The organism is Streptomyces silvisoli, from assembly GCF_029269905.1.
Lineage (GTDB): Bacteria > Actinomycetota > Actinomycetes > Streptomycetales > Streptomycetaceae > Streptantibioticus_A > Streptantibioticus_A silvisoli_A.
In genome coordinates this window covers 1-110,487 of the sequence record NZ_JARJBC010000009.1, presented here as the reverse complement: position 1 = coordinate 110,487, position 110,487 = coordinate 1, and the positions used below count along the sequence as shown (strand labels likewise).

Sequence of the window (110,487 nt, the reverse complement as noted above, 5' to 3'; positions counted from 1 at the left end):
TGGTGATCTACGAGCGCCCCGACGAACTGGTGGAGCTCATAAGGGACTTCATCGTCTGACCCGGCGTACCGACGAAGCGCTCAGTCCGCCGCCGCGCTCGCGGACCGCACGGCCGTCCGCAGCGCGCCGAGCGCCCCGCGCAACTCCTCACGGAGGGCGTCATCGGTGACGTCACCGGTCGCATGGTCGATCTTGGCGGCGGCGCCGGGAACGGTGAGGCAGGCCCCTTCGACGACCGTGGCCGTCATCATGCGCAACGTCTCACGCAACTGCGCGTTGGCGTACGCGCCGCCGCTCGCCGAAGCGGTGATCACCGCCACCGGCTTGTCCACGAACTCCGCACTGCTCACCAGCCAGTCGAGCGCGTTCTTCAGCGCGCCCGGAACGCCATGCGCGTACTCCGGACTGACGATCACCACCGCGTCGGCACGGGCCACCGCCTGGCGCAACGCATCCACGGCCTCGGGCGCGATGGCATCCACGCCGTCCAAGTCGGGGTTGAACAGCGGTAGTTCGCCGATCCCGGCCACCGCCGTGCCGTCCCAACCCCCAGCCCGCGCCAGTTCGAGCACCGCACCCAGCAGCACACCATTGGAAGAGGCCGCCCGCAGGCTGCCGGATATCGCGAGGAGCGTCATGAGAGAACCGTATTCTCCGCATCCCCCTCCACGGGGTACCACCGGAGTTCCACCGTGTTGCCGTCCGGGTCGCGGACGTAGAGGGACTGGGCGGTGCCGCGGGCGCCGAAGCGGGAGCCGGGGCCGTCGAGGATGGTGAACTCGCCGGAGTCGACGACCTGTTGCCAGTCGAGGGGTTCCACGACCAGACAGATGTGGTCGACGTTGGACCCCTGGGCGGAGCCGTCCGGGCGCTGGACGAGGTCGATGATCGTCGTCGGGCTCACCCGTACCGAGGGGAAGGGTGCCTCGCCCGCGCGCCATTCGTCCACGCGGACCGGCGCCAGGCCGAGCTGGCCGCCGTAGAAGGCCAGTGAGCGTTCGATGTCGGTGACGTTGAGGACGAGATGGTCGAAGCCGATCACGCGCATGGGCTACTCCAGGGGGAGTTGGGCGGCAGGGCCGACGGGCCGGGTCCGAGGGTAGGTTGCCAGAGCGCTCAGCCCTTGAGCCTCAGCACCTCGGCAAGGCGGCGGTAGCCCTCCCGAGGCAGGCCCTTGGCGTCGGAGGGCTCGACGAGTTGCAGGGCGAGGTGGTCGGCACCCGCCGCCAGGAATTCGTCGGTCCGGGCGCGTACCCGCTCCGCGTCGCCCCAGGCGACGACCGCGTCCACCAGCCGGTCGCTGCCGCCGTTCGCGAAGTCGTCCTCGGTGAAGCCGAGGCGGAGGAAGTTGTTGGTGTAGTTGGGCAGGGCGAGGTAGTGGGCAAGGTAGTCCCGGGCGATGGCACGGGCGCGCTCCGGGTCGGGTTCGAGGACGACCTTCAACTCCGGTGCCAGCAGGGCGCTTTCGCCGAGGGTGGAGCGGGCCTCGGCGGTGTGCTCCGCCGTGACCAGGTAGGGGTGGGCGCCGACCGCCCGGTCGGCGGCGAGCTTGAGCATCTTCGGGCCGAGGGCGGCCAGTACACGCTCGTTGACGGGCACCGGGGGCTCGGCCTCGTCGAGCGCGTCGAGGTAGCTGACCATCTTCGAGTACGGCCGCTCGTAGGCGGCGGCCAGCTTGGCGTGGCTGGCGCCGAGGCCAAGGAGGAAACGGCCGGGGTGCGCGGCGGTCAGTGCGGTGTGGCGTGCCGCGACATCGGCCGGGTCGTGCTCCCAGATGCTGAGGATGCCGGTGGCCAGGACGATCGAGGAGGTGGCTTCGACCAGCGGGGCGGCATGGGAGATGTCGCTGTTGCCGCCGATCCACAGGGCGCCGTACCCCAGCTCCTCCAGTTCCTGTACGGCCTCGATGACCTCGCCGTTGTCCGCGTTGGGCTGCGCCCGCAGTTCGATGCTCCAGATTCCGTACCGTCCCAGCGCCATGGCTCGTTCCCTCCGTTGCGGTGTGGCTTGTGATGCCTTTTGGCAGCGACAACCGGAGGTTTCCTCCGGCTATTCCTCAACGCGGCGGCCAGAAGTTTCTCAGACAACTCACAGATTGGGGAAAGGATGCTCTCACCGGCGCGGTCGAAGGTGTTGGCCATGCCTGCCATTCCTTCTTCCACGCAGAGCGGCCGGACCGCCATGGGCGCCAGCCGGACCGCCACCAGTCAGACCGCCGCCGCGCCCGTGACCGGGGGGCGTACCGAACTGCTGCGACCCGACGGATCGCCGGTCAGGGTGCTCGTCGTGGACGACGAGTCGGCGCTCGCCGATCTGCTCTCCATGGCGCTGCGCTACGAGGGCTGGGAAGTGCGCACCGAGGCCGACGGCGGCGCCGCGCTGCGGGCCGCGCGTGACTTCCTGCCCGACGCGGTGGTGCTGGACATCGTGCTGCCCGACGCCGACGGGCTCGACGTGCTCTCCCGGCTGCGCCGTGAACTGCCCGATGTGCCCGTGCTGTTCCTGACCGCCAAGGACGCCGTGGAGGACCGGATCGCCGGGCTCACCGCGGGCGGCGACGACTACGTGACCAAGCCCTTCAGCCTCGAAGAGGTGGTGGCCCGGCTGCGCGGGCTGCTGCGCCGGTCCGGGGCGGCGGCCATCCGCTCGGAGTCGCTGCTGGTCGTCGGGGATCTCACGCTGGACGAGGACAGCCATGAGGTCAGCCGCGCCGGACGTTCCATCCACCTCACCGCCACCGAGTTCGAACTGCTGCGGTACCTGATGCGCAACCCGCGCCGGGTGCTCAGCAAGGCCCAGATCCTGGACCGGGTGTGGAGCTATGACTTCGGCGGTCAGGCCAATGTGGTCGAGCTGTACATCTCGTACCTGCGGCGCAAGATCGATGCTGGGCGGGCGCCGATGATCCACACCCGGCGTGGCGCCGGATATCTGATCAAGCCCGCCGAAGTCGGGTGATCGCCGCGCGCCCCACGCTGTACGGGCGCCTCACCCAACTCCTTTTCCCCCAAGGGGAATTCAAGCCAGAAGGTGGTCCAGGGCACGGCCAGAACAAATTGCCTTGTACGGCGTACGGGAGAGCTTCTACGGTGTACAGCGCCGTATGGTCCCGTACGCCGTACAAGGAGCTGCCTTGACCGCCCCCGCCCAGATCCAGCCCCACCCCCGACGCTGGCTGATCCTCGGCGTCATCTGCCTCGCCCACCTCACCGTCCTGCTCGACAACACCGTGCTGAACGTCGCCATCCCCTCCCTCACCAAGGGAATGGGCGCGAGCACCGCGGACATACAGTGGATGATCAGCGCGTACTCACTGGCGCAGTCCGGCCTGCTGCTCACCGTCGGCAGCGCCGCCGACCGATACGGTCGAAAGCGCGCGTTGATGACCGGACTTGGGCTCTTCGGCATCGGATCGCTGATCGCTTCGTTGGCTGAGAGCCCCGGTGAGCTGATCGCGGCCCGCGCGGGAATGGGGGTGGGCGGAGCGATCCTGATGACCAGCACCCTCGCGGTGATCGTCCAGGTCTTCGACGCCGAGGAGCGGGTGAGGGCCATCGGCCTGTGGAGCACCGTCCTCACCTTCGGCTTCGCCGCCGGGCCGCTGATCGGCGGGGTGCTGCTCAACCGCTTCTGGTGGGGATCGATCTTCCTGGTCAACGTGCCGGTGGCAGTGCTCGGCCTGACCGCCGTCACCGTGTACGTCCCCGAATCCAGGAACCCGCTGGGCGATCGGCCCGACCTGCCCGGCGCGGGCCTGTCCGTCATCGGCATGCTCGGCATCGTCTACGCGATCATCTCCGGCCCGGTGCACGGCTGGAGCTCCAGCGACGTACTGCTGCCCGCCTTCGTAGGCATCGCCGGTATGACCGGCTTCGCGCTCTGGGAGCGCCGTACCCCGCATCCGATGCTGGACCTGCGGTTCTTCCGTGACAGGCGGTTCGTCGGCGCGGTCGCGGGCGGCGTCCTCGTCGCGTTCGGCATGGGCGGCTCCCTCTTCCTGCTCACCCAGCACCTGCAATTCGTGCTCGGATACGGTCCGTTGAAGGCCGGTTTGTGCACGGTTCCGCTCGCATTGAGCATCGCACTGCTCAACATCCTGGGAGTCGGCGCCCGGTTGCTGCGCAGGCTCGGCACGGCAGGTGTGGTGGTGCTGGGCATGACCCTGATCGCCCTCGGCCTCGCGCTCGTCTCCGTACTGGGACGCCACGGCTACGGCGGAATGGTGGTCGGCCTGATCACGATGGGCGTGGGCATCGCCATGGCCTCGCCCGCGATGGGCGCGGCGATCATGGGTGCCATCCCGCCGGAGCGCGCGGGCATCGGCGCGGGCGTCAACGGCACGCTGACCGAGTTCGGCAACGGCCTTGGCAACGCGGTACTCGGTGCGGTGCTCAACTCCCGTTTCGCCGCGCTGCTTCCGGCCACGATCGGCGCCGGCTCGCTGCCCGCCGCACTGGCCGCCGCGCACGGGCAGGAGCAACGCACCGCTGTGGCGCACGCGTTCGCCTCCGGCGTCAGCGTCAGCCAACTCGTCGGCGCGGCGGCCGTGCTCGCCGGCGGGCTGCTCGCCGCGTTCCTGCTGCACCGTGCGGACCGCGCCGACTCGGACCGCCGCAGCCCGGCCCCCGCGGAAGTGGCGGCTTAGCATCACGTACGCAGCGCACCGCTGAGCAAGCTCGACCGAGGAGAAGCCCATGGCCCCCGCCGCCCCCCGCGCCAGCAAGCCGCAAGCGAGTGTGTGGCTGAGCGGCGGCGCGCGGGACGGCCGGCGCAGGAAGTCCTCCCAGCAGCCGGTCGGACTCGACCACGGCAAGATCGTGCGCACCACGGTCCAGCTGCTGGACGCCAACGGCCTGCAGAACTTCTCGATGCGCCGCCTCGCCGCCGAACTCGGGGTGACGCCGATGTCCGTCTACTGGTACGTGGACAACAAGGACGACCTGCTCGAATACGCGCTGGACGAGGTGTTCGCCGAGATTCCGCTACAGGCCGCGGAGACGGGTGGCGACTGGCGCGACGCGGTACGGGAGTTCGCGACCAGCTACCGCAGGACGCTCGCCACGCATCCGTGGGCGTCCCGGCTGATGGGGGAGTACGCCAACGTCGGCCCGAAGTCAGTGGCGTTCAGCACCGCGGCGCACAGGGTCATGCGGCGCTCGGGCCTGGCGCCGGAACACATCCCCGGCGCGCTGGCCGCCGTCTATCAGTTCGTGTACGGGTACGGCACGGTGGAGGGCCGCTGGACCGAACTGTGCCGCAGCACCGGTACCAGCGAGGACGACCTCTTCCGCGAGATGGCGGGGGCGGTACGGGATCGGCCCGAGTACGGGGAACTCGGGCCGATCATCGACCAACGTATGGAGGGGCCGGTGGCGCAGTACCGCGAGCGCGACTTCGGCTTCGCGCTGGAGTGCGTCATCGCGGGGATCGAGGCGATGCGGGGGCGCGCTCCGCACGCATAGCGCGCGCTCGCGCCCCCCAGGGCGCACTCCGCGCCTTATGCCATCGGCAGCGAATCGCCCTGGACCGCCTGGATGTCGAGTTCCACGCGGAGTGTCGTGCCGATGGCGGCGATGCCCGCCTGGAGGACCTGGTTGTAGTTCATCGCGAAGTCCTCCCGCCGCAGTTCCGCGGTGGCGCGGAACGCGGCCCGCGTGCCGCCCCACGGGTCCGGGCCGGTGCCCAGGTAGGTCAGGTCCAGGTCCACCGGGCGGGTCAGCGCGTTCATCGTCAGCTCGCCGCGCACCGTCCAGCGGTCGGGTCCGGCCGGGGTGACCCCGCCGGTGCTGCGGTAGGTGATCTCCGGGTGGACGTCGACGTTCAGGAAGTCGGGCGACCGCAGATGGTCGTCGCGCATCTTGTTGCCGGTGTCGATGCTCGCCGTGCTGATCGCCGCGACCACCGACGACTGCTCGACGTTCTCCGCGATCTCGATCCGGCCGCGGAACTCGGTGAAGTGGCCGCGCACACTGGAGATGCCCAGGTGCTGCGCGACGGCGCCCACCGAGGAGTGCGCCGGGTCGATGGTCCAGGGGCCCGGCGGCGGCAGCTCCACCCCGCCCTGCCGGGCCAGCACCAGGTTGCCCAGGTCCGCTCGCCCGGCGGCACCGACGATCGCCGTCGAGGCGGTGGGCTGGTAGCCGACGGCCGTCACGATCACCGTGTACGCCCCCGGCGGCAGCGGATCGGTGCGCACCACACCGTCGTCGTCCGTGGTCGCCCGCTGTATCTGACTGCCCGTCATATCCGTTACGGTCAGCACCGCGTGCTGCACCGCCCAACCGTCCTTGGTCCGGATCCGGGCCCGAAGACCGGTGTTGCCCTCACCCGCATGCGTGGTCATTGCATCTCCTGTTGGTTTGGTCACGGGTCCCGGTCGGACGGCCTCGGCCGTCCCCTGCTCCGGCCGCCGACCGGAACCCGTCTCCCCCGAACTGGCGGTACGCGTCTCCGCTGTGCGCGCCCGCCAGTCGCTTCAGTTACTCGGCCGGGTGGCCGAGTTCGACGTCGAAGGCGTCCTCGCCCCTGCCGTCCACCACAAGCGTGCGGGCGACCGGAGGGTAGCCGCTGGCGATCAGCGTGTAGTCGCCCGCGCTCAGATCGGTGAAGGCGTAGGAGCCGTCGTCATCGGTGGTCGCCGTGCCGGCGACGTTGCCCGCCCCGTCGATCAGCGTGACCCGCGCGTCGGCCATCGGTCGCCGGTCCGCACCGGCCCGTACCGTGCCCTGCAGATGCGCGCCGGAGGCGAGTTGGATCTCCACCCGGGTGACGCCCTGGCCACCGACCTCCACCGGCTGCGCCGCCGGACGGAACCCGGCCGCGTTGACCGCCAGCGTGAAGACGCCCGCGGACAGCTCGTCGAAGGTGAACGCCCCCGACTCACCGGTCTTCGCGGTGGCCAGCACCTCACCCCGTACGTCGGTGACCACCACCATGGCGCCGTCCACCGGCGATCCGTCGGCGGCGCCGCGCACCACACCGGCCAGGCCGCTGGTGCCGGACAGCACGATGTCGTAGCCGAGCGGCGCGTCACCGACCACCACGGTGGTGGCCTGCGGCTGGTGACCGTCGGCCGCCGCGATCAGCACGTAGGAGCCCGCACCGGGTGCGGCCAGCCAGTAGCCGCCGTCGGTCCCGGCCTGGGCGCGGCCCAACTGCCGTCCCTGGAGGGATATCAGGGTCAGATGAGCGGAACCGACGCCCACGCCTTCGGCGTTGCGGACGGAACCGTGGATGGTGATGCCGTTCATGGGAACCTCCTCGCCGGACGGGCCCCTACCCGCCGAGGCGTACACGGTGACCGGCTGAGCATCGGCGGCTGCGGCCACGGCGACCAGCTCGGATTCGGGAGCCGGCGCTGGGATGGTGACGGGGGCGTCCGCCGCCGCCCTGTCGTGCGCGGGAACTCCCGCGGTCTGCTGGAGACCGCTCGCGGTCTTCAGCGGCACCTCCTTGATGAACAGCACCAGGAGGAAGGCGACGAACGCGAACGGCGCGGCGTAGAGGAAGACATCCGCGATGCCGTGCCCATAGGAGCTCTCGACGATCGTACGGATCGGAAGCGGAAGCTTCTTGAGATCCGGGATGTTCGCCTCGCCACCTTGCGAGGCGGGCATCGGAATGCCCAGCGCCGCGAAGCCCTCGGACGAGTAGTGGGTGATGCGGTTGCTGAGTGCCGCGCCGAGCGCGGCCACGCCGACCGCACCGCCGAGCGAGCGGAAGAACGTCACCAGCGAGCTGGCGGAGCCCAGGTCCTTAGGCGCCACCTGGTTCTGCACGGCGAGCACCAGGTTCTGCATCATCAGACCGATGCCCAGGCCGAGCAGCGCCATGTAGACGGCCACCTGCCAGTACGGGGTGTCGTACCGCATCAGGCTCAGCAGTCCGCCGCCCGCCGTCAGGAAGACACCACCGGAGACCAGGAACATCTTCCAGCGCCCGGTGCGGGTGATGACCTGGCCGGAGGCCATGGAGGCCACGAACAGCCCGACCACCAGCGGAATGGTCAGCACACCGGACATCGCGGGCGTCCTGCCGCGGGCCAACTGGAAGTACTGGCTCAGGAACACCGTTCCGGCGAACATCGCGACGCCGACGAAGACGCTGGCCAGCGAGGTGAGGGTGATCGTGGCGTTGCGGAACAGCCGCAGCGGGATGATCGGTTCGCTCGCCCTGCTCTCGACGAACAGGAAGATCAGGCCGAGTACCACCGAGCCCGGCACCATGACGTAGGTCTGCCAGGACAGCCAGGGGTACTTGTCACCGGCGAGGGTGACCCAGACCATCAGCAGGCAGACCGCGGCGGTGACGAAGAACGCGCCCAGCCAGTCGACCTTGACCTCCCGCTTGACCACCGGAAGGTGGATGGTCTTCTGCAGCACCACCAGCGCGATCAGCGCGAAGGGCACCACCACGTAGAAGCACCAGCGCCAGCCGAGCCAGCTGGTGTCGGTGATGACACCACCGATCAGCGGGCCGCCGACGGTGGCCACCGCGAAGGTGGCGCCGAGGTAGCCGCTGTAACGGCCGCGCTCCCGCGGCGAGATCATCGCGGCCATGATCACCTGGGACAGGGCGGACAGACCGCCCGCGCCTATGCCCTGCACCACGCGGCAGGCGATCAGCGTTCCGGCGTTCTGCGAGAAACCGGCGACGACGGAGGCCACGATGTAGAGCACCAGCGCCAGTTGGACCAGGAGCTTCTTGCTCACCAGGTCCGACATCTTGCCCCACAGCGGGGTGGTGGCGGTGACCGCGAGCAGCGCCGCGGTGACGATCCAGGTGTACGCCTCCTGGCCACCGCCGATGTCGGCGAGGATGGTGGGCAGGGCGGTGGAGACGATCGTGGACGAGAGGATCGCCACGAACAGTCCGAGCATGAGCCCGGAGAGCGCCTCCATGATCTGTCGGTGGGTCATCGGAGCCGAGTGGTCCCGATGCGTGCCGTGGTTGCCGTGTGTGCCGTGGGACCCGTGGGCCCGATGGGCACCGCGCTTCGGATCCGCCTCCCGCACACCGGCCGGTGTGGTTGAAGCCATCGTCATCCTTTACTCGTCCCGGCCACCTGTGGGGCGGTGGCGGGGAAAACCTCTGTGTGTGCCGCTGTCGCGCGATGGCCCGGTCGGCAGTCGTCGAAGCTCGCGCGCAACCGGGCCAACAGCACGGTGAGCTGCGTCACTTCGTCGTCCGTCCAGTCCAGGAGGAAGTCGGCCAGTTCCTCGGCGATCCGGTCCGACGCCACGCGCAGGACCTGCTCGCCGAGCGGGGTGAGCCGCAGCAGCCGCGATCTCTTGTCTTGTGGGTCGGGGTGGCGCTCCAGCCAGCCCCGGGCCGCCAGGTGCGCGACATGACGGCTGGTCACCGACATGTCTACGTCCAGGAGTTCGGTCAGGCGGCTGATCCGCATCTCGCCGTACCGGCTGAGTGTCCGGAGCACCGCGACCGAGGCGGCCGGGCAGTCGGGCGGCAACGCGCGGCCGAGTCCACGGCTGACCGCGGTCAGTGCGCTGAGGTGCTGTACCAGGTCCGCGCACCGTGTCCGCGTCACCATGGAGCACCCCCAGTCAGTACTAGTTGCCTGAAGCAACCTTAAACCCGGTTAGTTGCTACACGCAAATGAATTCGGCCATTGGTATGTAAAGATGACGCAAAGATGCCGCCCGCCTCCCTCCAGGGGAACCGGGCGGCATCGGACGTACCGCCTGCTCAGCCGCTCGCTCAAGCCGAGGCGGCGGTCAGCTTCGCCACCTCGTCGGCGGAGAGTGTGAGATCCGCCATGGCCAGCAGCGCGGGCAGCTGGTCGAGGGTGCGGGCGCTGGCGATCGGCGCCACCACCGTCGGCTGCGCCGCCAGCCAGGCCAGCGCCACCGTCGCGACCTCGGCGCCGTGGGCCTCCGCCACCTCGTCCAGGGCCACCAGGACGCGCTGTCCGCGCTCGCTGTCCAGGTACTTGCCCGCGCTCCCGGCCCGAGCGCTGTCCACCTTCGCCCCCGGCCGGTACTTACCGGTGAGGAAGCCGGCCGCCAGCGCGTAGTACGGGACCGACGACAGGCCGTGCGCGCCGACGACCTCGGCCAGCGTGCCCTCGTACTCGTCGCGCTCCACCAGGTTGTAGTGCTGCTGAAGGGCGACATACCTGGCCAGGCCCTCGCGCTCGGAGGCGGCCAGCGCCTCGGTGAGCCGCTCCGCACTGATGTTGGAGGCGCCGATCTCCCGCACCTTGCCCTCCTTGACCAGCTGGTCGAGGGCGCCGAGGAACTCCTCGACAGGGGTGTCCGGATCGTCGCGGTGCGTGTAGTAGAGGTCGATGCGGTCGGTCTGCAGCCGCCGCAGCGACGCCTCGACCGCGCTCCTGACGTTCTCGGCCCGCAGACCCCTGAAGTCCGGGTGCGAGCCGACCTTGGTGGCCACCACCACCTGGTCCCGCTTGCTCTTGCCGCGAGCGGCGAACCAGCGGCCGATGATGGCCTCGGACTCGCCGCCGGAGTTGCCCGGTACCCAGGCGGAGTAGACGTCCGCCGTGTCGATGAAGTTGCCGCCCGCCGCCGTGTAGGCGTCCAGTAGTTCGAAGGACTCCTTCTCGTCGGCGGTCCAGCCGAAGACGTTCCCGCCGAAGGCGAGCGGAAAGACGTCGAGTTCAGAACTTCCGATACGTGCCATGGTCAGCCACAGCGCCGCGGGGGTCTCTGGTATTCCGCTTCCTGACTTCGCTAGGGTCCTGCGTCATGGCTGACTACCAGAACCCCAACCAGAACCCGGACCCGGCGGGCAGCACGCAGATGTTCCGCGCCTTCGTGGACGAGGGCGTCGACCAGCGGCCGGCCGCGGGCGCCGGTACGACGTACGGCCGCGCGCGCGGCGGCTCCCGGACCGGTGTGGTGGTGGGCGTCGTCGTGGCGGTGCTGGTCATCGCCGCGGTCGCCTACTTCGCCCTGGGATGATCCGCGGGGGCCCCCGCGGCGGGGTCGATCCCGCATAACACCGGCGATACCGCCCGGAATCGGCTCAGGCCTGGAGCGTGACGCTCCGGGTCTCGATGTGCATGCCCAACGGGACCCGCCAGGAGTCCACGCAGATCTCCCAGGTCCTGCTCACCCGCTGGCCTCCGGCGATCGGAACCGGCACCTTCTCGGTGGTGTCGATGGTCGTCCAGTCGACGCCCAGCAGGCCGATGACATGGGTGGCGAACGTCACCGATCCCGAAGTCACGGGCAGGTCGCCGGAGTTGGCGAAGTCCGCGGTCACCTCCTGGCACCACCGCTGTCCGGCCGCCGCCTGCCGCAGCCCGCCGACGACCAGGTGCGCGGGACGGCTTCCGGGGGCGCTGGGTGTGCTGGGTGAGCCCGGTGTGGTCGGTGCCGGGGACGTGGGGGCCTGGGGACTGGTCCGCGGCCCGCTCCGGGCGCTGCCGCTCGGCGCGGTGACCACCGGACGCGAGACGCCTTCGCTCGTACGGGGTGCGGTGGAACCGGCCGCCGCGGTGCCCGTAGGCGGCGTTGCCGGGCCGGATGTGCCGTCCAGCGGGACGAGGGTGACCTTGCCGTCGGGGGGTACGGCGTGGGCTGGATCGGCGGAGGAGCCCGCCGAGCCCACCGCCAGACGGCCGCCGCCACCCGTACCGCCCGTGCCCCAGGTCAGCAGCGCCAGCGCCGCCAGACAGAGCACGACCGCCGAGGCGGCCAGGAGGGCCCGTCCGCTGCCCCCTCCCGGCCTTCGATGCGCGGAACCCCGTGGGTTCCGCCTCCGCTTTCCCCGGCGGTCGGCTGTCCGAAGCATCACGCCAGTGTACTGACGCATCGTCAGGTATGCCTAGACCGCGACTACTCGGCCGTCAGTCCGTCCCGCAACTGTGCCAACGTCCTTGTCAGCAGGCGGGATACGTGCATCTGGGAGATGCCGACCTCCTCGCCGATCTGCGACTGCGTCATGTTGGCGAAGAACCGGAGCATGATGATCCGCCGTTCGCGGGGCGGGAGTTGGGCCAGCAGGGGCTTGAGCGACTCGCGGTACTCGACGCCTTCGAGCGCGGCGTCCTCGTAGCCGAGGCGGTCCGCCAGCGAGCCCTCGCCGCCGTCCTCCTCGGGCGGCGGGGAGTCCAGCGAGGACGCCGTGTAGGCGTTGCCGACCGCCAGTCCGTCGACCACGTCCTCCTCCGACACCCCAAGGGCGCCCGCGAGTTCGGAGACCGTGGGGGAGCGGTCCAGCCGCTGCGACAGCTCGTCGCTGGCCTTGGTCAGCGCCAGCCGCAGCTCCTGGAGCCTGCGCGGCACCCGCACCGACCACGAGGTGTCCCGGAAGAAGCGCTTGATCTCGCCGACCACGGTGGGCATCGCGAACGTCGGGAACTCGACTCCGCGGTTGCAGTCGAAACGGTCAATCGCCTTGATCAGACCGATCGTTCCGACCTGGACGATGTCCTCCATCGGCTCGTTGCGGCTGCGAAAGCGCGCGGACGCGTACCGGACCAGGGGGAGGTTGAGCTCGATCAGCGTGTCGCGTACGTAGCCGCGCTCCCGGCTGTCCGGCGGCAGTTCGGCGAGCCGCAGGAACAGGGAGCGGGACAGCGTGCGCGTGTTGATGGCTTCGCCGGTGTCGGCGCCGAGCACCGCTTCGGCGCTGAGCGGCGCCGCATTGTCGGCGTCGAACGGCGCCTCGGCTTCCAGCACCTTCGGACTGCCCACTTCTACGGACATGCCACCCCCTTGAGGTCGCGGACGGGTCGCGAGCAACGGTTTCCTCCACCTGCATACCGGAGGCCGAGCCGCGACAAACGCGGTTCAAGCAGAATGTCACATGTCGGCAACACGCTGTAGCGTCATGTCGACTTATTTGTCAGGTGACCTTAGCCCTCGTCAGCTACGCTTCGAGCTGATTTGCGGATCGCAATCGAGCGAAGCTACGCGAGAGTAGCCGCGACACATGCATCTGGGAGACGCCGAGCTCGGCACTGATCTGTGACTGGGTCAGATTCCCGAAATAGCGCAGCAGCAGAATGCGGCGCTCCCGTTCCGGCAACTGCACCAGCAGGTGCCGGACCAGCTCGCGGTGCTCCACGCCGGCCAGCTCGGGGTCCTCGTAGCCGAGCCGGTCCAGCAGCCCGGGGGCGCCGTCGCCCTCCTGCGCCGCCTCCAGCGACGTCGCGTGGTAGGCCCGACCGGCCTCCAGGCAGGCCAGCACCTCCTCCTCGGACAGCCCGAGGCGCTCGGCGATCTCGGCGGTGGTGGGCGACCGCCCGTGCAGCACCGTCAGGTCCTCGATGGCGCCGCTGACCTGCACCCACAGCTCGTGCAGTCGGCGCGGTACGTGGACGGTGCGGACGTTGTCCCTGAAATAGCGTTTGATCTCGCCGACCACGGTGGGCATCGCGAAGGTCGGGAACTGCACCCCGCGCTCCGGGTCGAACCGGTCGATCGCGTTGATCAGCCCGATCGTGCCGACCTGGACCACGTCCTCCATCGGCTCGTTGCGGCTGCGGAACCGGGCCGCCGCGTAGCGCACCAGCGGCAGGTTGATCTCGATCAGCGCGGCCCGCACCCGGGCGTGCTCGGGGGTTCCCGGCTCCAGCTTGGACAGCTCCTCGAACAGCACCTGCGTCAGGGCCCGCGCGTCAGCGGCCCGGCTGTTGCGGGGAGGACGGCCGGCCTGCGGGGGGCCATGTGGCGGGGCGTCGGGTGACGGGCCGTCGGGCGAGGGGGCTTCGGGTGAGGGGGCTTCGGGCGACGGGGCTTCGGGTGAGGGGCTGTCGGTTGCTGGTGGTGCTGATTCGGTCGGTTCCGGGCGTGTAGCGGACGGTTCCGTGCACGCGTCGACCTGCCCTTCATGGTGACCGGTCGAATCTGAGTGCGGATCGGTCGGATCCGCATGTCGTTCGGTCGGATCCATGGGCGGGGAGGGCGGCTCCGAGTCGTGGGACGCGGCCGTACGAGAGTTCGCCGCGCGGGGGTCGGTGGATGTCGTGGATGGCGAAGGCACGGTTCGAGCGGCCAGGACTCTCACCACCCATCGACGGTCACTGATCCGGCAAAAGCGGTCATAGCATCACAAGACATGTCCACTGTGTGCAAGCACCGTAAAGTGCCGTGTTGGTGGGCAGTTGGGTGACTCTTGCCGTCATGCGCCCGCCGGGAGCCCGTCTCGGGAACCGTGCTACGCATGGCGCGGCCCCCGCCACAGGGCGGGGGCCGCGCGTTCGGAAAACTATGGCGTTCTGTCAGATTTCGTAGTCCGCGATCACCCAGGTGGAGATTTCCTGCCAGATCGCGACACCCGCCTGGTGGGCAGGATGCTCCAGATAGCGGACCAGTGCGTCGCGGTCGGCGACGGAGCAGTTGATCGCGTAGTCGTAGGCGACGGGCCGGTCCGTGATGTTCCAGGCGCACTCCCACGAGGCCAGCTCGGGAATCTGCGCGCCGAGCCGCTCGAAGGCCCGCACGCCCTCCACCACGCGGGGGTCATCGCGGTCGACGCCATCGTTGAGCTTGAACAGGACCAGGTGACGGATCATGTGGCGCTCCTCTGGGGCCGTGCCGACAGCCTGCCGTCAGGCGCTGGTCGGTGCGGAGCGGTACTGGTCCGGTCGGCGCGAGGAACCGTTTCGCTCCGACGATCAGGCCTTGCCACTGGCCGCGTTCTCAGTTGACGAGCGACGTCATGAACTTCCCGACGCCCTTGGCAGCGGTTGAAATGCCCTCGAACCCTACCTGGACCAGTTGGGCGGCGCGCGCAGGGGAGGTGATGATCGTGTACAACACGAAGACGATGAGGAGGTACATCGCTATCTTCTTCGCCTGTGCCATTCCCTGCTCTGCCTCCTCAGCCGTGGCGCGCCGGACCACAGTTTCGCCGCACCGCGCAGTGGCGAGAGTCTAGCCACCCAGTGTCCGAGCCTGTCATTTAGCGCACTTTTATGGTCCAAGGTCCCCTGGATCCAGGCCCTTTGTCGAGCGCGAAGGCGACCAGAATTGATCAGAATTGTTTGTGAACCCATCGGGTCTGGCAGGAACCCGGCGGGTCGTCGGGACCTCCCCTACGGGGGCCGCGCCGTGGCCCACCCTGACCGCGGCCGAGCCCGGAGGCCCCCTCGATCAGGGGGAGCGGACGTGTCCCTCCAAAGCCGCTCCCCCTGACCGTCACTGCCTGGCGGCGCCCCCGCCCCCGGCCTCCCGGTCCGTCCACCTGGGTTGGCCGGGGGGGGGGGCGCCACCGGGCCAAGTCCCCCTCTCCCGGGCCTGGTTGGGGCTCCCGCCTGCGGCAGGCCCGGCGCCGCGCCCCGCGGGGCGGCACGCGCCGGTACGTGCGGGCTGGGCTTCCGGCGTGCGGCGCCGTACCGGCCGGGGCGCACATGGGCGCGTGAGCGCCGCGCACGGGGCGCTTGGGGTACGGGGTCCACGCACAAGCAAAACCCCCTCTGGCACGTGTCTCCACGTCCCAGAGGGGGTGCTGGCGGTAGCGGTGGGATTTGAACCCACGGAGGAGTTGCCCCCTCACACGCTTTCGAGGCGTGCTCCTTAGGCCGCTCGGACACGCTACCGAGAGAGAGCTTAGCGGACGCTGGGCCGTGCGCTGAAATCGGTTCCTTCTCCGGCCCCCTCGGCGGATCCGGAGCGGGGGTCCGGGTCACCGCGGAAGAAGTCGGTGAGCAGCCTGCCGCACTCCTCGGGCAGCACTCCGGAGATCACCTCGGGGCGGTGGTTGAGCCGACGGTCACGCACGACGTCCCAGAGGGAGCCCACCGCACCGGCCTTCTCGTCCCGCGCCCCGTACACCACCCGGTCGAGCCGGGACAGCACGATGGCGCCCGCGCACATGGTGCAGGGCTCCAGAGTGACCACGAGCGTGCAGCCGGACAGCCGCCACTCGCCGACCGCCCGCGCGGCCTCGCGGATCGCCAGGACCTCCGCGTGCGCGGTCGGGTCGCCGCAGGCCTCGCGTTCGTTGTGCCCCCGGCCGATGACGCTGCCGTCCGGTGCGAGGACCACGGCGCCCACGGGCACGTCGCCGGTGCGAGGGGCAAGCGCGGCCTCGTCCAGGGCGAGCCGCATGGACGCGGCCCACGGCCCCCGTAGCGGATCGCCGTGGGGACCGGGCCGTGCCGGTGGTTCGGTGCTCAGCGGACGGCCTCCAGCACCTCGGAGCACCCGAGCGCGTCGGCGATCTCGCCGAGCGCGTCATCACTGAGGGCCAACAACTCCTTCTCGCTGACGCCGAGGTCGGACAGCAGCTTGGTGTCGCCCAGCGGGCCGGCCGGGACCGGATTGGTCTCGTCGGCGACCTCCTCGTCCTCCGTCTCCTCGTCCTCGCCGTCCTCGGTGCCGTCCAGGTCGAGGGCGTCGAGCTCATCCACCTCGTCCGCGTCGCGCCCCAGCAGCTCGTCCGTGAGCATGGCCCCGTACGAACTGCGGGACGCGGCGGACGCGTCCGATACGAAGATCCGCGGGTCGTCCTCGCCGTCCACCCGGACGATGCCGAACCACGCGTCTTCCTGCTCGATAAAGACGAGCACCGTGTCCTCGTCGATCGCGGCCTCGCGGGCGAGGTCCGCTAGATCGGCGAGGGCTTCCACATCGTCAAGCTCCGTATCGCTCGCTTCCCACCCGTCCTCGGTGCGCGCGAGCAGTGCGGCGAAGTACACCGTGACTCTCCCACTGGTCCTAGGTGTGCCGGGACGGACGGGACGTCGGCAGTTCAGTCCCGCCCACTCGGCATCGTGGCAGAAACCTAAGCGTTGGGAAGGGTCTTCCGCACTGCGTCGTGCCAGGCCGTGCACGTTTTTTCGGGCTTTTTAGGGCGCTCGGGTGGCTGGATGGCGGTGTTACCGCCGGACACCCCGGCTCATCGGGTGGGATGTGACCACAGTCACCAGCGGAATGTCCGCATCCGCATCTGCTCGCGGGCTCGGGCCGCGCGGGCCCTTCTGGGCTGTACCCGGTCCCGTAGCTCCTTGGCCTCGTGCAGCTCGCGCAGGAACAGGGCGCGACGCCGCCTGCGCTCCTCGGTGGTGTCCCGGGTTCCGTTCTCCTGCGGCGGGGCGGGCGCGGCCGGATCGGCCGGGAAGCGTTCGGCGCCGGGATCGACCGGCGCCCGCTGTTCGTCGCGCCTTCCTTGCCGTTCGGTCATGGCCACCACCTCTACGTACGGTCATGTACGGCCGTACCGTCACACTTTCCCGCAGCATCGGGTTTGATGCCCGTCAAGCGGTGGCGGGGGCGTCGGCACCGGCCCTCGCGATGCCCGGATGCGGCCCTTGCGGCGGCTCCCGCGACCGCCTAGGTGGCACGGCCCACCCCGGAACCTCGGTTAATGTCGAGGGCATGCGGATCCACGTCGTCGACCACCCGCTGGTGGCGCACAAACTCACCACGCTGCGCGATCAGCGCACCGACTCGCCCACCTTCCGAAGGCTCGCCGACGAGCTGGTCACCCTGCTCGCGTACGAGGCGACGCGTGACGTGCGCACCGAATCCGTCGACATCGCCACGCCGGTCTGCCCCACCACGGGCGTTCGGCTGGCACGTCCGCGTCCGCTGGTCGTACCGATCCTGCGCGCCGGGCTCGGCATGCTCGACGGCATGGTTCGGCTGCTGCCGACCGCCGAGGTCGGCTTCCTCGGCATGGTCCGTGACGAGGACACGCTCAAGGCGTCCACGTACGCCACGCGGATGCCGGACGACCTGTCCGGCCGCCAGGTCTACGTGCTCGACCCGATGCTCGCCACCGGCGGCACGCTGGTCGCCGCGATCAACACGCTCATCGAGCGGGGCGCGGACGACGTGACCGCCCTGTGCCTGCTGGCCGCGCCGGAGGGCGTGGAGGTCATGGAGCGCGAACTGGCCGGTCGGCCGGTCACCGTGGTCACCGCCTCGATCGACGAGCGGCTCAACGAGCACGGCTACATCGTTCCGGGCCTGGGTGACGCGGGCGACCGGATGTACGGCACGGCGGGCTAGCCCTCCGGCCTGGTGCGGCTGCCGGAAGGTTCCGGCAGCCGCTCAGCAGCCCTTGGTGGAGGCCGACGGCTTGGGCGCTCCCTGGGAGGACAGCTGGGCCAGCGCGTGATCCGCGCTGTTCTGCGGATCCAGCGCACCGAACCCGTCACCGATGATCAGATCCACATCGGAGGCGCCGTTCCGCGCCGGATCCGTCTTCACCTCGGCCGCCGCGAGCTGTGTGCCCAGTACCTTGAGCGCGCCCTGCGCCCTGGGTCCGCCGAGCAGTATGGCGGCGCCCTTGACCTTCTTGTCGTAGGCCGCCGGGGCGTTGCCGACCTTCCCGACCGCGAAGCCGCGCTTCTTCAGCTCGTCGGCGGTGGTCTTGGCGAGCCCGCCGCGCTGCGTGGCGTTGTACACGTTGACGGTGACTGCACCGGGTTTCGGCACGCTGGCCAGGGTGCCGCTCCTGCCGCCGCCCGAGCAGTGCGCGGCGCTCACGGTGCTGTGCGAGCGCCCGAACTTCCCGCCGAAGACATGGATGAGCTGCACCGTCCCCCAGCTGATCAGCCCGACCACGGCAACGGCGACGACGGCGGACAGCACGATCCGGCGATTGTTGCGGGGGCGCCGCATGCGCGGGTACTGGTTCCCGGTGATCCGGTACTTCCCGCCCATGCCTGGGGGTGTGAGCATGCTCATAGCCGCAGCGTAGTGCGGGAACCCGCCGAGGCCTACTAAATGATCAACGATCGGCGCCGCCGTCAACCCGAAAGGATCAATTACCCCTTGGGGGAAGGCCGATCAGTCCATCTCAAGGACGCGCGCGTGCAGCACCTGGCGCTGCTGGAGCGCCGCCCGCACGGCCCGGTGCAGACCGTCCTCCAGATAGAGGTCGCCCTGCCACTTCACGACATGGGCGAAGAGATCCCCGTAGAACGTGGAGTCCTCGGCCAGGAGCGTCTCCAGGTCGAGCTGGCCCTTCGTGGTGACCAACTGGTCGAGGCGTACCGGGCGCGGCGCGACGTCCGCCCACTCGCGGGTGCTCGTGCGGCCGTGGTCGGGATACGGCCGAGTGCTTCCGATGCGCTTGAAGATCACACGGAAAGCCTACCGGTCAAGGCTGTGCGGGCGCAGCCTCGCCGCAGTGGTGCGAGCCTGTACGGGGAAGCGGGTTCGTGGGCGGAGCGGCTCCGAACAGCAGAAGACCCCTCACGCACCCGCCAGAGCCCACCTACCCTTGCTGCCTTCCGGCCCTGGGGGGGTTCAGCGAGATAGCGCCACGTGAGGGGCTGCGCCCAGGGTACCCGATCGGCCCACTGGGGATCGAGTTCGCAACCACCCCCCGGAGTCTTGTAATGTTTCCCGCGGAGGATTCGCCTAGAGGCCTAGGGCGCACGCTTGGAAAGCGTGTTGGGGGCAACCCCTCACGAGTTCGAATCTCGTATCCTCCGCCAGTGCTCTCACCGGGCACGATGTCGAAGGGCCCCACTGTTCGCAGTGGGGCCCTTCGGCGTTGTCCGTCTCAGTTGGTTTTTTCTTCGGTTCCGGGCGGCGCCCAGAGCGCGTCCCCGACATGCTGGGCGACCTTGCGGAGCATGATTCCCGTCACATGCATGTATCGGGCGCGCATCCGCGCCGCTCCCCCAGGTTCCCACCCCATGATCGAGTCGATAACCACGTCAGGGACACCGAGGATCAAGAGCACGGTGGCGGCGGTGTGCCGAGCATCATGCAGGCGGCCGTCTCGTACGCCCGCGTCCCGGAGAAGCCGCTTCCAGACGTGGAAGTCGGTGTTCGGACTCAGCGGCCCCCCGATCGGCGAGGCGAAGACGTAGCCCTTGCCCTCCCAGTCGGTACCGGCCGCGATCCGCTCCCGTTCCTGCGCTTCCTGGTGCAGGCGGAGAATCTCGATCAGCGGATCGGGCAGGCCGATGGTGCGCCGTCCAGCCCGGGACTTGGTGGACTTGTGCTCGCGGCGGGTCTGCTCCCGCTGGGAGCAGTAGCCCGCTTTGCGGCCACAAGGGTTCGCACCGCATCCGTGTGCGTACTTGGGACGCAGTCGGTTCTTCCGGATGCGGACGTACCCCGCGTCCAGGTCGGCCGGTGGACAAGAATTGCCCTGGTCAAGAACGCGTACCTACACACTGTCCACAGCAGCGTCCCGCGAGTTATGCACAGAAATGGAGCAACTACCCACAGGCCACGATCAATGCAGCACTACAGACGGTGACGAGCCGACACGCTCTGACCACGGTGGCGGCTGTCGCGGCTTGCTCTGCTGAGGCTTACGGAATCGCGGTTCTCGGCTTAGGGCTTGCCGGGAAACAAGTCGTGGCTTCCAGCTGCGGGACTCGTTGCTCTGGTATGGGGAGACCGGAGGGGATCGAGGCCGTCCTGGCTGCGAAGTTCCAGGTGTTGTTGCCGCACCTGGACGAACGTCAGCGTCGGCTGGCCATAGGGGCGGAAGCGCTGTCGCTGGGGCATGGTGGGATCAGACTCGTCGCTGCCGCGGCCGGGGTTCGGGAGGGCACGGTCTCGCACGGAGCGGCTGAACTGGAGTCTGGTCAGGCGCCGTTGGGGCGGGTCCGTCGTCCTGGTGGGGGCCGGAAGAAGGCTGTGGACCTTGATCCGGGGCTGCGGCCGACGCTACTTGCGCTGGTCGAGCCCGACGAGCGGGGCGACCCGATGTCGCCGCTGCGGTGGACGACGAAGTCGACCCGGAAGCTGGCAGCGGAGCTGACCCGGCAGGGCCACCGGGTCTCCGCCGACACGGTCGCCAGCCTGCTGCGGGAGGAAGGCTTCAGTCTGCAGGCCAACGCCAAGACCATCGAGGGTGCTCAGCACGCCGACAGGGACGCCCAGTTCCGCTACCTCAATGAGGAGGCAAGAGACCACAGGGACGCCGGTGACCCGGTGATCAGCGTGGACAGCAAGAAGAAGGAGCTGATCGGCGACTACAAGAACGCCGGGCACGAGTGGCGGCCCGCAGGGCAGCCCGTGAGGGTCAAGACGCACGACTTTCCCGGCCAGGCCGAGAAGGCGATTCCGTACGGGATCTATGACATGGCGGCGAACACCGGCTGGGTCAGCATCGGCACCGATCACGACACCGCGGCGTTCGCCGTCGCCTCGATCCGGCGCTGGTGGCAGGCCCGCGGCCGGCATGACTACCCCCGCGCCCGCCGACTGCTGATCACCGCCGACGGCGGGGGCTCCAACGGCTACCGCACCCGCGGCTGGAAGACCCAGCTCGCCGACTTCGCTGCCGAGACCGGCCTGGAGATCACGGTGTGTCACCTTCCGCCCGGCACCTCGAAGTGGAACAAGATCGAGCACCGGTTGTTCTCCCACATCACCATGAACTGGCGCGGCAGACCCCTGACCAGCCATGAAGTCATGCTCCAAACTATCGCCGCGACCACCAGCCGCACCGGCCTCACCGTCCATGCCGAACTCGACAGCGGTGAGTACCCCACCGGCATCCGCATCAGCGACGACGAGATCGCCGCCCTGCCCATCACACGCCATCGCTTCCACGGCGACTGGAACTACACCCTCCACCCCCAGCGTCCGATGGACCCGGCGACTACCGACAGCACACCGGCCGAAGCCCTGGCGGACAGGCCGACTCGCCTCACGCGGCGTTCGCTACAGGACCCGGAACTCACCGGGATGACCCGCTGGCAACTCGGCGAGCTCATCGACTTGTTGACTCCAGCGATGGAGGTTCAGCGCGAGCAAGTGCTCCGCACACGTCGAGGCCACGAGCGCCTGGTGGCCCCTGGCGCAGGTGCCAAAGCCAAGCTCACCTCAGCCGACCGGGTCCTGGTCACCGTGCTCCACCTGCGAAAACTCGCGCCCATGGACCTCCTGGGCCAGCTCTTCAACACCACCGCCATGACCATCAGCCGCGCAGTGAAAGATGTCCGCCCGCTCCTGGAAGCCCAGGGTGTTCATCTACCCGCCTCAACAGCCCGTTTCCGCACACGGCAAGACGTCGCCAGGTTCCTCGACTCCGACAAAACCAAGATCAAACCGACGTGTTGATTCCTGGCAAGCCCTTACAACGGCTAACAGAATGACTTGAGTTGCCGATGGGTGATCAGGCAGCAGGCGAGCTTGAGGAACGCTTCGTGGATGTCTGCTCGGCGTTCCCAGCGCATACGTGACCGGCGGAAGCCGTGCAACCAGGCAGTTGGGTCGGCCGCGCGGCGAGGTGCCCGCCGTGGTGGGTCCTGTTCCGCGCGGCCTCCCGCCGAACCGGACATGACGGTCTCCCGGTCATCCGGCTCTCCAGTGACTATCGCGTGAGAGATCCAGCCGTTCGTGTGACATGGATGCGGTCGTGACAACTGACGCAGGCCACAACGGACTTGCGGCGTCGGCCGAGCATGACACGTGCCAGTCGGACGGCGGCCATCCGGACGCGGGCCAGCGCGGCGGCGTTCTTCGCCGCCTAGCCGCGCCGTACCGCCTCCGCCAGCGCGGTTGGGGCGGTGCGGTGGGCCTGGTGAGCCGTACCGGCCTTGCGCTCCCCGTTCGCCTGCATGCGGCGGTACAGGCTTTCCAGGGGCTCGGGCTGCAAGCGGTCAAGGCGGTGCTTGCCGACACCAGGAACGAGGTGCACGCGAACGGCGACCTCGTAGCCGTCAACACCGGGACGCCCTCACACGCTGGGATGCCAACAAGTACAAGCGCGTCCACGCCCTCACCTACGCCGACCTCGGCGACAGCCTCGCTGCGCAGGCCCGAGCCGAGGAGGCCATTGCCGCCTGGACGCAAGCCCTCGACCTCATGGACGGCATGACCCTCCGACCGCACTCGCAAGGCCATCGCCTCCATCAGGCTGACGCTCGCGACACATCAGCGGCGAAAGTACCCCGAGCCGCCGAACTCGCCCGCCGCGCACGCGAATCGCTGATTTTGCATGCCAACAACCCGGCGAACGAAGCGACCAACGTGGCTCAGTCGAAGACCGACGAACCCCGAGTCCTCAAGCCCGCACTCGACGCGATGACTCTCCTAGTCGCGCCGTCATCGTCCCTGACAAGCCCACGAACCGCGTCGTGCTTCTCCAGCGCGGCCCTAACGCCAAGTTCGCCCAGGGGAAGTGGGGCCTCCCGGTCGGCAAGAGCGAACCCGGTGAGCCGATCACCGAAACCGCTGTCCGTGCGCTTCGAGAAGAGACCGGCCTGATCGTCAATCCGGAGTCTTTGCGCGTCGCCCCTATCATCCATGGCGCCTGGGGAGTCGAAGCGCCCAATGGCTTCCTCACCGTCGTCTTCGTTGCGCACGAATGGTGCGGCGAGCCGGAGAACCGCGAGCCCAGGAAGCACGCCCGGGTCTGCTGGGTCGACGCCGACGCGATCCCAGAGGAGTCGTGCCGACCACCGCCAGTGCCCTCCAGCGCTCTCTCTCAGGCGGGCCTGAGGTATCCCTCGACGGCTGGAATTAGTTCCAGAGATTGCGCCTTCGACCTCTGATGTGAACGACCACGAAATTCCGATCTCAACTTCGACGCCTTCGCGTCGTGCAGCGCGATCGTGATCTCGCGAGATCCCTTGGCCGTAGTAATGGTGTACCCCGGCTGCTGGGAGTTCGCCTTGGCCTCCGCAGCGTTCGCCGCAGTGGGCAGAACAGCCAGAGAAGAAACGGCAATCGCCGCGATGGCTGTCCCCCGCACAACCTTACGCATGTATTGCTTTCCCCTCCTGGCCCGCTATTGCGGGCGCAACAGTTATGCATCGCGCGCCAGAGGTCACCCGGCGCTCGATGACGTGTACTTAGCAAAACATGCCGCTGGCGTATTCGCGGATAAATTATGGACTTCAAATACCGGCCTCCCGGTCGGTATTGTGATTGCGGGGCGCGCGTACCGAGTGCGAACCTTTTCCTGATTCGCCGCGCCCGCGCCGATAAATTCAGTTCGCCCGTGCTGGTGGTGCGCGGACCAGGGCTAGGCTGACGAGCATGGGCTGGACAGCCCGAAGTAGATGGGCGCAGCCCTGATAGGGAAAGTGGTGACTATCGTGGCGGACGACCGCCCACAGTTCTCGTCGTGGTATCCAGCTGTCGGCTTTGTGCTGGGCTTCGGTTCGATGGCCGCTGATCCCAGTTGGAGGAATATCGGGATAGGCGCGGTCATTGCCTTGGTTATTACGACTGCAGGGCGTTTGAAGTACCGGAGGGATGTTCTGCGCTACCACGAGCAGCGGATCCTTGCCCAGCAGGAAGGGCAGGCGTCGAAGCGGGACTGACTGCAGGAAGTCGACTCGGCGCGCAAAATCTGCGACCTCGGGCATTCCTCGCTATGCCCTTGCCCGCCCCGGTAGGCGCAGGGCGCGAGTGGCAATGGGCTGGGCCGCTAGTGCTCGCTGGAGTCCCGAAGCGGTCCACTCGCGCGCCGATGGCCCTCTCGGTCGGGGAAACCGTAGGCCCGGGGGTCTCGGTTCCGGTCTCATTCTCCCCTGTCCGGCCCCGTCCAGAGCCCCTCGCGTGAGCCACTCCGCCCCGGGTCGGAACGCCCCCGCCCGCTCCCTCGCGAGTTCGAATCTCGTCCCCTCTGCCACTACTGAACAGTGGAAACGAAGCCCCCGACCGGATCCCGGTCGGGGGCTTCGTCGTTGGCTGGTTTCAGCATTGGTCTCAGTTGGCCGTGAGCGGCTGCGCAGTGACCCGAAGGCGGGCGAACTGATGCACAGTGCCGCCCTCGTTGAGCGGCAAGCGTCAGGACTTGCGGATCGCGCGAGCGGCCGATGCGGGACGCGACTGAGCCAACCCGGCCGTTGCCTGTAAAGGATCCCTTGACGTGAAGTGATGTGTAAAGGCATCCTTTACATGTGGCCGACTCTCCTCGCACTCTCACCGAGCTGAGCACCCGCCTGGCCGAGCACGCCTCGGCGCTCGCTCGGGCGTTGAGCAGCCCCTTGGCGTCGCCCGCCTACCTTGACCTGGTTCAGTGCGCCCGGGGCGTGGACGACTTGGCTGAGCAGGTGCTCAGGCTGTGCGTGCAGCAGTGCAGGGATGCCGGTCACACCTGGCAGGAGATCGGGGACCTGCTCGGTGTCACCCGCCAGGCCGCGTTCCAGCGGTTCGGCAAGCCCATCGATCCCCGGACCGGAGAACCCATGGACAAAACAGTCCGCATGGCCGACGCCGCGGATCGGGCGTTCACGATCGTCACGGCCGTCCTCGAAGGGCGCATGGACGAAGCCAGGCAGTCCTTCAACGCACAGGTGCTGGAAGCCTTCACCGACGAGGTTCGGGCCGACGGCCTGGCCACGGTCACCGGTCTCGTCGGTGTGTTCGAGGGATTCGGCGAGGGAGAGCCGTTCGTCCGGCGCATCGGTGACCACACGGTGGTGGACATCCCGCTGAGCTATGAGGCCGGCGACATGAAGGCCCGCGTCGCCTTCGACACCGACGAGAAGGTCGCCGGGATCGTCATCCTCACACCTGAGACCCCGTGAAACCTCACCCCGCGCCCGGCCCGGAAGACGGACCTGCAGGTGGCGGGTCCTTGAGTACCAGGAGGTTCGGATGAGCCGCGAACCCGCAGCAGTGGCCTATCAGGACGGCCAGATCGTCTGTGACGACCAAGGGTTGACCATCCGCCGCTACTACCTCTGGGGAGCGAGGCGCATCCGCTACACCTCGATCAGGGGTGTCAAGAGGCTTCCCCTGACGGGTACGAACAGGGTGCGCAAGTGGCGGATCTGGGGTTCAGGGGACTTCGTGCACTGGTGGAACCTCGATCCGCACCGCCCCAAGAAGGACGCGGCGCTTGTGATCGACGTCGGACACCGCGTCCGTCCCACGATCACCCCCGATGACCCGGGCGCCGTCGAGCGCATCCTCACCGCACGCGGCACCGGCAGATGACCGGGTCGGCCAACGAGACCGCGTGGGTCGCGATCGTGCCACTGATCGCGATCCTCCCGGCCATCCTGTGCATGATCGACATTTCGCGACACCCGCGCACACGGCAGTTCCCCCCGCAGGTGTGGCTGGCCATCTGCGCCTTCGGGAACATCATCGGCCTGCTCGCCTACCTCAGATTCGGCTGCAGCGAAGATCGGTGACCGCGGCAAGTTGTATCGACGAACAAGGTGCGGGTGCGTCGACAGCCTGGGCTCTCGGGGCGAACGGAGGCGGAAGTCAAGGCGGCTCCGGGCCAATTGACGAGACCGGACCCGGACGATTTCAACAGCCGGCGTCTGCCGGATGATAGGGAGCGAGGGTGGGCCGACGGACGTGAGGGGTGGCGCAGTGACAGAGAGCGAATCCGTCGAGTCGCACGTTCGGTCGGACCATTGGGGGACGGAGGCCGCCGCCCGTCCTGAGGTCGGGGCGGCGCCGTTTCCGAGTGGCGAGAGTCCGGCCGAGAGCGGGACGCCTCGGCGATCGATGCGTCGGCGGCTGGCCGTGGTCGTCCTCGTCCTCGTGGTGCTGTGCCTCCCGCCCTGGTGGACGTTGTTCGCCTCCGGCGTCGACTGGCCGTTGCCGGTCTTCCTGGCCGGCACGGTTGTCTTCGCGGCCTGGATGGTCTCCTTCCCCTTTCTGATGGTCGCGGGCCACGGGCCACGGCGGGTCGACCGGGCCGCTCGCGTGGCGGACACCACCCTCGGGATGGTCTGGGTGTTGTTCACCTGGTCAGTGTTGGGTGGCTTGGTGCAGCTCGTGCTGATCGGGCTCGATGTCGGCGGCGTCGACCGGGCCAGGATCGTCGCTGTCGCTGTCGCTGTGGTCTCGGCCGGGCTGCTCGCCTGGGGACACTACGAGGCCATGCGCGTGCCCCGAGTGAGGCGGCTGGACGTCCACCTCCCGCGGCTCGGCCGCGGCTTGGACGGCACCCGTGTCGTCGTGCTGGCCGACACCCACTACGGGCCGATCGACCGTGCGGCCTGGTCGGCGCGGGTTGCCGGGGTGGTCAACACGCTCGACGCGGACGTCGTGGTCCACGCCGGCGACATCGCCGACGGAACGCCCGTCCAGCGCCGGGAGCAGTCCGCGCCGCTCGGGACAATCCGGTCACGGCTCGCCAAGGTCTACGTCACGGGGAACCACGAGTACTCCGGGGAGGCCCAGGGCTGGCTGGACCGCATGGCGGAACTGGGCTGGGAACCGCTGCACAACCGCCATGTCGTGGTGGAACGCAGGGGGGACTCCCTCGTGCTCGCGGGCGTGGACGACGTGACCGCGGAGTCCTCCGGCCAGGCCGGGCACCGCGCGAACCTGCCCGACGCGCTGATCGGGGCGGACCCGGACCTGCCGATCTTGCTCGTCGCTCACCAGCCCAAGTACGTCCCGCAGGCCGCTGCCGCCGGCGTCTACCTGCAGATCTCCGGGCACACCCACGGCGGCCAGATCTGGCCGTTCAACTTCCTCGTCCGGATCGACCAGCCGGTGGTGCACGGCCTGAGCCGACATGGGGAGCGGACCCAGCTCTACACCAGCCGGGGCACCGGCTTCTGGGGGCCGCCCTTCAGGATCTTCGCACCGAGCGAGATCATGCTGCTCACGCTGCGGTCGGGCGGGATGTCGGCGATCCGCTGCACGAGCGCGACCGCTTCCGCGCGACTCAACTCCACCGCACGCATCAGGCGTCCACCGTCGGCCCGACCTTAGCGAGCGGCGTGAGCGGCCGGACAAGTCCTAGTTCCGCTGGGCCGGATCCTCCTGAGCCCCGATGCCATGGCGGTGTGCGTACACGATGGCCTGCGGGCGGTCGCGGCTGCCGGTCTTGGTGAAGATCTGATTGATGTGGCTTTTCACCGTGGAGCGGCTCAGGTACAGCCTGGCGGCGATCTCCGCGTTGGACAGGCCCTGCGCGATCAGGCCGAGCACCTGGGCCTCGCGCTCGGTGAGGCCGTCAGGGAGGGCGGCGTCCTTCACGGCGTGGCCAGGGTCGTCGCGGCGGGCCGCGTGGATCAGGCGGGCGGCGGCGAGCGGGTCGAGCATGGCATGGCCGGAGGCGGCGGCTTCGATGGCGCGGTGGATGTCCGCGGCGGAGGCGTTCTTGGTCAGATAGCCGGTGGCACCGGCTTCGAGTGCGGCGAGGATGGAGTCGTCGTCGGTATACGTGGTGAGCACCACGACGGCCGTGTCCGGATGCTCCGTCTTGAGCCGGCGGGTGGCCTCGACGCCGTCGACGCCGGGCATGTGAAGGTCCATCAAGACCACGTCGGCCCTGTGCTCAACGGCGAGATCGACGGCCTGCGCACCGTCCACGGCCAACCCCGCGACCCGCACCCCCTCCATGGCGCCGAGGATGGTGGCCAGACCCTCGCGAACGACCCGATGGTCGTCGGCGATGATCACGGAGATCGGTGTGGGGCTCATCGGTCACTCCCGTTGCTCCGGTCGCCCAGGTCGCCCTGTCGATAGGGGATGCGTGCGGCGACCCGCCATCCGCCGTCGGGCGTGGGGCCTGCCTGGAGCTCGCCGCCCGCCTGTTCCACGCGTTCCCTCATGCCCTTGAGCCCGAACCCGCCGCCGCTCGCGCGCAGCGCCCTGGGCGTGTCCAGGACCGGGTCAGGGCTCGTATTGCTTACTTGGACGGTCACGTCCCGCGGCCCGAAGCCGACACGTACGCTCACGCGCGTGCCGGGGGCGTGCTTGGCGGCGTTGGTCAGTGCTTCCTGGGTGAGCCGGTAGAGCGCGAGCGTGCTGTCGGCATCGAACTCCCGTTGGTTGCCGTCCACTTCGAACTCTGCCTGATGGAGCTCGCAGAGCCGTTCGAGCCGCGCGGCCAGCGGTGCACTCTCGCCGCGCAGTGCGCGGACGGCCTGGCGCGCCTCGTCCAGGCCCGTGCTGACCAGCTCGTGGCCGAGCTCGATCTGTGTGATGAGGTTCTGCCGCGGCGTGTTTTTGCGGGCAACGGTGTCGATCGCGGTGAGCTGGATCGACAGGGCGCCGAGGGTGTGGGCGAGTACGTCGTGCAACTCGCGGCCGAGTCGGATGCGTTCACCGGCGAGTTCCGCCTCGGCCCGAGCGACCTCGGCACGCCGGCGTTCGGTGGCGACCAGCGCGCTGTGCCGGGCACGCTGGTCGATCTCGCGTCGGCTCGCACCGGCCACCAGCCCGGCAAGGGCCACCGCGGCGGTGCCCAGCAGGCGGCCGGGAAACGGCCCGTGGGCGACCGCTGCGAGGCAGTAGGCGACGGGACCGGCCATGGACAGTACGAGGGCGGCGACCGGATCGAACGCGACGGCGGCTGTGCTCGCCGCGACGCCCGTGAAGATCAGCCCATTGATGTCAGTGACGGCGATCACCGCCCCGGCCGCGCACAGCACCGCGACGACGGCGGCCACGTGCGCACCTCGGGTGCCGCCGATCAGGACCAGCCAGGCCACCGCGGCGACAGCCATGGCAACGGGCGCAACGATCCCCGGGGCGGCGGGCAGTGCGGCGACGTTCACCCAGAGCGACACGCCCAGTCCCGCCAGCATGGTCGCGGCGCGCGCCCGCGGATCGGGGATCATGCCACTCAGCCCGATCCCGGGATGCTCCGCAGCCGGGCGGAACCTGCTGGTGATACTCATCAATCCGGATTATCCCAGGATGCTGTGCCTGACGAGCGCGCCCGCAGCGCGCGAACAGCGCGGACGATCAGGCTGAGCAACGGTATGAAGATCACCGTGCACCGCCCATCGCGGGCGCGGCGCCCACGACCGGGCCGGCCTGGGCCAGGCGCGCCCGGCCTCGCGCCCACAGCCCCAGGCTGCGGAACACACTCATGGCCACTGACAGGAAGATGAAGCCGTTCGTCAGACCGGCGTCGCTGAGGTGGTTGGTGGTCAGGAACACGCCGAGCCCTACTGGAAAGATGTGCTGGGCGCCGTAGGCGAAGCCGAGCCGAGCGGCGGTCACGGCGATCCAGACCACCGCGTAACCGGCCCCCGAGCGGCTGACCGCGGCGGGCCTGCCTGAGGTGGGCGAGGTGCGCGGCCAACGGCGTCGCCAATCCGGTTGGTAGTCGACGGACACGAGTAGCGGGCAGACCGAGAACAGCCCGAGCGCCGCCCCGGTCAGCGCGCCGACGCCCTGCAGCAGCAGGTCGTTCCCGCCGGTGGGCAGCGAGGTGAAGAAGAACGGCACGATGAGGGTGACGCCGACGATCGGCCGTGCCACCCGGAACCAACCGATCTTGCGGCGGCCGAGATCGGACTCGAGCACCACGGTCAGGATCGCCAGCTGCAGGATCACGATGTTCGCTGTCATGGCGTCAACACTCGCTACAACGCCCGGCCCTGCCATCGGCCCCCGGGCCGGTTACCGGGTGGGGACGCGGGCCCGGGGGGTGGAGGCCGTGGTCCACCCCCTCGGACCACGGCCGCCGACGGCCACTTCCCACCTGGTTGCAGACGAGGTCGAATCCGGGGATCACTGAGCTGTTCGACGCGCCGCCGGCAGGGTTGCCCCGTTCCGCGAACGAGCGAGTCCGGGGTTTCCGTGACCGCTGGTACGTACGGCAGTTGTCTCAGGCTTCGATGTTCTCCAGGTCGTCGAGCAGGCTCGGGTGCGTCGGCTTCCAGCCGAGAGCGGCACGGGTGTGCGCGCTGGAAGCGGGCTGGTCGGTCGCGAAGATCGGGCCGAGGGGACCGAATGTTTCCTGCGGCACCGACTCGACGGGTAGGCCGAGCCGCCGTCCGATGACTGCGGCGATGTCGCGTACCGCGTCGCCTTCGTCGGCGACGGCGTGCCACGAGCTTCCGGCCGGAGCCTTCTCCAGGGCGAGCCGGAACAAGGCGGCGGCGTCGAGCGCGTGAACGGCTGGCCAGCGTTGTGTGCCGTCTCCGGGGTAGCCGGCGATGCCGGTGCGGCGGGCGATGTCGGTGAGCAGCCCGGCGAACCCGCCCTGGCCTTGGTTGTGGACTGTGCGCGGCATCCGTACGGCCGAGGTGCGCACGCGGCGCGTGGCGAGTTCGAGTGTGCGGGCCACGGACCGGCTGCGTCCGCCGACGGGTCCGCTGGTCGGGAGCGGGTCGTCCTCGGTCGATGCGCGTCCCGCAACGGGGGGCGTGCCCGACACGGTGACGAGCGGCCGGTCCGTGCCGACGAGGGTGTCGCCGAGCGTCGCGAGCGCGGCGCCTTCTTCGGCGATGCCTTGTGCGAGTGCGTCGGGCGAGCTGAAGTCGTTGCTGAAGGCGAGGTGGATGACTCCGTCTGCCTGCTCCGCGCCGGTGCGCAGCACCGCGAGGTCGCTGAGTCCTCCACGGAGTACGTCCGCGCCGGCGGCTTGGGCACGTGCCGCAGCGGCGTCGGAACGGGCGAGGGCGGTGACCGAATGGCCTGCGGTGAGCAGTTCGGCGACGACGGCCGAGCCGATCAGGCCCGTTCCGCCGGTGATGAAGACGCGCATGGCGAGCTCCAAGACGTGATGCGACTGATGTCTCATCACCGTACACCGTGATGCGACACGTGTCGCATCGTCTAGGCTGATCCCATGCCGAGATGGAAGCCGGATTCGCGCCAGCGCCTGGTCGTGGCGGCGCTCGGCCTGTTCGCCGAGCAGGGCTACGACGACACGACGGTTGCCCAGATCTCCGAACGTGCGGGGCTCACCCGGAGCACGTTCTTCCGCCACTTCGCGGACAAGCGGGAGATCCTCACGGCGGGGCAGAAGGCCCTGAGCCGCCTGCTGGCCGAGGGCATCGACACCGCTCCGGCGGACGCGACGCCGATGATGGCCGTCGCGGCCGGCCTGGAGCGCGCGTCGGGCGAGATGACATCGTTCAACCGCGAACTCGGCCCGCTGCTGCGCGCGGCGATCGAGGCGAACGAGGAGCTGCGGAATCGCGAAGCCCTGAAGAGCATCGGCATGGCCGCGGCGATGGTCGATGCGCTGAAGCGACGGGATGTCGCAGAACCCGCGGCGCAGGTGGCCGCCGAAATCGGCGTGCTCGCCTTCAAGCGCGGGTACGCCCGCTGGGCCGACCCCGCCCGCGACGAGGACCCCGGCGAGTTGGTGACCCACACGCGGGCCGCGTTCGACGAACTCCGCGCGGCGGCCGCAGAGCTTCACTAGCGGCAGCCGCCGCTCTCCTGGCCCGGCTCGCCTGGCTGCCGGTCTTCGCGGTGGTGTTGACGGTGTGCGTGGCCGCGTTCCGCGGGTACGAGGCGGTTGGCGTGAAACCGGCGGCGCGGCACGCCACTTGAGCCGTCGCTACAGCGGCCAGGAGTTCTCGGGGTCGTCCAGCCAGCCCCGCTGGCCCTCGCGGGTGACCGTCAGGCCGAAGCGCTCGGGGGACGGGCGGCCCTCGCCCGTCCACCAGTGCCAAGCCGCCTCGACCTCGTCCCACAGACGACGCGGCCCCGCCTGGTACACGGTGGACTCGTGGGCGCCGCGCCGGAACAGAACCGCCGCCCAGGAGCGGTCGGTCAGCCCGTACCACCACACGCTGTGGTCGCCGTCGCGCTCGTCGGCCGCCCAGGCGCAGTCCGGGACCCTCAGCCCGGCGGCGAAGGCGAACGGGCCGAAGCGGTCTGCGAAGCCGTCCGCGGCGGTGAGGGTGGTTGTGGTGGCCGTGGCGTCGCCGGGGAAGCCGTCCGGCAGGTAGGCCGAGTGCGGTGGTCGCACCAGGCGTTGGGCACGGGCCTTCATGAACTCGACCGGCCGCGTGAAGTGTCCGCACGCGCTCGCGTCCGGTGCGACGGTGAGGCGCACCAGGGTGTCGCGGTTGGCGTAGTGGGTGCCCCAGGGGGCGACGATCAGGCCGCCCGGCGCGGTCTGCTCGATCCAGGCGTAAGGGATGCTCCGCATGCCGCAGGTGGCGACGGTCCGGTCGTACGGGGCGCCGCCCGAGTGGCCCAACAGGCCGTCGCCGGTGCGGACTCGGGGATGTGATCCGGTGGCGTGCAGGGCGGCTCTGGCCCGGTCGGCGACGGTGGCGTCCACCTCGATGGTGGTGACGCCGGTGCCGCCGAGCCGGTGCGTCATCAGGGCCGCGGTCCAGCCGGTGCCGGTGCCGATCTCCAGTACCGACATGCCGTCGTCCAGGTCGAGGGCGGCCAGCATGGCGAACACCACACTCGGCGCGGAGGACGAGGAGGTGGCGACCCGCCCCGGCGCCGGACCTTCGTGGGCGCCGTCGTCCCACTGGGTGGTGATCGGCACATCGCTGTCGGCGTACGCGTACCAACCGTCCGGGTCCGTGCGCCGGTCGACCGTGTCGCTGCGCGAGGTGGCCATGTCGTACGGCCACATCAGCTCGGGCAGGAACGCGGCCCGGTCCACCGCCTCGAACGCGGGTCGCCAATCGCTGTGCATGACGGCCGACTTGAGGAGGGAGCGGCCCAACTCGGTGCGAGCGGGCCGCTCCTGCTTCCCGGTGCTCAACGTCACTTGCGGTGCTTCCCGTCGCCCTCGGGGCTGCCGCCGTCCGGGCTCGGCGGCTCCTGCGGCGGCTGCCAGGGCTGGCCGGGGGTGCTGTCGTCGCCTCCGTCGGCGTGCGGCGGTAACGGGGTGAACTCCATGGGGTCCCTCCTCGGTCGTGCCTCGGCGCGACCCGGCGGGCGCCGGGCCTTCGGGGTCATGGCAGCCGTGTGATCTCCGCCCAGGCCACGCCCGTGGTGGCCGTGTGGTCATGTCCGTAGCGGTCGGCGCTGCCGAGCGCGCTGACGATGGCCCTGAGCAGTTCCGCCGGGATCTCGGCAGGGACGTCGACCTCGATGCGGATGGCATCCGGGGTCTCGGTGGTTCGCGCCTCGTTGCCGGTCGCGACCGTCAGTCGTTCGGCGACTTCACGGGCGCGGGATTCGGGTGAACGCACGGAATGTCCCAGGTGAGCGGGTGATCACGTATCGTGAGGCTACTTAAGTAGATTGGACCTCTTGCAGTAGCTTTGTCAACGGCAGAGAGCACCAACCGGCAGCCGGGAGACCGCGGATGGCACGCGAGGCCCCATATCTCGAAGTCGCCGAGGACCTGCGCGCCCGCATCAAGCGAGGTGAATGGGCGGAGGGCGGGCGGCTGCCGTCCCGGGCCCAGCTCGCCGAGGAGTACGGCGTCGGCCGGAATGTGACGCAGCGTGCGGTTGACCGGCTCATCGTCGAGGGGCTGCTGGAGGGGCGCGCGGGTTCCGGTACGTATGTGCGGCAGCCGCGGGAGCGCAGGCGAATGCTCCGTACCCGGCACCGTGAGCAGCGTGGCGGCAGCCCGTTCCGCACCGGTTTGCGGGAGCAGGGCGGGGACGCCGGGTGGGAGTCGCACAGCGAGGCGCGCACTCCCGCGCCCGCGCGGATCGCGCAGCGGCTCGGCATCGCCGAGGGGGATCCGTGCGTGCGCACCACGTACGAGTTCCTGGCGGACCGCCAGCCGGTGCAGCTCTCGGAGAGCTGGGAGCCGATGGCGATCACCGGTGACACGCCCATCGTGCTACCGGAGTTGGGGCCGCTGGCGGGCAAGGGCGTGGTGGAGCGGATGCGGAGCATCGGCATCGAGGTGGAGACCGCGCTGGAGGTGCCCCGGCCGGGGCGGGCGACGGTGGCGGAGGCCGCGCTGCTGGGGGTCGCCCCCGGTGATCTGCTGCTGCACATCGAGCGGACCTACTACGCGACGGACGGGCGCGCCGTCGAGACGGCGGACATCACCGTGCCGGATGTGCGGTGGGAGATCGCCTACGAGATCGACATCCGTCACGGTTAGCCCGCTCCGCCGGGGCGGCCCGGCTCCCCCGGTGAGAACCGGGCGGGCACCCGGTGCCGTTCGGGTATCGTTGCCGACCCCAGTAGGCACGCGACCGAGGAGGTGGGACCCATTACCGCTGTAGCAGGCCGGGTGCCCTCGTTCCACGGCTGTACGGTTCACCTGGTGTAGGTGGGACCGGAGGGCGCCCTTCGTCGTTCGAAAGGCTCCCATGTCGCGTTGCGCGTCATCTCTTGACAAACCCGTCATCGTCAGCAGGCTTCGGGCCGCCGGTTGTGTCTTCGCCGAGGACGAGGCGAGGTTGCTCATCTCCACGGCAGGGACTCCGGCCGAACTCGCCGCCATGGTGGAGCGGCGGGTTGCCGGCCTGCCGCTCGAACACGTCCTGGGTTGGGCGGAGTTCTGCGGGCTGCGCATAGGCGTGGACCCCGGGGTGTTCGTACCTCGCCGCCGCACCGAGTTCCTCGCGCGTGAGGCGGTGAGGGTGGCCGCCGGGCGGACCGTGGTCGACCTTTGCTGCGGTTCCGGCGCGGTGGGCGCGGCGGTGGCCGCCGCCGTGGCCGGGGTCGAGCTGCACGCCGCCGACATCGATCCGGCGGCGGTGCGGTGTGCGCGGCGCAATGTCGCCAGCGCGGGCGGGCGGGTGTACGAGGGCGACCTGTACGAGCCGCTGCCCGCCGCGCTGCGGGGGCACGTTGACGTACTGGTGGCCAACGTGCCCTATGTGCCGACCGGCGCGCTCGGCCTGTTGCCGCCCGAGGCCCGTGAGCACGAGCCACGGGTGGCACTCGACGGGGGCGCGGACGGTCTGGCGGTCCAGCGCCGGGTGGCCGCCGCCGCACCGGGGTGGCTGGCGCCGGGCGGCCACCTGCTGATCGAGACCAGCGAACGCCAGGCTCCGCGCACCGCCGAGGCGTTCACCGCGGCGGGGCTCACGGTCCGGGTGACGAGCTGCGAGGACCTGGGCGCAACGGTTGTGATCGGCACGAGTCCGGCGAAGTCCTGACCTGCGGACCGTGGGCGCCGGGGCGCGCCCAGCGGGGCCCGGGGGCGCGCGTCCCCGGAAACGGGGCGCCGGGGGCGTGCCCCCGGAAAGACGTCGCGCGACAGCAGGTTTGGGGGCCTCACCCCTGGAAAATCGTTGTTGCGGCGTGCTGTAACAACGAAATCACGTGACTCTCACATGCCTCACATCTCGGTCTCAGCGCGTCGGGTGATCGTTTGGTTACGCACGAAGAACAGGGACGTGAGGTGTCGGTCATGCGCGGTTCCAGGCGAGCACGCCATAGCAAGCCCAGCCGTATCAGGCCCTTGCCATGGGCCGTTGCGACGGTCGTGGCCTGTACGTTCGCGACTGGCGGTGGCATCGCCACCGCCAGTCAGCTTGCTGACCCGAAGATCACGGCGGCCGATGCGGCCGACGCCACCCCGCTGTCCGCCGTCGGCGCGGACCCCGGTGTCTCCCACACCGTGCCGGTCTCCCAGATAGATCCGCGGATCGGGGCGGTCTTCAGCGGCGGCCTGAACGGGTCGCACTACTGCACCGCCAGCGTGGTGAACAGCCCTGGGGGGAACGTGATCGTGACCGCGGCGCACTGTCTGGGGTCGATGTCGGACGTGTTCGTCCCGGGCTACCACGACGGGAAGGCCCCGTACGGCGTCTGGCGGTTGCGGCGCATCGTGGTCGACTCGCAGTGGTCGACCGGTTCCGACCAGGACCACGATGTGGCGTTCGCGGTGGTGGAGCCGTTGAACGGCCGCAACATCCAGTCGGTGGTGGGTGGTTACCCGCTGGGGATCGGACAGGGTGCGGACTCCCCGGTCACGATCACCGGTTACCCGGAGACCACGCAGACGCCTATCACCTGCACCAACCGCGTCTCCGCCTACAGCAGCACCCAACTGCGGATCTACTGCACCGGTTTCACCGGTGGCACCAGCGGCAGCCCCTGGGTCAACGCCTCCGGTCAGGTGATCGGTGTCATCGGCGGCTACCAGCGGGGCGGCAACACCGCCGACGTCTCCTACAGCGTGGCCTTCGGCCAGAGCGTCAAGTCCCTGTACGACCAGGCCGTCTCGGCCTGACGCCCGGCTTGGTGGCGCCCCCCCCGAGCCGGGCGCGCGGGCCGGTCCTCAGGCCGAGGGACCGGCCGTTGCCGAGGGGTTGCCGTGCTGGGGGAGCAGGGGGCGGCAGGGCGGACGCCCTGCACGACACCACGGCGCTCGACCCGACCCGGCCGGTCTCACTCACCGGTCCCGGCGGTGCGGACGCGCCGCCCGGTCCCGCGCTGGTGCTCGGCGACGAGGCCCGGCTGCGGCAGGTGGTCGCCAACCTCGTCAGCAACGCCGTCGCGCACACCCCGCCGGGGACACCGGTACGTATCGGGGTGGGCACGGCCGGTGGGTACGGTGTACTCGAAGTGGCCGACCACGGACCGGGGTTGACGCCTGAGCAGGCATCGCGGGTCTTCGGGCGGTTCTACCGCGTCGACGCCTCCCGCAGCCGCCAGGAGGGCGGCGGCGCGGGGCTGGGCCTCGCCATAGTCTCGGCCCTGGTCTGCGCCCACCACGGCACCGCCCACCTGGAGACGGCCCCGGGCGGGGGCGCCCTGTTCAGGGTGAGCATTCCCTCCAGGGCGGATTCTTCGGGAACCCGGTGAACGGGGGCCGGGGACAAGCCTCCAGAGACGACCGCCGCGACGGCGAGCAACTCACACGGCGCGGTTCCGGTGGCGCGGAACCACCGCACCACCGGAACCGTGCCGAAGGCGTCAGCCGCAGCGCAGCAGGCCGGATTCCATCTTCGCGGTGAGGACGCGCCGCACGCTGTCGTCCACGTTGGCGCGGAGTGCCGCGTCGCTGCCGAGGCGGCTCAGGATGGCGTTGGCCATGGGCCCGACCGTGGACGAGTCCACCGTCAGGATCATGTTGCCGCCCGCCGCGAGGAACCGCAGCGCCCGGTCGCCGACCGGGACCGCCCGCACGGCGGCGGCGTGCCCCAGGTCATCGGATATGACCACGCCGTTGAAGCCCAGGTCGCCGCGGAGCATGTCCCTTATCACCACGGAGGAGAACGCCGCCTGGTTGTGGGGATCGATGAGCGTGTAGATGGCCGACGAGATCATCGTGAACCGCGCCCCGGCCCTGATCCCGTTGCGGAACGTCTCCAGGTTCGGGCTGTTGCGCGCGGTGAGGCCGTCGGTGACGTTCGCCGTGAAGTCGGTGTTGCCGCGCACCTGCCCGAGCCCGGGGAAGTGCTTGATGGTGGCGTCCACCCCGGCCTGCGACAGCCCGCGGATGAACGCGCCGCTCTGCCGGGAGACGGTCGTCGGGTTGTCGCCGTACTCCCGGGACAGCGCGCCGATGGGCGCGTTCTGCGTGCCGATGCTCGCCGGGACCACGTCGACGCTCGGCGCGAGGTCCAGGTTGACCCCGGCGGCGCGCAACTGCCGTCCCCAGACGGCCGCCTGGCTCTGGAGCTGGGACGGCGGCCACTGCCCCTGCACCACCGCGCTCGGCATGGTGGAGAAGCCCGGTCCGGTCAGGATCTGGACCTTGCCGCCCTCCTGGTCGGCGGCGGTGAACAGTTGCACGTTCGTGCCGCCGATCGCCGGTGCCATGGACTGGAGTTGGCCGGTGATGCTCTGGATCTTCTGGGCTCCGCCGTTGCTGTGTCCCATGAGGATGACCGAGCCGACGTCATGCGCGCGCAGCGCGGCGGACTCGGCCGAGGTGATCCCGGAGGTGCTGACCGCGCTCATGAGGAGCTGTCCGACGCGCTGGGCGGCGGACATCTGCGACATGACACGGTCGACGCATCCGGCGGTCTGCGCGGTCTGTTCGGTCGACGCGGCGGTGAGCGGTGGACTGCTGGCGTGCGGCAACTGGGTCACCCCCGGTGTGTTGGCCGGACTTGACCCCAGTGCGCCCGAGGTCGTCGGCGACCCCGGGGTGCTCGGTGCCCGGGGGACGGTGTGGGTGGCCCGGCCGCCGCAGGCGGTGAGCGGCAGGACCACCCCGAGCAGCAGGACGGCGGCGGCCCGCGGCCGGCGCGGGCGACTGGGCGAGGGAGTACACGGCACTGGCACGAGGGAGCCCCCTTGCCTTGTCGAAGGTCGGGTCTCGGCGTTCCACCGCCGCACGGCACGGCCGAAGCCTCCTCGGACCGCGTTCGTCCGCCCGCGGGGACGCGTTCATCAGCAGGTCCGTCCAGCGGAACACAGAATTTCGGGATTCGCATGCGGAGCCCGGCATCACTGGCCTGGGGCGCCCAGCGCCAAACATGATCGAGGGGGCGTAACGAGGGAGGCAGGCGTTGTCTGTGCGCCCTCGTGCGCGTAGGCGTGCGTCCGTACGCCATTGAACGGTGATCTCACCATCCGCTTTTCTCTGAACGCGGACGGTGTTCACGACGGGCTGCCCGCCCGGTGTGGGGCCTTCCCGGGTCCGTCATCCAACGGAAGGGCTACAGATGTCGATCGCAGCCGAACCGGGGCACACGGAAGACCAGACGCGGCTCAGCCTGAGTACCGCGGCGGCGCGGAACCTGGCGACCACCACCAAGTCCAAGCCGCAGATGCAGGGCATCAGTTCGCGCTGGCTGATCCGGATGCTGCCCTGGGTGCAGGTGCACGGCGGCACCTACCGGGTCAACCGCCGCCTGACCTACGCCATCGGCCGCGGCCGGGTGAGCTTCGTCAAGACCGGAGCCGAGGTGCGGGTCGTACCGCCCTCGCTACGCGAGGTTCCGATGCTGCGCGGCTTCGAGGACACCGAGTTGCTGGAGGAACTGGCGTCCCGCTTCACCCAACGGGACTTCCAGCAGGGCGAGGTGATCGTCGAGGCGGGCCAGCCGATCGACGAGGTCTTCCTGATCGCCCACGGCAAGATCAACAAGATCGGCCGCGGCAAGTACGGCGAGAGCAGCGTCCTGGGCGTGCTGGCGGACGGCGACCACCTCGGTGACGAGGCGCTGCTGCAGGCCGACGCCAACTGGGCGTGTACCGCCAAGGCCGCCACCGCGAGCACCCTGATGGTTCTGCCCTGGCCCGCCTTCCAGAGGCTGGCGGACCGCTCCGAAGAGCTGCGGGCCGCGATCCTCCGGTTCATCGCCGACGCCCAGCAGCCGACGAACAAGCGCGGCGAGGCCGAGATCGAGCTGGCCGCGGGCCATGAGGGCGAGCACGAACTGCCTGGTACGTACGTGGACTACGAACTCGCCCCGCGCGAGTACGAACTCAGCGTGGCCCAGACCGTGTTGCGGGTGCACAGCAGGGTCGCCGACCTCTACAACGAGCCGATGGACCAGATCGAGCAGCAACTGAGGCTCACCGTCGAGGCGTTGCGTGAACGCCAGGAGTACGAGCTGGTCAACAACCGCGAGTTCGGCCTGCTGCACAACGCCGACAACGACCAGCGGATCCAGACCCATTCGGGGCCGCCAACCCCGGACGACCTGGACGACCTGCTGAGCATGCGGCGCAGCACCAGGTTGCTGCTGGCCCACCCCAGGGCGATCGCCGCGTTCGGCCGGGAGTGCAGCAACCGCGGCATCTACCCGGACAGCGTCGACGTCAACGGCCACCAGGTGCCCTCCTGGCGGGGTGTGCCGATCTTCCCGTGCGGCAAGATCCCGATCGCCGACGGGCACACCACCTCCATCCTGGCGATGCGCACCGGCGAGGACGACCAGGGCGTGATCGGCCTGCATCAGACGGGCATCCCCGACGAGTACGAGCCCAGCCTGAACGTGCGGTTCATGGGCATCAACGACAAGGCCGTCATCTCCTACCTGGTCAGCGCCTACTACTCGGCCGCCGTACTGGTTCCGGACGCCCTCGGTGTGCTGGAGAACGTCGAGGTCGCCCGCTCCCGGGTGTGATGTCCGGTGGGGGCCGCCACTGACGTGCCGTCAGGAACTGGCCGTGAAGAACTCAAGGAGGAACGGTGTCCCTGCTCTCCCGAGTGTCCGCACCACCGGCCGTACACGACCTGGCGCATCTGGTGGCCGCCGTGCTGGCCAACCCGGAAGGTGCCGCTCCACGGGAGCTGCGCCAGGCGCGGCGGCCCGTACCGGCACCGCAGCCGCTCCGGTTCACCGCGGGTCCCGCCGGCCTGGGCACGTCGGCCGCGCGGATCCTGACGCTGTACACGGCCGGTTCCGCGGCGCACGACGGCGGACCGAGGGTCCGCCATCTGTCCAGCGCGCCAACGGGGCCGGGCACCTCAGCCATGAGGAGCGGCCGGGCCTCGACAGTCCCGGAGCTGTACTGTCCGCCCCCGCTGCGCGACGACCCGGCGCTCGGGGACGAGGTCAACGACCGGCTGCTGGAGTGGGCGCGGGAGACCGGCATCTACGCCGGGCGGCTGGAGGGTCTAGGGGCCGCCGACTTCGGACGGCTGATCATGCTCACCCACCCCGACTCCGACGACCCCGACCGGCTCCTCGCCGCGGCCAAGTGCGCGCTGGCCGAGTGGGCCGTCGACGACCACTACTGCGACGACGAGTCCGCCGGTGCCGCGCCGCAACTGCTGGGCGCCCGCCTGGTGGTGGGCTACGCGGCGGTGGACCCCGCCCATCCACCGGTGCGCTACACCCCCGACGTCGAGCGGGCGATGCGGTGCGACCCGGTCCTGGTGGCGCTGCGCTCCGCACTGGAACACCTTGCCCGGTACGCCAGTTGGTCCCAGACAGCCCGGCTGCGGCACGAGATCTGCGCGCTGTTCGTGGCCTTCGACGGGGAGGCGTCCTGGCGCACCGCGGGGCGTACCCCACCGGTCTGGGAGTACCTGGTGGCCCGGCAGTTCAACAGCTTCCTGCCGTGCATCACCATCACCGACGCGGTCGGCGGCTACGAACTACCGCACGCCGAGTACGCCGAGCCCAGGGTGCGGCGCGCGGTCTCCATGGCCGCCACCGCCAGCACGCTGGTCAACGACCTGTACTCGATGGCCAAGGAGGACGACGACTGCGCGGCGAACTTCAACCTGCCGAAGCTGATCGCCGTGCAGGAGAAGTGCTCCGAGCGGGAGGCGGTCGAGCGCAGCGTCGAGATCCATGACGAACTCGTCCGCTCCTTCGAGGCGGAGGCCGCCGCCCTCAGCCTCACCGGTTCCCCAGCGCTGCGCCGCTATCTGGCCGGAGTGTGGGCCTGGCTCGGCGGCAACCGTGAATGGCACAGCGGCACCGCGCGCTACAACGGCGGGGACACCGCCTGAGCGCGGCGCCTTCCGCGACATCAACTCCCCACTTGTTCGAAGGAGTTCACCGATGACCACGACCGTGCCCGCCACCCCCGTCCTGCGCACCGCCTTCCAGAAGTCCGTGGCGGCGTACTGGAACGACAACCAGCAGGACCCGGTGAACCTGCGGCTCGGTGATGTCGACGGCCTCTACCACCACCACTACGGCCTGGGCGACTACGACCCGTCGGTCCTCGAAGGGCCGCAGGAGACCCGGGACCAGCGCATCATCGAGGAACTGCACCGGCTGGAGACCGCACAGGCCGATGTCCTCCTCGACCACCTGGGCGCCATCGCACCCACCGACCGGCTGATGGACGCCGGTTCCGGCCGTGGCGGCACCAGCATCATGGCCAACCAGCGCTTCGGCTGCCAGGTGGACGGGGTGACCATCTCCGAGTACCAGGTGGGCTTCGCCAACGAGCAGGCGAAGCGGCGCCAAGTGGCCGACCAGGTCCGGTTCCACTTCCGCAACATGCTGGACACCGGGTTCGACACCGGTTCCCGCCGGGCGATCTGGACCAACGAGACCACCATGTACGTGGACCTGTTCGAGCTGTACGCGGAGTTCTCCCGGCTGCTGGAGCACGGCGGCCGCTATGTGTGCATCACCGGCTGCTACAACGATGTCACCGGTGGCCGCTCCAAGGCGGTCAGCCGCATCGACGAGCACTACACCTGCAACATCCACCCCAGGAGCGAGTACTTCAAGGCGCTCACCGCCAACAACCTGGTGCCGATCAACGTCGTCGACCTGACCGCGCAGACCATCCCCTACTGGGAGCTGCGCGCCAAGTGCTCGGTCGCCACCGGGATCGAGGACCCGTTCCTGACCGCGTACCGCGAGGGCAGCTTCCACTATCTGCTGATCGCCGCCGACCGGATCTGACGGCGGCCTGAACAGGGGCCCGGTTGACGTCAGTCGGGCCCCTGTACAGGGTCGTCGCCGACGGGCGCCAGGCGGATCACGACCAGGGCCGCCGCGTCGTCACCGAGGTGGCCGTTGACGTAGCGCTCCAGGTCGGAGCGCAACTCGTGGGCCACGACGGCTGGTTCGGCCGGGGTGTAGTGGGCGAGCCGGGCGAGCAGCGGGTAGAAGGTGCCGGTGGCGTCGCGGGCTTCGAGCACTCCGTCGGTGCACAGCACCAGCAGGTCCCCCTCGCGCAGGTCGATGCGGCGCACGGCGCGTTCCTGGCCCACCAGGTCGGCCAGGCCCAGCGGGACGCCGGGGGCGGCGCACTCCAACTCGTGCACCTCGTCGTCGGCGACCACCAGCGGGGCCACATGGCCGCAGTCGATCAGCCGTACCGCGCCGTCGGCGGCGAACTCGGCGAGCAGCGCGGTGACGAAGCGCTCCTCCTGCCCGGAGCGAACCGCGCGGCGGTTGTGCCGGGTCACCGCCTGTTCCAGCCGGTCCGCCACCATGGCGACGGTCGGCAGGTAGTACCCGGACTCCCGGAACGCGCTGAGCACCGCGGCCCCGGCCTGTATCGCGTCCAGCCCCTTGCCCTGTACGTCGCCGATCAGCAGCCGGGTGCCGTACGGGGACTCCACGGCGTCGTAGATGTCACCGCCGACCAGGGCCTCGGCCTTCGCGGGGGCGTAGAAGCCGTGGATCTCCACGTCCGGGGCGCGCATGGGCAGCGGCTGGAGCAGGGTGCGCTGTAGGACGCGCAGGGTGACCCGGGCCTCCACCAGGGCGCGTTCGCGGCGCAGTCGGTAGCGGCACACGGCGACGCAGATCACCCCGATCACACCGGCGGCGGCGATGGTCAGCCAGTCGCCGAGGGTGTCCCCGTACTTCGGCGAAACACCGTAGAGCAGCGTCAGGATGAGCATGATCAGCGCGCTGAACGCGGCGGTACGGCGCACCGAGCAGACGCTGGCGGCCAGGCCGGGGACCACCAGCAGCATCACACTGATCCAGTCCCGCCGGTTGGTGGCCAGATCGAGCCCCACCACCACCGCGGCGAACGCCAGCAGCGCGACGGTCGAGAGGGTCTCGTACGGATTCGAGGCCGGCTCGATGGAACGCCTCCGGCGCGGCGGACGGGGTGCCCTGCCCACGCGTGCAGTGTAGGCCGGGCAAGCCCCGGGCCCCCGGGCAGGCGCGTGTTGACCGGCGCGCGCTCGGGACGACTGCCAGCATGGAGGAATGACCGCCACCCTCCACCTGGCCCAACGGCCAGAGGCCGACGAACTGCTCAGTCGCAGCCCGCTCGCCCTCCTGATCGGCATGCTGCTCGACCAGCAGGTCCCCATGGAGTGGGCGTTCTCCGGCCCGTACACCATCGCGCGGCGGATGGGCACGGACGACCTGGACGCACGGGAGATCGCCGCCCAGGACCCGGAGGCGTTCGCCGCGCTGCTGTCCGAGAAGCCCGCCGTGCACCGCTATCCGGGGGCCATGGCCAAACGGATCCAGCAGCTCTGCCAGTACCTCGTGGAGCACTACGACGGCGACCCCACCAGGATCTGGCGCGACGCCGACAGCGGTCGGGAACTGCTCAGGCGGCTGGGCGAACTGCCGGGCTTCGGCAAGCAGAAGGCACAGATCTTCCTGGCCGTGCTGGGAAAGCAGCTCGGCGCGCGCCCCGAAGGCTGGCGGGAGGCGGCCGGGGCCTACGGCGAGGAGGGCTCGTATCGCTCGGTGGCCGACATCACCGGCCCCGAGACGCTGGACAAGGTCCGCGCCTACAAGCAGGAGGCGAAGCGGGCCGCCAAGAAGGCGTGAGGGCTGCCGGAGGGTTCGAGATCCTCCGGTGCGGCTCCGGTTGTCAGTGCGCCCCGATATCGTCGTAGGCGTGTCGCTCGCTTTGTACCGCCGCTACCGTCCCGAGACCTTCGCCGAGGTCATCGGGCAGGAACACGTCACCGACCCGTTGCAGCAGGCGCTGCGGAACAACCGGGTCAACCACGCGTACCTGTTCAGCGGTCCACGCGGTTGCGGCAAGACGACCAGCGCGCGGATCCTCGCCCGCTGCCTGAACTGCGAGCAGGGGCCGACGCCCACCCCGTGCGGCGAGTGCCAGTCCTGCCGCGACCTGGCGCGCGGCGGGCCGGGCTCCATCGACGTGATCGAGATCGACGCCGCCTCGCACGGTGGTGTGGACGACGCGCGTGACCTGCGGGAGAAGGCGTTCTTCGGGCCCGCGTCCAGCCGCTACAAGATCTACATCATCGACGAGGCGCACATGGTCACCTCGGCGGGGTTCAACGCCCTGCTGAAGGTGGTCGAGGAGCCGCCGGAGCACCTGAAGTTCATCTTCGCGACCACCGAGCCGGAGAAGGTCATCGGCACCATCCGGTCGCGCACCCACCACTACCCGTTCCGCCTGGTGCCGCCCGGCACGCTGCGGGACTACCTGGCGGAGGTCTGCGAGCGAGAGTCGATCCCGGTCGAGGACGGGGTGTTCCCGCTGGTCGTGCGGGCCGGCGCGGGCTCGGTGCGGGACTCGATGTCGGTGATGGACCAGCTGCTGGCGGGCGCCGGAGAGGGCGGGGTGACCTATGCGATGGCCACCGCGCTGCTCGGCTACACCGACGGCGCGCTGCTCGACGACATCGTGGACGCCTTCGCGTCGGGCGATGGCGCGGCGGCGTTCGAGGTGGTGGACCGGGTCATCGAGGGCGGCCACGATCCGCGCCGGTTCGTCGCCGACCTGCTGGAGCGGCTGCGTGACCTGGTGATCCTGGCGGCGGTGCCGGACGCGGGCGAGAAGGGCCTGATCGACGCGCCGGTCGACGTGGTGGAGCGGATGGCGGCCCAGGCGTCCGTCTTCGGCGCCGCGGAGCTGAGCCGCGCGGCCGACCTTGTCAACGCCGGGCTGACGGAGATGCGGGGCGCCACCTCGCCCCGGCTGCAACTCGAACTGATCTGCGCCCGGGTGCTGCTGCCCGCCGCGTACGGCGACGAGCGTTCGGTCCAGTCCCGGCTGGACCGTCTTGAACGGCAGGCGCTGGCCGGTGGACTGGCGGCGCCCTCGGCCGGTCACGCACCGGTCGGCGACGCGCACGCGGGAGGCGTCTCCTCCGGCCCCGCCGCGGCCCGGGCGGCGGTCCGGCCTGGTGCGGGCGCCGGCCCGGAGGGCGGTACGGGCCCGGCGGGCGCCGGGCCGCAGCCGCCCGCCGCGCCGCAGCCGCAGAGCGCCGCGCCCAGCCCGGCCCCGGCGGCCCCCGCTCCTGCTCCAGCCCCGGCTCCGGCCCCCGCTCCCGCTGCCGCGGAACCGGCCGCTCCGCCCGGCGCGTGGCCCTCCGCGGCGCGCCCTCGCCAGGACGACGCGCCCGCCGCCCCCGGCTCCTGGCCGACCGGCACCCAGCCCTCGGCCGCATCGGAACCGCGGCCGAGCACCCCCGCCGCGGGCACCCGCCCCGGCGCCTGGCCCACCGCGACGGCACCGGCCGCCCCCGCCGCCCCCGCAACCCCGGCGCCCGCCCCGCAGCCCGCGGCGGCGGCCCCCGGCGGCGCGCCGGTGGGCGATCCGTCCCGGGTGCGCCAGATGTGGCCGGAGATCCTGGAGGCGGTGAAGAACCGGCGCCGCTTCACCTGGATCCTGCTCAGCCAGAACGCCCAGGTCGTCGGCTTCGACGGCAGCACGCTCCAACTCGGCTTCGCCAACCCCGGCGCCCGCGACAGCTTCGTCAACGGCGGCAGCGACGAGGTGCTGCGGCAGGCCGTCAGCGACGCGCTGGGCCTGCAGTGGAAGATCGAGGCGATCGTCGACCCGTCCGGCGGCGCGGGCGGCCCCGCCCAGGGCGGCGGCCCGGCGTCCTCCGGCGGCTTCGGCGGTTCGGGGGGCGGCGCACCGGCCGGCCCGTCCGGCGGCGGCTTCGGCGGCGGCCCGCGCCCCGCGGCGCCCGCCCCGGCACCGGCGCGGCCCGCGGCTCCGGCCGGGCCCGAGCCCGTACCACCGGCGCAGTCCGCCGCGCCCGCGCCCGAGGCGCCGCCGCGGGTCGCGATCGAGGACGACATCCCGGAGGAGGACGACCCCGATCTCGACGACACGGCGCTGACCGGGCACGACCTGATCGTGCGTGAGCTGGGCGCCACGGTGATCGAGGAGATCACCAACGAGTGAGCGGGCGTCGGTTCCGCTTCGGCGCCGGCCGTGAAAGCGTGGTGCCGAGGCGGGTGTGCGCCGCGCCCCGCCGCCACGCCCGTCCTCCGCACGGCGTAGCGCGCTGCGCCGTTCGAGCACGTAGGCTCGCGCATACGTAATAGGTAGTCGTACGGACGGCAGGAGCGAACCCGTGATCCCCGGTGGTCAGCCGAACATGCAGCAGCTGCTGCAGCAGGCGCAGAAGATGCAGCAGGACCTCGCCGCGGCGCAGGCCGAACTGGCCGAGGCCGCGGTCGAGGGCACCGCGGGCGGCGGTCTGGTGAAGGCGACGGTCAGCGGCGCCGGTGAACTGCGCGGCCTGGTGATCGACCCGAAGGCGGTGGACCCGGAGGACACCGAGACCCTCGCCGACCTGATCCTGGCCGCCGTCCGGGACGGCAACGGCAAGGCGCAGGAGCTGCAGCAGCAGAAGCTCGGCCCGCTCGCCCAGGGCCTGGGCGGCGGCATTCCGGGTCTGCCGTTCTGACCGCGGGCCCGCACAACCGCACACCGTAGAGAGAAGGCGTTCCGTGTACGAAGGCGTGGTCCAGGACCTCATCGACGAACTGGGCAGGCTTCCCGGCGTCGGTCCCAAGAGCGCGCAGCGGATCGCCTTCCACATCCTTCAGGCGGATCCCACGGACGTGCGCAGGCTCGCCCACGCGCTCACCGAGGTCAAGGAGAAGGTGCGGTTCTGCGCGGTCTGCGGCAACGTCGCGCAGAGCGAGCAGTGCCGGGTCTGCCAGGACCCGCGCCGCGACCCCGCGGTGATCTGCGTGGTCGAGGAGCCCAAGGACGTTGTCGCGATCGAGCGGACCCGGGAGTTCCGGGGCCGCTATCACGTGCTCGGCGGCGCGATCAGCCCGATCGAGGGCGTCGGCCCCGATGACCTGCGGATACGGGAGCTGCTGGCCCGGCTCGCGGACGGCACGGTGACCGAGCTGATCCTGGCCACCGACCCGAACCTCGAAGGTGAGGCGACCGCCACCTATCTGGCCCGCATGGTCAAGCCGATGGGCCTGAAGGTGACCCGGCTGGCCAGCGGTCTGCCGGTGGGCGGTGACCTGGAGTACGCGGACGAGGTGACGCTGGGCCGGGCCTTCGAGGGGAGGCGGCTGCTCGATGTGTGATGTCATGCCAGGGAGCGTTCAGCGACGCGTAAACCCCCCGGGGTCGAGCGGTGCGAGGGACGCGGAACATACTGCTGCCGACGAGGTCACGGTTGGGCGTGCCTTCGAAGGGAGACGACTGTTCGATGTCTGACACCGCAGTACGCAACGGCGGCACGGGCCCGTTCAAGGCGCGCGACCCGAAGCAGTCCGGGGATCCGGGTGACTTCGCGGTCCAGATCGCCGACCAGATCGAGAGCTTCATCGTCGCGGTGCGCGAAGTGGCCAAGGGCGATGAACCCGACAGCGCCGTACCTTTCCTGCTCCTTGAGGTCTCCCAGCTGATGCTCGCCGGAGGCCGCCTCGGCGCCCATGAGGACATCGTTCCGGACGAGCGCTACGAGCCGGACGTGGGTCCGGAGCCGGACGCCGACGAGCTGCGGGAGCGGCTGGCCGCGCTGCTTGAGCCGGTGGACGTCTACTCCGAGGTCTTCGATCCGTACGTACCGCGCAGCATGCCGGTCGCCTGCCGGATCTCCGACGACCTGGCGGACGTGGTCACCGACCTCAGCCACGGTCTGGCGCACTACCGGGAGGGCCGGGTCAGCGAGGCGCTGTGGTGGTGGCAGTTCTCGTACCTGTCCAACTGGGGGCCGACCGCCAGCGCCTCGCTGCGCGCCCTGCAGTCCCTGGTCGCCCATGTCCGGCTGGACTCGCCGCTGGACGAGCTGGACGGTCTGGACACGGACGACTCGGTCGGCGAGGACCAGCTCGCCGAGGAGGCGGGGAAGGTGATGGCCGCCGAGATCGGTGGCCGTCTCGGCGGCCAGAAGGGCTGAGCGGTTGTGACGTGGCTTACGTCTCCGTGTGTCGCGGCTCGTAGCGGGCAGGATCCGGCGCGCAAGCGGCTGAGCGGCTGATCACGGAGTGAGCCTTGCGTCTCACACTGTGATACATACGCGGTGTATTCCGCCCGCTCGTTAGACTGAGCCGAACGCATACCCCCATGGGGGGTCTGGGGGCAGTCCCCCCAGAAGACACAGTTGCGAGGAGCGCACGTGGGCCTTGTCGTGCAGAAGTACGGCGGCTCCTCCGTTGCGGATGCCGAGGGCATCAAGCGCGTCGCCAAGCGGATCGTCGATGCCAAGAAGAGCGGCCACCAGGTGGTCGTCGTGGTATCGGCGATGGGTGACACGACGGACGAGCTGATCGATCTGGCGCAGCAGGTTTCTCCGATCCCTGCTGGTCGCGAGTTCGACATGCTGCTGACCGCCGGAGAGCGGATCTCCATGGCACTGCTGGCGATGGCGATCAAAAACCTCGGACACGAGGCGCAGTCGTTCACCGGCAGCCAGGCGGGAGTCATCACCGACTCGGTCCACAACAAAGCGCGGATCATCGACGTCACGCCGGGCCGGATCCAGACCGCCATCGACGAGGGCAACATCGCCATCGTGGCCGGTTTCCAGGGGGTGTCCCACGACAAGAAGGACATCACCACCCTTGGCCGGGGCGGCTCCGACACCACCGCGGTGGCCCTCGCCGCCGCGCTGGACGCCGAGGTGTGCGAGATCTACACCGATGTCGACGGTGTCTTCACCGCCGACCCGCGGGTGGTGAAGAAGGCCCGCAAGATCGACTGGATCTCGTTCGAGGACATGCTGGAGCTGGCCAGCTCCGGCTCCAAGGTGCTGCTGCACCGCTGCGTCGAGTACGCACGCCGATACAACATCCCGATCCACGTCCGCTCGTCCTTCTCCGGACTGAAGGGGACCTGGGTCAGTAGCGAACCGCAAGGGGACCAGCCGATGGAGCAGGCGATCATCTCGGGGGTTGCCCACGACACGTCCGAGGCCAAGGTCACGGTCGTCGGGGTGCCGGACAAGCCGGGCGAGGCCGCGACGATCTTCCGTGCCATCGCGGACGCTCAGATCAACATCGACATGGTGGTGCAGAACGTCTCCGCCGCGTCCACCGGTCTGACCGACATCTCCTTCACGCTGCCGAAGACCGACGGCCGCAAGGCCCTTGAGGCGCTGGAGAGGACCAAGGGCGCCGTCGGTTTCGAGTCGCTGCGCTACGACGACCAGATCGCCAAGATCTCGCTGGTCGGCGCGGGCATGAAGACCAACCCCGGGGTCACCGCGAGCTTCTTCGAGGCGCTGTCCAACGCGGGCGTCAACATCGAGCTGATCTCCACCTCGGAGATCCGGATCTCGGTGGTCACCCGCGCCGACGACGTCAACGAGGCGGTGCGCGCCGTGCACACCGCGTTCGGCCTGGACAGCGAGAGCGACGAGGCAGTGGTGTACGGAGGTACCGGCCGATGACCGCTACCGATCGCAAGGACAAGCCGACCCTGGCCGTGGTCGGTGCCACCGGCGCCGTCGGCACGGTGATGCTGGGCATCCTGTCGTCCCGTGAGGACGTCTGGGGAGAGATCCGGCTGATCGCCTCGCCGCGCTCCGCGGGCCGCAAGCTCGTGGTGCGGGGCGAGGAGGTCGAGGTCATCGCCCTGAGCGAGGAGGCCTTCGAGGGCGTCGACGTGGCGATGTTCGACGTTCCGGACGAGGTCTCCGCGCAGTGGGCGCCGATCGCCGCCGCCAAGGGCGCGGTCGCCGTGGACAACTCCGGTGCGTTCCGCATGGATCCGGACGTTCCGCTGGTCGTGCCGGAGGTGAACGCGCACGCCGCCCGCATCCGGCCGCGCGGCATCATCTCCAACCCCAACTGCACCACGCTGTCGATGATCGTCGCGATGGGCGCGCTGCACGCCGAGTTCGGGCTGACCGAGCTGGTGGTCTCCTCGTACCAGGCGGCATCCGGCGCCGGGCAGCCGGGAATCGACACGTTGCGCGAGCAGATCAGCAAGGTCGGTGGGACGAACCTGGGCACCCAGCCGGGCGATGTCCGGCGCGCGGTGGGCGAGTTCGGGCCGTTCCCGGCACCGCTCGCGCTCAACGTCGTTCCGTGGGCGGGGTCGTTGAAGGACGAGGGCTGGTCCTCCGAGGAACTGAAGGTGCGCAACGAGTCGCGCAAGATCCTCGGCCTGCCCAACCTGCGGGTGAACGCCACCTGTGTGCGGGTCCCGGTGATCACCACCCACTCGCTCTCCGTGCACGCGCGGTTCGAGAACGAGGTGACGGTCGCCAGGGCGCACGAGATCCTGGGCAGCGCGCCGGGCGTCGTGGTCTGCGACAACCCGGGGGAGGGCGAGTTCCCGACCCCCGCCGACGTGGTGGGCACCGACCCCACCTGGGTCGGCCGGGTGCGCCGGGCGCTGGACGACCCGTACGCGCTGGACCTGTTCCTGTGCGGCGACAACCTGCGCAAGGGCGCGGCGCTGAACACCGCGCAGATCGCCGAACTGGTCGCCGCGGAACTGACCTCCGGCGGCTGAGGGGACGCACAGTCTCCTTCTTTGTGAAGGACCTGTGACGAACCTGATGGTCTGTACCGCTTGAAGGGGACAGCCGCCGCGTTCGACAATTTCGCTCCCCGCCTTGCCGCAACCGGCAGTTGGCGGGGAGCGTCTTTGTGTCAGTGCCCTGCCATAGACGTCACTCGTCGGGGATCGGGAAAACCGGGACAGTGGGGATGAGTTGGTACGCATGCGGAAGCCGTACAACCCTGGCCAGGGGATGCGCGTCCAACAGTCGTGGCAGAGGCAGTCGGGATCGCAACCTGGGGGGCCGGGGGCGAGGCCCCCGCAATCGGCAAACCCGCGACCCCGCGCGACAGGCGCACCTCGGCGGACCGCTACGGCTCGGCGTCCGGCGGTCTGCCGGTGATCGCGCCATGGCCGGTCGCCAAGTTGCCCTCCGAGGCCGTGAGCGCTGACAGCACCATGGCTGCGGGTACCACGGTCGACCACCTCACCGAGACCTACCGGGCCCACTACCGGTCGCTGCTCGGCCTTGCCGCACTGCTCCTGGACGACACCGCCTCCTGCGAGGACGTGGTCCAGGAGGCCTTCATCCGGGTCCACTCGGCCCGCAGCAGGGTCCGTGAACCCGAGAAGACCCTCGCCTACCTGCGCCAGACCGTCGTCAACCTCTCCCGCTCCACACTGCGCCGCCGCATCCTCGGGCTCAAGCTGCTGTCCAAGCCGATGCCCGACATGGCCAGCGCGGAGGAGGGCGCCTACGAGCAGCTGGAGCGCGACCAACTGATCCGCTCCATGCGGGGGTTGCAGCGCCGCCAGCGCGAGGTGCTCGTGCTGCGCTACTTCGCGGACATGACCGAGGCCCAGGTCGCCGAGACACTCGGCATATCCGTCGGCTCCGTCAAGGCGTACGGATCCCGCGGCATCGCCGCGCTCCGCATCGCCATGGAGGCGCCGGCATGACCCAGCATCCATCCGACCCCGATGTCCCCGACGGCATGCCTGAACAGAACCACTTCAACGACGCCGCCGACAACTTCGACGAACTGGCGCTGCGCCGCCTGATGCGGGACGCGGTACGGGACATCGAGCCCGAGCCCGAAGCGCTCGACCGGCTGCGCCACGCGATCCCCGCCCGCCGCACCCGACGCCGCCAGGCCATGGTGGGCGCCGCCGCCGGGGTACTGCTCGTCGGCACCGCGGTTCCCGCCGTACTGCACGCCGCCGCCACCGGCGGCACCGACACCGTCGGCGCGGCCAACACCAGCAGCAGCCACACCACCGGCAGCAGCCCGGGCGCCCTCGGCGACACGGACCAGGCCGGCGGCGGATCGGGCCCGGCCGGTACGGCCGGCAGCGGCGGACCGGGCGGCGCCAGCACGGCGCGGCCCAGCCCGGTGCCCTCGGCCAGCCGCTCCGGCAGCCGCGGCGACACCGCGCCGCCCGGTGGCGTGATGACCGTCGCCTCGCCGAGCTGCGCCCGCGCCCAGCTCGGCAGGGGCACCGCCCAGACCGGCACACCCGACCAGGAGGGCCGGGTCTACGGCTCGTTCCGGGTCGTCAACGTCTCCAACACCAGCTGTACCGTCTCCGGCGAGGGCCAGATCGCGGTGACCGCGCAGGGCTCCACCGATCCCAGCAGGATCCAGGTCGTGGACCACACCGCGGGTGACCCGGCCAGCAGCCTGCTGCCCGACCCGGCGACCGCGCCGGACAGCGTGACGCTGCCCCCGGGCAAGGCGTACCAGGTCGACTTCGCATGGATCCCGGCCGCGGGCGGCGGCGCCTCCGGCTGCGCCGCGACCTCGACCGGCGGGTCGACCGCCACCGGCGGCGGAAACGGCGGATCCACTGGTGCCGGCACCACCGGGCCGAACGCCAGCGACGCCGGGACCTCGGGCAACACTCCCGCCACCGGCACCACCCCGGCGTCCTCCGACTCCGGGTCGGGCGGCGGCGGTACGCCCACGTCGCCCCCGGCGGCCAACGGCATCACCCTGTCCAACACCCCCGACGCGGGCCCGCCGACCACCGCCTCCGCCACCATCAACGGAGCCTGCGCGGGCACGGTCTACCGCACGCCGGCGCTGCCCGCCTCGTAGCCCGCCGTAGCGCGGCGCGCCGGGGCCGGGTCCTGGCGGCACAGGCGCTGCCCGTACCGTTGAGGCGTGTACCGGTTCCTGCTGACCCCCCGCTGGCTGGGGATCCACCTGTTCGTGCTGCTCGCCATCCCGTTCTGCGTCTTCATGGGTACGTGGCAGCTCAGCCGGTTCGACGCGCGGGTCGCCCAGCAGCACGCGGCCGAGCAGGCGCCCAAGCCCTCGGCCGCCGACGCGGTGCCGCTGCACGACCTGCTGCCGAACGCCAAGGCGCAGCTCACCCAGGACGCCGCGGGCCGCGAGGTCACCGTCACCGGCCGGTACGACAGCGCCCACCAGCTGCTGGTCCCGGGCCGGACGCTGGACGGCAGGCAGGGCTTCTACGTCCTCACCCCGCTGCGCACCGACGGCGGCGCGCTGGCCGTGGTGCGCGGCTGGCTGCCCGGCAACGCCTCCGCGCCCGGTGCCATCCCGCCCGCGCCGGGTGGGCAGACCACGGTGCGTGGGACGCTCCAGGCGTCGGAGGGCGTCGGCGACACCGGCGTCAACGCCAGTGGCGGGCTGCCCGCCGGTCAGCTCGGCATGATCAGCTCCGCCTCCCTGGTCAACGTGGTGCCGTACCCGGTCTACGACGGCTGGGTCACGCTGACCCACAGCCAGGCGCCGATGAGGCCGGTGCCGCCCGCCGCCGCGCCCAACACCGGGCTCGACATGCGGGCGTTCCAGAACCTGGGCTACACCGGCGAGTGGTTCGTCTTCGCGGGCTTCGTCGTCTTCATCTGGATCCGGTTGGTCCGCCGGGAGGCCGAGGTCCAGCGCGACCTGGCCCTCGGCCTGATCACCGACCCGGCGGACGCCTGAGCCACCCCGGCTCAGCCCGCGGCGCCGAGCCCCAGCACCCGGTCGGCGAACGCCAACTCCAGCCGCAGCTGCTTGATCCGCTCCTCGACCACCAGCGACCCGTGCCCGGCGTCGTACCGGTACACCTCGTGCACCTTGCCCAGGCTCGCCAACCGCTCGACGTAGTTGTCGATCTGCCGTATCGGGCAGCGCGGATCGTTCGTCCCGGCCGAGATGAAGACCGGTGCCCGCACCTGCTCCACGTACGTCAGCGGTGACGAGGCCGCGTACCGGTCCGGCACCTCCTGCGGCGAGCCGCCGAACAGCGTGCGGTCCAGCGCCTTGAGCGCCTCCATCTCGTCCTCGTAGCTCGCCAGGTAGTCCGCCACCGGCACCGCCGCCAGCCCCGCGGCCCACGCCTGCGGCTGCGTGCCGAGGCCGAGCAGGGTCAGATAGCCGCCCCACGAACCGCCCGCCAGCACCAGCTTGGCCGGATCCGCGAGCCCGGAGGCGACCGCCCACTCCCCTACCGCCGCGATGTCCTCCAGCTCGATCAGCCCGACCCGGTGCTTGAGCGCGTCCGTCCACTCCCGCCCGTAGCCCGTCGAGCCGCGGTAGTTGACGCGTACGACGGCGAAGCCGTGGTCCACCCAGGCCGCCGGGGCCGCCGCGAACGCGTCGCTGTCGTGCCAGGTGGGACCGCCGTGGATGTCGAACACCGTGGGGAACGGCCCGTCGCCGCGCGGCTGTTGTACGAACGCGTGGATCCGGCCGCCCGGCCCCTCGACCCACACGTCATGCGCGGGCACCGACGGCGGTGCCGTGAAGCCGGGAACCTCCAGCACGGTCGCGCCCGTGCTGGACCGTACGGCGGGCGGCAGCGCGGCCGACGACCACAGGAACTCCACCGTGCCGTCCGGGCGGGCGGTCGCCGCGCTGATGGTGCCGGGGTCCGTCGGGATCCGGGTCAGCGCGCCGTCGGCGAACGCGTACCGCCACAGTTCGCTGCGCCCCTGGTGGGTGTGCTCGACCAGCAGGGCGGAGCCGTCCGGGTACCACTCGGCGGCCACGTCGCCCGGCAGGTCGATCGCCAGCTCGGTCTCCCGGCCGGTGGTGACGTCCCAGACCATCGGCTCCCACCGGCCGCGCCGCTGGTGGGCGACGAGCAGCCGGGTGTCACCGGCGACGGGAGCGAACCCCAGGCACTCCAGACCCAGCTCGCGCTCACCGCCAGCGGTGTCGTCCAACTCGGCGACGGTCGTGCCGTCCAGCGTCATGACCCGCAGTGACGAGTGCATGGCGTCACCGTGCTCGGTGTGCTCCACGGCCAGCAGCGTGCCGTCCTCGCTGAGGTCGCCGACGCCCGCCGACTCCGGGTGCCGGTAGACCAGCTCGGCCGGCTGGCCAGGCCTGACCACATGGATCGAGGTGCCCTCGTCGTCCAGCGACCGGCCGACGACCACCGTGCCGTCCCGCCCCAGGGCGAGCCCCGCCGGATACGAGGGCGCCAGCCCCGGTGCCCCCGGCTCGTCGTCCCCACCGGCGAACGGCTGGCGCATCCAGACCCCGAACTCGTCGCCGTCGGTGTCCGAGAACCACCAGATCCACTCGCCGTCCGGGCTCAGCGTCCCGTCCGTGGTCCCGTTCGGCCGGTCGGTCACCTGCCGCCGCGTGTCGGAGCGCCGGTCCCAGGCGTACAGCTCGTACGTGCCCGTGGCGTTGGAGACGTACAGCGAACGCTCCGGGGCGTCCTGCGCCCAGTCAGGCAGCCCCACGCGCGGCGCCCGGAAGCGTTTCTCCCAGTCCGGCATGGCAGCGAAGACATCACTCATGCCTCCCATTCAAACCCGACCGCCCGCCGTCCGGACCGGCGGTATCCCGCCGCACACCGTTCGGGTCCGCCGCGGGCGGTGCGGCCACCCGCCGGCCGGGGCTCACGAGGGGGCCGGGGGCTCGCGCAGCCGCACGGCGAGGGCGGCGATGTCGTCGTCGAGGCCACCGCCGCTGTAGTGCAGCAGGTCACGGTGGAGCCGGTCGAGCAGGTCGCGGGGGCACATGGGGGTCTGCCGCCGCATCCAGTCCGCCAGCGGGAAGAACGCCCCGGTGAGGTCGCGGGCCTCGGTGACACCGTCGGTGTACAGCAGCAGCTCGTCGCCAGGGGCGAAGTCGACGGAGTCGATGGTGTACTGATCGCCGATCAGCTCCGCGAGGTTGAGCGGTGGCGAGGGATCGGTGGGCTTCAGGACGCGCAGTCGCCCGCGGTTCAGCAGCAGCGGCGGGGGGTGCCCGCAGTTGAGGATCCTGATGTGCCGCTCCTCGTACGGGATCTCCACGAGCAGGGCGGTGGCGAAGCGCTCCATCAGGTCGTCGGGGGAGAACGCGGAGGTGTGCCGGGTGCTGCTGGCCTCCAGACGGCGTGCGATGCCGCCGAGGTCAGGCTCGTCGTAGGCCGCCTCCCGGAAGGAGTTGACCACCGCCGCGGCCGTCCCCACCGCCGGCAGGCCCTTGCCCCGCACATCGCCGATGAGCAACCGCACCCCGTAGCGGGTGTCGACCACCTCGTAGAAGTCGCCGCCGATGCGGGCCTCCGCCGCGGCCGCGAGGTACAGCGACTCGACCTCGACGCTCCCGAAGCTGCGCGGCATCGGGCTCAGCACCACCTGCTGCGCCGCGTCGGCGACGAGCCGGACCTGGAAGAGGGTCTGCTCCCGCTGGAGCCGGACATGGCTTCCGTACGCGGCCGCCACGGTGACCGCGATGATCCCCGCGGCGGTGTACCACGTCCCCAGATCGGGGAACTCAAGGCTGATCCCGATCATGAGCAGCAGGCAGAACGTCCCCAGCAGGACGGTGGGAAGCACGGGCCACATGGAGGCGGCCAGGGCGGGTACCGCGGGCAGGATGCGGCTGATGGCGACGCTCCTGGGCGTGGCGAAGGCCAGGCTGGCGATGACAATGGCCAGCATCACCGGCAACAGCAGCTCGGGGGGCCACGGGCCGTAGGGACGACGACGTAGCCGCAGCCGTCCAGGCTTGATCACAGCCGATAGCATATCGACACAATGCGGACATAGCGCTTCGGCTGGCCGCGACCTGCCCCGGCGCCGGGCCGGGCGGCGCCGTTGGTGACGACCGGTGGGGGCTCCACGGGCCGTCGGCGCGAACTCTCGACAGGCTGCTCCGGACGTGTCTGGCGACCCGTTAGCGACGGGTACTCGGGAGCAGGCTCCCCCCAGAAAGTCGCCCCAACGAGTCAGGGCCAGTCTCACGCGAGCGGAGACTGGCCCTGATCAGGTGTTTCACCAGTCGGGGTGGCGGGATTTGAACCCACGGCCTCTTCGTCCCGAACGAAGCGCGCTGCCAAGCTGCGCTACACCCCGGTGCAACGGGCTCTACTCTAGCGGACTCGTGACCGCAGGCGAAATCCGGTTTGGCGGCGCCCGGAGGCGGGACTCAGGCGCCGGGAGTCAGGGTGAGCAGGGTCGCCTCGGGAGGGCAGGCGAAACGTACCGGGGTGTACCGGTTTGTGCCGCAACCTGCGGAAACGTGCATATAGGCGGTGCGGCCGCCCGCGCGATGGGTGGACAGGCCCTTCACCCGGCGGGTGTCCAGGTCGCAGTTGGTGACCAGGGCGCCGTAGAACGGCACGCACAGCTGGCCGCCATGGGTGTGCCCGGCCAGGATCAGCGGGTAGCCGTCGGCCGTGAAGGCGTCCAGGACACGCAGATACGGGGCGTGGACCACGGCGAGGGACAGGTCGGCGTCGGAGGAGGGGCCGCCCGCCACCATCCCGTAGCGGTCGCGCTTGATGTGCGGGTCGTCCAGGCCGGTGAGCGCGATCTCCGTGCCGTCGCCCAGCTTGAGCCGGCCGCGCGTGTTGTTCAGGCCGATCCAGCCCGCCGTGTCGAAGCTGTCCCGCATCTCCTGCCACGGGTTGTGGATCGCGCCCTGCGCCGGCGGGTTGCCGTTGAGGCCGTGCTTGCCGTGCGCGCGCTCCACCAGGTAGCGGGCCGGGTTGCGCAGCTTCGGCCCGTAGTAGTCGTTGGAGCCGAAGACATAGGCGCCCGGCAGCTCCATCAGCGGGCCGAGCGCGTCCAGTACCTCCGGGACGGCCTCCGGGTCCGAGAGGTTGTCACCGGTGTTGATCACGAAGTCGGGACGCAGCCCGGCCAGCGACTGCAGCCAGCGGCGCTTCTTGTTCTGACCGCTCACCATGTGGATGTCGGAGATCTGAAGGACGCGCAACGGCCGCATCCCCGGCGGCAGCACGGGGACCTCGACCCGTCGCAGCCGAAAGGAACGGACTTCGAAGCCCGCGGCGTACACCACCGAGGCCGCGCCGACTGCCGTAATTCCCAGGGGGATCCCATAACGAGCGCGCATGCGCCCATCGTGGCAGACGTCCCGCACCGCTGGAAATCTTCCGGCGGCCATCGCATGCCCCATGGCAGACTCACGGTATGACCACGCTCAAAGCCCGGCTTCAGGACGATCTCACCGCGGCCATCAAGGCGCGCGACGAACTGCGCGCGTCCACGCTCCGTCTCACCCTCACCGCCGTTCACAAGGAAGAGGTCGCGGGTACCGAGGCCCGTGAGCTGTCCGACGCCGAGGTGGAGAAGGTGATCGCCCGCGAGGCCAAGAAGCGCCGTGAGGCGGCGGAGGCCTTCGACAAGGGCGGCCGTGCGGAGTCCGCCGAGCGTGAGCGGGCGGAGGGCGAGGTGCTCGCCGAGTACCTGCCCAAGCCGCTCAGTGACGAGGAGTTGGCCGCGCTGGTCGCCGAAGCCGTGGCCGAGGCCGCCTCCCAGGGCAGCGAGGGGCCGCGTGCGATGGGCGTGATCATGAAGCTGGCGAACCAGAAGGTCGCCGGTCGCGCCGAGGGCGGCCGGGTCGCCGCCGAGGTCAAGCGACGCCTGGGCGACTGATACCGCCCTCATAAAAAGCTCACAGGTGGGGCGCCCCCGGAATTGCGGGGGCGCCCCACCTGTCGTTAGAACGCCTGTTTCACGTGAAACACGTCACAGGTCCTGCTCCTACGGCCAGTTGCCGCCGTTCTGGCCGCCGCCCAGCAGACCCGGCGGCAGGCTGATGGTCGGCCACGGGAACGTGTTGCCGCCGTTTCCATGGCCCTTGCCCTTCCCCTGGTCGCCAGGGTTCGGGCTGGGGTTCTGGCTGCCGCCCGGCGGGTTGCCGCCCGCCAGCGGGACCGTGGGCAGGCTCCCGGCCGGGGTGCCCGCGAGGGCGCCGCTCATGGCGTCCTTCCAGATCGGGCCCGGGGTGTCGGCGCCGAAGACCTTGTCGTGGTAGACGCCACCGATGGTGATGTTGGTCATCGACAGGTTCTTCGAGGGGCTGCCGACCCAGACCGCACCGGCCATGTTCGAGGTGTAGCCGACGAACCAGGCGGCGTAACGGCTGTCCGTGGTACCGGTCTTGCCCGCGCTGTCCCGGTCGGGCAGCCCGGCCTGCTTGCCGGTGCCGTCCTCGACCACGCCCTTGAGGAGGGTGTTGAGCGTCGAGGCGGTGTTCTCCGACATGGCCTGGGTGCAGGAACTCTGCGGTACGGGCATCGACTTGCCGTTGGCGTCGGTGATCGACTCGATGGCGACCGGTGTGCAGTAGACGCCGTGGTTGGCGAAGGTGGCGTACGCCGCGGCCATGGTCAGCGGACTGACCTCCTGGGTGCCCAGGGTGATCGACGGCACCTGGTCGATCGGGTTGCCGTCCGCCCGGTGCACACCCATCTTCGAGGCCATCTGCGTCACCGGGCAGACCCCGATGTCGCTGATGAGTTGCACGTAGTACGTGTTGACCGAAAGGGCCGTGGCCTTCTGCATGTTCATCGGCCCGACCTCGGACTTGTCCTCGTTGGACAGCGTCGAGCCGTAGGTGTTGACCCAGGGCTTGCCGCAGGTGTTGACCGGGCTCGGGTACGTCATCGAGTACGGCGCCGGATAAACGGTGTTGGGATTGGTGCCGCCGTCGATCGCCGCCGCGGCCGTGATGGGCTTGAACGTCGAACCGGACTGGAAGCCCCGGCCGCCGCCCATCGACTGGTCCACGTTGTAGTTGATCTGGGTCTCGTTCTCCCCGAAGCCGTAGGGCCGCGACTGGCCCATCGCCACGATCTTGCCGGTGCCTGGCTGCACCAGGGTCACGGCGGTGGCCACCGGGTCGGTCTCGTAGACGTGCTTCTGGATGGAGGCCTGGACGGACTGCTGGGCCTGCGGGTCCAGTGTGGTCCTGATCGTCATGCCGCCGGTGGTCCAGCGCTTGGCGCGGTCCTCCCGGGTCTTGCCGAAGACCGGGTTGTTCAGGAAGGTCTCGCGCACGTAGTCGCAGAAGAAGCCCGCGCCGCTGACGGCGGTGATGCAGCCGTTCCTCGGGGTGCTGGGCTTCAGGCCCAGCGGCTTGGCCTGCGCCTCGGTGGCCTGCGCCCGGGTGATGTCGCCGAGGTCGGCCATCCGCTTGAGCACCGTGTTCCGGCGCGTGATCGCCTCCTTGGGGTAGGCGATCGGATCGTAGTGGGTCGGTGACTGAACGATTCCAGCCAACAGGGCCGCCTCGTCGAGGGTCAGATCCTTGGCGTCCGTGCTGAAGTACCGCTGGGCGGCCGCTTGAACGCCGTACGCCTGTTCGCCGAAGAACGTGATGTTGAGGTAGTTCTCCAGGATCTGCTTCTTGCCCAGTTCCTTCTCGACCTGGATCGCGTACTTCAGTTCCTTGATCTTGCGGCCGATGGTCTGCTGGGTGGCCTGAGCGACCTTGTCGGGGTCGTCGCCGGCCTCCTCGATGAACACGTTCTTGACGTACTGCTGGGTGAGCGTGGAGGCGCCCTGGGAGACGCCGCCCGACGCGGCGTTGGAGTTGAGCGCGCGCAGAATGCCCTTCATGTCGATCGCGCCGTGCTGCCAATAGCGCGAGTCCTCGATCGCGACGATCGCCTTCTGCATGGCCGGGTTGATCTGGCTGAGCGGAACCGAGGTGCGGTCGCGCGAATAGACGGTGGCGATCAGGCCCCCGTTGGCGTCCAGGATCTTCGTCGCCTGGCTCAGCGGCGGGCGCTTGAGTTCGCCGGGCAGCGCGTTGAAGTCCGCGACCGTGCCCTTGGCGGACAGCCCGATGGCGCCGGTGGCGGGCAGCGCGATGCCTGCCAGCACCACCCCGGACAGCACACTGACACCGAGGAACTTGGCGGCTTGCCGGGTCGTCGCCAGACCCCCGCCGGAGCGCTTGTAGGCCATGGGGAGCAGCCTACGTGTCGATTCTGAGGACGTACGCCCACCTGTTCGCCTAACCTGTGGAAGACGGACGCGTCAGTGAGTCGGGCGTTTGCCTCTCATTGTCACTCTTGTGGGTGATGAGAACTGTCCCGATTCCGGCATATGCCAGGGGCCTTGAGCAATATCCCCGGCAATGTGACCGTTATGCCCCGAGTTGCCGGTTTGAAAGCGGCTCCGAAACACGCTCACTCCGGTGGGTGATCTGTCGCGCACGCATAGTCCATTCGGGCCATTCAAGATTGGGCCTGAAAGGGCTGTTGTGCCGTGTCCTCCTTCCGTAACGTCCTCAACTGGCGGCGGTGAATATGCCGCTGCCGCCGTGGGGGAGCCCCGATTCGGGAGAGGACGGCGCCAGCATGAGCTGGGTTACCGACTGGAGCGCGCAGGCAGCGTGCCGCACCACAGATCCGGACGAACTGTTCGTCCAGGGGGCGGCGCAGAACAGGGCCAAGGCGGTGTGCACCGGATGCCCGGTGCGTACCGAGTGCCTGGCGGACGCGCTCGACAACCGCGTGGAGTTCGGCGTGTGGGGTGGGATGACCGAGCGCGAGCGCAGGGCACTGCTGCGCCGCCGCCCGACGGTCACCTCATGGCGCAGACTGCTGGAGACCGCCCGCCATGAGTACGAGCGCAGCATGGGCCTGCTGACCGCCGAGGTGGAAGAGGACTACGCGGCGGCCGGCTGACCGTTCGCCAACCGCTCTCCCACCGCCCGCAGACCCTCCAGGTCGTGTACGTCACCGGGCAGCGCGGCGACTTCGGCGACGGGCACGTCCGGATGCACCAAGGCGAAACGCTCGCGGGTGCGGCCCTCCCGGGCCACCACCTGCATCCGCTCCGCGTGCAGCCGCAGCAGGCCCGCCGCCAGGCTCTCCGCGGCCAGCCCGTCCGGCTCGGCGAGGATCTCCTCGGTGAAGGTCTTGCCCTCAGTTTTCCCTGTGACGTGATCGGCAATCCGGCCGTCGGTAAGATTTTCCACGGCGGGGCAGTCCACCGGATCGCCAACTTCCGCAGCGGTGACGGTACTTGGCGCCGGATCTCCGGCGCCGGGCCACTCCGCCGCCAAATCCTCCAACGCCTCGGCGGCGGCGAGCGCCCGTTCCGCCGTCAACCGCGCCGCACCACTGGCGTGCACCCGGTTCAGCACCAGCCCGGCCAACGGCATGCGCTCCGCCGCCAGCCGCTCCACGAAGTACGAGGCCTCGCGCAGCGCGTCCCGCTCCGGCGCCGCCACCACGAGGAACGCCGTACCGGGCGCCTGGAGCAGCCGGTAGGTGGCGTCCGCGCGCTTGCGGAAACCGCCGAACATGGTGTCCATCGCCGCCACGAACGTCTGAACGTCCCGCAGCAGATGCGCGCCGACCACCTTGTTCAGCGCGCCGGTCATCATCGACAGCCCGACGTTGAGGAACTTCATCCCGGCACGTCCGCCCGCCTTCGCCGGGGCCATCAGCAACTTGATGAACTTGCCGTCGAGGAACGAGCCGAGGCGCTTGGGGGCGTCCAGGAAGTCCAGCGCGGAGCGGCTCGGCGGGGTGTCCACGATGATCAGGTCCCACTCGTCGCGGGCCCGCAGCTGGCCGAGCTTCTCCATGGCCATGTACTCCTGCGTGCCCGCGAAACCCGCGGAAAGCGACTGGTAGAACGGGTTCTCCAAGATCGCCTGGGCGCGCTCCGGCTCGGCGTGCTGGACGACGATGTCATCGAACGTCCGCTTCATGTCCAGCATCATCGCGTGCAGTTGACCGCCCGCGGACTCGTCGATGCCGTCCACCCGGCGCGGTGTGTTGTCCAGTTCGGTGAGCCCCATCGACTGCGCGAGCCGCCGCGCCGGGTCGATGGTCAGCACCACGACCGTCCGGCCGCGTTCGGCCGCCCGCAGCCCCAGGGCCGCGGCCGTCGTGGTCTTGCCCACCCCGCCCGAGCCGCAACACAGGATGATCCGCGTCTCACGGTCGTCGAGCAGCGGATCGATGTCGAGCAACGGGGCCTGCCAGCTCATCGCCCGCCCTTCCTCTGCGTACCCGCGATCCCTTGTTCCAGCAGCGAGTTGGCCAGCCGGTACAGGCCGCCCACCTCGATGCCGTCACCGAGCAGTTCCAGTTCGTACGTCGGCAGGCCCAGCCCCGCGATCTCGGCGCGTTCGCGGCGCTCCAGCGCCACCCGCTCCGCGTGCTCGCGCGCCTGCTCCAGCAGTGGGTCCACCAGCCGTTCCGCCAGCCCGCCGCGGCGCGCGCCGCCGAGGCCCGCCTGGGACAGGGCCTTGGCCACCGCCGCGCGGTGACCGCGCCGCTCCGTGCTGGAGGTGATGCGCACCGCCGCCTCGTCCAGTACCGCGGGGCGCAGCATGTTGACCACCACCGCGCCCACCGGCAGCCCGGCGGCGCGCAGTTCGGCGACACCGTCCACCGTCTCCTGGACCGGCATCTCCTCCAGCAGTGTCACCAGGTGCACCGCCGTCTCGGCCGACTTGAGCACCCGCATGACGGCCTGCGCCTGGTTGTGTATCGGGCCGAACCGGGCCAGGCCCGCCACCTCGTCGTTCACGTTGAGGAAGCGGGTGATGCGCCCGGTCGGCGGGGCGTCCATCACGACCGCGTCGTAGGCCCGTCCGCCGGACGTGCCCTTGCGGCGCACCGCCTCGCACGCCTTGCCGGTCAGCAGGACGTCCCGCAGGCCGGGCGCGATCGTGGTCGCGAAGTCGATCGCGCCGAGTTTCTTCAGGGCGCGGCCGGCCCGGCCCAGCTTGTAGAACATGTCCAGGTAGTCGAGCAGCGCCAGCTCGGGGTCGATCGCCAGGGCGTGGACGTCCCCGCCGCCGGGCGCCACGGCGATCTTGCGCTCCTCATACGGCAGCGCTTCCGTCTCGAAGAGTTGGGCGATGCCGCCCCGCCCCTCGACCTCGACCAGGAGGGTGCGCTTCCCCTCGTCCGCGAGGGCGAGCGCGAGGGCGGCGGCGACCGTGGTCTTCCCGGTCCCGCCCTTGCCCGTCACGATGTGGAGCCGGGTCGCCTGCTGCGCGGCCGCCGCCGGCGGCGCGGCTGAGTGTTGGGCGCTCACCCTTGTGAGCCTAACCAGTCGGTTCTGGATCTACGCACCGGGCCGGGTCGGCTCTCGCGTCGGCCGTGCGGCTCGTGGTGGTCTGGCGGCGGTGGCGCCGGGACGAGGCATTACAGTCACAGCCATGACCAAGTGGGAATACGCGACTGTGCCGCTGCTCGTACACGCCACGAAGCAGATCCTGGACACCTGGGGCGAGGACGGATGGGAGCTCGTCCAGGTCGTTCCCGGGCCGAACAACCCCGAGCAGCTGGTGGCCTACCTCAAGAGGGAGAAGTCATGACTGCGCCGCGAAGCGCCTCGAACGAGGGCGGACGGGCGGGCCTGAGCGCGGTTGAGGAGAAGATCGGCTCGCTCGGTCTGAAGCTTCCGGACGTCGTTCCTCCGCTGGCCGCCTACCAGCCCGCCGTTCAGTCCGGCAGCTACGTCTTCACCGCGGGCCAGCTCCCGATGGTGGACGGGACCTTGCCGCTCACCGGCAAGGTGGGTGCGGAGGTCACCGCCGAGGAGGCCAAGGACCTGGCCCGTACCTGCGCGCTCAACGCGCTGGCCGCGGTCAAGTCGGTCATCGGCGACCTGGACCGCGTCAAGCGGGTCGTGAAGGTGGTCGGCTTCGTCGCCTCCGCGCCGGACTTCACCGGCCAGCCGGGCGTGCTCAACGGCGCCAGCGAACTGCTGGGCGAGGTGCTGGGCGACAAGGGCGTGCACGCGCGCAGCGCGGTGGGCGTCGCGGTGCTGCCGCTGGACGCGCCGGTCGAGGTGGAGATCCAGGTCGAGGTCGAGTAGCCCGCGGTCCGCGAGCCCGGCCGGACCGGAACCGGGGGAGAAATAGCGGACATCCAGCGATAGCGTTACGGCATGACCACGACCAACGGGCAGTGGTTCCCGTCGACCTGGCCGGACCGGATCCGCGCCCTCGCGGGCGGTGCGCTCACGCCCGTACCACCGCGCCGGGCCGCGACCGTCCTGCTGCTGCGGGACTCCGCGGCCGGACCGCAGGTCCACATGCTGCGCAGACGCGCCTCCATGGCCTTCGCCGGAGGCGCGTACGCGTATCCGGGCGGCGGTGTCGACCCGCGCGACGAGCGCCCCGTCGGCTGGGCGGGGCCGTCGCCGCGGGTGTGGGCGGAGCGGCTCGGGCTGACGTCGGACGGCGACCCGGGGGCGACCGCGCAGGCCGTCGTGTGCGCGGCCGTACGGGAGACGTTCGAGGAGTCCGGGGTGCTGCTCGCCGGTCCGGACGCCGACTCGGTGGTGGCGGACACCACCGGCGAGGACTGGGAGGCGGACCGCCGGGCGCTGGTCAGCCGTGAGCTCTCGTTCGCCGATTTCCTGGCACGCCGTGAACTGGTGCTCCGGTCCGATCTGCTGGGCCCCTGGGCGCGGTGGATCACCCCGGAGTTCGAGGAGCGCCGCTATGACACGTGGTTCTTCCTGGCGGCACTGCCCGAAGGCCAGCGCACCCGCGACGTCTCCGGTGAGGCGGACCGCACGGCGTGGCTGCTGCCCCGGGAGGCGGCATCCGGTTACGACCAGGGCGAGTTGCTGATGATGCCGCCGACCATCGCCACGCTGCGGCCGCTGGCCCGGTACGGGTCCGTCGCCGCCGCCCACGCCGACTGCGGTGCCCGCGACCTGGAACCGGTTCTGGCGCGCGCCCGACTCGACGGCGAGGAGATCGTGTTGAGCTGGCCGGGGCACGACGAGTTCACCCGACGCATACCGAGGCGGTCGTCCGAGGACGTCGCCGCGGACGACACCCGAGGAGCCGAGTGATGACCGCCGCGATACTGCCCGGCGCCCCCGAGCCCTCCGTCGGCGGGCCCGCGACCGCGCGCGCGGTGTGCGTACTGGCGCCGAACCCGTCGCCCATGACGCTGGACGGTACGAACACCTGGCTGGTCTGCGAGCCCGACTCCGACCTCGCCGTGGCGATCGACCCGGGGCCGCGGGACGAGACGCATCTGCGCAATGTGCTGGCCGTCGCCGAGAGCATGGGCAAGCGCGTCGCGCTCACGCTGCTGACCCACGGCCACCCGGACCACGCCGCGGGCGCCGCGCGGTTCGCCGAGCTGACCCGGAGCAACGTCCGCGCGCTGGACCCGGCGCTGCGGCTCGGCGACGAGGGCCTGGCGGCCGGCGATGTGATCAGCACCGGCGGGCTCGAACTGCGGGTGGTGCCGACGCCGGGTCATACGGCGGACTCGCTGTGCTTCCAACTGCCCGCAGACCGGGCGGTGTTGACCGGCGACACGGTTCTCGGGCGCGGTACGACCGTGGTGGCCCACCCCGACGGGCGGCTCGGCGACTACTTGGACTCGTTGCGCCGGTTGCGGGCGCTGACCGCTGACGGGGCCGTGGAAACGATTCTGCCCGGGCATGGCCCGGTGCTGTCCGACGCACGCGGCGCCGTCGAGTACTACCTGGCGCACCGCGCCCACCGGCTCGCCCAGGTGGAGACCGCGGTGGAGCAGGGGCACACCACGCCCGCGCAGGTCGTGGCCCAGGTCTACGCGGACGTCGACCGCGGCCTGTGGCCCGCCGCCGAACTGTCCGTACGGGCCCAGCTCGACTACCTGCGCGAACACGGCCTCATCTGAGGCGGGCGAGGCCCCAAGGGGGCGCGGCTGGGATACGGACCTCAACAAGCGCGGAGTGCGGGGGCGAAGCCCCCGCACCAACCCGTGACGACCGGGCGTCAGCGGGACCGCTTGGCCAGTCGCTCGACGTCCAGCAGGATCACGGCGCGCGCCTCCAGGCGCAGCCAGCCGCGGCCAGCGAAGTCGGCGAGCGCCTTGTTGACCGTCTCGCGTGAGGCGCCGACCAGTTGGGCCAGCTCCTCCTGCGTCAGGTCGTGCACGACGTGGATGCCCTCGTCGGACTGCACGCCGAACCGGCGCGACAGGTCGAGCAGCGCCTTGGCCACGCGGCCGGGCACGTCGGAGAAGACCAGGTCCGACATGTTGTCGTTGGTGCGGCGTAGGCGACGGGCGACGGCACGCAGCAGCGCGACCGAGACCTCGGGCCGGGCGTTGATCCACACCTGGAGGTCGCCGTGGCCCAGCCCGAGCAGCTTGACCTCGGTCAGCGCGGTCGCGGTGGCGGTGCGCGGGCCCGGGTCGAAGAGGGACAGCTCGCCGATCATCTCGGCGGGGCCCAGTACCGCGAGCATGTTCTCCCGGCCGTCCGGTGAGGTGCGGTGCAGCTTCACCTTGCCCTCGGTGACCACGTAGAGCCGGTCGCCCGGGTCGCCTTCGTGGAAGAGGGAGTCACCCCGCGCGAGGGTGACCTCCGTCATGGAGGCGCGCAGCTCAGCGGCCTGCTCATCGTCTAGCGCCGCGAACAGCGGAGCGCGCCGCAGAACGTCGTCCACGAGGTCTCTCCTTGTTGATTTCACCGACCGTGTCCAGTCCCCATAATGCCGGACGGTAAAACAGTGCTATCGATCACAAGTGTGACCTATAGTGCCGCGCCCGTGTCCTTCGGGGTCGGATTGTGCCGCGAATCGTGATGGTCAAGGGCGGATGTCGGTGCCGAGGCTTAGGCTGGCCGGGTGCCTGATACGCCAAGTGCGCGCAAGAAGCAGCAGGGTGGAGGGTCCGTACGGGTGACCCGCGACCCTGATTCCGCTGTGAGCGAACAAGCTCCCCGTACGGCCGCGCCCGGAGTCGGGGCGAAGGCGGACCCCGGTGCCGACGCGCCCGACAGGGCGCCCAGGAGGTCCGGCAAGGTCACCTCCAAGGCGGCCGAGGACGCCGCCGCGAAGATGGTCGCCAAGGCGACCGCCAGGAGCGCGGCGAAGGCCGCCACCAAGACGGCGGCCAGGACCGCGTCCAAGGCCACCGCCGAAAGCGCCGCCAAGGCACCCGCCAAGACGGCGAAGGCCGCCGCCAAGCGCACGGCCAAGACCGCCGCGACGAAGCCCGCCGCGAAGTCCGCGGCGAAGACCGCCGCCAAGGCTGGGACGAAGACCGTCGCCAAGGCCGCGACGAAGACCGCCGCCAAGAGCGCGCCCGCCAAGGCCGGCGCTGCTGCCGCCAAGCCCGAGTCCCGCACCGCGCTGGTGCGCCGGGCGCGGCGGATCAACCGCGAACTCGCCGAGGCCTACCCGTACGCCCACCCCGAGCTGGACTTCGAGAACCCCTTCCAGCTGCTGATCGCCACCGTGCTGTCCGCCCAGACCACCGATCTGCGGGTCAACCAGACGACTCCCGCGCTGTTCGCCAAGTACCCGACCCCGGAGGCGATGGCGGCGGCCGACCCGGAGGAGCTGGAGCAGTTGCTGCGGCCGACCGGGTTCTTCCGGGCGAAGGCCAAGTCCTGCCTGGGCCTTTCGGCGGCCATCCGCGACCGCTTCGGCGGCGAGGTGCCCAACCGGCTGGAGGACCTGGTCACCCTCCCCGGGGTGGGGCGCAAGACGGCGAACGTCGTGTTGGGCAACGCCTTCGGCGTCCCAGGCATAACAGTCGACACGCACTTCGGCCGGCTGGCCCGCCGCTTCGGCTGGACCACCTCGGAGGACCCGGTGAAGATCGAGCAGGAAGTCGGCTCGCTGTTCCCCGAGAGCGAGTGGACGATGCTCTCGCACCGGTTGATCTTCCACGGCCGTCGCGTCTGCCACTCGCGCAAGCCCGCCTGCGGCGCCTGCCCGATCGCGCCGCTGTGTCCCTCGTACGGTGAGGGGGAGACGGACCCGGCCAAGGCGGCCAAGCTGCTCAAGTACGAGTTGGGCGGAGGCGTCGGCCAGCGCCTCAAGCCGCCGCCCGGCTTCCCCGGCAAGCCCGCACCCGCGTTGGGGGCGGAATGACGGATGCTCCGGAGGTGTCGCTGAGCGAGCTGCCGGACTGGCTGGCTCCGGTGGCGAAGATGGCGCCGAGCGTACGGCCGGAGCAGTTGAGCCGCTTTCTGCCGCCTGACTCGGGCGGCCGTCCCTCCGCGGTGCTGATCCTGTTCGGGCAGGGGGAGCACGGCCCTGAGCTGCTGTTGATGGAGCGCGCCCGGCAGTTGCGCTCGCACGCCGGGCAGCCGTCGTTCCCCGGCGGTGCGGTCGACCCGGTGGACGGTGACCCGGAAGGGGAGGGTCCGCTGCGGGCCGCGCTGCGCGAGGCGCAGGAGGAGACCGGGCTCGATCCGCTCGGCGTGCAGGTCTTCGGCGTCCTGCCGCGGCTGTACATCCCGGTGAGCGGCTTCGTGGTGACGCCGGTGCTGGGCTGGTGGCGCGAGCCGAGTCCGGTGCGGCCGGTCGATCCGGCGGAGACCGCACGGGTGTTCAGCGTTCCGGTCGCCGATCTGGTGGATCCGGAGAACCGGCGGATCGTCACGCATCCGAGCGGCTTCCGCGGTCCCGCGTTCCTGGTGTCAGATGTCCTGGTCTGGGGGTTCACGGCCGGATTGATCGACCGGATCCTGCACTTCTCCGGGTGGGAACGGCCGTGGGACCGTGCCAGGGAAGTCCCGCTCAGCGCCCGCGCGTGAGACGGTATCCCGGTGAACGCGCTGGATATCCTGCTGCTGCTGGCCGCCGTGTGGTTCGCCGTTGTCGGCTACCGGCAGGGATTCGTGGTCGGCATTCTGTCCGTGCTCGGCTTCCTCGGTGGCGGGTTGATCGCCGTCTACGTCCTTCCACTGGTCTGGGACCAGGCGACGGGCAGCGCACCACCGGGCACGTACGGCGCGATCGCCGCGGTCGTCGTGGTGATCGTCGCCGCCTCCGTGGGACAGGCGTTCACCACCCATCTGGGAAACCGGCTGCGCACACACATCACCTGGTCGCCCGCGCGCGCCGTTGACGCCACCGGCGGCGCGCTGGTGAACGTGCTGGCGATGCTGCTGGTCGCCTGGCTGATCGGCTCGGCGCTGGCGGGCACCGCGCTGCCCACCATCGGCCGCGAGGTACGGGCCTCCAAGGTACTCACCGGCGTCTCACGGCTGATTCCGCAGCGCGCGGACATGTGGTTCGCCGACTTCTCCTCGGCGCTCGCCCAGAACGGCTTCCCGCAGGTCTTCACCCCGTTCTCCAGCGAGCCGATCACCTCCGTCCGACCACCCGACCCGAAGCTCGCCACCAGTGCCACGGCGACCAACTCCGAGCGCAGCATCGTCAAGGTCGTTGGGACCGCCCCGAGTTGCGGCAAGGTACTGGAAGGGTCCGGGTTCGTCTTCGCCCCGCACCGGGTGATGACCAACGCGCATGTGGTGGGCGGGGTGAAGGACCCGACGGTGCAGGTCGGCGGCCAGGGCAGGCAGTACGACGCCAAGGTCGTGCTCTACGACTGGCAGCGCGACATCGCCGTACTCGACGTGCCGTCCCTCGACGCGCCCGCGCTGGACTTCGTCAACCACCCGGCGCACAGCGGCGACGGAGCCATCGTCGCCGGCTTCCCGGAGAACGGCGCCTACGACGTGCGCGCCGCCCGGGTGCGGGCCCGCATCCAGGCGCACGGGCCCGACATCTACCGGCGCGGCAACGTCAGCCGCGATGTGTACTCGCTCTACACCGAGGTGCGGCAGGGCAACTCCGGTGGCCCGCTGCTCACTCCGGACGGCAAGGTGTACGGGGTGGTCTTCGCCAAGTCACTTGACGACGACTCCACCGGGTACGCCCTGACGGCACACGAGGTGGCCCAGGACATCACCGCGGGCCGCAGCGCGGTACGTGCGGCGGACACCCAGGAGTGCGCCCTGTAGCCGTCCGTTTTCGGCCGCGGGCACGGGTCGGCCTCGGGCCTGGCAATGGTCCGATATCTGGCGCGTTGTGGGTGTTTCGGGGTGTGCCGCCGTCAACTGCGCGCGGAATGGCGCAGCCGGGCGCCCACCCACCGGGCGCGTCGGCCCAGGATGCGTGGGAGGGGCAGCAACTGGCCCCGGTGGTGCAGCTCCGCCGTGGGCGCCGATCGGCCCGTAGCGGTGGTGTCGCGGTGGTCGCGTGATACGTCACGGTAGTCGTGCGTCCAGCCCATACCGAGCTACGTGCCCGCGCCACAAGGTCGGTAACCACTTCGCGGTCGCCGAATTGGCCTATGCGCCCGGCATTTGGCCGATCGTCAGAAAGTAGGATCCGGACAGGGGCTGATGTGTCACCCGTCCGGTGTGTCACCTGTCCGGTTCCGGGTCCTTCAGCCAGTTGATCAACTCGGTGGAGAAGGCCACCGGATCCTCCTCGTGCGGGAAGTGTCCGAGCCCGTCGAACAGCCGCCAGCGGTACGGCGCCTCCACGTACTCCCCGGATCCGGCCGCGCTGCGGGTACGCAGCACAGGGTCCAGCGAACCGTGCAGATGCAGCGTGGGCACCCGCACCGGCCGCTTCATCCGCCGGTAGAACTGCACCCCGTCCGGTCGCGCCATCGACCGGACCAGCCAGCGGTACGGCTCGATCGAGCAGTGCGCGGTGGACGGGATCCGCATCGCCCGCTGATACGTTTCCACGGCCTCGTCCTCCGGTAGCCGCGGCCCGGACCACTCCCGGATCAGCCGGCCGACCAGCGCCGCGTCGTCCGCGACCAGCTGGCGCTCGGGCAGCCAGGGTCGTTGGAAGCCCCAGATGTAGGAGCTGTCGGCGGTCTGCCGGAAGTCCGCGAGCATCGCGGAGCGCCAGCGCCGTGGATGCGGCATCGAGCAGACCGCCAGCCTGCGCACCAGCTTGGGCCGCATCACGGCGGCCGTCCACGCCAGATAGCCGCCCAGGTCATGGCCGACGAGCGCGGCGTCCGGCTCGCCGAGCGAGCGGATCACACCGGTGACGTCCAGGGCGAGGTTGCCCGGGTCGTAGCCGCGCGGGGTGCGGTCGCTGCCGCCGACGCCGCGCAGGTCCATCGCCACCGCGCGGAACCCCGCGTCGGCCAGCGCCGTGAGCTGGTGCCGCCAGGTCCACCAGAACTGCGGGAAGCCGTGCAGCAGCAGGACCAGAGGGCCGTCGCCGACCTCGGCGATGTGGAACCGGGCGCCGTTCGCGGCGACGTCCCGGTGGGTCCAGGGGCCGTCGAGGCGTACACCTGTTGAGTCAGCGACCGTCATGTCCGAGAGCGTGTCACATTTGGCCCGTCGGCGTGTGGTCGGCGGGGGAGCGGGGGTGCGGCTTGACGCCCTGGAGCACGGCGGCGGTCTCCTTGGCGGAGGCGATCGACCGCTCCGGCGGCTTGACCTTCTTGAACTTCGCCCGCGCGAAGACGCCCAACACCGCCGCGATGACCAGGTACGCGGCGCCCACGATCAGGAACGACCAGGCGAGCCCGAGGCCGAGGTTGTGGATGCCGTACGCCGCCGCGAAGCTCAGTACCGGCAGGGCGAAGAGGGCGAAGACCCCGGCACCGGCGATCGCGCCACCGCCGATTCCGGCGCGCTTGGCGTCCTGCCGCAGCTCGGCCTTGGCGAGCGCGATCTCGTCGTGGACGAGTGCGGACAGCTCGGCCGTGGCCGTGGCGACCAGTTGGCCGAGGCTCCGCTCATCGGTCCGTTCGACTGCGCTCATCGCGTCCTCCGTCGTATTCGGTTCGTGCCCCGTAGTGGATCGGGTGCGTTGTCGCGTTCGATCATGCCGGAATCATGTTGGACCATGGTCCCCGTTAGTTCCGCTCCGGGCCAGTTCTGCGAGTCTGCGGTGCTCCGCGGCCTTCGCCTCGAAGATGGCGGCCATCCGCAGGTGGTACTCCGGCTTGTCCGCTTCGTAGACGTCGGGGATGCCGTCCTGGTCGTCGTCGCGGTCCTCCTCGTCGCACAGCGCCCGGTACTTGGTGTTGCGTACCTTGAGCAGCGTCGCGGCGACCACCGCCGACAGCAGCGAGCCGATCAGTACCGCCGCCTTGACCTCGTCGGCGAGTGCCGGATTGGAGGCGAAGGCCAGCTCGCCGATCAGCAGCGAGACGGTGAAGCCTATGCCGCCCAGGCACGCGACGGCGGCCACGTCCGCCCAGGCCAGTTCGGGGTTGAGCTCCGCCTTGGTGAACCGGGCGGCGAACCAGGTGCCGCCGAAGACTCCGGCCGCCTTGCCCAGGAACAGGCCGAGGACCACGCCGAGCGTCTCCGGGTTGGTGAAGACGCCCCGGATCGCGCCGCCGGAGAGCGAGACCCCGGCGGCGAACAGGGCGAACAGCGGGACCGCGATTCCGGCGGACAACGGGCGCACCACATGCTCGATGCGCTCAGCCGGAGAAACGTTTTCTCCGGGGTCCTTCGTGCAGCGCATCATCAGGCCCATGGCAACGCCCGCGATGGTGGCGTGCACTCCGCTGGCGTGCATCAGCGCCCAGATGACCAGGGCCAGTGGCACGTACACGTACCAGCCGCAGACCCGCTTGTGCAGCAGTAGCCAGAAGACGAGCAGTCCGAGCACGGCGAGACCGAGGGCCGGGAAGTCGATCCTGGCGCTGTAGAAGACCGCGATGATCAGGATGGCGAAGAGGTCGTCCACCACCGCGAGGGTGAGCAGGAACGCTCTCAGCGCCGCCGGCAGTGCGGTGCCGATCACCGCCAGCACGGCGAGCGCGAACGCGATGTCGGTGGCCGTGGGCACCGCCCAGCCGCGTACGTCGCCGCCGCCGCTCAGGCTCACCGTGGTGTACACCAGCGCGGGCAGCGCCATTCCGCAGACGGCGGCGATCACCGGCAGCGCGGCGGCCGACGGGGAGCGCAGCTCGCCCGCGACCAGTTCGCGTTTCAGCTCGATGCCCGCCACGAAGAAGAAGACCGTGAGCAGGCCGTCCTTGGCCCAGTCGGCCACCGACAGGTTGAGATGGAGCGCCGCGGGCCCCAGATGGAAGTCCCGTAGCGCGACGTAACCGCTGCTCAGCGGGGTGTTCGCCAGGATCAGGGCCACCACGGCGGCCATCAGCAGCAGGACACCGCCGACGGTCTCGGCGCGCAGCGCGTCCGCCACGAAGTTCCGCTCGGGCAGGGACAGGCGTCCGAGGAAGACGGAACGGCGGCGGGGCTGTGTCACGAGATGACCTCCGGCTGGCTCGGTGGCTGGATACGGCTGTCGCACCCGCCGACCAGACTTCCCGGCACACCCCGAAATCTTTGCGTGTTCTTGACGCTTCAGCCACTTTACCGGGTGAACCCGAACGGGTTAGCCGCTGATCGTCACATTAAGTGCATGAGGGGCGCCCGGCATGTTGCCGGGCGCCCCTCATGGCGTACGTGGTCCTTCGGCGGTCTCAGTCCTCGCTGGGCGCGGCCGGGAGCTTGGACTGGATCAGCTCCATCACGGTGCTGTCGGTCAGCGTGGTGACATCGCCGAGCTGCCGGTTCTCCGCGACATCGCGCAGCAGTCGGCGCATGATCTTGCCGGAGCGGGTCTTGGGCAGCTCGGCCACCGGCAGGATCCGCTTCGGCTTGGCGATCGGGCCCAGCTCCTTGGCGACATGCGCCCGCAGCTCCTCGGCCAGGCCCTCCTCCTCGGTGGCGGAACCGCGCAGGATGACGAACGCGGCGATGGCCTGACCGGTGGTGGGGTCGGAGGCGCCGACCACCGCGGCCTCGGCCACCTTGGGGTGGGAGACCAGGGCGGACTCGACCTCGGTGGTCGAGATGTTGTGCCCGGAGACCAGCATGACGTCGTCGACCCGGCCCAGCAGCCAGATGTCGCCGTCATCGTCCTTCTTGGCGCCGTCGCCCGCGAAGTACCGGTTCTCGAAGCGCGACCAGTACGTGTCGAGGTAGCGCTGGTCGTCGCCCCAGATGGTGCGCAGCATCGACGGCCAGGGCTCGGTGAGCACCAGGTAGCCGCCGGAGCCGTTGGGCACCTCGTTGCCCTCGTCGTCGATCACGGTGGCGGAGATGCCCGGCAGGGGGTTCTGCGCGGAGCCGGGCTTGGTGGTGGTGACGCCGGGCAGCGGGCTGATCATGATGGCGCCCGTCTCGGTCTGCCACCAGGTGTCCACGATCGGGGTGCGGTCGGCGCCGATGTGCTTGCGGTACCAGATCCACGCCTCGGGGTTGATCGGCTCGCCCACCGAACCCAGCAGCCGCAGGCTGGACAGGTCGAACTTGGCCGGGATGTCGTCGCCCCACTTCATGCAGGTGCGGATCGCGGTGGGGGCGGTGTAGAGGATGGAGACGCGGTACTTCTGGATGATCTCCCACCAACGGCCCTGGTGCGGGGTGTCCGGGGTGCCCTCGTAGAGGACCTGGGTGGCGCCGTTGGACAGCGGTCCGTACACGATGTACGAGTGGCCGGTGACCCAGCCGATGTCCGCGGTGCACCAGTAGACGTCGGTCTCCGGCTTGAGGTCGAAGACGGCGTGGTGGGTGTAGGACGCCTGGGTGAGGTAGCCGCCCGTGGTGTGCAGGATGCCCTTCGGCTTACCGGTGGTGCCGGAGGTGTACAGGATGAACAGCGGGTGCTCGGCGTCGAACGCCTGCGGGGTGTGCTGCTCCGACTGGCGGGGGACGACGTCGTGCCACCACACGTCGCGGCCCTCGGTCCACGCGGTCTCCTGGCCGGTGCGGCGGACGACCAGGACGCTGCGCACCTCCTCGGTGCCGGGCCGGGTCAGCGCCTCGTCCACGGCGGGCTTGAGCGCCGAGGGCTTGCCGCGCCGGTAGCCGCCGTCGGCGGTGATGACGACGCGCGCGTCGGCGTCCGCGATGCGGGTGGCCAGCGCGTCCGCGGAGAAGCCGCCGAAGACCACCGAGTGGGGGGCGCCGATACGGGCGCAGGCCAGCATCGCGATGACCGCCTCGGGGATCATCGGCAGATAGATGGCGACCCGGTCGCCCGCCTTGACACCGAGTTCGGTCAGGGCGTTGGCCGCCCGGGACACCTCGTCCCTGAGCTCGGCGTAGGTCACGGTACGGCTGTCGCCGGGCTCGCCTTCGAAGTGCAGGGCGACCCGGTCGCCGTGACCGGCCTCGACATGCCGGTCGACGCAGTTGTAGGCCACGTTCAGCTTGCCGTCCGCGAACCACTTGGCGAACGGCGGATTCGACCAGTCCAGCGTCTCGGTGGGCGCGATGTCCCAGGTCAGCCGGCGGGCCTTGGCGGCCCAGAACTCCATCCGGTCCGCCGCCGCCTTCTTGTAGTCCTCAGCGGTGACATTCGCGGCCGCCGCCAACTCCGCCGGAGGTGCGAAACGCCGCTCCTCCTTCAACAGGTTGGCCAGGCTCTCGTTGCTGCTCACGCCCATCTCCCTTTATCCGCTTGGCCGCAGGATGTCCCTAGGGATGTCCCAATGTGTCCCTTGGCATAGCTCATCAGCCCGGAGACGCGCTGACAAGGGTTACCGGCCGGATATTGGTTTAGACCTGTGCGGTTTGCGGCCGTGCCTCGGGTCGTACGGCGCGGAAGACCCCAGACCCGCTGTCGAGCAGGTACGCCTGAGCCTCGCCGACATGGAAGTACATCCCGTACAGCCGCAGCTCTCCCTCTTCCACGCGACGCGCCACACAACTGTGCGCGATCAGGTGATCCAACTGCTGTGTGATGTTGACGAGGCAGAGCCGCTCCGTCTCGTCGGCCACCGCCCGGTCGGCGAGCGGTTCGTGCGGTCCCGCCGCCAGGCGGTCCAGGCTCGGCCGTCCATGCCGCAGCCAGCGGGTCAACGGGGTCTGCCCGCTCGGCGGTTCGCCCGGTTCCGGCGACGCCCCGGTCGTGGCCGAGGCGAGGAGTGCCTGCATCGCTCCGCAGCCGGAGTGGCCGCAGACCGTGATGGAGTCGACCCGCAGCACCTCCACCGCGTACTCGATGGCGGCGGCCACCGAGTCGCAGGCGCCCCCGGTGCCCGGCGGCGGGACCAGGTTGCCGACGTTGCGCACGGTGAACAGGTCCCCGGGGCCGCTTGAGGTGATCATGCTGGTGACCAGGCGGGAGTCCGCACAGGTCAGGAAGGTGTGGGTGGGGCGCTGTCCTTCACGGGCGAGCCGGGCCAGCTCGTCCCGTACCAGAGGTGCCGTATGGCTCTGGAACGCGCTTACGCCACCGAGGAGTTGACTCGTGCCGTACGGGGCGGGCCGCGGGTGGGTGCAGCGGTGGTGGCGCCAGGGCGTCCAGGGGGAGCAGGCATGGGATTCGGGCATGTGCGTCTCCAGCAGGCCGGCAAGCGTCGGTCGCGGAGTGTGATGACTCCGTTACTTCAAGGATCGGTAAATGGAGAGTAATGGATCCTCAACGGGCTGGGAAGACCGGACAGGCCGAACCGACCGCATTTGCCTCCATCGAGTGGAGCCAGCCGGAAAACCTTGAATCGGCGCCCGCGGTATGGCTGGTCTGCCACACCGCGGGTGCGACACCACGTCAGAAGCTGCTCGCCGCCGTGGCGTACTCAGGCAGCGACCGCGCGACGAGCGCGTCCTCGCTCAGCGTGAAGGACGGGTCGACCTGGGCGGCGAGGTCGGCACCGGTCTTCTCGTTGCCCCAACTCTCCGCGTTCTTCAGGTGGAACTGCACCATCTGGCGGGTGTAGCGCTGCCAGTCACGCCGCTCATAGGACGCGTCCGCGGCCTGGTGAAGTGCTTGCAGCGCTTGGCGGTTGGGCTGCTCAAGCAACTCGAACCGGGGTGGGCGGCCCTTCTCCATGGCGCGCACCCAGTCGGAGTGGCCGACGGTGGTGAACAGGTCGTCGCCCACCTCGTCGCGCAGGAACGAAACATCGTCGTGGCTTTGCACCTTGTTGCCCACCACGCGCAGGTCGACCTCGAAGTCCCGTGCGTACTCCTTGTATTGGCGGTACACCGCGACGCCCTTGCGGGTCGGCTCGGCCACCAGGAACGTCATGTCGAAGCGGGTGAACATGCCTGACGCGAACGAGTCGCTGCCCGCCGTCATATCGACCACGACGTACTCGTGGCGCCCGTCGACCAGGTGGTTCAGGCAGAGCTCGACCGCGCCGACCTTGGAGTGGTAGCAGGCGACACCCAGGTCCGACTCGCTGAACGGACCGGTCACCATCAGCCGCACCGCGCTGCCGTCGAGCTCCACGGTCCGCGCGCACGCCGCGTAGACCGGGTTCTCCTCCGTCACCCGCAACAGCCGCGAACCATGGCCGGGCGGAGTCGTCTTGATCATGGTCTCGGCCGAGAGGATCCGCGGATTGGCCCCGCGCAGGTACTGCTTGATCTCCGGCAGATGGGCGCCCATCGCCGGAAGCGCCGCGGCCTCCGCCTCGTCGAGACCAAGGGCCGGGCCCAGGTGCTGGTTGATGTCCGCGTCCACGGCGATGACCGGGAGCCCGGCTGCGGCGAGGTGCCGGATGAACAGGGAGGAGAGCGTGGTCTTGCCGCTCCCGCCCTTCCCAACGAAAGCGATCTTCATATTCAACAAGATAGCGGCAGGTGCGTCCCCCGCCCCTCACCGAAGTGAAGAACACCACTCCAACGAGGGGTATCCGGCCACGGGTGCGTAGGGTCGTACGCATGACTGCGTTCTCCCGGGGGGCGGCCCCCGGAACCCCGGTGTCCTCCGATCCGCTTGCCGTGCTGGGCACGCTGCCCGGGGTGCCCGACTCGGTGGACTCGGTGCGCCAGGCCGTGGACCGGGTGTACGGGCACCGGGTGATGCGCCGCCGCTCCAACGAGGTCACCTCGGAGGCGGCACTGCGCGGTGCGCGCGCTTCCGCCGCGCTGGCCGGGGCCGACTGGCCGCTGGAAGAGGTGCGGCGGCGCAGCGACTTCGGGGCCGACGAGGAGTCCCGTACGGTCGGCGCGGCGCTGCGGCTGACCGCCGAGTCCGGTCAACTCCTCAGCGTCTGGCGGCAGTCACCGCTCCAGGCGCTGGCGCGGCTGCACCTGGTCGCGGCGGGCGGTGCGGTACCGGACGACACCGTGGGCCGTCCGCGCCGGGCGGGTGAGCCGGTGGCCGAGGAGCAGTTGGCCGCACTGCCGCTCCCCGACGCGGCGGAGGTCGTGGCGCGACTGGACGGACTGGCCGGGCTGCTGCTCGCCGGAAGCACGGCGCCCGCACTGGTGGTGGCCGCCGTGGTGCACGGCGAGTTGCTGGCCCTGCGCCCCTTCGGCTCCTGCAACGGACTGGTGGCGCGGGCGGCGCAACGCGTCGTCCTGATCGGCAGCGGGCTCGACCCGAAGTCGGTCTGCCCGGCGGAGGTGGGGCACGCGGAACTCGGCCGTGCCGAGTACCTCAAGGGCCTGGAGGCGTACATGTCAGGGACCCCGCAGGGTATGGCGCAGTGGATCGCGCACTGCGCGGACGCCGTGCGGCTCGGTGTACGGGAGAGCACGGCGGTCTGCGAGGCGCTCCAGCGCGGGGCGGCCTGAGGGGCGCGCCCGGCGGGCTTGCCGTCGGTCCAGGGCCGGGGCTTGCTCCGGTGCGGGGCGATGCCGCGGCATCCCGGCGGCCCCGGTTCGGCGCACCAAGCTTCGGGGCGATGAGCTGGGATCCGCCGGAAGGCGTCAGCGGGCGTGGCCGAAGGGCCGCTGGGCGGCGCCGCTTTGCGGCACGCGGACAAAAAATGCGGTGGCACCCGCGGGTGCCACCGCTGGCACGTCCGCCGGGTGACCATGCGTGCACTCTCTTGGCGCATCAGGTCGGGTGCTTTGCCCGTCACCTGGTGCTGCTGGCCCGGTCAGCGGGCTGGCTTCGCGTGGGTGCTCGGCGTGCGTGCTTCGGTCCGTGGGGCCTGATTCAACGGGGTTCCTCTCGGATGTCCGTGGTCTCGCGGGCCGTCAAGTCCTTTTTACTCCGCGCCCCCGGCAACCGGAACCCCTGACCGCAACTCTTTACTTTTAGCCTCAATCAACAACTAATGGCGTGCCTCAGGACATTACGGGTCTACGGCGGCGGGACACGTACCAGACGAGGCCCGCGGTGGCGACGGCTGCCACCGCGGCCGCCACCGCGAGTACGGGACGGCTCGGCATCGCCGGAATGCGCTGACGCAGCCGGACCGGTCGGCTGAACGTCAGCACCGGCCATTCCCGCGCGATCGCCTCGCGGCGCAGCGCACGGTCCGGGTTGACCGCGTACGGATGCCCCACCGACTCCAGCATCGGAATGTCGGTCGCCGAGTCGCTGTACGCATAGCAGCGGGAGAGGTCGTACCCTTCGGTCTCGGCCAGCTCGGCGACGGCCTTCGCCTTCGTGTCGGCGTAGGCGTAGTACTCGATCTCCCCGGTGTAGCGGCCGTCCTCGACCACCATGCGGGTGGCGACCACATGATCGGCGCCGAGGATCGCTCCGATCGGCTCCACGACCTCGGCGCCCGAGGTGCTGACGATGACCACGTCACGGCCTGCGGCGTGGTGCTCCTCGATCAGCGAGGCGGCCTCGTCGTAGATGAGCGGATCGATCAGGTCGTGCAGGGTCTCCGCGACGATCTCCCGGACCTGCTGGACGTTCCAGCCCCGGCAGAGCGCCGACAGATACTCCCGCATACGTTCCATTTGATCGTGGTCCGCACCGCCGAGCAGATAGACGAACTGGGCATAAGCAGTGCGCAGCACGGCCCGACGGTTGATCAGTCCACCTTGATAGAAGGACTTGCTGAAGGCCAGGGTGCTCGACTTCGCGATGACCGTCTTGTCGAGATCGAAGAAGGCGGCTGTTCGCGGCAAGGAGTGGTTTTCCACGATGACGAGCATAGGCACCCACCATTCGGCGTAAGCTCAGGCGCGTGGGTTTGCCTGAGAAGGCCTTCGGGTACACCATGGAAGTCACGGATCGTTCGCGACCGTGCTAACCCGGTCCGGCTCCTCCCCCCCCGAGTCGGCCGTGGGGACGACCCCCGCTCTCCCCCCCGGCGGGGGTCGTCGCATGTCCAGATGCATTTCGTACCCCCCGGCCGGTTGCTCCGCCACCTTTTCCAAGATCATTTTCCTGCCCCTTCCTCGTGGATGACACATACGACGCGTGACGGTGCGTAATCGTTGCGCTATCGATGAGAAGTCACCCGTGTGAGTGGCGGAGTTATCCACAACCGTCGAGTTATCCCCTGCTTTTGACCAAGATCCACTCGATTCCTGGTCTTCCTCCACCGTGAAGAACCGCGAGGCAAGAAGGCCCGCGAGGGACGCGGTATCAGCGAGGGAAGTGAGGGGGCCATGACCGAATCCATCTCACCGGGTACTCCAGGACGGCCCGGCAGGAACGGGCGGACTGGACAGCCGGGCCAAACGGCAAAGGAAAAGCGCCCTGACTCGCGTGAGGGCGTCTGCCGGGGGCGGCCCCGGCAGGCTCGGCAGCTGAAAGGGGAGTCGGGGGAGCCGAACCCGGTCGTGGTGCCGCCCAGCTGGGCGCGGAGGGCACAAGACCCGGGTGGGGAGCCGGACGGGGCCGCCTCGGGCGCGCAGTCGCGCGGCTGGGGCTGGGAGGACGCAGGCCCGGGCGGCGAAGTCGAGGACGCGGGCTCGGGCCCGGCACCTGGTCGGGACCGGGAGGCGCAGACTCTCGGCGGAGGGCCGCAGGACCGGGCTCCGGGCCTGGTATCGCGCGGCCCCGGCCAGGCAGACGGCGGGCCGAGCGGCGGTCCCGAGGGCTGGGGACGGGACACCGCGCCGCCAGGCCGGGGCCCCGAGCCCGGCGGCGAGCGGGAGCCGGCGGCGGAACCGGCGGCGCGGCACAGCGGCCGGAGCGTCCGGGGCGGGGACGCGGGACCGGAACCTCGGCCGGGCCGTGTCGCCCGGGCTCCCAGGGCGGGCGCCCCGCTGATCGTCACCGAGGACGAGGACCTGCTGGACGATCTGCTGCGGCTGTGCGCCGCCGCGGGCGTGGAGCCCGAGGTCGCCTACGGCCCGCCGACCAGCCCCGGCAGTTGGGAGGCGGCGCCGCTGGTCCTGGTCGGCGACGACCGCTCGGCGGCCCTACGGGGCATGCAGCGGCGCTCCGGCGTCCTGCTGATCGGACGCGACCTCGACGACCAGGACGTGTGGCGACGGGCCGTGGGCATCGGCGCCGACCATGTGCTGTTCCTGCCCGACGCCGAGACCTGGCTGGTGGACCGGATCGCCGACGCCGCGGAGGGCGTCGGGGAACCGGCACTGACCATCGGCGTGGTCGGTGGCAGGGGCGGCGCCGGTGCCAGCACGCTCGCCTGCGCGCTCGCCGTGACCGCGGCCCGCGGTGGCCGCCGCACGATGCTGATCGACGGTGATCCCCTGGGCGGCGGACTGGACGTACTGCTCGGCGGCGAGCGCTCCGCGGGCCTGCGCTGGCCCGACCTCGCCGAGTCCCAGGGCCGGGTCAGCAGCGGCGCGTTGGAAGTACCTTGCTAGTTCTCACCGGATGACTGGGTGAGCTGGCGAAGACCGGAGCCACTGAGCAAGGAGAAGCGCCCCCCGCTCAGCCATTCCCGCCGCCTCCGGGCCCCGACGTGGATAGGCTGCCGCCGTCCGAGGGCTGCGGCCATCATGGGGGGACACATGAGCATCGCAGGAAAGATCGGCGTGGCCATCGCGCTGCTTGCGCTGGTCGTCGGCGGCATCGTGACGGCTGTGGTCGTGCAGCGTGCACAGGCTGCGCGTGACCACCAGAACGCCTGCAATGGCGTCGTGCAGGACGCCAACGGCGAGGACCATGCGGCCAGCTCGATCCCTGCCGACTGTCACTGATGCGCATACAGGAGCCCCCGCCGCGATCCGTAAGACCGTGGCGGGGGCTCTCGGGTTCCCGGCCTCACACCTCGGGGCGCCGGTTGTACTTCTCCAGCGTCGCCTTGTTCGTGGACGCGTCCTGGAAGATCAGTTCCCACGGGCCGGAGTTCACGTCCATCTCCTTGCCGAACCCTACCCACTTGCCAACCATGCGGCGGCCGGTCGGCTCCACGAGCAGCTGGATAGCGCCGTGGTACCGGGCGCCCCGGTAGTAGCCGGAATCCTCCGTCTGCTCCACCCACGTGCCGGTGATGACGTTTCCGTCCACTGTCAGATCCATGGTCAGAGGGGAGTCGGACGAGCCGGGCAGGCTACGCACCGTCAACCGGTCGCCGTGTTGGAGGACCACGACGTAATGCAGGCCGGTGAAGGTGTCGCCGCGGCCTGAGCTGAAGTACTCGTACCGACTGAGCCACACCCCGGAGAGGTTGCCGCGCGGGGAGGGGCGCGCGGTCGGCGTGGTGCCGGCCGCGGCGATCCCAGACGGCGACAGCTCCACATCGTGACCGCCCTGGTTGTCCTCCGAGACACGAGCCTCCGGCACGGCCGAAGCGAAACCGAGGGATTCTATTGGCAGGCCGGTGACGGTCTCCAGAGCGCGCGCATAGGCGGGGCGGGGGGTGGCGATGGCGCCAGACTCCCACCGCTGCACGAGACGCTTGGTGGCTTCGTTGGGTTGCCCTGCGCGCCGTCCGGCGTCGCGGACAGCGCGCGCGAACTCGTCCTGTGACATGAGCAGGCCCATCCGGACCGCCCGGAGGGTCGCGTTCGGTGTAGCCATGGGGGGACCTTAGCTCTCTGTGAGGCGACATTGACATCGGAATGACGCCCCGTCAGTCATCTTTCTGACGCCCTTTATGACGCTGCGCAGGGTGTCATTCCGGCGTCATTATGCACTCATGGTAACCGTTCAGACACCACCTCTGGCCTTCATCTACGACCGCAGCACGACGACGAACACGGCCGCGCTCGAACTAAGACTCAAAGCGTGCGCCGAGTACGTCAATGCGCAGGGCTGGGGCTTCGGCGGCTGGTGGGTCGACAAAGGTGATCAGGCCCTAACGGACGACCGCCGCCCCGCCTTTGACGCGCTGCTGCGCACGCTGGAAGCCTCCGGCGAAAGCCACCCGCGCGTGTGCCTCGTCCACGACTGGACGCGCCTCAGCCACGACAGTTGGAACCGGCGCATCTTCGCGCGGCGCATCATGCTCGCAGGCGGCTGGGTGGAGACCACCGAGGGAGAGACCACCAAGCCGGAGGACGCCCGGCGCGGACTGCTCACCGGCGCGCCGGAAGGGCGGACTGATGAACCTGCTTGAGCGTGTATGCGCCTACACCGGCGTCCTGTTCATCTTCGGCACCGGGTTAGCCATGGGCCTCGTGATCGGGCTGTCCGTGGTTTCCAGCCCCTACCCCTAAGCCCCCCGCTGCGGCCGGTCGACCCTGCCGCGCGGCCAGAACGCCAGCCATCCACCCGAGGACGAACCTGAGACTAGGAGCGTGGCCTGTGGAAGCCTCAGAGCGCGCACGACTCGGCACCTATTTCAGCAAGATCGCGGAACAGTTCACCCCGGCAGAGCGGCCGTCGTCGCTGCTGGTGACGCACCTGTTGCCGGAACGCCCCTCCTTCGTTCGGGCGGTCGCTTCGCTCTCTAACCTGCGGGCCGTGCTGCCCAAGCCGAAGTCCATCCACCCGACTGCACAACGTGAGGTCGAACAGGTGGTCCCGTGTGACGTACTGTCCCGCGGCCTGTTCGCCGACCCGGACGCGGCCGTCACCTACCTGGAGAGCCGGGCAGCCGGGGAAGATGTGGTGCTGCTTGATGTCGGCGGCTACTTCGCCCCGTCCCTGGCTGCGCTGTGTGATCGGTTCTCCGGGCGAGTTCTCGGCGTCGTAGAGGACACCGAGAACGGACACAAGCGGTACGCCGGCGTGTCCAAGCTGCTCTGCCCTGTGTTGTCGGTGGCGCGCTCACCGTTGAAGGACCCGGAGGATTTCCTCGTCGGCCAGTCCGTCGTGTTCTCCACCGAGGCGCTGCTCCGAGGACGTGGCGACATCCTTCATGGCCGTCCGGCGCTGGTGATCGGCTTCGGCAAGCTTGGCAGCTCGATTGCTCGTCTCCTGCATGCCAAGGGCGTGCACGTCACTATCCACGACATCGATCCCGTCCGGCGAGCCCAAGCGCTCTCGCAGGGCTTCGGTGTAGCCCGAGACCGTGATCAGGCCCTCAGTAATGCGGGCTTGGTGCTGTGCGCTACGGGGGCGCTCTCCCTGCGGGGGGAGGATTTCCCGCTGCTTCGCAACGGCGCTTACGTGGCGACCGTGACCAGTAGCGAAGACGAGCTCGAACTCGACGGGCTGCCCGACGGTTACACCCGGCATAGCTCCGGGGACAGCGTGACCCGCTACAGCACAACGGGCCACTACTTCTACCTCATGAACAACGGAAACGCCGTCAACTTCCTGCACGGCGCCAGCGTCGGACCGTTCATCTTCCTCGTCCAGGCCGAGATCCTGGCGGCCGTCCGCATGCTCGCCCGAGGGGACCTCAGCCCTGATATGCATGCGGTGCCCGCAGAGGATCGCGCCACCATCGCCGCAACCTGGCTCAACTACTACAACAGGTGATCCGCATGGCCATCACGGCAGACCACATCCGCGCCACCGTCACGGCGTACCTCAACGACCACCCGGAGGAGAAGGACGACCTCGCCAAAGTCCTCGCCCTGCTGAACGCCGGTGCTGACGTGACCAGTCGGAAGGAGTTCCGGGGGCACGCCACGGCCGGGGCCATCTTGGTGAACGGTGAGGGCGAGGCGCTGTTTATCCATCACGTGGCGCTCGACAAGTGGCTGACGCCCGGCGGTCACTTGGAGGCCGAAGACACCAGCCTTGCCGACGCAGCCCGGCGAGAGCTCACGGAAGAGACAGGGATCAGCCCCACAGCCGTCACACTGGTCGGGGAGAGCCCGGTCCACATCGATGTTCACCCCATCCCGGCGAACGACGCCAAGGGCGAGCCCGACCATCAGCACATTGACTTCCGGTTTGTGTTCCGTACCGCCGCGCGCGACACGGTCACACTCCAGGAGGAAGAGGTAAGCGGGTTCACGTGGCGGGGCGTCGACGCGATCACTGATGACCGATTGAGGGCACGCGTCGGCGGCGTCCTCCGCTGAGCCTCACTCCACACGGCCCCGCCCGCGCGCTACCCCCGGCGCATGGGCGGGGCTTCTTCATGCGCGGACCGGCCATATGACGTGTCCGACGCGTGGGCCAGCGCGTCGGACGCTGGTCCCGGCGTGTCAGATTTATCGGCTGACCTCCCACACGTTGCGGCCGTTGCGGCGCTGGTTCTGCCAGCCGACCGTGCGCACTGCCTCGTAGACCTTCTTGCCGTCGATCGTCACGACGACCGGCACCGTGACGCCCCCGGCGACCGCCTGTGCCCCTGCGGCGGCCAAGGTGGCGAGCGTGGACCATTGCGACTGGGTGAGGACGCGTTCAGGCGCGCCGGTGCCGTTTACGGCCGTGGAGCGGCCGGGCGGCAACAGGCCGCCCTGGTCGTACCAGTTGTACGCCATCTCGTGGCCCCACGCGGCGGCCGGGCTCCCGTAGGAGCTGGCAATGTAGTTCAGGCCCCAGTCCACCTGGGCTTTGTAGTCGCCCAGATCGTACGGATGCCCGTGGCCCAACGACTGGGGGATGCCATATGCACCCGAACTCGGGTTGACGGCATAGCTGTTCCAGCCGCTTTCCTGATCCCACAACTTGATCAGCGGGCCTAGCTGGTTCTGGCCCCAGCCGTGCAGCGCCAGCCGGGATGCCGCGTAGGCGATGGCCTGCTGACCACCCGGCCCCACACCGTGGCCAAGCGCGGTCGCCTGGGCCGCGGCCTGCGCCTGCTGGATCTGGTTCAGCATTGCCATCTGCTCGGCGATGCTGCGCTGGTCGCCGAGTGACCACATGACGCCCATGTCACCGCCGACCAAGCCGCCAGAGGCGAAATGCGAGTTGATCGAGTGCAACAGCGGTAGGAACTTACTGGTCGACTTGGCGTTCACGACGAACTCGCCGTTCGACAGCCACGCCGGAATGGAGTCTGACGTTCCCGACCCGGGACCCGTGATCAGGCCGCCCGCGGCGTGCTGCGTGAACGGCAGCGGGATCGAGGACTGGATGCGCGAGATGTCGGCTTGCGCCGAGGCGATTTCTTGATCGAATTTGTGGCTGGCCGACTGTTGGATCTGGTCGGTCATGTCGGAGAACTTGCCCGACACGTCTTGGCCGAGCCGCAGAAGGTCGGCCCCTGCCGCCACCGAATTTTGGGCAGTCCAGTCCTTCAGATACTGGTTGATGTCGCCCATCAGCTTGCTGATATTGGACTTCGAGGTGTCGATCAGGCCGTTGTTCTTGTCCGTCGCAACCTGCGTGATTGTGGTGAACAGCGTGGTCAGATCGGTCTTTTCCAGGTCGGTGCGGTGGTGGTACCCGTCATCGATGGTCTGCTGAACGATCTTCTGGGTCGAGTTGTAGTCGTTTGTGGTGGTCTGACGCATGCTGGCGTAGTACTTATCCAGACCGTCCGTCATGTTCTTCTCGGCGTCCGCCCACGACGCCTTGGTCTTGCCGCCCAAGTTCAGGAACACCGTGTTCATGGTGTCCATGAACGCCTGGTTGATCGTCTTGCCTTGAGTCTTCAGGCTCGCACCGAGTTGGGCGACGTTGTCGTGCATGCCCTGAGCGAAGATCGCGAAGGCTTGGCCAGCCTGCGTCTTCCCCAAGTACATGGTGTCGATCATGGCGGTGTTGTGCTTGTCCCAGTTCTGCGTGTAGTCGCCGAAGCGGGCTGCCGCATAGACGCCGCCCTGCTCCACGGTGACGCCCGTGCTCTGAGTGGAGTTGGCCACCCGGTTGGCCAAGTCGCGGAAGCTCTGCGACACGTGCGTCCCGGCGACGGTGGTGGCCGCCGAGAAGCTGCCGTCAACGTTCTCCACGACGCCGTTCTGCGCGTCTCGGATCCGGATGGAGGCGTCGTGGAAGGCGGCCAGGGCTACTCCCACTAGGGCGACGGTGAACGCGCTGGCAGCCCCGCCCAGGGCCGGGATGAAGCTCATCTCCAGGTCGTCGCGGATCAGTTGGACGATCTTGGACTCTGAGGAGATCCCCAGGAAGCTGGCCGCGCCACCGGCAGCCGCGGCCTCGCCGGTCGTCGCGGCACCCGCAGGCACGATCAGACCACTGGCTGTGGTGGCCATACCGGCAGGCGCTACCGCGCGGGTTGCTGCGCCCAGGGCGGCGCCTTCTCCCACGGCCGTGGCTGTGCCGCCGACCGGGGCCGAGGTCCACTTGATGGCGGCCTGCGCGACCGCCAGGATCTGGAACTGCTGGGCCAAGGTCTTGATGGCCATCGCCCACGCGAGCGTCTGAACGGCGACCTTGCCTAGGTCGTTCTTGGTCACGTCCCGCATCCACTGGGCCAGGTCGTTCAACATCATCATCGTGACCGGGTTCCAGGCCAGAGCGGAAACGATGTTGCCGATCGTGCGGGCAATGTTGCCGAGGGCCTGCCACGTCGGCGGACCGTTGCGCTGAAGATCCTGCATGAAGTGCTGGAGCGCGGCGGCCCCCGCAGGGGTGTTGGCCCAGTCGGCGAACGCGGCCGAGAAGTTGTCGATCCAGCTCAAGCTGGGGCCGATCATCGGGGACAGCGCTTCCCAGATGTGGATGAACCCCAGCGCGACGTTGCCGATACCGCGGCCGAACGAGTCGATACTCGCCCTGGTGGTGGCCGACCACATGTCTACGAACTTCTGATAGTCCGGCGACCTGAACCAGCCGTCGGCGGAGTCGGCCAGATCCTTCCAACCCAGCGCTGCCTGCTGGATGACCGGCGCGAGCGGCTGCATGGCGTCGGTGGCCGCACGCTCCCCCGAGGCGATCATGTCGAACATCGACGGCATCGACAGTGTGCGCAGGTTGTCGTACGCGTCGTGCATGTTCTGGTACTGGGTCAGCGCGGCGGCCTGCGAAGGCTCCAGGGCGTCCCACGCGCTTTTCTCCGCCAGCAGTGCGTTGATGGAGTTCTGCTGGCTCGGTGTTAGCGCCTTGTAGAGATCCGTCGTCTCACGCAGCTGGATGATCCCCTGCTGCTGCGACAGGCTCAGCGACTGCCACGTAACGTCCTGCTGCGTGAGCAGTTGGAGCGCATCGGCCTGCTGCGGGGTGACCTGCCCGAGCAACTGGTGATAGTTGGTCATCGCCGCGGCGTCGCTGTTGAGGAACTGGGCGGTGGTGTCAGCGGCGCTGTTGTACTTCGCGGTCTGTGTCTCCAGCGTCGCCGCGGCCTTCGTGACCTCCCCGAACGCATCCTTGAGGAACAGCAGCATGCCCGCGGAGCCTGCCGCGCCGGGCAGCGCCGAGACGGCACCGGACACCACAGGCGCGGCCAGACCGGCTGCCAGCGGGGCGATGCCGGGCATGAAGGCGGCGATCAGGCCGCCCCAGTTCGGCCGGGCACCCCCCGGTGCGAGACCAGCGAAGATGCCCTTGCCGTTGTTTCCGTCGCCGATCATCTTCGCGAAACGTGACGCGAAGCCGCTGCCCGCGTCGTCGCCGGCCTTGTTCGCATCGTTGATGATCGTCTTGAACGCGTCGCGGGCGTCCCGCTCGGCGATGTTCTTGAAGGCGTCTCGGAAGTCGCCTTGCATGCGGGTGGCGGCCTCTTCGTTCTTGGTCTTGAAGTCCCCGAACGCCGCATCCCACTTGCTGGAAAGGCCGGGGAACAGGGTCTCCATCTTGGCCATCCACGCGTCCCAGTCGGACCGCGCGGCAGTAGCCGTACGCCGGGAGGTTTCACCCATGCGGCCGATGGAGCGCTCAGCGTCGCCCGCGGCGCGACTGGTGCCCTCCAGCTCGCGAGTGGCGGCGGCAGCGTCACTCTCGACGCGACCAATGGAGCGGGGAGAGGTCGAGCCCACGGAGTCGACCGCGGCCCGGAACTCCTCGATCTTCCTGATGGCGTTGTCGACATCAGCTCGAAACTCCGCGACAACTGGAGGCAAGTACTCCTCGCCGGGCATGGTGCCCCCTCAGCCCATCCGGGCCTCAAGTCAGGCGTTCTTCTGGCGGTGCGCCTGCATCAGTGCGTTCGTGACCGGCAACAGGTAGGGGTGGCTCATCCGGGCGTTGAACACGCGGCGCTCGTTCCAGATCGCCCCGTGCACGGGTGCTTGGAGGCCGCGGGCGGCAAGCTGCTCGGCGAAGCCGCGTAGGGCACTGTCGGCCTGTTGCGCGCGATTCTGAGCGGCTTGCAAGGCCGCCACAGCCTCGATCGCGTGGTCGATGGCCTCGCGGGCGTTGGCCAGCGCAACCTCTTCCGCCTCGTCCAGGTCGGCGAGTTCGGACATGCGCCCGCGGAACTCCTGAAGCGCCTGCGCCTGCTCGATGGTGACGCGGTGCTCGTTGATCGCGGTGTCGATCTCGCCGATCTCCTGATCGAGCAGGCCCCCAAGCTGCACCACGGCGTTGATCTCGGCGTTCTGCCGCACCAGGTCCTCAAGCGCGACTTCGGAGGTCAACCCCGCCTTGTGAGCTTCCAGTTCAGCCTGTCGCCGGGTGACCTCCGCGCGCCGCTGGGCTCGCTTCGCGCGCTCGCCGCTCAGTCGCTCGATCTCCTCACGGGCGCCGGCCACGGTGGCGGCTTCGCTCTGCTCCTGCACCAGCATCAGTAATCCCCTCGTTGTAGCTTCTCGTGCGCCTCGGCGGCCATCTGCTTGTAGGTCGCGGCCAGTTCGCGATCCGTGTAGATGAGGCTGTCGCTCATCTGCTTGTAGCTCGCGGCCTTCTCTTCCAGGTCCAGTCGGGCGAACTCGCGCTTGTACCAAGCGGCGTTCGAGGATTCCCGGGGCGGTGGGCTGCTCTGCTGGGCACTCTCGTGCGCGTTCACGGGCACCGGAGCACCTGGTATCGGCACGTTGCGGACCCGCGCGATCTCGTCTTGCAGGGCGTTGATGCGCCTCTTCTGCTGCGCCACGGCTTGGGATACGGTTGCCTTCACGATGTCCACCACCGGGGCGCCCTTGTAGATCATGCCGCCGTTCGAGTCGGAGGCCGGGGCGCGCTTGGCTGTGGTGCTCGCCTGAGGCTTGGCCTCCTGAGACGACGTGGAGTCGACTTCGTATCCGGGCGGCTGCGGGTTGTCGGCGGCCAATCGGAAAGCCGCCGAACGGTGCGCCGATGCCTCGTTGGGGGTGGTCATTCCGTCCGCAGTGCGGTTGATCGCGCGCACCTTGCGGCGCAACTCGGCCGCGGGCATGGCTGTGAGCACCTGATGCGCGAGGTCGAAGTACCCCTGCGCGTCACGCAGGTCCGGCAATTTGGCACCCGCGGCGTTGAGGTGCGCGGCATGCTCCAGACGGGCCTGGAGTTCGTCGTCACTGAGGGCGTCGCGCACCGCGGCGGGGATGAGATCCACCAATGAACCGTGCTGGTCGCGGAGGCGCGCCCGGCGGGTGGCCATCAGGCGCCCACCACCGCTCCAGCGGCCGACAGGTCAGTGTTGAAACCCGAGGCCAGCGTGGACACGTCGGCGGTCTGGCAGCCGACGGATACGAAGGTCGGGCTGATCTGGAAGATGCCCGGCACGTTGGCAACGATCGTTGCGACCTGGCTGGCGGTGAGCGTGGTCCCCAAGTAGGTGCCGACGCGGGACATCACGGCCTGGATGCCAGAGGCGGCCATTTTGTCCTTGCCCGGGGACGTCGGGGACGAGCCCCCCACCACTCCGGGGAGGTAGCCGGTGAGAGCGATCGTGATGACAGAGCAGCCGTTCGCGAAGTCCCTCGACTCAATCGCGAAGTTCATACCCGCCGTCGTCGTGTATGCGTTCATGGTGGCCATGGAGCCGTCCTCTTGTGGCGCGTGACGCCAAGTTGTTCATCCCCTGTTGTCCGCTGCCCGCGTAGCTCTCCGCATCGACGTGCCTCTATCGCTCCGTGCGCTCAGCGCACCTCTGGCGACCTCTGTACGTCCCTCTGCTCAGCCCGTCAGGCGGACTTCTTCGCGCAGGCCGCCTTCACACTGGCGACATCGACCACCCACACGTCTGCGGGAGACTTCCAGCCCTGAAGCTGACGGGACCGGAGCATCTGCCGAACTCGGCTTTCGGATATACCGCCGAGCATGGCGGCGGCCTGCGCTACGTTCACTGTGCTCAGCCCGGCCGCGCCCTCCGGTTCCGAAGTTCCGCGCAGCCGCTTGACCTGCGATGCCGACCGTCGGGAGTTCTGGAACCGCCGCGCCGCGCTGTCCACTTCGCTCGCGATCTCGCGCAGACGGGCGGGCGTTGCGCCGTTCCGCCGGGACTGCCGCGCCAGTTCATCGAGGACGACCCGGTTGATCAGCGCGCAGTCAGCCGCCGTCAGCACGACCAGCGGGCCGCCGTCGCCGAAGATCACCGGTCCCGCTGCGGCCGGGCCACCGCCTCCAGTTCAGCAGCGGGCACAACCTGACTGCTGACGACGCGAAGGCGGCGCCCAACATCCATTCGTGCCCGGCTGAGCGCATCGCCCTCCAGCCCGGCCGCCCTCAATGCGCCCTCGATGGCCACCTTCACCATCTCGGCCTGCGACTCCTTGATGCGCACCATGCGTTCATCCAGGCTCAACCGGGCCAGCGACCCGAGCACCGCCGAGCAGTCCCGCAGCAACTGGGAGTAGACGGTCAACTCCGCCCGGGTCTGCTCGCTTTCGGACATGTACCGGATCTGAGTCAAAGCCTCGACGCGCCCGCGGATCGCATCCTTCAGCGCGATCAACTCCCCGGCGAGCTGCTGCAACTCGGCATAGGCGTCTTCCACCGGCACGATGTCCAGCTTGCCGAGGACCGCCGTGGCCCGCTCGCGCACGACGCGCGCCGCAGCAGCGGCCTTCACCTGCGGAGCCGCGCCACCGTGGGAGCGGCACACCGTCCCGCCCTTGATCGGAAAGTTCTTGCACGGCTCGCCCGTCTGGGACGACCTACCAGTGCACTTCGACCTAGCCACATCGATCACCTTCCACGCGGCCACAGATAGCCGCCTGAGTCCCCATCAGGGGAAGTTGCACTGCGCGGGAGCCGCCGGGCCCCCGGAATCGCTCCAGCGCCCGCACGGGGCCGCGGAGAGGGTTCAAACGGTTTGGGGCCGACCCCCGGGTGCGCAAAATTTCCGAGCCTCGGGCAAAGAGCCGGTTCGGTACGAGAAGGGGGCGGAAATTCAGACGGTCGCCCCTCGGCCTCCTGCTCGGATGGGACCCGTTCGGTGAGCTTCTGGGGTGGCGCGGCCGGTGGGGCGGGGCGGGGCGACCGTCGACACTGTGCGGCTCCCCGCGGGTGGCCTGCCCTGACGCGGCCGGCCCGGGGGCTGGGGGTGCCGGCCCGGGGGCTGGGGCAGGGCGTGCCAGGGCGTCCGGTCGGTGCCCTGGCTGCTCCCTGGCGGTGACGTTTCCCGGGGCGTCCGGGGGGTTTCTGTCAGTGCTGCTGGTCGTCCCCCGCGTCCGGGCGGTCCGGGAGCGTGGCGCCCGGTCGGCGGACGAACCATTCCCAGAGTTGCCGGGTGATGGCGCTCCGGTCGCTGCCGGTGGCCTTTGCTGCGGTGTCGAAGTCCTCAACGAGCTGGTCATCGATGCCGCGTACGACGCGCTGCTTGTGCTTGTGCTGGCTGGCCATAGATGAATGCTGACAGGTGGCTTGCCACCCGTCAAAGGGTGTGCTTTATTGAAGGTGGCAAGCCACCCGTGAACAGGGGAGATACCGCCATGAACGCAGTTGCCACCGTCACCCAGCTTCCCGCCGCCGCTACCGACGCCACCGACATGTGCAGCGTGATCGAGCTGTTGGACGCGATCACTCGCCGCGAAGGTTGGGACGTGCGCGACGCCATGTCTGAGGCGCGCCTGTACCTCAACGACGCGGACATGGTTGCGCGGCCCGTTGCCGAGATTCAGGCGAAGCGCAGCGCCGTACTGGTCGCCATGGCCGATTTCCTGGCTGTCGTGAAGGCGTAGCGGCACCCCGCCGTTGCTGGCCCCGCCGTGCCTAAGGGTGCGAGCGGGGCCGCGGTGCGTCTGGGTGCGGCTCATCAGGCGTTCTCCTGCTCCGCCTCGGCCACCATCCGGGTAGCGACGCGGTTCAGGGTGCCCATCAGTTCGTTGACCACGGCCGCCAGGAAGCACGCCTCTTGTTCGTCGGTGAGTTCGGCAGGCATTGAGCTGGTGATGCTGTCGGCAATCGTCTTGGCCGCGCGTTGCATGACAGGGTCTTTCCGTCCCCAGTGCCCCATCTGCTGGGCGAGGCTTCGTCCGTAGTCCTCGGGCATGACGCTGCCTCAACCTTCCCTAGCCGTCTGGCTACAGATAACATTTCTTCTCAACAGCCAGGATTCGAGATCATCGGGGGATCCATGAGCGAGATCGAACGGCGCACCACGGGCGCCGACGCGGTACCGGTCGACATCGACCGCCACCTGTCTCCGGCCGCGCAGGAAGCGATCAGGGCTGGCGTACCTGACTCGACTCAACGCGCCTACAGCTCGGACATGACGGCATTCGCCGCATGGTGCGCATCGACCGGGCGCCGGCCGTTGCCCGCTACAGCGGAGACGGTTACGGAGTACGTCGCGTACCTGACGCTCACTCCGAGCGGGCGCACCGGCCGCCCGTTGGCGCCAAGCAGCATCGAACGCGCCATCGCCGCCATCCGCACGGCGCACCGGGCGGCTGGTGAGACTGCGCCGGAGACGATGGGTGCCCGGAAGGTTCTCACCGGCTACCGGCGCCGTTTGGCCGAAACGAAGGATCCGGCCGCCACTCCGCGCCGCGCTGCCCCAGCCGTACCGGACACGCTGCGCGCCATGCTGGACACACTTGACCGCGGCACGCTCGCGGGCGCCCGTGACGCGTTGCTGCTGCTGCTCGGCTATGCCGCGGCGGCGCGCGTCTCCGAGCTGGTCACGCTCGACCTGGCGAACGTTGCCGAGACGGAAGACGGGCTGCTGGTCACCATGCGCCGCTGGAAGACGCACCACGATCAGGAGGTGGCCGTTCCGTACGGCAAGGTTCCCGCCACATGCCCTGTGCGAGCCTCCCGGGCGCTCCGTACCGCCATGGCCAGCGCCGGACGGACCGCCGGGCCCCTGTTCGTCCGCATCGACCGACACGGGCGCATAGCGCCACCCATGGTCCGCAAGGGACAGCCCATCGGGGATCCGACCGGTCGTCTCACTCCGGCCGCTGCTGCGGACGTCGTGACGCGCGCCGCCGACGCGGCCGGACTGGTCGGCCAATGGACCGGCCACAGTCTCCGGCGCGGATTCGCCACCGCGGCGCGCCGCAACGGCGCAAACCTCGAACGGATCGGGCGCCATGGCGGTTGGGCAGACGGATCCCGGGCGCTGCTGGCCTATATCGAGGACGCGGACCGCTGGGAAGACAATCCCGTCGCCGGACTGTGAACGGCCTGGTTCATGGGTCCCGGGGTGCGGAACGGGCCTAGGGGTGTTTGCCGGACGGGTGGCGTCCCTTCCTCCCGTCTGTGTCTGTCCGGTCTCGGGTGCTCTCCGAGGGGAGTCCGCTGTGGGGCGGGTGCGGTGAGTGGGGGAGTGGCTGACTGTCCCCACTCCCACCGTCCCCCTTACGGGGGCACTGGGGACGGTGGGGACGGTCGTGGTGACCGCCCCCGTGGGGACAGTCGGGGGACGGTTGGGGACGGTGGGTACGGTCGTCATGCGTCCCCCTCTCCGAAGGGCTTCACGAGACGGTGGAGTTGTGCGTTGCGGGGGCCGACATCGACCGCTACGAACCCTTCGTCCACAAGGCGCGCGAGCGCGGCACGGATCGCTTCCTTGTTGCCGGTCACGCGGTCCTGCACGCCGCGCACGCTGAGGGCTTCTGGTGCGCCCGCGAGAGCGTCTGACACGCGTTGCATGAGCGCCGTGGGCCGGAACGGTCCGGTCTGCGCGACGGGTGGTGACAGGCTGGCCTCAGCGAACGTCTCATGGTGCGAGGTCAGCGTCAGGTCGGCGAACCAGTGCAGTCCGCTGCCGTGCGGCAGGGCGTGACGCCTGAGCTGGCCGGGCCGGTCCTTGGCGATGCGCACCGTCGTCCGGCCGGTCGTGCCCACACCGAACGGCGCCCGGCTCTCCAGCACGTACTGGGCGCCGTTGATGCCGTTCAGCTTGTGCACACCACCGAGCGCGTAACGGCCGCGTCCCTCGCGGTCCTTCACCACGTGGTCGGAGACGACCACGGCGGCGCCGGTTTCGGCGAGGGGCCGCGGCAGCATGCGACCGAACCGGGCCACGTCGGTGTTGTCCTTCAACTCCATGCCGTGCATCGCCATCAGCTCGGTGACGCCGTCGAGAATCACCAAGGTCGGCCTGAGATCACCGATCGCCTGCGCGAAGTCGGCACTGCTGGCCAGCGTCAGGGGCTCCTCGGGCCGGATGTAGGCGAAGTGCCGACGCACCACGTCGGGGTTGGCGCCAAGGGCAAGGAGTCTGCCGACGACACCCGGGGCGTCGTCCTCGGGATCGATGAAGGCCACACCGTGACCGGCGTTCATTTCGGTGAGGGCGGCCAGCGACAGCAGCCACGTCTTGCCGCCCTCCGACTCACCCACCACGGCGTGCTGCCGTCCGGGGTAGAAGAGACCCACCCCGTCATCACGACGCCCAACGGTGGGCTGCGGTGGCTGGTACGTGCCGTCAAGGACGGCATCCAGGTTGCGCGGGCGCCACGTGCGCGGGCGCTCTCCCTGCGGCTGCTCGAAGTCCGCGGGGGGCGCCGGATCGATGGCGCGTAGGCGGGCATGCCGGGATTCCGGGGGGTGAGCCGCCGGGCATGCGCACCCCACCCCGATCACTTCCTGGCACTGGTCGCACCACTGCGGCCCGTCCAGGTCGACATAGCTCACGCGGCGCACCCGCGCATGTCCGCGCAGCGCGTGCAGGTGCACCGGTCTAGCGCCCCGGCCTGTTCACACAGGATGTGGCGCGTCAGCTCTGAGAACAGGCTCAGGCCGGTGAAGTGGCGCCACGTCTCTCGCGCCACGTCTCGCTGAAACTCGTCGTCTCCCCCGTACGGATCGCCGAGGCGTCGATCGAGTTCCCGCGTGATGGCCTTACGGTCACGGCGCCGTCGGCGGCCGGTGTCGGCGCGGCGAGGTATCCTGGAAATGGTTGGAGTAGAGCGGTTGCTGTCGGGACCGTGATTCTTCAGAAGGGCCGCCCAGGTGGGGGCGGCCTTTTCTGTTGGGCTGATCTCCAAGATGAACTCCCACGCGACGGGCAATGGCTCGCGTCGCGGAGAAGGGGAAGCTTCCGGGGAGCACGAGCTGTGGTCCGGATGCTGGGAACTATTCGGCCATCATGCGGCGCATTCCGTGGTCACGGTGCGCTGCGCAGGCTCATCGGCCAACAGGGCGGCCGGCGCGGGGAGTAGCCCTCGGAGGGCACTGACATCCTCCGCCCGCAGCGGAGGGGCGGCGGCGACGATGCTGGCGATGAAGTCCTCGGGGGCCACGGCGGACTCGGGGGCCATTCAGGCTGATTCCTTGACGGGCAGTTCGCCGCTCGCAATCGCATCTGCGACCGAGCGCGAGACGAAACCCCTTAGCGCGGCGGATGCGTTGGTGCGCCGCCGCCTCTGGAGCCAGAGGAAGAGATTCCATTCGGATTCCTCGATCTTGAATGATCGAGGGCGTGTTCCTCTGTCATCGGCTATCTCCTGCATAGCGGCATCATCCGACACGGTGTGCCTCCCGGCCTGTCGTCAGTAGGTATCTACAGAATGCACGTCAGACGCGGCCCTGTGGGGCGTTGCTCGGCCCCAATTTCGCGGTGGGGAGGGCTCCATGGGGTCGGCCACAAAGCTCGGGCATTGAACTTGCCGCAAAGCTCTGATTCCCACCGCTTGGATTGCCTCAGCCGGAGCGGGGCGGCGCCTCTCGGCGGAAGGTGATCCGGTCGGTGGCCGAGACCTGATGCCCCTTCACCGGGCTGCGGCGAACGCGCACCTCCCCCAGGTACCGGGGGCTGAGCAGGAGGCGCGCCACCTCGCGGCGGGAGGAGATCGGCGCGGCCTGCCAGCGCTGCCACACGTCGGCGCCCGGCTGCATGATGTCGAGCAGTGCGGCCGGGGTCGTCAGCGCGCGTGCTTCCGCCTCCAGGCCACTGATCCTCTCGGCCAGAGTCTCGGCCGACTTCGCGAACATCTTCGCCTCGGCCAGGGTCTCCGGCTTCGCGGCTTCTACCTCCGCGAGGTTGGCCCGCGCCTCCTCGATCAGGTCGCGGAGTGCCTGCGCGCGCTCGTCGGCGCCTTCCGGCCGCGCAAGGTCGGCGTACACGCGGTCGCTGGCCAAGTACGCGAGCAGTACGCCGGGTTGCTCCTCGGTTCCGATCAACAGGGCATCCACGTCCGCTTTCTCGATCCGCACACAGTGCCGCTCATGGCACAGGTACCGCGCGTAGCCGCCGCCCTTCTTCCGCGTGCCGGATGATGTAGCGGCCATCGGGCCGCCGCACACATCGCAGCGGATGATCATCGTCAGTTCGTGCACCGCGCGGCCGTTCCGTGTCGTCTTACGTTCGGGTGACGTGAGGAGGCGCTGCACCGCGTAGAACGTCTCGGGGGTCACGAGCGCGTCCCACGTGCCGCGGACAGTCTCCCCGTGGTGCACGCGCAGGCCAGCATGGGCCGGGCGCATCGCCATCGACCGGAGGTTCTGCGGGGAGATCGGCGCACCGTTTCGGCCAATGATGTCGCGCTTGGCGAAGTCCTGCGAGATCTCCCGCAGGCTGTGACCCTGCCTGAGCCGCTTGTACATCTCCCGGATGACGGGAGCCTCTTCGGGGTCCGGCTCCCAGTTGATGAGCTTGCCCGTGTTCGGGTTGTACACCCTGCGGTAGCCGTACGGAGGTGGCCCCCATGGGCGCCCCTTGGCAGCCTCAGAGGCGGCCGTACGGAGCGTGCGAGTCGAGATCTTGGACGACTCGAATTCGGAATCGACGGCATCCTCCAGCAGCGTCCTGCGGTCGCGCCCGTTGGCCGGGTCGTACAACCGGCGATGCGTGGACACCCAGACCCTAACGCCCGCGTCCTCCAGAAGGTCGAGCAGCGTGGCCCATTCGCCGACGCGGCGCGAGCCGCGCGACGACTCCCACAGGCCAAGGATGTTGGCGCCGAACGTGCCCTTCTCCAGGTCGGCCAGCAGCCGGGCGAAGTCGTCCCGGGTCTTCCGTGAGAAGCGGCTTGCCGAGACGCCTCCCGCTTCCTTGTATGACGTTCCGAGGTTCCAGCCGTTCGACTTGGCGTCGTGGTCCAGGTCGTCGTCCTGCTCGCCGACGCTGCGTTCCTGGCCGTCCTTGTCCTTGCTGACCCGCAGGTACTTCCGCATGGTGTCTGCCATGCGTCAACTGTAACTAGCAAGGTGGGGCGTTGGAGGAGTCCCTGCCCCGGCTGCATGATCTCAGCGTCCTGAGCTGGGATCGCGGCGACTCGGTGGTCATCACCCCGGAGGCGATGCGCTCGGTCCTCGGCGCCGCCCGGCGGCGCGGCGGGGTGGTCGTGGTGGACCTGCCGCGCCGGGTGGACGACAGCGTGGTGGAGGCGCTGTCCCAGATCGACATCGGACTGGTCGTCGTCCCGGCCGAGCTGCGGGCCGTCGCGGCGGCGGACCGGGTGGCGTCCAGGATCGGCATGATCCTGCCCGACCTACGCGTGGTGGCCCGCGGCCCCTATCCCTCCGGCCTCGACGACCAGGAGATCGCCCGGCTGCTGAGGCTGCGGCTGGCCGGTGAACTCCCGCCGGAACAGGGGCTGTTGGAGGCCGTCAACGGCGGCAGGCCGCCCGGTGGCAACGGCCGTGGTCCGCTTGCCAGGTTCTGCACGGCGTTCCTCGCCGAGGCGCTGCCCAGTGGCGGGAGTGTTGCCGTATGAACGCCGTGGACACCCGGCGCCCGCGCACCGATCCGACCGACCGCGCGGCGCTGCTCGACGCGGTACGGCTCACCCTGGCCGAGACCGGGAGCGAGCCAACGGCATCCGCGGTCGCCGCCGCGCTGCGCGCTCAGGGACGGCTGCTCGGCGACACCGCCGTGCTCGGCGTGGTCAGGGCACTGCGCTCGGAGATGGTCGGAGCCGGGCTGCTTGAGCCGCTGCTGGCCGAACCCGGGGTGACCGACGTCCTGGTCAACGGACCGGACGAGGTGTGGGTGGACCGTGGCTCGGGCCTGGAGCGGACCGGAATCCGCTTCCGCGACGCCGCGGCCGTCCGCAAGCTCGCCCAGCGTCTGGCGACCGCCGCCGGTCGCCGGCTGGACGACGCCCGGCCCTGGGTCGACGCGCGGCTTCCGGACGGCACCCGGCTGCACGCGGTGCTGCCACCCGTGGCGATCGGTGCGCCCTGCCTGTCCCTGCGGGTGGTGCGGACCCGCGCCTTCACCCTCGCCGAACTGGTCGAGGCGGGCAGCGTGGACGCCGAACTGGCACGGCTGCTAAGGGCGGTGGTCGACGCCCGGCTGTCCTTCCTCGTCAGCGGTGGTACCGGCTGCGGCAAGACGACGCTGCTGAGCACGCTGCTCGGCCTGGTCGGCACGGGCGAACGGATCGTGCTCGCCGAGGACTCAGCGGAACTGCGTCCCGAACACCCGCATGTGGTGCGGCTGGAGAGCCGACCCGCCAACCAAGAGGGCATCGGCACCGTGACATTGCGGGACCTCGTCCGGCAGGCACTGCGGATGCGGCCGGACCGCCTGGTGGTCGGCGAGGTGCGCGGGCCCGAGGTGCTGGACCTGCTCGCCGCGCTCAACACCGGCCACGAGGGCGGCTGCGGCACCGTGCACGCCAACGCGGCCTGCGATGTGCCGGCCAGGCTTGAGGCGCTGGGGTCAACGGCCGGGCTGGGGCGCGCCGCGCTGCACAGCCAGCTCGCCGCCGCGCTGTCGGTCGTCGTCCATCTGGCCAGGGACCGCTCGGGGCGGCGCCGGGTCGCCGAGATCCATGTGCTGGAGCGGGACGGCGGCGGGCTGGTCGGCACCGTTCCGGCCGTGGTGCGCGGCACGGACGGCCGCTATGGGCGGGAGCGCGGCTGGCCGCGGTTGGCCGCGCTGTGCGAGCGGGGTGCCCGATGAGGAACGCGGAACTGCTCACGGTGTGGTGTGCGGCGGTGTGCGCGGCGGGCGCCGTGTGGCGGCTGCACCGGCAGGACGAGGCGGTACGCAGGGCCCGGTTGATGCTCGCGGACGGGGCTCGGGCCGACGCGGCACCTGCGGGCGCGCCGCGCTGGCGGGCGTATGGCGGGCAGGTGCGGGACGTGCTGCGGTGGGGCAGGGCGCGTGTCGAGGGCCGGTTGGGGATCCGGTTCGGCCGCGAGATGTGGTGCCCGGTGGCCGGGACGGTGCTGGCGCTGCTCGCGCACTCGCCGGTCCCGGCGCTGGTCGGCGCGCTCGCCACCCCGTATGTGCGCCGCGTGCTGCGGGCCCGGGATCGGCGCCGGAGGGCCGAGCGATGGCAGGAGGCCGTGGCCGGTCTGTGCGCGGCGGTCGCCGGAGACCTGCGCGCGGGCCGACCGCCGGATGTCGCGCTGGCCGAGGGGGTGGAACGGCTGCGCGGCCCGGACGGCCCCGACGGGGCGGAGTGCGTGACGCCGCTGCTGGCGGCGGCCCGCTTCGGCGGGGATGTGCCGAGCGCGCTCAGGCGGGTGGCCGCCAGACCGGGTGCGGAGGGGCTGGCAGGTGTCGCGGCGTGCTGGGAGGTGTCGGTGAACGGCGGCGCCGGACTCGCCGACGGCCTCGACCGGGTGGCCGCCGTCCTGCGGGCCGAGCGCGACCAACGCGAGGACCTGCGCGCCCAGTTGGCGGGGCCGCGTTCCACCGCCGCGATGCTCGCACTGCTTCCGGCCTTCGGGGTGGTGCTGGGTGCCACCCTCGGCGCCGATCCGCTGCGGGTGCTGCTGCGCACCCCCGCCGGGCTCGGCTGCCTGCTGGTCGGCGGTGCGTTGGAGTGGGCCGGGCTGGCATGGACCGCTCGTATCGTCAGCGCCGCACAGGAGGCGACATGAGCGGGAACGTTGTCCACAGGCTGGGGATGGCGGGAGCGCTCGCGGTGGCCCTCCTGTGCACAGTGCTGGCGCTGGTGTCGGCGCAGGGGCAGCGCACGGCCAGACGACGCCGCGAGTGGTTGCTCGGCATCGAGCCCGTACGGCGTGAGCGGTGGCCCGGCCTGCGCCTGGCCGCCCGGCGCGGGCTGCGGGAGTGGGCGGCGCCGGTGGCCACCGGGATCGGGCTGAGCGTGCTGGTGGGCGGCGCGGCCGGGGGAGTGGTCGGACTCGCCGGGGCGTACGGCATACGCCGATGGCGGCGAAGGCCCAGACCCTCGGCCGGGCAGGAAACGCCCGGCGCGGGCCGCCAACTGCCGCTCGCGGCGGATCTGCTGGCCGCCTGCCTGATGGCGGGGGCCACCCCGGCGGACGCCGCCGACGCCGTGGGCCGCACCCTCGACGGGCCGCTGGGCGAGGCGATGCGAAGGGTCGCGGCGGAACTGCGGCTCGGCGCGGACCCGGTCCAGTGCTGGACACGGCTGGGAACGCACCCCGGAGCGGACGGACTTGGGCGCTGGATGGCCCGTGCCGCCACCACCGGAGTGCCGCCCGTGGCCGCCGTCTCACGGCTGGCCGCCGAGTACCGCGCGGAACGGACCCGCTCGGCCAACGGCAGGGCGCGCCGCGCCGGGGTGCTGGCGACGGCACCACTGGGCCTGTGCTTCCTTCCGGCCTTCCTGGTGATCGGCGTGGTTCCGGTGGTCATCGGGCTGGCGGAAGCGATGACACGGGCGAGGTGACGCCCAACGAGCGGACCAGGCACCGGACCACATCTCACGGGCCGTCGGGGAGCAGGGGCGAAACGCCGTTCCCGCACGGCGCATTCACCACACACAACACAACTCACCTCAGGGGGAAAGATGTTCGCGACGAAACACACAGCGGAGAAAGCGGGCCTCGCCGATCGGCTGCGCGGCCGGTGGCGCGCGGTACGGGCCGCCGCCGCCGATGCCGGGATGAGCACCGCGGAATACGCCGTGGGGACGTTGGCCGCCTGCGCCTTCGCCGCCGTCTTGTACAAGGTCGTCACCAGTGGCGCGGTGAGTTCGGCGCTCAGCGGGATGATCAAGAGGGCGCTCGATGTCTCCTTCTGAACCAGCCGTGTGCCGGGGCCGCGCGGACGGCGGTTATGTGACCGCCGAGGCGGCGGTGGTGGTCCCGGTGCTGGTGGTGGTCACCACGATGCTGCTGTGGGGCCTGATGACGGCGGTCGCGCAGATCCGCTGCGTGGACGCCGCCAGGGCCGGGGCACGGGCCGCCGCGCGATCCGAGCCGCGGGCCACCGCGCTCGCCGCGGCGGCGACTGCCGCTCCGCGCGGGGCCGTTGTCGACCTGCGGCGCGAGGGCGACCTGGTGCGCGTGTGGGTGACCGCACGTTCACTGGGGCCGGGACGGCTGGCCGGGATGCTGTCGGCGACGGTCCACGCCGAGGCGGCGGCGCTGGCAGAGGACGCGGTCCGATGAGCCGGGACCGCGGGTCGGCCACGATCTGGGCGCTGGTGCTCATCGGAGCGCTGTGCACGGTCTTCGCCGCTCTGCTCGCGCTGGGCCAGGCGGTCGCGGTGCGTCACCGGGCGGGCGGCGCCGCCGACTTGGCAGCTCTTGCCGCCGCGGACCACGCGCTGGACGGCCAGGAGGCCGCGTGCCGGTGCGGTGCGCGGGTCGCCGAGGCGCAGGGCGCGCGGCTGGTGTCCTGCTCGGTGCGGGGCGAGGTGGCCGACGTGGTGGCGGAGGTGTCGGGCGGTGGGCCACTGCTGCCGATGGGACCGGCCCGGGTGCGGGCCCGTGCCGGGCCGCCGTCAGCCGTCGCCGGTACCGGCGGCCAGCACGCAGTCCAGCAGACGGACCGCGGCCAGCTTGTCCAGCGGGTCGTTGCCGTTCCCGCACTTGGGGGACTGGATGCACGAGGGGCAGCCGAAATCGCACTCGCACGCCGCGATCGCCTCGCGCGTCGCCGTGAGCCAGGCCCGGGCGGTGCGGTAGGCGCGCTCGGCGAAGCCCGCACCGCCCGGGTGGCCGTCGTAGACGAACACGGTGGGCAGGCCCGTGTCGGGGTGCAGCGGGAAGGAGACCCCGCCGATGTCCCAGCGGTCGCAGGTCGCGAACAGCGGCAGGATGCCGATGGAGGCGTGTTCGGCGGCGTGCAGCGCCCCGGCCAGCTCCTCCGGGTGGATACGGGCCTGCTCCAGCTGGTCGTCGGTCAGGGTCCACCACACCGCCCGGGTGCGCAGCGTGCGCGGCGGCAGATCGAGCTTGGTCTCGCCGAGCACCTCACCGGTGATCAGCTTGCGGCGCAGGTACGAGACGACCTGGTGGGTCACCTCGACCGAGCCGAAGCACAGCCGCGCCTCGCCCCACGGCTGCTCGGTCTCCGTGCCGAGGATGGTGATGGCGGTGGTGTCTCGGGCCATCGTGGAGTACGGCGGATCGGCCTCCTCGACCAGCGCCACGTTGTCGTCCAGGTCCAGGTGGCTCACCAGATAGGTGCGGCCCTGGTGGAGGTGGACCGCGCCGTCGTGGACGGTGGCGTGCGCGGCGGACTGGTCCACGGTGCCCAGCAGCCGCCCGGTCGCGGCCTCGACCACCTGGATGGGACGGCCGCCCTCGCCCCGGATGTCGGTGAGGTCGGCGGCGCGCTCCCGCCTGGTCCAGTACCAGGAGTCCCGGCGCCGCCGCAGCAGGCCGCGCCTTTCCAGCTGGGGTATGAGATCAGGCGCTTCGGGGCCGAACAGCGCCAGATCGGCCTCGGTGAGCGGGAGTTCGGCGGCGGCCGCGCACAAGTGGGGCGCGAGGACATAGGGGTTGTCCGGGTCCAGGACGGTGGACTCGACCGGTCGGTCGAACAGCGCCTCGGGGTGGTGCACGAGGAAGGTGTCCAGCGGGTCGTCGCGGGCGATGAGCACCGCCAGCGCGCCCTGGCCCGCGCGTCCGGCCCGGCCCGCCTGCTGCCACAGCGAGGCCCGGGTGCCCGGGTACCCGGCCAGCAGCACCGCGTCGAGTCCGGAGATGTCCACGCCCAGTTCCAGGGCGGTGGTCGAGGCGAGGCCGAGCAGGCGGCCGCTGTGCAGCTCTCGCTCGATCGCCCGGCGCTCCTCCGGCAGATAACCACCGCGATAGGCGCCGACCCGGCCGGGCAGCGAGCGGTCGACGGCGGCGAGCTTGTCCTGGGCGAGCAGCGCGATCAGCTCGGCGGCACGCCGGGAGCGCACGAAGGCCACTGTGCGGGTGCCCTGGACCACCAGGTCGGTCAGCAGGTCGGCCGACTCGGCGGTCGCGGTGCGGCGTACCGGGGCGCCGCGCTCCCCGCTCAGCTCGGTCAGCGGCGGCTCCCACAGCGCGAAGACCAGTTCGCCGCGCGGGGAGGCGTCCTCGGTGATCTCGGTCACCGACACGCCGGTGAGCCGTCCAGCGGCGGCCGCCGGGTCGGCGGCCGTGGCCGAGGCGAGCAGGAAGACCGGATTCGCGCCGTACCGGGCGCACACCCGGCGCAGCCGCCGCAGCACCTGGGCGACGTGCGAGCCGAAGACGCCGCGGTAGGTGTGGCACTCGTCGATCACCACGTACGCCAGTTGACGCAGGAAGGAGGCCCAGCGGGGATGTCCGGGCAGGATGCCGCGGTGCAGCATGTCGGGGTTGGTGAGCACATAGGTCGCGTACTGGCGCACCCATTCGCGTTCCTCGTACGGCGTGTCGCCGTCGTAGACCGCGGGCCGGATGGCGGTGCCGAGCGGGGCGGCCAGCTCGGCCACGGCGCGCCGCTGGTCGGCGGCGAGCGCCTTGGTGGGGGCGAGGTACAGCGCGGTGGCGCCCCGCCCGTTGGGCGCCTCGGATCCGGTCAGCAGCGTGCTGAGGACGGGGGCCAGATAGCCCAGTGACTTCCCGGACGCGGTTCCGGTGGCGACCACCACGGATTCGCCGCGCAGGGCGAGTCGGGCGGCCTGGGCCTGGTGCTCCCACGGGCGGGCGATCCCGGCCGCGCGGATCGCGTCGACCACTTCGGAGCGGATCTGATCAGGCCAATCGGCATGCCGACCGGTTCTAGGGGGCAAGTGCTCCGTATGAGTGACACGCGCGGCGCGGCCCGCCCCCGCTGCGATTCGGTGCAGGACCGTGGCTGGGGTAGGGCGACCGTGCGCGGACTGCGGTGGATCATCGTGGGCCATCGGCACTCAGTGTGTCACCGGCATGACGGACAATCGCTTCAAGGCGTCGTCTTGGCCCGGTGGTAAGTGATTGAATGCCATCGCGGCTGCCGATCCATGGGGGGCGACCGCTCGATGCAAGGTGCTGGAGGATCCGTGGACCTGTCCCTGTCGACCCGGACCGTTGGCGACCGTACGGTCGTCGAGGTCGGTGGCGAGATTGATGTATACACCGCGCCCAAGCTGCGCGAGCAGCTGGTCGAGCTCGTCAACGACGGCAGCTACCACTTGGTCGTGGACATGGAGAGCGTGGACTTCCTCGACTCCACCGGCCTTGGTGTGCTTGTCGGTGGGCTCAAGCGGGTGCGCGCCCATGAGGGCTCGCTGCGACTGGTGTGCAACCAGGAGCGCATTTTGAAGATTTTCCGTATTACCGGTCTGACCAAGGTGTTCCCGATCCACACCTCGGTGGAAGAGGCTGTCAACGCCACGGACTGAGCCTGGCGGCGTAGCGTCGTCAGTGTGATCTCCGTGATTGACCGAGTACGGGGGTACCGGGTATCGCAGTAGCCCGGACCCCTGTCAAGCACGCCCGCGTTCGCCCGAGGGGGAGGCCATGGCCACCGTCGAACTGCGCTTCAGCGCCCTGCCTGAGCACGTCCGCACCGCCCGCCTGGTGGCGGCCGCGGTGGCGCGCCGCGCGGGGGTGGACGAGGCCGTGCTCGACGAGGTCAGGCTCGCCGTGGGTGAGGCCTGCACGCGCGCCGTCGGACTGCACCGCAGCAACGGTGTCGACATGCCGGTGCGCGTGGTGCTGACCGAGGAGGAGAAGAAGTTCTCCATCGAGGTCGGGGACGAGGTGCCGGAGACCTCCTCCGGCCCCGGCTCGCGGACCGGTGACGAGGCCGCCGGGCACCCCGCCCCGGCTGCCGGGGAGCCCGGGGCCGAGGAGGCCGAGGACGAGGGCACGATGGGCCTCGCGGTGATCAGCGGACTGGTGGACGACGTGGAGGTCACCTCCGGTCCGGGCGGCGGCGTCATCCGGATGAGCTGGCCGACCACGCCGACGGTCGAGCTGCCGTAGCCCGGCGGCCCAGCCCAGCTTTTTGATCTTCAGGCGCCCCGCGGGGCGCCTTTTCCATGTGCCCGGAGCCACACGCGCCGACGCCTCGCGCGCCCAGGGATCGTGGTGTACCAAAAACCCCACGGGCCTCGGGAATCACACAGTCCAAGGCGTCCAGGTGATCTCCGTGGTCAACTCCTTGATCAATGCCAATGATCAATTCGGGGTCTACCGCGCGCCTCGCCGTTCACCGTAAACGGTGATTTCTGGAACGGTCCTGGAATTTGTCAGCCCGTTCCGTACGCATGTCACCGGCGAATTCTCGTTCCTGCGCCCTGTTTTGATCCGTTCCCGCTACCTACAATCCGTCCATCTTTGCTCAGTTAGCTCAAGCAGCCTGAGCGCCGCGGCCGTTGCAGTCGCAGAAGCCGCGCGCCCACGTGCCAAACGTCAAGGAGGACGAATGGCGGGGCCTCTCACCCCTCACGTGCAGGACCCAACCCAGCTTCACCAACCGCTCGCAGCGGCGGCCGTGCTGACCGGCGGCAACCGCGCCCTCGTACTCGTCATCGCCGCCGTCGCCGTTGCCGCGCTGCTCGTCGCGATCGTCCTGGTCCGCCAGGTGCTCGCCGCCGACGAGGGCACCGAGGCCATGAAGCGGATCGGCGCCGCCGTGCAGGAGGGCGCGAACGCCTACCTCAAACGGCAGTTGCGCACCCTCGGCGTGTTCGCCGTGGTGGTCTTCTTCCTGCTGATGCTGCTGCCCGCGGACAACTGGACGCAGCGCATCGGGCGTTCGGTGTTCTTCCTGGTGGGCGCGGTCTTCTCGGCGGCCACCGGCTACCTCGGCATGTGGCTCGCGGTACGCAGCAACGTCCGCGTGGCCGCTGCCGCCCGGGCCGCTACACCGGGCCCCGACGCACCCGCGGCCGATCTGACGACCGTGTCGCACCGGGCGATGAAGATCGCCTTCCGCACCGGCGGCGTCGTCGGCATGTGCACCGTGGGCCTCGGCCTGCTCGGCGCGTCCGTGGTGGTGCTCGTCTACAAGGCGGACGCCCCGAAGGTGCTGGAAGGCTTCGGCTTCGGCGCCGCGCTGCTCGCGATGTTCATGAGGGTCGGCGGCGGCATCTTCACCAAGGCCGCCGACGTGGGCGCCGACCTGGTCGGAAAGGTCGAGCAGGGCATCCCGGAGGACGACCCGCGCAATGCCGCGACGATCGCGGACAACGTGGGCGACAACGTGGGCGACTGCGCCGGTATGGCGGCCGACCTGTTCGAGAGTTACGCGGTGACCCTGGTCGCCGCGCTGATCCTCGGCAAGGCCGCCTTCGGCAATTCAGGGCTGGCGTTTCCGCTGCTCGTCCCGGCGATCGGTGTGATCACTGCGATGATCGGAATCTTCGCGGTCGCGCCGCGCCGTCGTGATCGCAGTGGAATGACCGCGATCAATCGCGGATTCTTCGTCTCCGCGACGATCTCCCTGGCTCTCGTGGTGGCCGCGGTATTCGTCTACCTGCCCGCGCGCTACGCCGATCTGAAGGGCGTTCCCGCGTCGATCACCAGCCACAGCGGCAACCCGCGGATCATGGCTCTGGTCGCGGTGGCCATCGGCATCGTGCTCGCCGCCCTCATCCAGCAGCTCACCGGCTACTTCACCGAGACCAACCGGCGCCCCGTCCGGGACGTGGGCAAGACCTCGCTCACCGGCCCGGCCACCGTGGTGCTCTCCGGTGTCTCGCTGGGCCTGGAGTCCGCGGTCTACTCGGCGGTGCTGATCGGCCTCGCCGTCTACGGCGCGTTCCTGCTCGGCAGCGGCTCGCTGACGCTCGCGCTGTTCGCGGTGGCGCTGGCCGGTACCGGTCTGCTCACCACCGTCGGCGTGATCGTCGCGATGGACACCTTCGGCCCGGTCTCCGACAACGCGCAGGGCATCGCCGAGATGTCCGGTGACGTCGAGGGCGAGGGCGCCCAGGTGCTCACCAACCTCGACGCGGTCGGCAACACAACCAAGGCCATCACCAAGGGCATCGCCATCGCCACCGCCGTGCTCGCCGCCACCGCGTTGTTCGGCTCGTTCACCGACGCCATCAGCGCGGCGAAGGCCAGCGTCGGCCCGGCCGCCCACGGGCTGGCCCTGAGCCTGGACATCTCGCAGCCGAACAACCTGGTCGGGCTGCTGCTCGGCGCGGCGGTGGTCTTTCTGTTCTCCGGACTGGCCATCAACGCGGTTTCCCGGTCGGCGGGTTCGGTGGTCTTCGAGGTGCGCCGCCAGTTCCGGGAGCACCCGGGGATCATGGACTACAGCGAGAAGCCCGAGTACGGCCGGGTGGTGGACATCTGCACCAAGGACGCGCTGCGCGAACTGGCCACGCCTGGCCTGCTGGCGGTGCTGGCGCCGATCGCCGTCGGCTTCTCGCTCGGTGTGGGCGCGCTCGGTTCGTACCTCGCGGGCGCGATCGGCACCGGCACGCTGATGGCGGTCTTCCTGGCCAACTCCGGTGGTGCCTGGGACAACGCCAAGAAGCTGGTCGAGGACGGCCACCACGGCGGCAAGGGCAGCGACGCCCACGCCGCCACGGTGATCGGCGACACCGTCGGCGACCCGTTCAAGGACACCGCGGGACCGGCCATCAACCCGCTGCTGAAGGTGATGAACCTGGTCTCACTGCTGATCGCGCAGGCCATCGTCACCTACTCCTACGGCGACAAGGCGAGCCTGCCGCTGCGCATCGGTGTGGCGGCGCTCGCGCTGCTCGTGATCGTCGGCGCGGTCTACGCGTCCAAGCGGCGCGGTATCGCCGTGGGTGACGAAGACAACAGCGAGAAGGCGGCCCGATCAGCCGACCCGGCGGTGGTGTCGTAACCGGGGGATCCGGCACAGCGTCAACACAGGGGCGGGGGGGGGGGGGGGGGGGGGG

Annotated in this window: 107 protein-coding genes, 3 tRNA genes, 1 other RNA gene and 9 pseudogenes (1 of these 120 only partly in view); 60 read left to right on the top strand and 60 right to left on the bottom strand. The window is 70.1% G+C overall.

Features of this window, described 5'->3' with window-relative positions; translation table 11 throughout:
- A protein-coding gene (locus P3G67_RS16630; protein WP_391858273.1) for an alpha/beta fold hydrolase crosses the window boundary here: on the top strand, positions 1 to 59 show its 3' end. Its footprint begins 718 nt before the window's first position; 59 of the gene's 777 nt are visible here — the last part of the coding sequence; its start codon lies beyond the left edge, outside the window; its stop codon occupies positions 57 to 59.
- Positions 60 to 80: 21 nt separating this feature from the next.
- On the opposite strand, the gene P3G67_RS16625 is transcribed toward P3G67_RS16630, so the two are convergent.
- From P3G67_RS16625 to P3G67_RS16615, 3 genes are all read right to left on the bottom strand, one after another.
- Positions 81 to 638 carry an NADPH-dependent FMN reductase gene (locus tag P3G67_RS16625; RefSeq protein WP_276094186.1) on the bottom strand — a complete coding sequence of 186 codons (558 nt, stop codon included), beginning with the start codon at positions 636 to 638 and terminating at the stop codon, positions 81 to 83.
- Entirely contained in the window at positions 635 to 1,048 is a 414-nt protein-coding gene (locus P3G67_RS16620) for a VOC family protein (RefSeq protein ID WP_276094185.1), read from the bottom strand. The genes P3G67_RS16625 and P3G67_RS16620 overlap by 4 nt, the downstream gene beginning before the upstream one ends.
- Positions 1,049 to 1,116: 68 nt before the next feature.
- Positions 1,117 to 1,980, bottom strand: a complete 864-nt coding sequence (locus tag P3G67_RS16615; protein ID WP_276094184.1) for an LLM class F420-dependent oxidoreductase — start codon at positions 1,978 to 1,980, stop codon at positions 1,117 to 1,119.
- A 201-nt stretch (positions 1,981 to 2,181) separates the two neighbouring features.
- Between P3G67_RS16615 and P3G67_RS16610 the strand changes: the two genes are divergently transcribed.
- The 3 genes from P3G67_RS16610 (at position 2,182) to P3G67_RS16600 (ending at position 5,462) form a co-directional block, all read left to right on the top strand.
- Positions 2,182 to 2,958 carry a response regulator transcription factor gene (locus P3G67_RS16610; protein WP_276094281.1) on the top strand — a complete coding sequence of 259 codons (777 nt, stop codon included), beginning with the start codon at positions 2,182 to 2,184 and terminating at the stop codon, positions 2,956 to 2,958.
- Positions 2,959 to 3,103: 145 nt separating this feature from the next.
- Entirely contained in the window at positions 3,104 to 4,645 is a 1,542-nt protein-coding gene (locus P3G67_RS16605; protein WP_391858279.1) for an MFS transporter, read from the top strand.
- A gap of 49 nt (positions 4,646 to 4,694) precedes the next feature.
- Entirely contained in the window at positions 4,695 to 5,462 is a 768-nt protein-coding gene (locus P3G67_RS16600; protein WP_269855282.1) for a TetR/AcrR family transcriptional regulator, read from the top strand.
- Between the two features lie 35 nt (positions 5,463 to 5,497).
- Here P3G67_RS16600 and P3G67_RS16595 read toward each other — a convergent pair whose 3' ends face one another.
- The 4 genes from P3G67_RS16595 to P3G67_RS16580 form a co-directional block, all read right to left on the bottom strand.
- Positions 5,498 to 6,343, bottom strand: a complete 846-nt coding sequence (locus P3G67_RS16595; protein ID WP_269855281.1) for a YceI family protein — start codon at positions 6,341 to 6,343, stop codon at positions 5,498 to 5,500.
- A gap of 136 nt (positions 6,344 to 6,479) precedes the next feature.
- Complete coding sequence (locus P3G67_RS16590; protein WP_276094182.1) at positions 6,480 to 9,038, bottom strand: MFS transporter; 2,559 nt, start codon at positions 9,036 to 9,038, stop codon at positions 6,480 to 6,482.
- 2 nt (positions 9,039 to 9,040) lie between these two features.
- Positions 9,041 to 9,550 carry a MarR family winged helix-turn-helix transcriptional regulator gene (locus tag P3G67_RS16585; RefSeq protein WP_276094181.1) on the bottom strand — a complete coding sequence of 170 codons (510 nt, stop codon included), beginning with the start codon at positions 9,548 to 9,550 and terminating at the stop codon, positions 9,041 to 9,043.
- A gap of 167 nt (positions 9,551 to 9,717) precedes the next feature.
- Entirely contained in the window at positions 9,718 to 10,659 is a 942-nt protein-coding gene (locus P3G67_RS16580) for an aldo/keto reductase (protein ID WP_276094180.1), read from the bottom strand.
- A gap of 65 nt (positions 10,660 to 10,724) precedes the next feature.
- On the opposite strand from P3G67_RS16580, the gene P3G67_RS16575 reads away from it, so the two are divergent.
- The gene (locus tag P3G67_RS16575) at positions 10,725 to 10,940 is read left to right on the top strand and encodes a hypothetical protein (RefSeq protein ID WP_269855277.1); all 216 of its coding nucleotides are present in this window, start codon (positions 10,725 to 10,727) and stop codon (positions 10,938 to 10,940) included.
- A 64-nt stretch (positions 10,941 to 11,004) separates the two neighbouring features.
- Here P3G67_RS16575 and P3G67_RS16570 read toward each other — a convergent pair whose 3' ends face one another.
- The 9 genes from P3G67_RS16570 to P3G67_RS16530 form a co-directional block, all read right to left on the bottom strand.
- Positions 11,005 to 11,664 (bottom strand): hypothetical protein, encoded by a 660-nt coding sequence (locus P3G67_RS16570; RefSeq protein WP_276094179.1) that lies wholly within the window; start codon positions 11,662 to 11,664, stop codon positions 11,005 to 11,007.
- Between the two features lie 155 nt (positions 11,665 to 11,819).
- Positions 11,820 to 12,692 carry an RNA polymerase sigma factor SigF gene (locus tag P3G67_RS16565; RefSeq protein WP_269855275.1) on the bottom strand — a complete coding sequence of 291 codons (873 nt, stop codon included), beginning with the start codon at positions 12,690 to 12,692 and terminating at the stop codon, positions 11,820 to 11,822.
- A 163-nt stretch (positions 12,693 to 12,855) separates the two neighbouring features.
- A complete protein-coding gene (locus P3G67_RS16560; RefSeq protein WP_391858272.1) occupies positions 12,856 to 13,881 on the bottom strand; it encodes an RNA polymerase sigma factor SigF in 1,026 nt (341 codons plus the stop codon).
- Between the two features lie 328 nt (positions 13,882 to 14,209).
- Positions 14,210 to 14,503, bottom strand: coding sequence for a Dabb family protein (locus P3G67_RS16555; RefSeq protein ID WP_269855273.1), 294 nt, complete (start codon positions 14,501 to 14,503; stop codon positions 14,210 to 14,212).
- A gap of 127 nt (positions 14,504 to 14,630) precedes the next feature.
- Positions 14,631 to 14,795, bottom strand: coding sequence for a hypothetical protein (locus tag P3G67_RS16550; protein WP_269855272.1), 165 nt, complete (start codon positions 14,793 to 14,795; stop codon positions 14,631 to 14,633).
- Positions 14,796 to 15,439: 644 nt separating this feature from the next.
- Positions 15,440 to 15,529, bottom strand: a tRNA-Ser gene (locus P3G67_RS16545).
- 10 nt (positions 15,530 to 15,539) lie between these two features.
- Positions 15,540 to 16,040 carry a tRNA adenosine(34) deaminase TadA gene (tadA, locus tag P3G67_RS16540; protein WP_269855271.1) on the bottom strand — a complete coding sequence of 167 codons (501 nt, stop codon included), beginning with the start codon at positions 16,038 to 16,040 and terminating at the stop codon, positions 15,540 to 15,542.
- 65 nt (positions 16,041 to 16,105) lie between these two features.
- A complete protein-coding gene (locus P3G67_RS16535) occupies positions 16,106 to 16,630 on the bottom strand; it encodes a tRNA adenosine deaminase-associated protein (protein WP_276094177.1) in 525 nt (174 codons plus the stop codon).
- A 224-nt stretch (positions 16,631 to 16,854) separates the two neighbouring features.
- Positions 16,855 to 17,115, bottom strand: a complete 261-nt coding sequence (locus P3G67_RS16530; RefSeq protein ID WP_269855269.1) for a hypothetical protein — start codon at positions 17,113 to 17,115, stop codon at positions 16,855 to 16,857.
- A 194-nt stretch (positions 17,116 to 17,309) separates the two neighbouring features.
- Here P3G67_RS16530 and upp point away from each other — a divergent pair, with 194 nt between their 5' ends.
- A complete protein-coding gene (gene upp, locus P3G67_RS16525) occupies positions 17,310 to 17,945 on the top strand; it encodes a uracil phosphoribosyltransferase (RefSeq protein WP_269855268.1) in 636 nt (211 codons plus the stop codon).
- Between the two features lie 42 nt (positions 17,946 to 17,987).
- Here the strand turns inward: upp and P3G67_RS16520 are convergent, their stop codons facing one another.
- The 3 genes from P3G67_RS16520 to ffs form a co-directional block, all read right to left on the bottom strand.
- Entirely contained in the window at positions 17,988 to 18,626 is a 639-nt protein-coding gene (locus P3G67_RS16520) for a LytR C-terminal domain-containing protein (protein WP_276094176.1), read from the bottom strand.
- Between the two features lie 102 nt (positions 18,627 to 18,728).
- Positions 18,729 to 19,025 carry a type II toxin-antitoxin system VapB family antitoxin gene (locus tag P3G67_RS16515; protein WP_255927799.1) on the bottom strand — a complete coding sequence of 99 codons (297 nt, stop codon included), beginning with the start codon at positions 19,023 to 19,025 and terminating at the stop codon, positions 18,729 to 18,731.
- 99 nt (positions 19,026 to 19,124) lie between these two features.
- Positions 19,125 to 19,221: signal recognition particle sRNA small type (gene ffs / locus P3G67_RS16510), an RNA gene on the bottom strand.
- 72 nt (positions 19,222 to 19,293) lie between these two features.
- On the opposite strand from ffs, the gene P3G67_RS16505 reads away from it, so the two are divergent.
- Positions 19,294 to 19,381: transfer RNA gene (locus P3G67_RS16505), tRNA-Ser, on the top strand.
- Between the two features lie 68 nt (positions 19,382 to 19,449).
- Here the strand turns inward: P3G67_RS16505 and P3G67_RS16500 are convergent.
- Positions 19,450 to 20,025: pseudogene (locus P3G67_RS16500) on the bottom strand (tyrosine-type recombinase/integrase); the annotation flags it as partial.
- Positions 20,026 to 20,291: 266 nt separating this feature from the next.
- Between P3G67_RS16500 and P3G67_RS16495 the strand changes: the two are divergent.
- Positions 20,292 to 21,974 (top strand): ISAzo13 family transposase, encoded by a 1,683-nt coding sequence (locus tag P3G67_RS16495; RefSeq protein WP_276094280.1) that lies wholly within the window; start codon positions 20,292 to 20,294, stop codon positions 21,972 to 21,974.
- Between the two features lie 23 nt (positions 21,975 to 21,997).
- Here the strand turns inward: P3G67_RS16495 and P3G67_RS16490 are convergent.
- Positions 21,998 to 22,120 (bottom strand): annotated as a pseudogene (locus P3G67_RS16490) (IS5/IS1182 family transposase); the annotation flags it as partial.
- A gap of 266 nt (positions 22,121 to 22,386) precedes the next feature.
- Positions 22,387 to 22,578, bottom strand: a pseudogene (locus P3G67_RS16485) (site-specific integrase); the annotation flags it as partial.
- Here P3G67_RS16485 and P3G67_RS16480 point away from each other — a divergent pair.
- The 7 genes and pseudogenes from P3G67_RS16480 to P3G67_RS16450 all read left to right on the top strand — a co-directional run.
- Positions 22,575 to 22,847: pseudogene (locus P3G67_RS16480) on the top strand (tetratricopeptide repeat protein); the annotation flags it as partial. The pseudogenes P3G67_RS16485 and P3G67_RS16480 overlap by 4 nt on opposite strands.
- A gap of 93 nt (positions 22,848 to 22,940) precedes the next feature.
- A pseudogene (locus P3G67_RS16475) lies at positions 22,941 to 23,382 on the top strand (NUDIX domain-containing protein).
- Positions 23,383 to 23,920: 538 nt separating this feature from the next.
- Positions 23,921 to 24,184: a hypothetical protein gene (locus tag P3G67_RS16470; RefSeq protein WP_276094175.1), complete on the top strand. Its 264-nt coding sequence runs from the start codon at positions 23,921 to 23,923 to the stop codon at positions 24,182 to 24,184.
- Positions 24,185 to 24,766: 582 nt separating this feature from the next.
- A complete protein-coding gene (locus P3G67_RS16465) occupies positions 24,767 to 25,396 on the top strand; it encodes a DUF3887 domain-containing protein (RefSeq protein WP_276094174.1) in 630 nt (209 codons plus the stop codon).
- Positions 25,397 to 25,466: 70 nt separating this feature from the next.
- Positions 25,467 to 25,808 carry a hypothetical protein gene (locus P3G67_RS16460; RefSeq protein ID WP_276094173.1) on the top strand — a complete coding sequence of 114 codons (342 nt, stop codon included), beginning with the start codon at positions 25,467 to 25,469 and terminating at the stop codon, positions 25,806 to 25,808.
- Entirely contained in the window at positions 25,805 to 26,008 is a 204-nt protein-coding gene (locus P3G67_RS16455; RefSeq protein WP_276094172.1) for a PLDc N-terminal domain-containing protein, read from the top strand. Before P3G67_RS16460 ends, P3G67_RS16455 begins: the two co-directional genes overlap by 4 nt.
- 325 nt (positions 26,009 to 26,333) lie before the next feature.
- Positions 26,334 to 27,554, top strand: coding sequence for a metallophosphoesterase (locus P3G67_RS16450; RefSeq protein WP_276094171.1), 1,221 nt, complete (start codon positions 26,334 to 26,336; stop codon positions 27,552 to 27,554).
- A gap of 27 nt (positions 27,555 to 27,581) precedes the next feature.
- Here P3G67_RS16450 and P3G67_RS16445 read toward each other — a convergent pair whose 3' ends face one another.
- The 4 genes from P3G67_RS16445 to P3G67_RS16430 form a co-directional block, all read right to left on the bottom strand.
- Positions 27,582 to 28,268 (bottom strand): response regulator, encoded by a 687-nt coding sequence (locus tag P3G67_RS16445; protein WP_276094170.1) that lies wholly within the window; start codon positions 28,266 to 28,268, stop codon positions 27,582 to 27,584.
- A complete protein-coding gene (locus P3G67_RS16440) occupies positions 28,265 to 29,470 on the bottom strand; it encodes a sensor histidine kinase (protein WP_276094169.1) in 1,206 nt (401 codons plus the stop codon). The genes P3G67_RS16445 and P3G67_RS16440 overlap by 4 nt, the downstream gene beginning before the upstream one ends.
- Positions 29,471 to 29,561: 91 nt before the next feature.
- Complete coding sequence (locus tag P3G67_RS16435; protein ID WP_276094168.1) at positions 29,562 to 30,149, bottom strand: hypothetical protein; 588 nt, start codon at positions 30,147 to 30,149, stop codon at positions 29,562 to 29,564.
- Positions 30,150 to 30,408: 259 nt separating this feature from the next.
- Entirely contained in the window at positions 30,409 to 31,290 is an 882-nt protein-coding gene (locus P3G67_RS16430) for an SDR family oxidoreductase (RefSeq protein ID WP_276094167.1), read from the bottom strand.
- Positions 31,291 to 31,374: 84 nt separating this feature from the next.
- Here P3G67_RS16430 and P3G67_RS16425 point away from each other — a divergent pair, with 84 nt between their 5' ends.
- Positions 31,375 to 31,956 (top strand): TetR/AcrR family transcriptional regulator, encoded by a 582-nt coding sequence (locus P3G67_RS16425; protein WP_276094166.1) that lies wholly within the window; start codon positions 31,375 to 31,377, stop codon positions 31,954 to 31,956.
- A gap of 138 nt (positions 31,957 to 32,094) precedes the next feature.
- Here P3G67_RS16425 and P3G67_RS16420 read toward each other — a convergent pair whose 3' ends face one another.
- From P3G67_RS16420 to P3G67_RS16410, 3 genes are read right to left on the bottom strand one after another with little or no spacing between them, the layout of a single operon-like run.
- A complete protein-coding gene (locus tag P3G67_RS16420; RefSeq protein WP_276094165.1) occupies positions 32,095 to 33,273 on the bottom strand; it encodes a protein-L-isoaspartate(D-aspartate) O-methyltransferase in 1,179 nt (392 codons plus the stop codon).
- Positions 33,270 to 33,404 carry a hypothetical protein gene (locus tag P3G67_RS16415; protein ID WP_276094164.1) on the bottom strand — a complete coding sequence of 45 codons (135 nt, stop codon included), beginning with the start codon at positions 33,402 to 33,404 and terminating at the stop codon, positions 33,270 to 33,272. Before P3G67_RS16415 ends, P3G67_RS16420 begins: the two co-directional genes overlap by 4 nt.
- A 56-nt stretch (positions 33,405 to 33,460) precedes the next feature.
- Positions 33,461 to 33,700, bottom strand: coding sequence for a hypothetical protein (locus P3G67_RS16410; RefSeq protein ID WP_276094163.1), 240 nt, complete (start codon positions 33,698 to 33,700; stop codon positions 33,461 to 33,463).
- Positions 33,701 to 33,816: 116 nt separating this feature from the next.
- Between P3G67_RS16410 and P3G67_RS16405 the strand changes: the two genes are divergently transcribed.
- From P3G67_RS16405 to P3G67_RS16390, 4 genes are all read left to right on the top strand, one after another.
- Entirely contained in the window at positions 33,817 to 34,575 is a 759-nt protein-coding gene (locus P3G67_RS16405) for a GntR family transcriptional regulator (RefSeq protein ID WP_276094162.1), read from the top strand.
- Between the two features lie 211 nt (positions 34,576 to 34,786).
- On the top strand, positions 34,787 to 35,581 hold the full coding sequence (locus P3G67_RS16400; protein ID WP_276094161.1) for a putative protein N(5)-glutamine methyltransferase: 795 nt from the start codon (positions 34,787 to 34,789) through the stop codon (positions 35,579 to 35,581).
- Positions 35,582 to 35,886: 305 nt separating this feature from the next.
- Positions 35,887 to 36,660, top strand: a complete 774-nt coding sequence (locus P3G67_RS16395; RefSeq protein ID WP_276094160.1) for a trypsin-like serine peptidase — start codon at positions 35,887 to 35,889, stop codon at positions 36,658 to 36,660.
- A gap of 68 nt (positions 36,661 to 36,728) precedes the next feature.
- Positions 36,729 to 37,235, top strand: a complete 507-nt coding sequence (locus P3G67_RS16390; protein ID WP_391858271.1) for a sensor histidine kinase — start codon at positions 36,729 to 36,731, stop codon at positions 37,233 to 37,235.
- 111 nt (positions 37,236 to 37,346) lie between these two features.
- On the opposite strand, the gene P3G67_RS16385 is transcribed toward P3G67_RS16390, so the two are convergent.
- On the bottom strand, positions 37,347 to 38,663 hold the full coding sequence (locus P3G67_RS16385; RefSeq protein ID WP_276094159.1) for a glycoside hydrolase family 3 N-terminal domain-containing protein: 1,317 nt from the start codon (positions 38,661 to 38,663) through the stop codon (positions 37,347 to 37,349).
- A gap of 383 nt (positions 38,664 to 39,046) precedes the next feature.
- Here P3G67_RS16385 and P3G67_RS16380 point away from each other — a divergent pair, with 383 nt between their 5' ends.
- From P3G67_RS16380 to P3G67_RS16370, 3 genes are all read left to right on the top strand, one after another.
- On the top strand, positions 39,047 to 40,456 hold the full coding sequence (locus P3G67_RS16380; RefSeq protein WP_276094158.1) for a family 2B encapsulin nanocompartment shell protein: 1,410 nt from the start codon (positions 39,047 to 39,049) through the stop codon (positions 40,454 to 40,456).
- 65 nt (positions 40,457 to 40,521) lie between these two features.
- Positions 40,522 to 41,793, top strand: a complete 1,272-nt coding sequence (locus P3G67_RS16375; RefSeq protein WP_276094157.1) for a family 2 encapsulin nanocompartment cargo protein terpene cyclase — start codon at positions 40,522 to 40,524, stop codon at positions 41,791 to 41,793.
- A 52-nt stretch (positions 41,794 to 41,845) separates the two neighbouring features.
- A complete protein-coding gene (locus tag P3G67_RS16370; protein WP_276094156.1) occupies positions 41,846 to 42,706 on the top strand; it encodes a geranyl diphosphate 2-C-methyltransferase in 861 nt (286 codons plus the stop codon).
- A 29-nt stretch (positions 42,707 to 42,735) separates the two neighbouring features.
- On the opposite strand, the gene P3G67_RS16365 is transcribed toward P3G67_RS16370, so the two are convergent.
- The gene (locus tag P3G67_RS16365) at positions 42,736 to 43,884 is read right to left on the bottom strand and encodes a PP2C family protein-serine/threonine phosphatase (protein WP_276094155.1); all 1,149 of its coding nucleotides are present in this window, start codon (positions 43,882 to 43,884) and stop codon (positions 42,736 to 42,738) included.
- Positions 43,885 to 43,972: 88 nt separating this feature from the next.
- Here P3G67_RS16365 and P3G67_RS16360 point away from each other — a divergent pair, with 88 nt between their 5' ends.
- The 10 genes from P3G67_RS16360 to P3G67_RS16315 all read left to right on the top strand — a co-directional run bounded on the left by P3G67_RS16360 (position 43,973) and on the right by P3G67_RS16315 (position 54,370).
- Positions 43,973 to 44,551 (top strand): HhH-GPD-type base excision DNA repair protein, encoded by a 579-nt coding sequence (locus tag P3G67_RS16360; protein WP_276094154.1) that lies wholly within the window; start codon positions 43,973 to 43,975, stop codon positions 44,549 to 44,551.
- Positions 44,552 to 44,621: 70 nt separating this feature from the next.
- Positions 44,622 to 46,895, top strand: a complete 2,274-nt coding sequence (locus P3G67_RS16355; RefSeq protein ID WP_276094153.1) for a DNA polymerase III subunit gamma and tau — start codon at positions 44,622 to 44,624, stop codon at positions 46,893 to 46,895.
- A 172-nt stretch (positions 46,896 to 47,067) separates the two neighbouring features.
- Positions 47,068 to 47,403 carry a YbaB/EbfC family nucleoid-associated protein gene (locus tag P3G67_RS16350; RefSeq protein WP_276094152.1) on the top strand — a complete coding sequence of 112 codons (336 nt, stop codon included), beginning with the start codon at positions 47,068 to 47,070 and terminating at the stop codon, positions 47,401 to 47,403.
- A 43-nt stretch (positions 47,404 to 47,446) separates the two neighbouring features.
- The gene (gene recR / locus P3G67_RS16345) at positions 47,447 to 48,046 is read left to right on the top strand and encodes a recombination mediator RecR (protein WP_269855230.1); all 600 of its coding nucleotides are present in this window, start codon (positions 47,447 to 47,449) and stop codon (positions 48,044 to 48,046) included.
- Positions 48,047 to 48,171: 125 nt separating this feature from the next.
- Complete coding sequence (locus tag P3G67_RS16340) at positions 48,172 to 48,864, top strand: DUF5063 domain-containing protein (RefSeq protein WP_269855229.1); 693 nt, start codon at positions 48,172 to 48,174, stop codon at positions 48,862 to 48,864.
- A gap of 219 nt (positions 48,865 to 49,083) precedes the next feature.
- The gene (locus P3G67_RS16335) at positions 49,084 to 50,355 is read left to right on the top strand and encodes an aspartate kinase (protein ID WP_269855228.1); all 1,272 of its coding nucleotides are present in this window, start codon (positions 49,084 to 49,086) and stop codon (positions 50,353 to 50,355) included.
- Entirely contained in the window at positions 50,352 to 51,425 is a 1,074-nt protein-coding gene (locus P3G67_RS16330; RefSeq protein ID WP_269855227.1) for an aspartate-semialdehyde dehydrogenase, read from the top strand. The genes P3G67_RS16335 and P3G67_RS16330 overlap by 4 nt, the downstream gene beginning before the upstream one ends.
- A 258-nt stretch (positions 51,426 to 51,683) precedes the next feature.
- Positions 51,684 to 52,373: a SigE family RNA polymerase sigma factor gene (locus P3G67_RS16325; RefSeq protein ID WP_391858270.1), complete on the top strand. Its 690-nt coding sequence runs from the start codon at positions 51,684 to 51,686 to the stop codon at positions 52,371 to 52,373.
- Entirely contained in the window at positions 52,370 to 53,512 is a 1,143-nt protein-coding gene (locus P3G67_RS16320) for a hypothetical protein (RefSeq protein WP_276094151.1), read from the top strand. The genes P3G67_RS16325 and P3G67_RS16320 overlap by 4 nt, the downstream gene beginning before the upstream one ends.
- Positions 53,513 to 53,578: 66 nt before the next feature.
- Complete coding sequence (locus P3G67_RS16315; RefSeq protein WP_276094150.1) at positions 53,579 to 54,370, top strand: SURF1 family protein; 792 nt, start codon at positions 53,579 to 53,581, stop codon at positions 54,368 to 54,370.
- Positions 54,371 to 54,381: 11 nt separating this feature from the next.
- Here P3G67_RS16315 and P3G67_RS16310 read toward each other — a convergent pair whose 3' ends face one another.
- The 4 genes from P3G67_RS16310 to P3G67_RS16295 form a co-directional block, all read right to left on the bottom strand.
- Complete coding sequence (locus P3G67_RS16310) at positions 54,382 to 56,181, bottom strand: S9 family peptidase (protein WP_276094149.1); 1,800 nt, start codon at positions 56,179 to 56,181, stop codon at positions 54,382 to 54,384.
- 102 nt (positions 56,182 to 56,283) lie between these two features.
- Entirely contained in the window at positions 56,284 to 57,390 is a 1,107-nt protein-coding gene (locus P3G67_RS16305; RefSeq protein WP_276094148.1) for a PP2C family protein-serine/threonine phosphatase, read from the bottom strand.
- Between the two features lie 265 nt (positions 57,391 to 57,655).
- Positions 57,656 to 57,729, bottom strand: a tRNA-Pro gene (locus tag P3G67_RS16300).
- A gap of 73 nt (positions 57,730 to 57,802) precedes the next feature.
- Positions 57,803 to 58,732 (bottom strand): metallophosphoesterase, encoded by a 930-nt coding sequence (locus P3G67_RS16295; protein ID WP_276094147.1) that lies wholly within the window; start codon positions 58,730 to 58,732, stop codon positions 57,803 to 57,805.
- Between the two features lie 77 nt (positions 58,733 to 58,809).
- Between P3G67_RS16295 and P3G67_RS16290 the strand changes: the two genes are divergently transcribed.
- Positions 58,810 to 59,274, top strand: coding sequence for a GatB/YqeY domain-containing protein (locus tag P3G67_RS16290; protein ID WP_276094146.1), 465 nt, complete (start codon positions 58,810 to 58,812; stop codon positions 59,272 to 59,274).
- A gap of 108 nt (positions 59,275 to 59,382) precedes the next feature.
- On the opposite strand, the gene P3G67_RS16285 is transcribed toward P3G67_RS16290, so the two are convergent.
- Positions 59,383 to 61,593 carry a transglycosylase domain-containing protein gene (locus P3G67_RS16285; protein WP_276094145.1) on the bottom strand — a complete coding sequence of 737 codons (2,211 nt, stop codon included), beginning with the start codon at positions 61,591 to 61,593 and terminating at the stop codon, positions 59,383 to 59,385.
- A gap of 395 nt (positions 61,594 to 61,988) precedes the next feature.
- On the opposite strand from P3G67_RS16285, the gene P3G67_RS16280 reads away from it, so the two are divergent.
- Entirely contained in the window at positions 61,989 to 62,318 is a 330-nt protein-coding gene (locus P3G67_RS16280; protein WP_269855219.1) for a WhiB family transcriptional regulator, read from the top strand.
- On the opposite strand, the gene P3G67_RS16275 is transcribed toward P3G67_RS16280, so the two are convergent.
- Both P3G67_RS16275 and P3G67_RS16270 read right to left on the bottom strand, forming a co-directional pair.
- Positions 62,300 to 63,634: an ArsA family ATPase gene (locus P3G67_RS16275; RefSeq protein WP_276094144.1), complete on the bottom strand. Its 1,335-nt coding sequence runs from the start codon at positions 63,632 to 63,634 to the stop codon at positions 62,300 to 62,302. The two genes, P3G67_RS16280 and P3G67_RS16275, sit on opposite strands and share 19 nt — an antisense overlap.
- On the bottom strand, positions 63,631 to 64,692 hold the full coding sequence (locus P3G67_RS16270) for an ArsA-related P-loop ATPase (RefSeq protein WP_276094143.1): 1,062 nt from the start codon (positions 64,690 to 64,692) through the stop codon (positions 63,631 to 63,633). The genes P3G67_RS16275 and P3G67_RS16270 overlap by 4 nt, the downstream gene beginning before the upstream one ends.
- Positions 64,693 to 64,816: 124 nt before the next feature.
- On the opposite strand from P3G67_RS16270, the gene P3G67_RS16265 reads away from it, so the two are divergent.
- From P3G67_RS16265 to P3G67_RS16250, 4 genes are all read left to right on the top strand, one after another.
- Positions 64,817 to 64,975, top strand: a complete 159-nt coding sequence (locus P3G67_RS16265) for a DUF4177 domain-containing protein (protein WP_017947820.1) — start codon at positions 64,817 to 64,819, stop codon at positions 64,973 to 64,975.
- A gap of 41 nt (positions 64,976 to 65,016) precedes the next feature.
- A complete protein-coding gene (locus P3G67_RS16260) occupies positions 65,017 to 65,478 on the top strand; it encodes a RidA family protein (RefSeq protein WP_269855561.1) in 462 nt (153 codons plus the stop codon).
- A 72-nt stretch (positions 65,479 to 65,550) separates the two neighbouring features.
- Positions 65,551 to 66,468: an NUDIX hydrolase gene (locus P3G67_RS16255; RefSeq protein ID WP_276094142.1), complete on the top strand. Its 918-nt coding sequence runs from the start codon at positions 65,551 to 65,553 to the stop codon at positions 66,466 to 66,468.
- A complete protein-coding gene (locus P3G67_RS16250) occupies positions 66,468 to 67,292 on the top strand; it encodes an MBL fold metallo-hydrolase (RefSeq protein WP_276094141.1) in 825 nt (274 codons plus the stop codon). The genes P3G67_RS16255 and P3G67_RS16250 overlap by 1 nt, the downstream gene beginning before the upstream one ends.
- Before the next feature lie 98 nt (positions 67,293 to 67,390).
- On the opposite strand, the gene P3G67_RS16245 is transcribed toward P3G67_RS16250, so the two are convergent.
- Positions 67,391 to 68,065, bottom strand: a complete 675-nt coding sequence (locus P3G67_RS16245) for a Crp/Fnr family transcriptional regulator (protein ID WP_255931744.1) — start codon at positions 68,063 to 68,065, stop codon at positions 67,391 to 67,393.
- A gap of 393 nt (positions 68,066 to 68,458) precedes the next feature.
- Here P3G67_RS16245 and nth point away from each other — a divergent pair, with 393 nt between their 5' ends.
- From nth to P3G67_RS16225, 3 genes are read left to right on the top strand one after another with little or no spacing between them, the layout of a single operon-like run.
- Entirely contained in the window at positions 68,459 to 69,499 is a 1,041-nt protein-coding gene (gene nth, locus P3G67_RS16240) for an endonuclease III (RefSeq protein ID WP_391858278.1), read from the top strand.
- Positions 69,496 to 70,167: an NUDIX hydrolase gene (locus tag P3G67_RS16230; protein WP_269855214.1), complete on the top strand. Its 672-nt coding sequence runs from the start codon at positions 69,496 to 69,498 to the stop codon at positions 70,165 to 70,167. The genes nth and P3G67_RS16230 overlap by 4 nt, the downstream gene beginning before the upstream one ends.
- A gap of 12 nt (positions 70,168 to 70,179) precedes the next feature.
- Positions 70,180 to 71,379: a MarP family serine protease gene (locus tag P3G67_RS16225; RefSeq protein WP_269855213.1), complete on the top strand. Its 1,200-nt coding sequence runs from the start codon at positions 70,180 to 70,182 to the stop codon at positions 71,377 to 71,379.
- 405 nt (positions 71,380 to 71,784) lie between these two features.
- On the opposite strand, the gene P3G67_RS16215 is transcribed toward P3G67_RS16225, so the two are convergent.
- The 6 genes and pseudogenes from P3G67_RS16215 to P3G67_RS16190 form a co-directional block, all read right to left on the bottom strand.
- Complete coding sequence (locus P3G67_RS16215) at positions 71,785 to 72,705, bottom strand: alpha/beta fold hydrolase (RefSeq protein WP_269855211.1); 921 nt, start codon at positions 72,703 to 72,705, stop codon at positions 71,785 to 71,787.
- 13 nt (positions 72,706 to 72,718) lie between these two features.
- Entirely contained in the window at positions 72,719 to 73,159 is a 441-nt protein-coding gene (locus P3G67_RS16210) for a phage holin family protein (protein WP_269855210.1), read from the bottom strand.
- Positions 73,160 to 73,231: 72 nt separating this feature from the next.
- Positions 73,232 to 74,626, bottom strand: coding sequence for a Na+/H+ antiporter NhaA (nhaA, locus tag P3G67_RS16205; RefSeq protein WP_276094140.1), 1,395 nt, complete (start codon positions 74,624 to 74,626; stop codon positions 73,232 to 73,234).
- A gap of 217 nt (positions 74,627 to 74,843) precedes the next feature.
- Positions 74,844 to 76,814, bottom strand: a complete 1,971-nt coding sequence (gene acs, locus P3G67_RS16200) for an acetate--CoA ligase (protein WP_276094139.1) — start codon at positions 76,812 to 76,814, stop codon at positions 74,844 to 74,846.
- 112 nt (positions 76,815 to 76,926) lie between these two features.
- A pseudogene (locus P3G67_RS16195) lies at positions 76,927 to 77,694 on the bottom strand (carbonic anhydrase); the annotation flags it as partial.
- Positions 77,695 to 77,920: 226 nt separating this feature from the next.
- Positions 77,921 to 78,937: an ATP-binding protein gene (locus P3G67_RS16190; RefSeq protein ID WP_276094137.1), complete on the bottom strand. Its 1,017-nt coding sequence runs from the start codon at positions 78,935 to 78,937 to the stop codon at positions 77,921 to 77,923.
- 101 nt (positions 78,938 to 79,038) lie between these two features.
- On the opposite strand from P3G67_RS16190, the gene P3G67_RS16185 reads away from it, so the two are divergent.
- Entirely contained in the window at positions 79,039 to 79,896 is an 858-nt protein-coding gene (locus P3G67_RS16185; RefSeq protein ID WP_276094136.1) for an oxidoreductase, read from the top strand.
- A gap of 498 nt (positions 79,897 to 80,394) precedes the next feature.
- Here the strand turns inward: P3G67_RS16185 and P3G67_RS16180 are convergent, their stop codons facing one another.
- Positions 80,395 to 81,219, bottom strand: coding sequence for an HAD family hydrolase (locus P3G67_RS16180; protein ID WP_276094135.1), 825 nt, complete (start codon positions 81,217 to 81,219; stop codon positions 80,395 to 80,397).
- 1,062 nt (positions 81,220 to 82,281) lie between these two features.
- Here P3G67_RS16180 and ssd point away from each other — a divergent pair.
- Positions 82,282 to 82,836: pseudogene (gene ssd / locus P3G67_RS16175) on the top strand (septum site-determining protein Ssd); the annotation flags it as partial.
- 159 nt (positions 82,837 to 82,995) lie between these two features.
- Entirely contained in the window at positions 82,996 to 83,184 is a 189-nt protein-coding gene (locus P3G67_RS16170; protein ID WP_276094134.1) for a hypothetical protein, read from the top strand.
- 64 nt (positions 83,185 to 83,248) lie between these two features.
- Here the strand turns inward: P3G67_RS16170 and P3G67_RS16165 are convergent, their stop codons facing one another.
- Complete coding sequence (locus tag P3G67_RS16165) at positions 83,249 to 84,007, bottom strand: helix-turn-helix domain-containing protein (protein ID WP_276094133.1); 759 nt, start codon at positions 84,005 to 84,007, stop codon at positions 83,249 to 83,251.
- A gap of 118 nt (positions 84,008 to 84,125) precedes the next feature.
- Here P3G67_RS16165 and P3G67_RS16160 point away from each other — a divergent pair, with 118 nt between their 5' ends.
- The 3 genes from P3G67_RS16160 to P3G67_RS16150 all read left to right on the top strand — a co-directional run bounded on the left by P3G67_RS16160 (position 84,126) and on the right by P3G67_RS16150 (position 86,406).
- Positions 84,126 to 84,545 carry a recombinase family protein gene (locus P3G67_RS16160; RefSeq protein ID WP_276094132.1) on the top strand — a complete coding sequence of 140 codons (420 nt, stop codon included), beginning with the start codon at positions 84,126 to 84,128 and terminating at the stop codon, positions 84,543 to 84,545.
- Positions 84,546 to 84,733: 188 nt separating this feature from the next.
- Positions 84,734 to 85,855, top strand: a complete 1,122-nt coding sequence (locus P3G67_RS16155; protein WP_276094131.1) for an adenosylhomocysteinase — start codon at positions 84,734 to 84,736, stop codon at positions 85,853 to 85,855.
- A gap of 5 nt (positions 85,856 to 85,860) precedes the next feature.
- Positions 85,861 to 86,406, top strand: coding sequence for an NUDIX hydrolase (locus tag P3G67_RS16150; RefSeq protein ID WP_276094130.1), 546 nt, complete (start codon positions 85,861 to 85,863; stop codon positions 86,404 to 86,406).
- Positions 86,407 to 86,538: 132 nt separating this feature from the next.
- Here P3G67_RS16150 and P3G67_RS16145 read toward each other — a convergent pair whose 3' ends face one another.
- From P3G67_RS16145 to P3G67_RS16115, 7 genes are all read right to left on the bottom strand, one after another.
- Positions 86,539 to 90,309 (bottom strand): aggregation-promoting factor C-terminal-like domain-containing protein, encoded by a 3,771-nt coding sequence (locus P3G67_RS16145; protein WP_276094129.1) that lies wholly within the window; start codon positions 90,307 to 90,309, stop codon positions 86,539 to 86,541.
- Positions 90,310 to 90,339: 30 nt separating this feature from the next.
- A complete protein-coding gene (locus P3G67_RS16140; protein ID WP_276094128.1) occupies positions 90,340 to 90,954 on the bottom strand; it encodes a hypothetical protein in 615 nt (204 codons plus the stop codon).
- Positions 90,954 to 91,703: a hypothetical protein gene (locus P3G67_RS16135; RefSeq protein WP_276094127.1), complete on the bottom strand. Its 750-nt coding sequence runs from the start codon at positions 91,701 to 91,703 to the stop codon at positions 90,954 to 90,956. The genes P3G67_RS16140 and P3G67_RS16135 overlap by 1 nt, the downstream gene beginning before the upstream one ends.
- A gap of 44 nt (positions 91,704 to 91,747) precedes the next feature.
- The gene (locus P3G67_RS16130; protein WP_276094126.1) at positions 91,748 to 92,128 is read right to left on the bottom strand and encodes a hypothetical protein; all 381 of its coding nucleotides are present in this window, start codon (positions 92,126 to 92,128) and stop codon (positions 91,748 to 91,750) included.
- Between the two features lie 146 nt (positions 92,129 to 92,274).
- Positions 92,275 to 92,685 (bottom strand): hypothetical protein, encoded by a 411-nt coding sequence (locus P3G67_RS16125; protein ID WP_276094125.1) that lies wholly within the window; start codon positions 92,683 to 92,685, stop codon positions 92,275 to 92,277.
- On the bottom strand, positions 92,682 to 93,296 hold the full coding sequence (locus P3G67_RS16120; RefSeq protein ID WP_276094124.1) for a hypothetical protein: 615 nt from the start codon (positions 93,294 to 93,296) through the stop codon (positions 92,682 to 92,684). The genes P3G67_RS16125 and P3G67_RS16120 overlap by 4 nt, the downstream gene beginning before the upstream one ends.
- A 440-nt stretch (positions 93,297 to 93,736) precedes the next feature.
- Complete coding sequence (locus P3G67_RS16115) at positions 93,737 to 93,934, bottom strand: hypothetical protein (protein WP_276094123.1); 198 nt, start codon at positions 93,932 to 93,934, stop codon at positions 93,737 to 93,739.
- Between the two features lie 89 nt (positions 93,935 to 94,023).
- On the opposite strand from P3G67_RS16115, the gene P3G67_RS16110 reads away from it, so the two are divergent.
- A complete protein-coding gene (locus P3G67_RS16110; RefSeq protein ID WP_276094122.1) occupies positions 94,024 to 94,272 on the top strand; it encodes a hypothetical protein in 249 nt (82 codons plus the stop codon).
- Between the two features lie 74 nt (positions 94,273 to 94,346).
- Here P3G67_RS16110 and P3G67_RS16105 read toward each other — a convergent pair whose 3' ends face one another.
- Positions 94,347 to 94,583 (bottom strand): hypothetical protein, encoded by a 237-nt coding sequence (locus tag P3G67_RS16105; protein WP_276094121.1) that lies wholly within the window; start codon positions 94,581 to 94,583, stop codon positions 94,347 to 94,349.
- An 84-nt stretch (positions 94,584 to 94,667) separates the two neighbouring features.
- Between P3G67_RS16105 and P3G67_RS16100 the strand changes: the two genes are divergently transcribed.
- Positions 94,668 to 95,717, top strand: coding sequence for a tyrosine-type recombinase/integrase (locus tag P3G67_RS16100; protein ID WP_276094120.1), 1,050 nt, complete (start codon positions 94,668 to 94,670; stop codon positions 95,715 to 95,717).
- Between the two features lie 269 nt (positions 95,718 to 95,986).
- Here P3G67_RS16100 and P3G67_RS16095 read toward each other — a convergent pair whose 3' ends face one another.
- From P3G67_RS16095 to P3G67_RS16080, 4 genes are all read right to left on the bottom strand, one after another.
- Positions 95,987 to 97,177: an AAA family ATPase gene (locus tag P3G67_RS16095; RefSeq protein ID WP_276094119.1), complete on the bottom strand. Its 1,191-nt coding sequence runs from the start codon at positions 97,175 to 97,177 to the stop codon at positions 95,987 to 95,989.
- Entirely contained in the window at positions 97,174 to 97,530 is a 357-nt protein-coding gene (locus P3G67_RS16090; protein WP_276094118.1) for a hypothetical protein, read from the bottom strand. Before P3G67_RS16090 ends, P3G67_RS16095 begins: the two co-directional genes overlap by 4 nt.
- A 273-nt stretch (positions 97,531 to 97,803) precedes the next feature.
- A complete protein-coding gene (locus tag P3G67_RS16085; protein ID WP_276094117.1) occupies positions 97,804 to 97,995 on the bottom strand; it encodes a hypothetical protein in 192 nt (63 codons plus the stop codon).
- A gap of 190 nt (positions 97,996 to 98,185) precedes the next feature.
- Positions 98,186 to 99,670 carry a recombinase family protein gene (locus tag P3G67_RS16080; protein WP_276094116.1) on the bottom strand — a complete coding sequence of 495 codons (1,485 nt, stop codon included), beginning with the start codon at positions 99,668 to 99,670 and terminating at the stop codon, positions 98,186 to 98,188.
- 20 nt (positions 99,671 to 99,690) lie between these two features.
- Here P3G67_RS16080 and P3G67_RS16075 point away from each other — a divergent pair.
- From P3G67_RS16075 to P3G67_RS16045, 7 genes and pseudogenes are all read left to right on the top strand, one after another.
- Positions 99,691 to 100,200: pseudogene (locus P3G67_RS16075) on the top strand (septum site-determining protein Ssd); the annotation flags it as partial.
- A complete protein-coding gene (locus P3G67_RS16070; protein ID WP_276094115.1) occupies positions 100,197 to 101,393 on the top strand; it encodes a TadA family conjugal transfer-associated ATPase in 1,197 nt (398 codons plus the stop codon). The pseudogene P3G67_RS16075 and the gene P3G67_RS16070, both read left to right, overlap by 4 nt.
- The gene (locus P3G67_RS16065) at positions 101,390 to 102,322 is read left to right on the top strand and encodes a type II secretion system F family protein (RefSeq protein WP_276094114.1); all 933 of its coding nucleotides are present in this window, start codon (positions 101,390 to 101,392) and stop codon (positions 102,320 to 102,322) included. The genes P3G67_RS16070 and P3G67_RS16065 overlap by 4 nt, the downstream gene beginning before the upstream one ends.
- Entirely contained in the window at positions 102,319 to 103,101 is a 783-nt protein-coding gene (locus P3G67_RS16060) for a type II secretion system F family protein (protein WP_276094113.1), read from the top strand. Before P3G67_RS16065 ends, P3G67_RS16060 begins: the two co-directional genes overlap by 4 nt.
- A 120-nt stretch (positions 103,102 to 103,221) precedes the next feature.
- Entirely contained in the window at positions 103,222 to 103,455 is a 234-nt protein-coding gene (locus P3G67_RS16055; RefSeq protein WP_276094112.1) for a DUF4244 domain-containing protein, read from the top strand.
- Positions 103,442 to 103,825 carry a TadE family type IV pilus minor pilin gene (locus tag P3G67_RS16050; RefSeq protein ID WP_269855199.1) on the top strand — a complete coding sequence of 128 codons (384 nt, stop codon included), beginning with the start codon at positions 103,442 to 103,444 and terminating at the stop codon, positions 103,823 to 103,825. Before P3G67_RS16055 ends, P3G67_RS16050 begins: the two co-directional genes overlap by 14 nt.
- Positions 103,822 to 104,097, top strand: a pseudogene (locus P3G67_RS16045) (Rv3654c family TadE-like protein); the annotation flags it as partial. The gene P3G67_RS16050 and the pseudogene P3G67_RS16045, both read left to right, overlap by 4 nt.
- 63 nt (positions 104,098 to 104,160) lie before the next feature.
- Here P3G67_RS16045 and P3G67_RS16040 read toward each other — a convergent pair.
- Complete coding sequence (locus P3G67_RS16040) at positions 104,161 to 106,524, bottom strand: DEAD/DEAH box helicase (protein WP_276094111.1); 2,364 nt, start codon at positions 106,522 to 106,524, stop codon at positions 104,161 to 104,163.
- A gap of 135 nt (positions 106,525 to 106,659) precedes the next feature.
- Between P3G67_RS16040 and bldG the strand changes: the two genes are divergently transcribed.
- From bldG to P3G67_RS16025, 3 genes are all read left to right on the top strand, one after another.
- Positions 106,660 to 107,001: an anti-sigma factor antagonist BldG gene (bldG, locus tag P3G67_RS16035; protein WP_269855197.1), complete on the top strand. Its 342-nt coding sequence runs from the start codon at positions 106,660 to 106,662 to the stop codon at positions 106,999 to 107,001.
- Positions 107,002 to 107,119: 118 nt separating this feature from the next.
- Positions 107,120 to 107,587 (top strand): ATP-binding protein, encoded by a 468-nt coding sequence (locus P3G67_RS16030; RefSeq protein WP_269855196.1) that lies wholly within the window; start codon positions 107,120 to 107,122, stop codon positions 107,585 to 107,587.
- A 442-nt stretch (positions 107,588 to 108,029) separates the two neighbouring features.
- Positions 108,030 to 110,432: a sodium-translocating pyrophosphatase gene (locus tag P3G67_RS16025; RefSeq protein ID WP_276094110.1), complete on the top strand. Its 2,403-nt coding sequence runs from the start codon at positions 108,030 to 108,032 to the stop codon at positions 110,430 to 110,432.
- Positions 110,433 to 110,487 lie beyond the last annotated feature (55 nt).

What these genes read in the sequence shown, in the direction of transcription:
- P3G67_RS16625 (WP_276094186.1), bottom strand. Translation starts at nt 638, where the DNA reads ATGACGCTCCTCGCGATATCCGGCAGCCTGCGGGCGGCCTCTTCCAAT.
- P3G67_RS16620 (WP_276094185.1), bottom strand. Translation starts at nt 1,048, where the DNA reads ATGCGCGTGATCGGCTTCGACCATCTCGTCCTCAACGTCACCGACATC.
- P3G67_RS16615 (WP_276094184.1), bottom strand. Translation starts at nt 1,980, where the DNA reads ATGGCGCTGGGACGGTACGGAATCTGGAGCATCGAACTGCGGGCGCAG.
- P3G67_RS16610 (WP_276094281.1), top strand. Translation starts at nt 2,182, where the DNA reads ATGGGCGCCAGCCGGACCGCCACCAGTCAGACCGCCGCCGCGCCCGTG.
- P3G67_RS16605 (WP_391858279.1), top strand. Translation starts at nt 3,104, where the DNA reads ATGGTCCCGTACGCCGTACAAGGAGCTGCCTTGACCGCCCCCGCCCAG.
- P3G67_RS16600 (WP_269855282.1), top strand. Translation starts at nt 4,695, where the DNA reads ATGGCCCCCGCCGCCCCCCGCGCCAGCAAGCCGCAAGCGAGTGTGTGG.
- P3G67_RS16595 (WP_269855281.1), bottom strand. Translation starts at nt 6,343, where the DNA reads ATGACCACGCATGCGGGTGAGGGCAACACCGGTCTTCGGGCCCGGATC.
- P3G67_RS16590 (WP_276094182.1), bottom strand. Translation starts at nt 9,038, where the DNA reads ATGGCTTCAACCACACCGGCCGGTGTGCGGGAGGCGGATCCGAAGCGC.
- P3G67_RS16585 (WP_276094181.1), bottom strand. Translation starts at nt 9,550, where the DNA reads ATGGTGACGCGGACACGGTGCGCGGACCTGGTACAGCACCTCAGCGCA.
- P3G67_RS16580 (WP_276094180.1), bottom strand. Translation starts at nt 10,659, where the DNA reads ATGGCACGTATCGGAAGTTCTGAACTCGACGTCTTTCCGCTCGCCTTC.
- P3G67_RS16575 (WP_269855277.1), top strand. Translation starts at nt 10,725, where the DNA reads ATGGCTGACTACCAGAACCCCAACCAGAACCCGGACCCGGCGGGCAGC.
- P3G67_RS16565 (WP_269855275.1), bottom strand. Translation starts at nt 12,692, where the DNA reads ATGTCCGTAGAAGTGGGCAGTCCGAAGGTGCTGGAAGCCGAGGCGCCG.
- P3G67_RS16560 (WP_391858272.1), bottom strand. Translation starts at nt 13,881, where the DNA reads ATGGATCCGACCGAACGACATGCGGATCCGACCGATCCGCACTCAGAT.
- P3G67_RS16555 (WP_269855273.1), bottom strand. Translation starts at nt 14,503, where the DNA reads ATGATCCGTCACCTGGTCCTGTTCAAGCTCAACGATGGCGTCGACCGC.
- P3G67_RS16550 (WP_269855272.1), bottom strand. Translation starts at nt 14,795, where the DNA reads ATGGCACAGGCGAAGAAGATAGCGATGTACCTCCTCATCGTCTTCGTG.
- tadA (WP_269855271.1), bottom strand. Translation starts at nt 16,040, where the DNA reads ATGCGGCTCGCCCTGGACGAGGCCGCGCTTGCCCCTCGCACCGGCGAC.
- P3G67_RS16530 (WP_269855269.1), bottom strand. Translation starts at nt 17,115, where the DNA reads ATGACCGAACGGCAAGGAAGGCGCGACGAACAGCGGGCGCCGGTCGAT.
- upp (WP_269855268.1), top strand. Translation starts at nt 17,310, where the DNA reads ATGCGGATCCACGTCGTCGACCACCCGCTGGTGGCGCACAAACTCACC.
- P3G67_RS16520 (WP_276094176.1), bottom strand. Translation starts at nt 18,626, where the DNA reads ATGAGCATGCTCACACCCCCAGGCATGGGCGGGAAGTACCGGATCACC.
- P3G67_RS16495 (WP_276094280.1), top strand. Translation starts at nt 20,292, where the DNA reads ATGGGGAGACCGGAGGGGATCGAGGCCGTCCTGGCTGCGAAGTTCCAG.
- P3G67_RS16470 (WP_276094175.1), top strand. Translation starts at nt 23,921, where the DNA reads ATGGGCGCAGCCCTGATAGGGAAAGTGGTGACTATCGTGGCGGACGAC.
- P3G67_RS16460 (WP_276094173.1), top strand. Translation starts at nt 25,467, where the DNA reads ATGAGCCGCGAACCCGCAGCAGTGGCCTATCAGGACGGCCAGATCGTC.
- P3G67_RS16455 (WP_276094172.1), top strand. Translation starts at nt 25,805, where the DNA reads ATGACCGGGTCGGCCAACGAGACCGCGTGGGTCGCGATCGTGCCACTG.
- P3G67_RS16450 (WP_276094171.1), top strand. Translation starts at nt 26,334, where the DNA reads ATGCGTCGGCGGCTGGCCGTGGTCGTCCTCGTCCTCGTGGTGCTGTGC.
- P3G67_RS16445 (WP_276094170.1), bottom strand. Translation starts at nt 28,268, where the DNA reads ATGAGCCCCACACCGATCTCCGTGATCATCGCCGACGACCATCGGGTC.
- P3G67_RS16440 (WP_276094169.1), bottom strand. Translation starts at nt 29,470, where the DNA reads ATGAGTATCACCAGCAGGTTCCGCCCGGCTGCGGAGCATCCCGGGATC.
- P3G67_RS16435 (WP_276094168.1), bottom strand. Translation starts at nt 30,149, where the DNA reads ATGACAGCGAACATCGTGATCCTGCAGCTGGCGATCCTGACCGTGGTG.
- P3G67_RS16430 (WP_276094167.1), bottom strand. Translation starts at nt 31,290, where the DNA reads ATGCGCGTCTTCATCACCGGCGGAACGGGCCTGATCGGCTCGGCCGTC.
- P3G67_RS16425 (WP_276094166.1), top strand. Translation starts at nt 31,375, where the DNA reads ATGCCGAGATGGAAGCCGGATTCGCGCCAGCGCCTGGTCGTGGCGGCG.
- P3G67_RS16415 (WP_276094164.1), bottom strand. Translation starts at nt 33,404, where the DNA reads ATGGAGTTCACCCCGTTACCGCCGCACGCCGACGGAGGCGACGACAGC.
- P3G67_RS16405 (WP_276094162.1), top strand. Translation starts at nt 33,817, where the DNA reads ATGGCACGCGAGGCCCCATATCTCGAAGTCGCCGAGGACCTGCGCGCC.
- P3G67_RS16400 (WP_276094161.1), top strand. Translation starts at nt 34,787, where the DNA reads ATGTCGCGTTGCGCGTCATCTCTTGACAAACCCGTCATCGTCAGCAGG.
- P3G67_RS16380 (WP_276094158.1), top strand. Translation starts at nt 39,047, where the DNA reads ATGTCGATCGCAGCCGAACCGGGGCACACGGAAGACCAGACGCGGCTC.
- P3G67_RS16370 (WP_276094156.1), top strand. Translation starts at nt 41,846, where the DNA reads ATGACCACGACCGTGCCCGCCACCCCCGTCCTGCGCACCGCCTTCCAG.
- P3G67_RS16360 (WP_276094154.1), top strand. Translation starts at nt 43,973, where the DNA reads ATGACCGCCACCCTCCACCTGGCCCAACGGCCAGAGGCCGACGAACTG.
- P3G67_RS16340 (WP_269855229.1), top strand. Translation starts at nt 48,172, where the DNA reads ATGTCTGACACCGCAGTACGCAACGGCGGCACGGGCCCGTTCAAGGCG.
- P3G67_RS16330 (WP_269855227.1), top strand. Translation starts at nt 50,352, where the DNA reads ATGACCGCTACCGATCGCAAGGACAAGCCGACCCTGGCCGTGGTCGGT.
- P3G67_RS16320 (WP_276094151.1), top strand. Translation starts at nt 52,370, where the DNA reads ATGACCCAGCATCCATCCGACCCCGATGTCCCCGACGGCATGCCTGAA.
- P3G67_RS16310 (WP_276094149.1), bottom strand. Translation starts at nt 56,181, where the DNA reads ATGAGTGATGTCTTCGCTGCCATGCCGGACTGGGAGAAACGCTTCCGG.
- P3G67_RS16295 (WP_276094147.1), bottom strand. Translation starts at nt 58,732, where the DNA reads ATGCGCGCTCGTTATGGGATCCCCCTGGGAATTACGGCAGTCGGCGCG.
- P3G67_RS16290 (WP_276094146.1), top strand. Translation starts at nt 58,810, where the DNA reads ATGACCACGCTCAAAGCCCGGCTTCAGGACGATCTCACCGCGGCCATC.
- P3G67_RS16285 (WP_276094145.1), bottom strand. Translation starts at nt 61,593, where the DNA reads ATGGCCTACAAGCGCTCCGGCGGGGGTCTGGCGACGACCCGGCAAGCC.
- P3G67_RS16280 (WP_269855219.1), top strand. Translation starts at nt 61,989, where the DNA reads ATGAGCTGGGTTACCGACTGGAGCGCGCAGGCAGCGTGCCGCACCACA.
- P3G67_RS16275 (WP_276094144.1), bottom strand. Translation starts at nt 63,634, where the DNA reads ATGAGCTGGCAGGCCCCGTTGCTCGACATCGATCCGCTGCTCGACGAC.
- P3G67_RS16265 (WP_017947820.1), top strand. Translation starts at nt 64,817, where the DNA reads ATGACCAAGTGGGAATACGCGACTGTGCCGCTGCTCGTACACGCCACG.
- P3G67_RS16255 (WP_276094142.1), top strand. Translation starts at nt 65,551, where the DNA reads ATGACCACGACCAACGGGCAGTGGTTCCCGTCGACCTGGCCGGACCGG.
- P3G67_RS16250 (WP_276094141.1), top strand. Translation starts at nt 66,468, where the DNA reads ATGACCGCCGCGATACTGCCCGGCGCCCCCGAGCCCTCCGTCGGCGGG.
- nth (WP_391858278.1), top strand. Translation starts at nt 68,459, where the DNA reads ATGGTCGCCAAGGCGACCGCCAGGAGCGCGGCGAAGGCCGCCACCAAG.
- P3G67_RS16230 (WP_269855214.1), top strand. Translation starts at nt 69,496, where the DNA reads ATGACGGATGCTCCGGAGGTGTCGCTGAGCGAGCTGCCGGACTGGCTG.
- P3G67_RS16215 (WP_269855211.1), bottom strand. Translation starts at nt 72,705, where the DNA reads ATGACGGTCGCTGACTCAACAGGTGTACGCCTCGACGGCCCCTGGACC.
- P3G67_RS16210 (WP_269855210.1), bottom strand. Translation starts at nt 73,159, where the DNA reads ATGAGCGCAGTCGAACGGACCGATGAGCGGAGCCTCGGCCAACTGGTC.
- acs (WP_276094139.1), bottom strand. Translation starts at nt 76,814, where the DNA reads ATGGGCGTGAGCAGCAACGAGAGCCTGGCCAACCTGTTGAAGGAGGAG.
- P3G67_RS16190 (WP_276094137.1), bottom strand. Translation starts at nt 78,937, where the DNA reads ATGAAGATCGCTTTCGTTGGGAAGGGCGGGAGCGGCAAGACCACGCTC.
- P3G67_RS16185 (WP_276094136.1), top strand. Translation starts at nt 79,039, where the DNA reads ATGACTGCGTTCTCCCGGGGGGCGGCCCCCGGAACCCCGGTGTCCTCC.
- P3G67_RS16180 (WP_276094135.1), bottom strand. Translation starts at nt 81,219, where the DNA reads ATGCTCGTCATCGTGGAAAACCACTCCTTGCCGCGAACAGCCGCCTTC.
- P3G67_RS16170 (WP_276094134.1), top strand. Translation starts at nt 82,996, where the DNA reads ATGAGCATCGCAGGAAAGATCGGCGTGGCCATCGCGCTGCTTGCGCTG.
- P3G67_RS16165 (WP_276094133.1), bottom strand. Translation starts at nt 84,007, where the DNA reads ATGGCTACACCGAACGCGACCCTCCGGGCGGTCCGGATGGGCCTGCTC.
- P3G67_RS16160 (WP_276094132.1), top strand. Translation starts at nt 84,126, where the DNA reads ATGGTAACCGTTCAGACACCACCTCTGGCCTTCATCTACGACCGCAGC.
- P3G67_RS16150 (WP_276094130.1), top strand. Translation starts at nt 85,861, where the DNA reads ATGGCCATCACGGCAGACCACATCCGCGCCACCGTCACGGCGTACCTC.
- P3G67_RS16145 (WP_276094129.1), bottom strand. Translation starts at nt 90,309, where the DNA reads ATGCCCGGCGAGGAGTACTTGCCTCCAGTTGTCGCGGAGTTTCGAGCT.
- P3G67_RS16140 (WP_276094128.1), bottom strand. Translation starts at nt 90,954, where the DNA reads ATGCTGGTGCAGGAGCAGAGCGAAGCCGCCACCGTGGCCGGCGCCCGT.
- P3G67_RS16130 (WP_276094126.1), bottom strand. Translation starts at nt 92,128, where the DNA reads ATGGCCACCATGAACGCATACACGACGACGGCGGGTATGAACTTCGCG.
- P3G67_RS16115 (WP_276094123.1), bottom strand. Translation starts at nt 93,934, where the DNA reads ATGGCCAGCCAGCACAAGCACAAGCAGCGCGTCGTACGCGGCATCGAT.
- P3G67_RS16110 (WP_276094122.1), top strand. Translation starts at nt 94,024, where the DNA reads ATGAACGCAGTTGCCACCGTCACCCAGCTTCCCGCCGCCGCTACCGAC.
- P3G67_RS16105 (WP_276094121.1), bottom strand. Translation starts at nt 94,583, where the DNA reads ATGCCCGAGGACTACGGACGAAGCCTCGCCCAGCAGATGGGGCACTGG.
- P3G67_RS16100 (WP_276094120.1), top strand. Translation starts at nt 94,668, where the DNA reads ATGAGCGAGATCGAACGGCGCACCACGGGCGCCGACGCGGTACCGGTC.
- P3G67_RS16085 (WP_276094117.1), bottom strand. Translation starts at nt 97,995, where the DNA reads ATGCAGGAGATAGCCGATGACAGAGGAACACGCCCTCGATCATTCAAG.
- P3G67_RS16080 (WP_276094116.1), bottom strand. Translation starts at nt 99,670, where the DNA reads ATGGCAGACACCATGCGGAAGTACCTGCGGGTCAGCAAGGACAAGGAC.
- P3G67_RS16070 (WP_276094115.1), top strand. Translation starts at nt 100,197, where the DNA reads ATGAACGCCGTGGACACCCGGCGCCCGCGCACCGATCCGACCGACCGC.
- P3G67_RS16065 (WP_276094114.1), top strand. Translation starts at nt 101,390, where the DNA reads ATGAGGAACGCGGAACTGCTCACGGTGTGGTGTGCGGCGGTGTGCGCG.
- P3G67_RS16060 (WP_276094113.1), top strand. Translation starts at nt 102,319, where the DNA reads ATGAGCGGGAACGTTGTCCACAGGCTGGGGATGGCGGGAGCGCTCGCG.
- P3G67_RS16055 (WP_276094112.1), top strand. Translation starts at nt 103,222, where the DNA reads ATGTTCGCGACGAAACACACAGCGGAGAAAGCGGGCCTCGCCGATCGG.
- P3G67_RS16050 (WP_269855199.1), top strand. Translation starts at nt 103,442, where the DNA reads ATGTCTCCTTCTGAACCAGCCGTGTGCCGGGGCCGCGCGGACGGCGGT.
- P3G67_RS16040 (WP_276094111.1), bottom strand. Translation starts at nt 106,524, where the DNA reads ATGGCCCACGATGATCCACCGCAGTCCGCGCACGGTCGCCCTACCCCA.
- P3G67_RS16030 (WP_269855196.1), top strand. Translation starts at nt 107,120, where the DNA reads ATGGCCACCGTCGAACTGCGCTTCAGCGCCCTGCCTGAGCACGTCCGC.
- P3G67_RS16025 (WP_276094110.1), top strand. Translation starts at nt 108,030, where the DNA reads ATGGCGGGGCCTCTCACCCCTCACGTGCAGGACCCAACCCAGCTTCAC.